91 protein-coding genes (1 of these 91 only partly in view) are annotated in these 111,326 nt (G+C 42.5%); 34 read left to right on the forward strand and 57 right to left on the reverse strand.

Going from position 1 to position 111,326, the window contains the following annotated elements; genetic code table 11:
* Window positions 1–412, reverse strand: partial view of an amino acid ABC transporter permease gene (locus JMX83_RS02780; protein WP_201598872.1) — the 5' portion only. It extends 335 nt beyond the left edge of the window; 412 of the gene's 747 nt are visible here — the first part of the coding sequence; it begins with the start codon at window positions 410–412; its stop codon lies off the left edge, out of view.
* Between the two features lie 89 nt (window positions 413–501).
* Window positions 502–1,488, reverse strand: coding sequence for a glutamate/aspartate ABC transporter substrate-binding protein (locus tag JMX83_RS02785; protein WP_201598875.1), 987 nt, complete (start codon window positions 1,486–1,488; stop codon window positions 502–504).
* A gap of 384 nt (window positions 1,489–1,872) precedes the next feature.
* Between JMX83_RS02785 and hslO the strand changes: the two genes are divergently transcribed.
* Window positions 1,873–2,853: an Hsp33 family molecular chaperone HslO gene (hslO, locus tag JMX83_RS02790; RefSeq protein WP_201598877.1), complete on the forward strand. Its 981-nt coding sequence runs from the start codon at window positions 1,873–1,875 to the stop codon at window positions 2,851–2,853.
* 108 nt (window positions 2,854–2,961) lie between these two features.
* Here the strand turns inward: hslO and JMX83_RS02795 are convergent, their stop codons facing one another.
* The 11 genes from JMX83_RS02795 to JMX83_RS02845 form a co-directional block, all read right to left on the reverse strand.
* Window positions 2,962–3,624, reverse strand: coding sequence for a hypothetical protein (locus tag JMX83_RS02795; RefSeq protein WP_201598879.1), 663 nt, complete (start codon window positions 3,622–3,624; stop codon window positions 2,962–2,964).
* Between the two features lie 48 nt (window positions 3,625–3,672).
* Window positions 3,673–5,166, reverse strand: a complete 1,494-nt coding sequence (locus JMX83_RS02800; protein WP_201598881.1) for an alpha/beta fold hydrolase — start codon at window positions 5,164–5,166, stop codon at window positions 3,673–3,675.
* A 261-nt stretch (window positions 5,167–5,427) separates the two neighbouring features.
* Window positions 5,428–7,653, reverse strand: coding sequence for a PhoX family protein (locus tag JMX83_RS02805; RefSeq protein ID WP_201598884.1), 2,226 nt, complete (start codon window positions 7,651–7,653; stop codon window positions 5,428–5,430).
* 282 nt (window positions 7,654–7,935) lie between these two features.
* Window positions 7,936–8,652 carry a fumarylacetoacetate hydrolase family protein gene (locus JMX83_RS02810; protein ID WP_201598885.1) on the reverse strand — a complete coding sequence of 239 codons (717 nt, stop codon included), beginning with the start codon at window positions 8,650–8,652 and terminating at the stop codon, window positions 7,936–7,938.
* 105 nt (window positions 8,653–8,757) lie between these two features.
* Window positions 8,758–9,483: an ABC transporter permease gene (locus JMX83_RS02815; protein WP_201598886.1), complete on the reverse strand. Its 726-nt coding sequence runs from the start codon at window positions 9,481–9,483 to the stop codon at window positions 8,758–8,760.
* Between the two features lie 12 nt (window positions 9,484–9,495).
* Window positions 9,496–10,230, reverse strand: coding sequence for an ABC transporter permease (locus JMX83_RS02820; protein WP_201598887.1), 735 nt, complete (start codon window positions 10,228–10,230; stop codon window positions 9,496–9,498).
* Between the two features lie 448 nt (window positions 10,231–10,678).
* Window positions 10,679–11,635 carry an ABC transporter substrate-binding protein gene (locus tag JMX83_RS02825; RefSeq protein WP_227675684.1) on the reverse strand — a complete coding sequence of 319 codons (957 nt, stop codon included), beginning with the start codon at window positions 11,633–11,635 and terminating at the stop codon, window positions 10,679–10,681.
* Window positions 11,636–11,703: 68 nt separating this feature from the next.
* Window positions 11,704–12,609, reverse strand: a complete 906-nt coding sequence (locus JMX83_RS02830) for a transporter substrate-binding domain-containing protein (protein ID WP_201599080.1) — start codon at window positions 12,607–12,609, stop codon at window positions 11,704–11,706.
* Window positions 12,610–12,751: 142 nt separating this feature from the next.
* On the reverse strand, window positions 12,752–13,552 hold the full coding sequence (locus tag JMX83_RS02835; protein ID WP_201598889.1) for a transporter substrate-binding domain-containing protein: 801 nt from the start codon (window positions 13,550–13,552) through the stop codon (window positions 12,752–12,754).
* A 327-nt stretch (window positions 13,553–13,879) separates the two neighbouring features.
* On the reverse strand, window positions 13,880–14,677 hold the full coding sequence (locus JMX83_RS02840) for an ABC transporter ATP-binding protein (RefSeq protein ID WP_201598892.1): 798 nt from the start codon (window positions 14,675–14,677) through the stop codon (window positions 13,880–13,882).
* Window positions 14,678–15,037: 360 nt separating this feature from the next.
* Entirely contained in the window at window positions 15,038–15,343 is a 306-nt protein-coding gene (locus tag JMX83_RS02845; protein ID WP_201598894.1) for a hypothetical protein, read from the reverse strand.
* A 405-nt stretch (window positions 15,344–15,748) separates the two neighbouring features.
* Here JMX83_RS02845 and JMX83_RS02850 point away from each other — a divergent pair, with 405 nt between their 5' ends.
* The 6 genes from JMX83_RS02850 (at window position 15,749) to JMX83_RS02875 (ending at window position 20,913) form a co-directional block, all read left to right on the forward strand.
* Complete coding sequence (locus tag JMX83_RS02850; RefSeq protein WP_201598897.1) at window positions 15,749–17,050, forward strand: glutamate-5-semialdehyde dehydrogenase; 1,302 nt, start codon at window positions 15,749–15,751, stop codon at window positions 17,048–17,050.
* 152 nt (window positions 17,051–17,202) lie between these two features.
* The gene (locus JMX83_RS15325; protein ID WP_201598905.1) at window positions 17,203–17,940 is read left to right on the forward strand and encodes a ribonuclease domain-containing protein; all 738 of its coding nucleotides are present in this window, start codon (window positions 17,203–17,205) and stop codon (window positions 17,938–17,940) included.
* 1 nt (window position 17,941) lies between these two features.
* The gene (locus JMX83_RS02860) at window positions 17,942–18,376 is read left to right on the forward strand and encodes a barstar family protein (protein WP_227675685.1); all 435 of its coding nucleotides are present in this window, start codon (window positions 17,942–17,944) and stop codon (window positions 18,374–18,376) included.
* Window positions 18,377–18,494: 118 nt separating this feature from the next.
* Entirely contained in the window at window positions 18,495–19,769 is a 1,275-nt protein-coding gene (gltS, locus tag JMX83_RS02865) for a sodium/glutamate symporter (RefSeq protein WP_201598910.1), read from the forward strand.
* 189 nt (window positions 19,770–19,958) lie between these two features.
* Window positions 19,959–20,222, forward strand: coding sequence for a DUF2164 family protein (locus JMX83_RS02870; RefSeq protein WP_227675696.1), 264 nt, complete (start codon window positions 19,959–19,961; stop codon window positions 20,220–20,222).
* Window positions 20,223–20,337: 115 nt separating this feature from the next.
* Window positions 20,338–20,913, forward strand: a complete 576-nt coding sequence (locus tag JMX83_RS02875) for a hypothetical protein (protein WP_201598914.1) — start codon at window positions 20,338–20,340, stop codon at window positions 20,911–20,913.
* 164 nt (window positions 20,914–21,077) lie between these two features.
* Here the strand turns inward: JMX83_RS02875 and JMX83_RS02880 are convergent, their stop codons facing one another.
* From JMX83_RS02880 to JMX83_RS02910, 7 genes are all read right to left on the reverse strand, one after another.
* Complete coding sequence (locus JMX83_RS02880) at window positions 21,078–22,631, reverse strand: alanine/glycine:cation symporter family protein (RefSeq protein WP_201598915.1); 1,554 nt, start codon at window positions 22,629–22,631, stop codon at window positions 21,078–21,080.
* Window positions 22,632–23,080: 449 nt separating this feature from the next.
* Window positions 23,081–23,539, reverse strand: a complete 459-nt coding sequence (locus JMX83_RS02885; protein WP_201598916.1) for a hypothetical protein — start codon at window positions 23,537–23,539, stop codon at window positions 23,081–23,083.
* A 230-nt stretch (window positions 23,540–23,769) separates the two neighbouring features.
* Complete coding sequence (locus JMX83_RS02890) at window positions 23,770–24,510, reverse strand: type 1 glutamine amidotransferase (RefSeq protein ID WP_201598917.1); 741 nt, start codon at window positions 24,508–24,510, stop codon at window positions 23,770–23,772.
* A gap of 91 nt (window positions 24,511–24,601) precedes the next feature.
* Window positions 24,602–25,858, reverse strand: coding sequence for a serine hydroxymethyltransferase (gene glyA / locus JMX83_RS02895; RefSeq protein ID WP_201598918.1), 1,257 nt, complete (start codon window positions 25,856–25,858; stop codon window positions 24,602–24,604).
* Window positions 25,859–26,375: 517 nt separating this feature from the next.
* Entirely contained in the window at window positions 26,376–26,843 is a 468-nt protein-coding gene (locus tag JMX83_RS02900) for an SH3 domain-containing protein (RefSeq protein ID WP_201598919.1), read from the reverse strand.
* 115 nt (window positions 26,844–26,958) lie between these two features.
* Window positions 26,959–27,498: a chorismate--pyruvate lyase family protein gene (locus tag JMX83_RS02905; RefSeq protein WP_201598920.1), complete on the reverse strand. Its 540-nt coding sequence runs from the start codon at window positions 27,496–27,498 to the stop codon at window positions 26,959–26,961.
* 76 nt (window positions 27,499–27,574) lie between these two features.
* On the reverse strand, window positions 27,575–28,921 hold the full coding sequence (locus tag JMX83_RS02910; protein WP_201598921.1) for a GNAT family N-acetyltransferase: 1,347 nt from the start codon (window positions 28,919–28,921) through the stop codon (window positions 27,575–27,577).
* Between the two features lie 609 nt (window positions 28,922–29,530).
* Here JMX83_RS02910 and JMX83_RS02915 point away from each other — a divergent pair.
* A complete protein-coding gene (locus tag JMX83_RS02915; protein WP_201598923.1) occupies window positions 29,531–31,750 on the forward strand; it encodes an NADP-dependent isocitrate dehydrogenase in 2,220 nt (739 codons plus the stop codon).
* Between the two features lie 252 nt (window positions 31,751–32,002).
* On the opposite strand, the gene icd is transcribed toward JMX83_RS02915, so the two are convergent.
* Entirely contained in the window at window positions 32,003–33,262 is a 1,260-nt protein-coding gene (icd, locus tag JMX83_RS02920) for an NADP-dependent isocitrate dehydrogenase (protein ID WP_201598925.1), read from the reverse strand.
* Window positions 33,263–33,879: 617 nt separating this feature from the next.
* Between icd and JMX83_RS02925 the strand changes: the two genes are divergently transcribed.
* Window positions 33,880–34,494, forward strand: coding sequence for a pseudouridine synthase (locus tag JMX83_RS02925; RefSeq protein WP_201598927.1), 615 nt, complete (start codon window positions 33,880–33,882; stop codon window positions 34,492–34,494).
* Window positions 34,495–34,676: 182 nt separating this feature from the next.
* A complete protein-coding gene (gene copM / locus JMX83_RS02930; RefSeq protein WP_201598930.1) occupies window positions 34,677–35,528 on the forward strand; it encodes a CopM family metallochaperone in 852 nt (283 codons plus the stop codon).
* Between the two features lie 338 nt (window positions 35,529–35,866).
* Here copM and JMX83_RS02935 read toward each other — a convergent pair whose 3' ends face one another.
* A complete protein-coding gene (locus tag JMX83_RS02935; protein WP_201598933.1) occupies window positions 35,867–37,882 on the reverse strand; it encodes a M61 family metallopeptidase in 2,016 nt (671 codons plus the stop codon).
* Between the two features lie 323 nt (window positions 37,883–38,205).
* Here JMX83_RS02935 and JMX83_RS02940 point away from each other — a divergent pair, with 323 nt between their 5' ends.
* The gene (locus JMX83_RS02940; RefSeq protein WP_201598934.1) at window positions 38,206–38,691 is read left to right on the forward strand and encodes an FKBP-type peptidyl-prolyl cis-trans isomerase; all 486 of its coding nucleotides are present in this window, start codon (window positions 38,206–38,208) and stop codon (window positions 38,689–38,691) included.
* A gap of 505 nt (window positions 38,692–39,196) precedes the next feature.
* On the opposite strand, the gene JMX83_RS02945 is transcribed toward JMX83_RS02940, so the two are convergent.
* Window positions 39,197–41,407, reverse strand: a complete 2,211-nt coding sequence (locus JMX83_RS02945; protein WP_201598937.1) for a carboxy terminal-processing peptidase — start codon at window positions 41,405–41,407, stop codon at window positions 39,197–39,199.
* Between the two features lie 521 nt (window positions 41,408–41,928).
* Here JMX83_RS02945 and nagZ point away from each other — a divergent pair.
* Window positions 41,929–43,014 carry a beta-N-acetylhexosaminidase gene (nagZ, locus tag JMX83_RS02950; protein WP_201598941.1) on the forward strand — a complete coding sequence of 362 codons (1,086 nt, stop codon included), beginning with the start codon at window positions 41,929–41,931 and terminating at the stop codon, window positions 43,012–43,014.
* A 104-nt stretch (window positions 43,015–43,118) separates the two neighbouring features.
* Here nagZ and JMX83_RS02955 read toward each other — a convergent pair whose 3' ends face one another.
* Together JMX83_RS02955 and JMX83_RS02960 are read right to left on the reverse strand one after the other, a co-directional pair.
* Window positions 43,119–44,711 carry an OmpA family protein gene (locus tag JMX83_RS02955; RefSeq protein WP_201598943.1) on the reverse strand — a complete coding sequence of 531 codons (1,593 nt, stop codon included), beginning with the start codon at window positions 44,709–44,711 and terminating at the stop codon, window positions 43,119–43,121.
* Window positions 44,712–45,170: 459 nt separating this feature from the next.
* Window positions 45,171–46,796, reverse strand: a complete 1,626-nt coding sequence (locus JMX83_RS02960; RefSeq protein ID WP_201598945.1) for a hypothetical protein — start codon at window positions 46,794–46,796, stop codon at window positions 45,171–45,173.
* 395 nt (window positions 46,797–47,191) lie between these two features.
* On the opposite strand from JMX83_RS02960, the gene JMX83_RS02965 reads away from it, so the two are divergent.
* The 6 genes from JMX83_RS02965 to JMX83_RS02990 all read left to right on the forward strand — a co-directional run bounded on the left by JMX83_RS02965 (window position 47,192) and on the right by JMX83_RS02990 (window position 52,339).
* On the forward strand, window positions 47,192–47,800 hold the full coding sequence (locus JMX83_RS02965; protein ID WP_201598955.1) for a rhomboid family intramembrane serine protease: 609 nt from the start codon (window positions 47,192–47,194) through the stop codon (window positions 47,798–47,800).
* Between the two features lie 83 nt (window positions 47,801–47,883).
* Complete coding sequence (locus JMX83_RS02970; RefSeq protein WP_201598958.1) at window positions 47,884–48,849, forward strand: metallophosphoesterase; 966 nt, start codon at window positions 47,884–47,886, stop codon at window positions 48,847–48,849.
* Between the two features lie 99 nt (window positions 48,850–48,948).
* Window positions 48,949–49,500 (forward strand): 5-(carboxyamino)imidazole ribonucleotide mutase, encoded by a 552-nt coding sequence (gene purE, locus JMX83_RS02975; RefSeq protein WP_201598961.1) that lies wholly within the window; start codon window positions 48,949–48,951, stop codon window positions 49,498–49,500.
* 197 nt (window positions 49,501–49,697) lie between these two features.
* Window positions 49,698–51,014, forward strand: a complete 1,317-nt coding sequence (locus tag JMX83_RS02980; protein WP_201598964.1) for a 5-(carboxyamino)imidazole ribonucleotide synthase — start codon at window positions 49,698–49,700, stop codon at window positions 51,012–51,014.
* Window positions 51,014–51,463 (forward strand): YaiI/YqxD family protein, encoded by a 450-nt coding sequence (locus tag JMX83_RS02985; protein WP_093067583.1) that lies wholly within the window; start codon window positions 51,014–51,016, stop codon window positions 51,461–51,463. Before JMX83_RS02980 ends, JMX83_RS02985 begins: the two co-directional genes overlap by 1 nt.
* Window positions 51,464–51,697: 234 nt before the next feature.
* A complete protein-coding gene (locus JMX83_RS02990) occupies window positions 51,698–52,339 on the forward strand; it encodes an SDR family oxidoreductase (protein ID WP_201598965.1) in 642 nt (213 codons plus the stop codon).
* A 161-nt stretch (window positions 52,340–52,500) separates the two neighbouring features.
* On the opposite strand, the gene epmA is transcribed toward JMX83_RS02990, so the two are convergent.
* From epmA to JMX83_RS03005, 3 genes are all read right to left on the reverse strand, one after another.
* Entirely contained in the window at window positions 52,501–53,517 is a 1,017-nt protein-coding gene (gene epmA, locus JMX83_RS02995; RefSeq protein WP_201598967.1) for an EF-P lysine aminoacylase EpmA, read from the reverse strand.
* Window positions 53,518–53,603: 86 nt separating this feature from the next.
* The gene (locus JMX83_RS03000) at window positions 53,604–54,722 is read right to left on the reverse strand and encodes a 4-phosphoerythronate dehydrogenase (protein WP_227675698.1); all 1,119 of its coding nucleotides are present in this window, start codon (window positions 54,720–54,722) and stop codon (window positions 53,604–53,606) included.
* Between the two features lie 83 nt (window positions 54,723–54,805).
* The gene (locus JMX83_RS03005; RefSeq protein WP_227675686.1) at window positions 54,806–55,963 is read right to left on the reverse strand and encodes an AI-2E family transporter; all 1,158 of its coding nucleotides are present in this window, start codon (window positions 55,961–55,963) and stop codon (window positions 54,806–54,808) included.
* Between the two features lie 825 nt (window positions 55,964–56,788).
* Between JMX83_RS03005 and JMX83_RS03010 the strand changes: the two genes are divergently transcribed.
* Together JMX83_RS03010 and JMX83_RS03015 are read left to right on the forward strand one after the other, a co-directional pair.
* Window positions 56,789–58,480: an NAD+ synthase gene (locus JMX83_RS03010; protein WP_201598968.1), complete on the forward strand. Its 1,692-nt coding sequence runs from the start codon at window positions 56,789–56,791 to the stop codon at window positions 58,478–58,480.
* Between the two features lie 220 nt (window positions 58,481–58,700).
* Window positions 58,701–59,975, forward strand: coding sequence for a hemolysin family protein (locus JMX83_RS03015; protein WP_201598970.1), 1,275 nt, complete (start codon window positions 58,701–58,703; stop codon window positions 59,973–59,975).
* 66 nt (window positions 59,976–60,041) lie between these two features.
* Here the strand turns inward: JMX83_RS03015 and JMX83_RS03020 are convergent, their stop codons facing one another.
* Window positions 60,042–60,770: a YggS family pyridoxal phosphate-dependent enzyme gene (locus tag JMX83_RS03020; RefSeq protein ID WP_201599086.1), complete on the reverse strand. Its 729-nt coding sequence runs from the start codon at window positions 60,768–60,770 to the stop codon at window positions 60,042–60,044.
* Between the two features lie 326 nt (window positions 60,771–61,096).
* On the opposite strand from JMX83_RS03020, the gene JMX83_RS03025 reads away from it, so the two are divergent.
* Both JMX83_RS03025 and JMX83_RS03030 read left to right on the forward strand, forming a co-directional pair.
* Complete coding sequence (locus JMX83_RS03025; RefSeq protein WP_058024233.1) at window positions 61,097–62,152, forward strand: type IV pilus twitching motility protein PilT; 1,056 nt, start codon at window positions 61,097–61,099, stop codon at window positions 62,150–62,152.
* Window positions 62,153–62,271: 119 nt separating this feature from the next.
* Window positions 62,272–63,393 carry a PilT/PilU family type 4a pilus ATPase gene (locus JMX83_RS03030; protein WP_201598972.1) on the forward strand — a complete coding sequence of 374 codons (1,122 nt, stop codon included), beginning with the start codon at window positions 62,272–62,274 and terminating at the stop codon, window positions 63,391–63,393.
* Between the two features lie 136 nt (window positions 63,394–63,529).
* Here the strand turns inward: JMX83_RS03030 and fur are convergent, their stop codons facing one another.
* Entirely contained in the window at window positions 63,530–63,964 is a 435-nt protein-coding gene (fur, locus tag JMX83_RS03035; protein ID WP_201598980.1) for a ferric iron uptake transcriptional regulator, read from the reverse strand.
* Window positions 63,965–64,291: 327 nt separating this feature from the next.
* On the opposite strand from fur, the gene JMX83_RS03040 reads away from it, so the two are divergent.
* Window positions 64,292–64,711 carry an outer membrane protein assembly factor BamE gene (locus tag JMX83_RS03040; protein ID WP_201598981.1) on the forward strand — a complete coding sequence of 140 codons (420 nt, stop codon included), beginning with the start codon at window positions 64,292–64,294 and terminating at the stop codon, window positions 64,709–64,711.
* A gap of 50 nt (window positions 64,712–64,761) precedes the next feature.
* Here JMX83_RS03040 and JMX83_RS03045 read toward each other — a convergent pair whose 3' ends face one another.
* The 4 genes from JMX83_RS03045 to JMX83_RS03060 form a co-directional block, all read right to left on the reverse strand.
* A complete protein-coding gene (locus JMX83_RS03045; protein ID WP_227675687.1) occupies window positions 64,762–65,139 on the reverse strand; it encodes an RnfH family protein in 378 nt (125 codons plus the stop codon).
* Window positions 65,127–66,257: a hypothetical protein gene (locus JMX83_RS03050; protein ID WP_201598983.1), complete on the reverse strand. Its 1,131-nt coding sequence runs from the start codon at window positions 66,255–66,257 to the stop codon at window positions 65,127–65,129. Before JMX83_RS03050 ends, JMX83_RS03045 begins: the two co-directional genes overlap by 13 nt.
* A 309-nt stretch (window positions 66,258–66,566) precedes the next feature.
* Window positions 66,567–67,235, reverse strand: coding sequence for a c-type cytochrome (locus JMX83_RS03055; protein ID WP_075107765.1), 669 nt, complete (start codon window positions 67,233–67,235; stop codon window positions 66,567–66,569).
* A gap of 319 nt (window positions 67,236–67,554) precedes the next feature.
* Window positions 67,555–67,890, reverse strand: coding sequence for a c-type cytochrome (locus JMX83_RS03060; RefSeq protein WP_201598984.1), 336 nt, complete (start codon window positions 67,888–67,890; stop codon window positions 67,555–67,557).
* 392 nt (window positions 67,891–68,282) lie between these two features.
* Between JMX83_RS03060 and yihA the strand changes: the two genes are divergently transcribed.
* On the forward strand, window positions 68,283–69,038 hold the full coding sequence (yihA, locus tag JMX83_RS03065; protein ID WP_201598986.1) for a ribosome biogenesis GTP-binding protein YihA/YsxC: 756 nt from the start codon (window positions 68,283–68,285) through the stop codon (window positions 69,036–69,038).
* Between the two features lie 82 nt (window positions 69,039–69,120).
* Here yihA and JMX83_RS03070 read toward each other — a convergent pair whose 3' ends face one another.
* Window positions 69,121–69,834: an HAD-IA family hydrolase gene (locus JMX83_RS03070; RefSeq protein WP_201598989.1), complete on the reverse strand. Its 714-nt coding sequence runs from the start codon at window positions 69,832–69,834 to the stop codon at window positions 69,121–69,123.
* A gap of 140 nt (window positions 69,835–69,974) precedes the next feature.
* Window positions 69,975–70,985 carry an RluA family pseudouridine synthase gene (locus tag JMX83_RS03075; RefSeq protein WP_201598991.1) on the reverse strand — a complete coding sequence of 337 codons (1,011 nt, stop codon included), beginning with the start codon at window positions 70,983–70,985 and terminating at the stop codon, window positions 69,975–69,977.
* A gap of 1,203 nt (window positions 70,986–72,188) precedes the next feature.
* Between JMX83_RS03075 and JMX83_RS03080 the strand changes: the two genes are divergently transcribed.
* Entirely contained in the window at window positions 72,189–76,394 is a 4,206-nt protein-coding gene (locus tag JMX83_RS03080) for an Rne/Rng family ribonuclease (protein ID WP_201598993.1), read from the forward strand.
* Between the two features lie 127 nt (window positions 76,395–76,521).
* Here JMX83_RS03080 and JMX83_RS03085 read toward each other — a convergent pair whose 3' ends face one another.
* Window positions 76,522–77,451 (reverse strand): DUF808 domain-containing protein, encoded by a 930-nt coding sequence (locus JMX83_RS03085; RefSeq protein WP_201598996.1) that lies wholly within the window; start codon window positions 77,449–77,451, stop codon window positions 76,522–76,524.
* A gap of 477 nt (window positions 77,452–77,928) precedes the next feature.
* Between JMX83_RS03085 and JMX83_RS03090 the strand changes: the two genes are divergently transcribed.
* From JMX83_RS03090 to JMX83_RS03110, 5 genes are all read left to right on the forward strand, one after another.
* Window positions 77,929–78,711, forward strand: coding sequence for a DsbC family protein (locus JMX83_RS03090; protein WP_406947615.1), 783 nt, complete (start codon window positions 77,929–77,931; stop codon window positions 78,709–78,711).
* A gap of 385 nt (window positions 78,712–79,096) precedes the next feature.
* The gene (locus JMX83_RS03095; protein ID WP_201599002.1) at window positions 79,097–80,455 is read left to right on the forward strand and encodes a homoserine dehydrogenase; all 1,359 of its coding nucleotides are present in this window, start codon (window positions 79,097–79,099) and stop codon (window positions 80,453–80,455) included.
* A 143-nt stretch (window positions 80,456–80,598) separates the two neighbouring features.
* On the forward strand, window positions 80,599–81,780 hold the full coding sequence (locus JMX83_RS03100) for a thiolase family protein (protein WP_201599004.1): 1,182 nt from the start codon (window positions 80,599–80,601) through the stop codon (window positions 81,778–81,780).
* A 407-nt stretch (window positions 81,781–82,187) separates the two neighbouring features.
* Entirely contained in the window at window positions 82,188–83,036 is an 849-nt protein-coding gene (locus JMX83_RS03105; RefSeq protein ID WP_201599007.1) for a DUF2382 domain-containing protein, read from the forward strand.
* Between the two features lie 242 nt (window positions 83,037–83,278).
* The gene (locus JMX83_RS03110; protein ID WP_201599009.1) at window positions 83,279–83,845 is read left to right on the forward strand and encodes a YsnF/AvaK domain-containing protein; all 567 of its coding nucleotides are present in this window, start codon (window positions 83,279–83,281) and stop codon (window positions 83,843–83,845) included.
* A 103-nt stretch (window positions 83,846–83,948) separates the two neighbouring features.
* Here JMX83_RS03110 and JMX83_RS03115 read toward each other — a convergent pair whose 3' ends face one another.
* Together JMX83_RS03115 and secA are read right to left on the reverse strand one after the other, a co-directional pair.
* Window positions 83,949–84,479: a hypothetical protein gene (locus JMX83_RS03115; protein WP_201599011.1), complete on the reverse strand. Its 531-nt coding sequence runs from the start codon at window positions 84,477–84,479 to the stop codon at window positions 83,949–83,951.
* 232 nt (window positions 84,480–84,711) lie between these two features.
* A complete protein-coding gene (gene secA, locus JMX83_RS03120) occupies window positions 84,712–87,504 on the reverse strand; it encodes a preprotein translocase subunit SecA (RefSeq protein WP_201599015.1) in 2,793 nt (930 codons plus the stop codon).
* Window positions 87,505–87,963: 459 nt separating this feature from the next.
* Here secA and mutS point away from each other — a divergent pair, with 459 nt between their 5' ends.
* Window positions 87,964–91,056: a DNA mismatch repair protein MutS gene (mutS, locus tag JMX83_RS03125; protein ID WP_201599017.1), complete on the forward strand. Its 3,093-nt coding sequence runs from the start codon at window positions 87,964–87,966 to the stop codon at window positions 91,054–91,056.
* A 97-nt stretch (window positions 91,057–91,153) separates the two neighbouring features.
* On the forward strand, window positions 91,154–91,477 hold the full coding sequence (gene fdxA / locus JMX83_RS03130) for a ferredoxin FdxA (protein WP_102094709.1): 324 nt from the start codon (window positions 91,154–91,156) through the stop codon (window positions 91,475–91,477).
* A gap of 74 nt (window positions 91,478–91,551) precedes the next feature.
* On the opposite strand, the gene JMX83_RS03135 is transcribed toward fdxA, so the two are convergent.
* From JMX83_RS03135 to JMX83_RS03175, 9 genes are all read right to left on the reverse strand, one after another.
* Entirely contained in the window at window positions 91,552–92,307 is a 756-nt protein-coding gene (locus JMX83_RS03135) for a glycosyltransferase family 2 protein (protein ID WP_201599019.1), read from the reverse strand.
* Window positions 92,285–93,340, reverse strand: a complete 1,056-nt coding sequence (locus tag JMX83_RS03140; RefSeq protein ID WP_201599021.1) for a glycosyltransferase family 4 protein — start codon at window positions 93,338–93,340, stop codon at window positions 92,285–92,287. The genes JMX83_RS03135 and JMX83_RS03140 overlap by 23 nt, the downstream gene beginning before the upstream one ends.
* Window positions 93,341–94,375 carry a glycosyltransferase gene (locus JMX83_RS03145; protein ID WP_201599022.1) on the reverse strand — a complete coding sequence of 345 codons (1,035 nt, stop codon included), beginning with the start codon at window positions 94,373–94,375 and terminating at the stop codon, window positions 93,341–93,343.
* Between the two features lie 11 nt (window positions 94,376–94,386).
* Window positions 94,387–95,157 (reverse strand): glycosyltransferase family 25 protein, encoded by a 771-nt coding sequence (locus JMX83_RS03150; protein WP_201599026.1) that lies wholly within the window; start codon window positions 95,155–95,157, stop codon window positions 94,387–94,389.
* 30 nt (window positions 95,158–95,187) lie between these two features.
* Window positions 95,188–95,937: a glycosyltransferase family 32 protein gene (locus JMX83_RS03155; RefSeq protein ID WP_201599031.1), complete on the reverse strand. Its 750-nt coding sequence runs from the start codon at window positions 95,935–95,937 to the stop codon at window positions 95,188–95,190.
* Complete coding sequence (locus JMX83_RS03160) at window positions 95,927–96,847, reverse strand: glycosyltransferase family 2 protein (RefSeq protein WP_201599032.1); 921 nt, start codon at window positions 96,845–96,847, stop codon at window positions 95,927–95,929. Before JMX83_RS03160 ends, JMX83_RS03155 begins: the two co-directional genes overlap by 11 nt.
* 58 nt (window positions 96,848–96,905) lie before the next feature.
* Window positions 96,906–98,705 (reverse strand): ABC transporter ATP-binding protein, encoded by a 1,800-nt coding sequence (locus JMX83_RS03165; RefSeq protein WP_201599038.1) that lies wholly within the window; start codon window positions 98,703–98,705, stop codon window positions 96,906–96,908.
* A 43-nt stretch (window positions 98,706–98,748) separates the two neighbouring features.
* Window positions 98,749–100,008 carry a sugar transferase gene (locus JMX83_RS03170; RefSeq protein WP_201599039.1) on the reverse strand — a complete coding sequence of 420 codons (1,260 nt, stop codon included), beginning with the start codon at window positions 100,006–100,008 and terminating at the stop codon, window positions 98,749–98,751.
* A gap of 151 nt (window positions 100,009–100,159) precedes the next feature.
* Window positions 100,160–100,606: a pilin gene (locus tag JMX83_RS03175; RefSeq protein WP_201599089.1), complete on the reverse strand. Its 447-nt coding sequence runs from the start codon at window positions 100,604–100,606 to the stop codon at window positions 100,160–100,162.
* Window positions 100,607–100,759: 153 nt separating this feature from the next.
* On the opposite strand from JMX83_RS03175, the gene JMX83_RS03180 reads away from it, so the two are divergent.
* Complete coding sequence (locus tag JMX83_RS03180) at window positions 100,760–101,107, forward strand: IS630 transposase-related protein (RefSeq protein ID WP_201599041.1); 348 nt, start codon at window positions 100,760–100,762, stop codon at window positions 101,105–101,107.
* A 178-nt stretch (window positions 101,108–101,285) separates the two neighbouring features.
* Window positions 101,286–101,504 carry a transposase gene (locus JMX83_RS15425; protein WP_201599043.1) on the forward strand — a complete coding sequence of 73 codons (219 nt, stop codon included), beginning with the start codon at window positions 101,286–101,288 and terminating at the stop codon, window positions 101,502–101,504.
* A gap of 214 nt (window positions 101,505–101,718) precedes the next feature.
* On the opposite strand, the gene JMX83_RS03190 is transcribed toward JMX83_RS15425, so the two are convergent.
* From JMX83_RS03190 to JMX83_RS03230, 9 genes are all read right to left on the reverse strand, one after another.
* The gene (locus JMX83_RS03190; protein WP_227675691.1) at window positions 101,719–103,044 is read right to left on the reverse strand and encodes an O-antigen ligase family protein; all 1,326 of its coding nucleotides are present in this window, start codon (window positions 103,042–103,044) and stop codon (window positions 101,719–101,721) included.
* Window positions 103,045–103,128: 84 nt separating this feature from the next.
* On the reverse strand, window positions 103,129–103,569 hold the full coding sequence (locus tag JMX83_RS03195; protein WP_201599046.1) for a prepilin-type N-terminal cleavage/methylation domain-containing protein: 441 nt from the start codon (window positions 103,567–103,569) through the stop codon (window positions 103,129–103,131).
* 307 nt (window positions 103,570–103,876) lie between these two features.
* The gene (locus tag JMX83_RS03200) at window positions 103,877–104,344 is read right to left on the reverse strand and encodes a type IV pilin protein (protein ID WP_201599049.1); all 468 of its coding nucleotides are present in this window, start codon (window positions 104,342–104,344) and stop codon (window positions 103,877–103,879) included.
* Window positions 104,344–104,925, reverse strand: coding sequence for a type IV pilin protein (locus JMX83_RS15405; RefSeq protein ID WP_201599052.1), 582 nt, complete (start codon window positions 104,923–104,925; stop codon window positions 104,344–104,346). The genes JMX83_RS03200 and JMX83_RS15405 overlap by 1 nt, the downstream gene beginning before the upstream one ends.
* Before the next feature lie 39 nt (window positions 104,926–104,964).
* The gene (locus JMX83_RS03210; protein ID WP_201599055.1) at window positions 104,965–108,996 is read right to left on the reverse strand and encodes a pilus assembly protein; all 4,032 of its coding nucleotides are present in this window, start codon (window positions 108,994–108,996) and stop codon (window positions 104,965–104,967) included.
* Between the two features lie 102 nt (window positions 108,997–109,098).
* The gene (locus JMX83_RS03215) at window positions 109,099–109,914 is read right to left on the reverse strand and encodes a pilus assembly protein PilX (protein WP_201599058.1); all 816 of its coding nucleotides are present in this window, start codon (window positions 109,912–109,914) and stop codon (window positions 109,099–109,101) included.
* 12 nt (window positions 109,915–109,926) lie between these two features.
* Window positions 109,927–110,850 carry a PilW family protein gene (locus JMX83_RS03220; protein ID WP_227675692.1) on the reverse strand — a complete coding sequence of 308 codons (924 nt, stop codon included), beginning with the start codon at window positions 110,848–110,850 and terminating at the stop codon, window positions 109,927–109,929.
* Window positions 110,850–111,212, reverse strand: coding sequence for a hypothetical protein (locus tag JMX83_RS03225; RefSeq protein ID WP_201599061.1), 363 nt, complete (start codon window positions 111,210–111,212; stop codon window positions 110,850–110,852). Before JMX83_RS03225 ends, JMX83_RS03220 begins: the two co-directional genes overlap by 1 nt.
* The coding region (locus JMX83_RS03230) for a transposase (RefSeq protein ID WP_162628550.1) at window positions 111,212–111,326 on the reverse strand (115 nt) is incomplete at its 5' end. The genes JMX83_RS03225 and JMX83_RS03230, both read right to left, overlap by 1 nt.

The raw sequence follows: 111,326 nt of genomic DNA on the forward strand, positions 1-111,326 counted from the left end.
GCAGCGACTCAATACCCGTCCGTACTTGCTCAACAATACGAGCAGCGGTAAATAAGCCAAGACCGATACTTGCTGACAGCATGGCTGAGGTATTCGGAGACAAGTCCTTATACCACCATTCTTGTATCGTGGGCGTGAGCCAGCCGGGTGCGATGTAAAACCAAAAGAACAATTGTACTAGCAGTGGAATATTGCGAAAGAATGTCACATAAGCCGTACCAATCGTACGAGCAGTCTTATTAGGTAAGGTGCGCATGATACCAAATATGGTACCGACGACCATGGCGATGGCCCATGCGATACTGCCGATTAATAGCAGCCAGCCAAGACCTGTAATCATCCAATGGATATAAAGCTCGTTACCGATACCAGTTTGCTCAAAGAGCACACCCCAGTTCCAGCTATAATTCATGGTTGTCTCTCCGAGCAGCGATTCATAAGCCTATAGGTCAGACACATAATATCTGACCTATAGGCAAGCCATATTGAGGGACAAAGAACTTATTGAGCGGTCGCCGTTTTTGGCTGAGCACCGTCATGCGGATTGGCAATCAACGCTTTTAAGTTGTCAGACATCTCAAAGTTTAGATTGACGTTTTTCGGTGGGACTGGGTTCAAGAACCATTTGTCATAAATGCTATTGATCTCGCCTGAGCTAAAGACATTATTTAACGCTTCATTGACGACGGCTTTGAATTCAGGATCGTCTTTACGCATCATACAGCCATAAATCTCAAACGATTGTGGCTCACCAACGATAACCCATTCATCAGGATTTTTTGCTTTGGCTTTTTCGCCCGCGAGCAACACATCATCCATCATAAAGGCATCAGCACGACCATTTTCTAACATCAAGAAGGCTTCGCCGTGATCTTTTGCTGAGATGATGTTCATATCCATTTTGTTGTCATCATTGTACTGACGGATATAACGCTCTGAGGTCGTACCTGCCGTGGTGACAAGGGTTTTACCTTTTAGATCTTCAAAATTTTGAATGCCAGAGTCTTTTTTGGTCAACAGACGCGTACCAATCTCAAAGAAACCATTAGAGAAGGCAACCTGTTTTTGACGCTCTTCGTTGTTGGTGGTTGAGCCACACTCAAAATCTACCGTGCCGTTTTGTACCAATGGGATACGCGTTTGTGAGGTAATCAAGTTATAACGGACGTTGAGGTCTGGCATGTTTAGCTTTTGCTTCACTGCTTCGACGACTTTCATTTCTAAATCGTGTGCATAGCCGATAGGCTGATTAGGGTCATCAGCAATATAAGAAAATGGAATAGAGGAGTCACGGTGACCGACAACGATGGTGCCAGAGTCTTTGATTTTTTGTAGCGTGCCGTTGGTATCCGTGGCAGCAGCTTCTGTCGTGGTGGCATCATCTGCAGCTGGCGCTTCGGCTGTGGTCTGGCTACTGTTGTTACAGCCAGCTAAGCCCAATGCCATAAAGGCTGCCAAAGTCAATGGTTTAGAAAATAAGTGGGTCATGGAATACATCCTTTTATCACAAGCTTTTATCACAAGATTGAATGAGTGCTTTGAAGACACGAGTCTGATTGACCGACCTCATTGCCCCGCATCCGTACGGTTGTTGCTGTTGTTTGTCACAATGCAACTCAATGTTACTGTACAACAAATTTGTGTTAGATGGTAAGTTTTTTTTAAAGGAAATGATATTTTGGAATATATTTATTTTTTACCTAAAAACCACTGGTTCCCAATTACTGCATCACTATAGAAATGGACAGATAGCTGACTTATTGATACATGTAATCAAGAAAACATTGTGATCATAATATTGTGGTTGCTACGATTGATAAATTGGCCATAGTCCCCATAAAGCTAACAACTTCTTAATACTACAAATGACTTATGACACAAGATACTCAAGTCCCGAATACGGACAGCCAAACTGCTGGCACTCATAGCGACAACGACATACGCCAACGTTTTTTTATCGAAGATTCGCCCGTGCGCGGTGATGTGGTACGCCTATCACGCAGCTACGCCAGTACGATTGCCCAAAAGCCCTATCCTGAAGCCATCAAACGCTTATTAGGTGAGATGCTGACGGCAGCGAGTTTGCTGATCAGTACCGTGAAAATAAACGGTCGCCTATCTATCCAGTTGCAATCATCAGACAGCGATAGCTTGCTGAATTGGGCGATGGCAGAATGTGACCAAGACGGCATCATCCGTGCGCTTGCCAGCTGGAAAGGTGAGACGGATGAGCAAATACACGCGTGGGACAATATGATCCATGCCAAAGAAGCATTTGCTGAACTTGGTGCGACTGGACAAGGCGTATTGTTTATCAATATTCAGCCTGACGGCGGTGAACCATACCAAGGTATCGTTGAGCGTAGCCATGACAATTTGGCGGACTGCTTAGCACATTATCAAAAGCAATCAGCGCAGATTCCGACGTTGATTAACTTGGCATCTGACGGTCTGCAAGCGGGTGGTATCTTGGTACAAATGCTACCGCGTACTGCTGAAGAAACGTCTGAAGTTGAGCAAAACCAAGATGCGGGTATCGACGATGATTTATGGACACGTCTGAGCGTGTTGACGCGTACGGTTAAGGCAGAAGAGCTGACGACGTTAGATGCCAACGAGATTCTGTATCGCTTGTATCATGAAGAAAACATCGTCGCCCCTGAGCCTGCGCCTCTAGCTTTTGGTTGTACGTGCTCACGCGAGAAGTGTGAGATGGCCATCGAGCAAATCGGCGAAGCAGAAGCGTTAGACATTGTTGAAGAGCAAGGCGGTACGTTTGAGATGGACTGCGGGTTCTGCGGTGAAGTCTATAAATTCAACAAAGATGATGTAGCAGCGGTATTTGCTGATTAGTTTTTTATCACTAAGCATCAGCCCTCATAAAAAAACCCTCAAGTGTGATGCTTGAGGGTTTTTTTGAAATTTTAAAAAGTATATGACTGCTTTTATGTTGAGCCACCTTTAGTCTTGATGCCATTTTTTCATATAATCAATCGCCATTGTGTTGATTGCCTGCCAGTTTGAAAGGTTTTTTGCGTCAAAGTGAATCAGGATATTATTGTTATAAACAGGATGTAGGTACTCCATTTGACAAAGACTGTTCTGATCTTCATTTTCCGCTATCCAACATCGAAAAGTAGAAGGGGAATTTGGATAAACATGTCCTGTATAAGATAAGGTTGAATCATTACTACTATCGATATAGGCTTCTAAGTTGAATTTATCTTGGGTAATATCTCTATGATTTGACTCCTTTATAATTTCAACTCTCGTAGGCATATCGTTGCCTACAATTCCTGAACCTATCGCTGTCCAGTTAAATTTTATGATATCGTCGTCATGTTCCAAAACATTTGGGTCTTTATCATTATTATTGAGGCCTCGACCACTTGGCCAAAAGAAATAACCATGACCCATATCCGTCTCAAAACTGGCATAACTACCCGTATCTGGTCTGACAATATGGTTTAAGGGAATAACGTATTTGTCACCCTCTACATCTACTTTAATTTGAGCATTAGGGTCGTGTACATTTGGCTTGGCACAGCTAGTAACTATGAGTGCGCTGCCTAATAGCAAAGACAAATTTCTCAGTAGCACTTTCTGAAATGATAAAAACGTCATTGCGCAGTACACATAACGCAGATAATTCGAAATGATACCCACTGTTCTCTACACCGCCACAGCCAAACTTCTAGGATAAGAATGTATGCGCGGACGTCCAGCATAGTCGCTTAGACCATTATCGAGCAGCCATTCAACGACTTGCTCACGCACTCGCCTGCTATGGATTAAGTTAAGATGATTGACACCATAAAACACGGCTTTATGACCATCTGGCACAAACAACGCATGCTCGGCATCATCTTCACCTAGCGCGGATGCGACCGATACCAAGCTATCTCCTAGCAAATCCGTCATCCTAGATTCGTAATGCGTCTCGAGCAAAGCACTGGCGACAAAGTAAGTCTTGATACCACTGGGCAGGCGCGCAGGATGACGGAAGTCTTGTGGTAATACGCTGCGTCCTTCTAAGGCCTTCCAATCAGCATCACGAATACTGCCGTGACGCAGATCAATAATACCCGCACTGCGCATATCACCAAGTTTGGCAAGCGAGCCCGCAAATGGCAACTTGGCGATGATGTCTTGCACATAATTACCGATACGCTCAAGCACTGCGCCATGATGCGGTGAACCTAGGGTGATGAGATTGCCCACGCGCTTTATCCAGTCTAGGCGCTCTTGCTCACCATAAAATAGCGCACTACGCGCGACCAAGCCGCCCATACTATGACCAACCAAATCTATCTGAGTAATATTTGGGTTATTATCGACCAAGTCCTGTAGTAATTGAGAGAATTTACGACCGCTGCGAGAGATACGTCGACCTGTATTGTAATCTAAGTATAGAACGGTGGTGTCAGGCTGGCTGATATGAATCGCCTCGCCCAGATCATTGCCTTCTTGTGACTGCCAGCTTAAGTGGCTCATGCATAAGCCATGGCACAAAATAGCAATCCGCCCTGATAGCCGCTCACTTTGAGGTTGGCCATCTTTAGTGTATAACATCATCGGAATCGCGAGCGCATTTTGATTGTTGACCAGATGATCACCCATGACACCATTGATGACATTGACTAGCTTTTTTAGTGAGTCAGGTAGTGGCTGAGCTGTTTTTTGCACGATGAAGTTTTTGTATATTCGTAGCACAGAGGCCAGATTGTTACCGACCATCAGCATGATATGACGTATCGTGCCATAGATGCGCCCAGTGAAACCGCGCTGCCATTTATTGAGATGCTTATCATTGAACCGGCCTAAGGGACGCAAGATGACTTCACGGTGGATGGACTCTACAATCTCAGTCACCTCAACTACTCCCATGGTCGCAAGCTGCGCCAACCCTTCAAAAAAATCCGCCAAAGAGACAGGGGTTTTGGTCGTTTCCTCACTGTCTTCTGTATCTGCCAATAACTTGACCAGCTCATCCATATCGATAGCTTCGAGTTGATCTATCTGCTCGTACAAATCACCATGCCGTGGCACACTATCAGCTGAGACAAAATGTGCATCAAGCTCATGGCGATTACGCGTATAACTGCTATCATTCTGAGCGCTACTGTCACTAACACGGTTGTTATAAAACAAATTTTGACTGCTCATAGTATTGGCACGTTTAGCGAAAAGGAGGTTTTTCTATACTATCCTTTAACAGTCGCAAATAGAAGCGAATGATTTAGTTTTAGCGTTCGTTTGTGACCAAAAGAGACGTATGGATGATGAACGGTATCTCTATTATTATTAAAGCGTCATCCAATATATGCATCAAAAGAAAAAATCCCAAGCTGAAACTTGGGATTCTTAGTGAATACTCATTTCTACTATTTTTACTTTCTACTGATTCGTCATCTAGCGCTTACCGAGCTATGCTGGGCTGGCTGCTGACTCAAATGATTCCGCTAATATGACATCGCCATCTTCTTTGGTAATCATGACCGTTGCTGAGCGCGGAGTACTACCCTCAGCGACCGCACCCCATGTATTACCTGGATGCTGAATATTGATAAACAGTGTTTTGAAATCTGGTGCCATGGTAATACCGGTGACTTCGCAGCCTTCAGGGCCGACAAAGAAGCGTTTGATGTTGTCGTTACTGGCAGGCATACCAATGCGCGTTTGCTGTCCTGCTGACGTCGTGATGGTCGTACCATCGCTGACTTTGCCCGGTAATGCCGCAAGCAGCATACAGCTAGTAGTATCGGTATACGCACCGTCATCCGTCTGAATCCATAACACACCACGTGGATCAAAATACAAACCATCAGGAGAAGACAGATCATTGCTAGCACTTAACTGCGATAAATTCTCTGCAGACAAGTTACTTGGTGCACCAAACAGATAGATATCCCACTCAAAACTGGTTGCGGCATGATCGCCACCAGCTTCTGCCCAGCGAATGATATGACCGTTGTCATTACCACTTGGTTTGCCATTGACATCGTAGCTGCGCGGGTTGGCAGCAGACAGCGGTTGACTCTCTTTGACGCCGCGATTGGAGTTGTTGGTCAATGTCACATAGACATCGCCCGTCATAGGACTGACCGATACCCATTCTGGTCGATCCATCTTGGTGGCGCCAGCGGCATCGCCAGCAGCGCGAGCATAGACCAACACTTCATCTTGGCTATTAAATGGTAACGCACTATTGAACGCATCTAGTCCATTCTGACCTTGAACAAGTGCTTTCCACTCACCGCTGCCATCTTCGTTAAATATGGCAACATATAGCGTGCCATCATTCAGGTACTTATCACCAGCTTTGAGACCGCCACCGATATCTGCATTTGACCACATTGCTTTGGATACGAACTTATAAATATACTCGCCTCGGGCGTCATCACCCATATAAAATACCACAGGTTTGCCTTGCTTAACGGGTGCATAGGCACAGTTTTCATGGGCAAATCGACCCATGGCGGTACGTTTTTGCGGTGTAGAGTTTTGGTCAAACGGGTCAATCTCAGTGATATAGCCAAAGGTATTGAAGCCATTACGATAATCATCAGCAGCACTAGTACCAACAGCAGTCATATCCCAACGTGAAAACTCGTCTGTGATGATGGCATCTTTGGCATCAGGCGTGTGCCATAGATATCTAGAGCCTGGAGAGTTCTCTGGTGCGCCGTAACGCTCGCGACCATAGTTATCACTGGCGCTTAACTGACTGGCATCTTGTCCGCGCGCAAACACACCCAAGAAGTTCTCTTCTGTGGTCAGGTAGGTACCCCAAGGTGACAAGCCTGCACCGCAGTTATTATTAATGCCGCGCGTCTGAAAACCTGTCGGGTCAAACTTGGTTTTGACCAAATCAGAACCTGCCACAGGGCCTGCTAACTGTGCGGTCGTACTACTAGTGATACGTCGATTGTATTTGGAGTTTGGCACCATCTCATAGCCCATGCCATTTGCGCGGCGCTTCATCTCAACCACTGCCACGCCATGGCAGTTGACTTCACGGCGTATATCGCTGGCCAGGCGGCGGCGTTGAAATAAAGGCGCAGCATCTTTATCTTCGATGACATAATAGCCAAACGGGCTTAGCTCCTCACTATTGACGTATTCGTGATTCATAACCAGTAGGCCATTCTCTGAGGCTTTGGCGTCGTACGCATTGCTTTTTTTGCCAAAGAACCACATACCATCATGGTTATCGCCCATGCGCCATTCAAACGACTCGGCTGAATTTTCACGATTGTCCTTCCAATCTGAAAGGCCAGGCATCAGCGGTGTGCCAAGCGGCAATATCATCTCTGCCTTGTAACCTTCTGCCACCGTCATCGTCTCAGCAGTTGAGTGCGCTACGGCCTTAAATTTTAAGGTTTCAGGACGCTTCAAATCGCCCTGCGCCGGAATAGCAGCATCATCGCCATTTTCGACGATAGGACTGCTGATATTGTCATCATCATCACTACAACCAACCAAAGGTAGCGCGCCAAAAAACGCTGCTGCCGTCAACCCTGTACCACCTTTTAGAATACTACGGCGATTCAGACGGCGATTAATAACCGTCTGAAAATCAGTATTATTAGTAGGATTTGAATCTTCAACGATTTCGTGAGCGAGCTCTAGTTCTTTATTCAATAATGTCATTATCAGTCACCTTGCTATTGGGCTAGATTGGCGGAGAGTGGGTCGCGGCGTCACATTACAACCACAAAAATACGAATTCCGCTTAAGTCTACTGACTCTTTATGACAGCACGCTGAACGATAGATGACAAACTCATGACAAATAACTGTACAAACAATTATTGAGAGATATAACGATTAAAAATTTTGAAAAAATATATAAAGTCTAAAAAATAAAAGCCCCAAGCAATGGCTCAGGGCTTTTTGATATTTATGACGACTAGTACTGGTTAATTTAGCAAGCTTACTGCACTTGTGTTACCCATTCATGAGCACCTAGTGTTAGTTTGAGCTTATCGCCTGCTTGTAGTACACCCACACCGCTTGGTGTGCCAGTCATGATCACATCACCTGCCTGTAAGCTAAAAGCATGGCTGATGTTGACCAGCAGCTCATAGACGGGGAACAACATCAAAGCGCTATCACCGTCTTGCGCCAGCTTATCATTGATGGTGAGCTGATAATGTACGTTCTGAAGATTGCCAAACGCTTGCGGGTCGATCCAGTCAGCAAGCACGCATGCACCATCAAAACACTTAGCACGCTCCCATGGATGGCCTTTTTCTTTAAGGGTGCTCTGCAAATCACGTAAGGTCAAATCCAGCCCCAACGTCACCCCGCCAATCGCCTGCTGCGCCTCTTCAATCGTTGCCATCGACAGGTCAGCTGATAGTTGAATACATAGCTCAGCCTCGTAATGCGTCTCACCAAATACCTCTGGATTGGGGCGCACCACATCACTACGAATAGAGACCACTGAAGACGCTGGCTTCATAAACAGTATGGGCGATGATGGCACTTCATTGCCAAGCTCTTCAGCATGCGCCGCATAGTTACGACCCACACAGACGACTTTACCGATAGAAGCACGTAAGCGCTCATTGTGGTTATCAATGCTCTGTTCTTCATTGACACCAGCGGTAATGGCATTTGCTAATGACACATGTGGCGATTGGCTCATACTCGACTCTCCCTATAAATGATAAATATTTTTCAGCAATCCCTACTATATTGTCTACTGTCACCTTTATTGTCATCTTGGCGACCATTCATGACTAGCAACTCACTACGGAATCGTATTGGTCACGACATCTGGTGGCACATAGCTGGCATGTCGATTCATGCGTCTTTCAAACATTCTAAAGCTAAATAAGATAACCCATGACAGCAATAGATAAACGATACCGGCAGCAAAGAACAGCTCCATCAAGGTATAGGTACGCGCACTAATCGTACGAGCAACACCAGTGATATCCATCAATGCAATGGTCGAAGCGAGCGCACTGCCCTTTAGCATAAAGATTACTTCGTTGCTGTAGGCGGGTATCACAATACCGAACGCACGCGGCAAGGTCACGCGTGTTAGCTTCTGCCATTTTGACATGCCAAGCGCATCAGCAGCCTCAAGCTCACCGATTGGGATGTTTTGAATCGCACCGCGTATAATCTCTGCCAAATACGCACTGGTATTAAGCGTAAAGGCGATAATAGCGCACCAGTATGCTTGACTGAGCACAGGCTCCCATAAGAACGAATCACGTACCGCTTCAAACTGACCAAGACCGTAGTAAATCAGGAATATCTGCACAAGCAGCGGCGTACCGCGAAAAAAGAAGATATAGAGAAACGGGAGTATCTGTACCAACCAATTCTTAGACAGCCGTAATAGCGCTAAGATCAAACCAAAAAACAACCCGATAACACATGAGATGACCACCAGCTGTACGGTCAATACCGCGCCGCCTAGTAAGTCAGGGATATGGTCAAAAATGACCTGCCAATTCCAATCCATAGTCTCTCTCCTCTATCCTATGGTCGATTGACGGTGAGTCGACTGACGGCTTATCTTTTTGGCATAGCGTGCCGCTGGATTGGCGCGCCATTCAAGCCACATCATAAAGCCAGTAATCAACATGGTCAGACCCAAATAAATAATCGCTGCTGCCATATAAAAGGTAAACGGCTGCTGTGTTGACTGTGCCGCACGCGACGACTGATACATGATATCTTTGAGACCCACGACCGACACCAGCGCGGTATCTTTGAGCAATACCAAAAACAAATTACCCAGACCAGGTAGTGCAATCTGCCATACTTGCGGCAAGGTTATGCGATAAAAGGTCTGAAAAGGACGCATACCAATCGCTTGCGACGCTTCTCGTTGCCCTATCGGAATCTCTTGAATCGACATGCGAAAAATCTCAGTCGCATACGCCCCAAAAGCGATAGACAGCGCCATGACACCGCCCCAAAAAGCGCTAATCTCGACATAGTCGTTGTAGCCGAACTTTTTGAGGATGCTCATCAATAAGATCGAGCCGCCATAATAAATGAATAGCACCAATAGCAGCTCAGGAATACCGCGCATCGTCGCAGTATAGACAGTCGCAAGCTTACGCAGCAACCAGATATTGGACATCTTTGCGGTTGCGCCGAGCAAGCCTAAGGCCAGACCAATAATTAAACTGGTCATAGCAAGCTGTATAGTGACGGTAGCGCCGCTTAATAAAAGCGCGCCAAATCCTTGTAAGTCAAACACGATTATCCACTCAGTCTCTTTATATTAGCAATTTGCAAAATATGAGTTAAAAGAATCAGCATCAATAGCTGAACGCGGCTATGTACCGTATTTTATACCAAATCAATAAGGATGGTCGGCGCCAAAAAATGACGTCAAAGGAATACGGTTGGCGCTGCGATAATTGACACAGTAGAAATGAGCGCTGATTTTATCATATTCGCTCGCCGTGATGTTAATCCTGACGCGTAAAAGCTGTGTCTAAACCGTACTTAAACAGACACTTGGGCAAATACGCTTTAAACGAACTGACTAAATTTGAGTAAAGCGAATGGTGAATAACGATGACTATGCCATGACCATACGATACGTTTATGGAATAATAAAAAAGGACATCACCATCATGGCAATATCCTTTTATTAATCAAAACAATATTTTTTGACTGCTATCTTTAACTACTGTTAGCTATTAACTAGCGTTTTTCGTCGCTGGTTGCTCGCTAATATCTGCATCTGTATCTTCGCCTGTATTTGCGTCCTCATCAACTGTACTCGTTGCAGATGCTGGCACCGCAAAGTACTTTTGATTGATTTTATCGTAAGTACCATTGGCTTTAATATTGGCTAAAGATTGATTGATCTTTGCTTGTAGCGGATCGCCTGGGCGTACCGCTATGGCAAAGTTATCATTGATATCAATCTCTCCACCTTTGAGCGCATATTTACTACCAGCAGGAGAGCTGAGCCACTCTATCGCAGGCAACTTATCAGAGATCATTGCATCGACGCGGTTTGATCCTAGATCTAAAAATGCATTGCTCAACGTATCATAAAGCTTCATGTCGGCTTTTGGATACTTGTCTTCGAACCACTGTGATGAGATGGTCGAACGCTGCGCGGCAATCGAATGAGCGTCGATATCGCTTTGGTTACTAGGGTCAAAACTGCTGTCTTTTTTGGCCAAAAAAACCAAGGTATTGCTAAAGTATGGATCAGTGAAGCTAACCTGCTCTGCACGCTCCGGAGTCACGGACATCGCCGCGACAATCGCATCATACTTACCGGCTTTTAGACCAGGAATAATACCGTCCCAATCTTGCGCCATAATCTCACAAGTCACCTGCATATCGGCACAGATGGCATTAGCTATCTCAACGTCAAACCCACCCAGTGTCCCATCGGCATTGGTATAGTTAAAAGGCGCATACGCCCCTTCCGTACCGATACGCAATACTCCATCCTTAGTTGCCGTTGTTTCGGTCGCATCAGAATTGGTATCGGCCGCACCCTCTTGGCTATTGCTACAGCCAGCGACGGCAAAAATGGTCGCTAGCGTAAGTAATGGCACAGATAGACGACTGGTCGTCATAGCGTTAATAATAGATTTGCCAGTCGTAGCACGGGCTGGAACACAGTGATTGCTCATGATCATCCTTGGGTTTTCTTGGGTAAACAACACTTTTCAAAATAACGGTCTATGCAGAAGATGTCGTCTTAGTTCGTTGCTGCTTCAGCTGGTGCGTCTTCTTCAACGACTATGACTTCATCAACACCATCAGTCACGACTGCTTTTTGTGCCGCAGCGGTCGAGCTGGTACCAAAATAGCTACCAGTGATTTGATCATAAGTGCCGTTGTCTTTTAGCTCAGCCAATGCCGCATTGAATTTGGCAACCAATGGATCGCCTTTACGGAATGCAATACCCATTGCATCGTCGTCGCTGCTGATTTCTTGACCTTTGATCTCGTAGCCGCTGCCCGCTTCTGTTTTTAACCAATCAGTGCCAGTGACTTTATCAGACATCATACCGCGCACACGACCTGAGGTTAGATCTAGATAGGCATTGTCTTGAGTGTCATATAGCTTGATATCAGCATCCGCGTGCTCGTCCTGTAGATACTGTGAGGCCACGGTAGAACGCTGTGAAGCGATTGGCTGACCTTTTAGCGAATCGACACTCAGATCATCGCCTTTTTTACCAATGAGGATGATACCGCTATGGAAGTAAGGGTCACTGAAGTCGACCACTTCTTTACGTTCAGGCGTGATTGACATACCAGCGATGGCTGCATCAAATTTCTGTGCATTCAGCCCCGGAATTAGACCATCCCAATCTTGCGAGATGACTTCACACTCAGCTTTCATTTGTGCGCATAATGCGTCGACCAACTCAATCTCGTAGCCAATCAGCTTGCCATCAGCATCGGTGTAACTAAATGGCTTATAGCTTGATTCTGTCGCGATTTTGATATTCATAGGTGCTTCAGTCGCGGTATCAGCTTCAGCATTCTCTGCGGGTGCTGAGCTATTATTACAACCTGCTAGCATTAGCATCGCTGCGCTGAGCGGCGCAATCCACAAGGCTTTTTTGCTCATTGATGATGTCATTAGTGATGTCATTGAAATTGTCATACCTATTATTCCTTAATGTATTTACCAGCCATATCGTTAACCACTACTTACTGATTTAGGCTTAACAGCGCCATGCTTACTTAATATTGATAAGCCTCGCTTTTGTTAAGCCTAAATCTTCAGTGAGCCATTATTGACCAAAGTTTTGCTGCTCAAGACGGGCAAGCTCACCGTTGCTACGGATTTCGCTCAATGCTTTATCAAACTCCGCTTTGAGTCCATCACCTTTACGCACGGCAATAGCAATATTGTCATCGTTATCAATCTCATCACCAACGATACCGAAACCTTCTTTATTGTCAGCGAGCCATGATTTGGCAGAGACTTTTTCGGCCAATACTGCATCGCTACGACCAGACTTTAGATCCAAATAGGCATTGTCGTAGTTGTCATATAGCTGAACGGTATTGCCATCTTTGCCTTCGTAGTTATCTTGTAGATAAGCGCCTGGCGTGGTAGAACGCTGTCCACCAAGCGTGACGTTCTGGATCGCCATCGGATCAAAGCTACCATCAGTGTTGGTGAGCCATACCATCGTATTGGCAAAATACGGTTCGCTGAAATCGACTTTTTCTTGACGCTCAGCCGTGATAGACATACCTGCGATAACGGCATCATATTTTTGTGCCAATAGACCTGGGATAATACCGTCCCAATCCTGAGCAACAATTTCACACTTGGCTTGCATTTGGTCACACAAAGCATTGGCAACATCGATGTCAAACCCAGCCAAGCTACCATCAGCATTGGTATAGTTAAACGGAGGGTAAGCGCCTTCGGTTGCAATGCGGATGGTTTTGCCAGTCGTTTCTGCGGCAGGTGCGTCAGCGTTGGCATCAGTAGTTTCATTGGCAGGTTGACTACAAGCACTCAGCATCAATGCTGCAGTGACGGTCATTGATGACCATAGTAGGCGAGAATTCGACATCATACGTTCCTTAAATTCTGATGGGTGTTGACATAAATTTTTGACAGGATTTTTTGACTTCGGGTTCTGATACTTTGTTCTCTGACGTCCCTGACAGACAAGCAATATAGATAGCAGAATAATGGACAGCCGTTAAAATCGACCGACTATAAACCTTTTGATAATACCTGAGTAAAAAATCAAAAACAAACGTTTTGCATACTTGCAGTGACTATCGAGTAATAAAGGATAAACAATAGTTACGGTATGGTGATTTTTATATTTGATAGGATTCAATGGCGGTAGAGTCGGTAGCGCTCTACCACCATCTGATTTCTGGTTTGGACAGGATTAGTGCGGACGGTGCGAGGCCATAAAATCTTTGACGCGCTCAGAGGTAGGATTGTCAAAGACTTGCTCAGGTGTGCCGATCTCTTCAACCACCCCTTGGTGCAAGAACACCACTTTGCTTGATACTTCACGGGCAAAACGCATTTCATGGGTGACGATAAGCATGGTACGCCCTTCTTCTGCCAGCTCTCGCATCACAGCCAGTACTTCGTTGACCAACTCAGGGTCTAGCGCCGAGGTTGGCTCATCAAACAAAAGCACTTGCGGCTGCATGGCAAGCGCGCGAGCAATGGCCACGCGCTGACGCTGACCACCAGACAAGTTCGCTGGATAAGCGTCTTTTTTATCGAGTAGCCCTACTTTGTCTAGCAGTTTTTCGGCATCGCTGATCGCTTGGGCTTTTTTGATCTTGAGAACCTGCGTTGGCCCTTCAATGATATTTTGTAAAATCGTCTTATGCGGCCACAAGTTAAAGTTTTGGAAGACAAACCCCACGCGAGCGCGCAAGCTCTCTAGCTGCTTAACATCTGCGGCTTGCAACTCACCTGACTTGGCAGGTTTTAGCATGAGCTCTTCATTGCCAATCAGAATACGACCTTGATTTGGGTTTTCGAGCAAATTAATGCAGCGCAGCAAGGTTGATTTACCTGAGCCCGATGAGCCCAAAATAGAGATAACATCACCATCATAGGCGGTGAGAGATACCCCTTTGAGTACTTCTAATGAGCCATAGCTTTTATGGATGTCTTGTAAGTCTAAGGCGATAGGCCGAGTCGGGTTTTTTGCAGTATCAAGCATGGTTCAGCAGACTTCCAATAAATATGAGTGAAAACACGAATAAAAATAAATAAGAGCTATATAGTATCAGCATCTATAGCATTATCGTGATAGCGCTATGCCTGAGTAGGCAAAGAAAAAATGCCATATTGTCTCTTATTCCACAGCAAAAAGGCAAATCTTGTGTTTAACCAGTCAGTTAGTCGCTACTAGTCGCTACTTATCAATAATAGCGTCGCTACAAACAGTTGACCTAAAAAAGCCCAGACTGCATTTATCGCTCTGGGCTTTATTTTATCACTTTCGCGTACTGGACGTTGTTTTATCTGATAACGCTATATTGACCAACACACTATCATAGCGTTTAGCGCGCCATAAAACTTAGTACGTCGATACATGCTCTGAATCTTCCGTACCATCCAGCACTTCTGCATCATCAGCGGTTGCCACTGCCACATCATCCCCTGTACTGACAGCCATGCCGTCATCGGCGCTAGCAACGGCGATATCGTCAGAGCTGCTCGCAGTCGCAGTTGCATTCTCTTCAACGCTGGTTTGGGCATCGACTGTCGTGTCCGCTTGCGTCTCCATCGGTGTCTCGTCTTTGCTACACGCACTGAGCGCAAGCACACCTGCAACCAACCCAACCGTCATCCAGTTTTTGTACGTACTGCTTTTAGTCGCCATCTTCACTCTCCATTACTTATTATTTCGTGATGCAGCATTATCTACTGACAACGCTGTTTTCTTAATGCCTACTATACTGATGATGTGCTACGGCTACCTTAGTATTTACAGCACAGTTCTGTTAAAGACACGTAAAGATAGAGTGTGCGATTGATAACAGATAGCCATCAAGAAACTTAGGGTAAATTCTATGAGACTGTATGAGATAAAGCCTCATCAGCGTTTTGTAAAGCAGATTCTGTTCACAAAATCATCTTTACTATCGCCGCAATCTCCTCTATGTTAAATAGCATAATGACCTATCGCTATTTAAATAGGCATTCAAAACCTCTTTTTTTGCTAAATTTTCGCCTTTTTAGGCGCTTTTATTTATATAAAACTGATACCACATAAGGAGAATAATTTATGAGTCAATCAAATACGACGGATATTACTACCTACATGCAGTCTGTTGGCAAGCAAGCAAGAGCGGCGTCACGCGCACTCGCGGCAGCCAATACAGGCGACAAAAACTCAGCACTCATGGCCATTCATGATGAGCTAGTCAATGCCAAACAAGACATTTTGGCAGCCAACAAAATCGATATGGATAATGGTCACAAAAATGACCTCGATAGCGCGCTCCTTGATCGCTTGGAGTTAAACGACGCACGATTTAACGGTATGCTTCAAGGTCTCAAAGATGTCGCTGGCCTCCCTGACCCAATCGGTGAAGTGACTGATATGACTTATCAGCCATCAGGTATCCATTTGGGCAAAATGCGTGTACCACTGGGCGTCGTTGGTATGATTTATGAGTCGCGTCCTAATGTCACGTTAGAAGCTGCTTCACTAGCACTCAAATCAGGTAATGCCATTATCTTACGCGGTGGTTCTGAAGCGTTTGAGTCCAATCAAGCCATTGCTAAATGCATCATAAAAGGCCTCAGTCAGACGGATCTCTCTGAGCACAGCGTTCAGGTATTGCAAACGACCGATCGCGCCGCCGTTGGTGAGCTGATCACCATGACTGAATATGTCGATGTTATCGTGCCACGCGGCGGTAAAGGTTTGATTGCACGTATCAGCAACGATGCCAAGGTCCCTGTGATTAAGCATCTAGACGGCAACTGTCATACCTTTATCGATAGCGATGCAGATCCTGAGATTGCGATCAAAGTCAGTGTCAATGCCAAAACGCATCGCTACGGCACCTGTAATACGATGGAGACGCTACTGGTCGATGCGCCTATCGCCAAAGACTTGCTGCCCAAGATTGCCACCGCCATCATTGAAGCTGATGATGCGATGCAGCTACGTGTGGACGATAGCGCCCAAAGCATCTTAGCCGATGTGATTACTCTAAACGGTCATTTATCTGCGGCTACTGATGAGGACTGGGATACTGAATACTTAGCGCCTATCCTTGCGGTAAAAGTCGTCGACGGTATTGATGAGGCGATTGAACATATCAATACCCACGGCAGCCATCATACCGATGTCATCATCACAGACAACTATACCAAATCACAACGCTTCATCCGTGAAGTAGACTCAGCGAGCGTGATGATTAACGCCTCCAGCCGTTTTGCTGATGGCTTTGAATACGGACTTGGTGCTGAGATTGGTATCTCAACGGACAAAATCCATGCGCGCGGCCCTGTCGGTCTCGAAGGTTTGACCTCACAAAAATGGATCGTCTACGGTCATGGCGAAACTCGTGCTTAATTTGGTACGTATCGACTATCGAAATGATTAATCAGGAACGTCAGCAATTTTGCTGGCGTTTTTTCATTTGGATAATAGATATTTTAATCATAGGCATTTGAATAACAAGTATGCTAATCACATACGTCTACATAATAAGGAGCGGCGCAATCATGCAAAGTGGCAAGATTAAACACTGGAATCAAGAAAAAGGCTATGGCTTTATCGATGTCGATGATCAAGATGAGGATGTGTTTTTTCACGTGAGTAAAGTGCGATTGTCTCAGCCTATCAGTATTGGACAAAGTGTCTATTTCAATAACAAACGCAATGATAAAAACCAATTACGCGCCACCGAAGTCACCTCATCTTCATTAAGCCTTGAACAAGATACTGCGTCAGACACATCTAAATATATACCTAATAATACCAAACGAAATAACAATCATAACCATCGCAACTCAAACCGCAGCCGTCAAAGTAATACTTCAAATAAAAGAAGCTTAGGTTCTACTCTATTTAGCCTCATCGCCATTATCGCTGTCGCTATCTACTTCTTTGGTGATTTTAGCTCGACGTTATCTCAGTATACGTCTGACAATACCAGTCAAGTCGCCACGACTGACACAGCGACTACTAGCATCACGGGCGATGCACAGATCGATAAAACGATTGCGCTGATTCAACAAGGCGGGCCATATCCTTATCCCAATAAGGACGGTACGAGGTTTTATAATCGTGAAAATAGGCTGCCAGCACAGTCGCAAGGCTACTACCGAGAATACACCGTGCCCACCCCTGGCGTCTCACATCGCGGCGCGCGCCGTATCGTCACAGGCGGTTATCCGCCCACCGTCTATTACTTGACCGTCGATCATTATGATAGTTTTCAAAGACTGCAGGTGCCCTAACATGAAACAAGCGAATATGAATCAAGAAGCTATAGCTCAAGAAGCCATGGATCAACAAGCTATGAATCAGAAAAGTATAAGCCAAGCCATCCACTATGTTAATCAAGACCACATTAACCAAAACGGTACAGCACTAGTGGCGGATATTCCTCCTACGGCTGTTACCATACCCGTGGGTGACACCCTCGATAAAACCACGCTACTGACGAGTCTGGCTCACGCCTGTGATTTTCCCAGTTATTTTTCGCACAACTGGGACAGCGCATGGGACTGTTTGACAGATAGTGAGGTGGTGCATTTAACGCTTGATTTGACGGTGGTAAAAAGGATAAATACCGAAGACTTCAATGTCTTTAAAAGCATCATTGAAGATGCTTACAGAGATTTTGGCAAACCACAACTGTGGGTTATTGTGCCATCTGAGGATGAAGTCTAGTTTCGTTGTTAAAAAATTAGTCACCAATAATCATTCGTCATCATAGAAACCTGAATTCGAGATAAAGCCATATTTATCCCGAATTCAGGTTAATTTATTTTATACAAAGGATTAACCTATGGAGATTACCTTAAACGGTTATTACACACTGATACTCGCGACCTTGGTGCTACTACTGGGGCGTTTTTTGGTCAAAAGGATTAAATTTTTAGAAGACTTTAATATTCCAGAACCCGTTGCTGGTGGTTTGGTCGCAGCGGTTGCTGTCTATGTTCTCAATATGGTTTGGGGATATAGCTTCAACTTTCATCAAGGATTGCAGACCGCCACCATGCTGATGTTCTTTGCTTCTATCGGTCTGAGTGCTGATTTTAGTCGCCTAAAAGCGGGTGGTACACCGTTATTGATTTTTACGATCGTGGTGTCCGTATTTATTGTCTTACAAGATGTCGTTGGCGTAGCCATGGCAAGTGCGCTGGGGCTTGATCCGCTGCTCGGTCTTGTGACAGGCTCTATCGCTCTGACGGGTGGTCATGGTACGGCAGGTGCTTGGGGTATTACTTTAGAACAAGACTACGGTGTGGTCGGTGCGACCACACTGGGTATCGCTGTTGCGACTTATGGTTTGGTCGCAGGTGGTATCGTCGGTGGTCCTGTGGCACGGCGCTTGATTAACCGGCTGGGCCTAAAACCGACGCCAGCCGATCCAAATCCTAGTGATATTGAAAAAGTTGCCAGTGCTCAGTCACTATATAGCACCAAACATGACGAGGAGACTGCAGGTAGTAATAAAGATATCTTTGAGAGACCCGATAGCATGCGCTTTATCACGGCATCCTCTACTATCGAGACGTTGGCGCTATTTGCAGGTGCGTTGGCTTTTGCTGACGGAATGACGCTCGTAGCTGAGGGCACGTGGTTTGAGTTGCCGACGTTCGTATGGGCACTGGCAGGCGGCGTTATCATACGCAATGTGTTAACGATGGTGTTTAATTTTGAGATGTTTGATCGCTCAATTGACGTACTTGGTAATGCGTCTTTGAGTCTGTTTTTGGCGATGGCATTGCTATCATTGAAGCTATGGCAATTGACGGATTTGGCAGGCCCTGTATTGGTCATATTGATCGTACAGACCATCATCATGATTATCTACGTCTACCTTATTACCTTTAAAGTCATGGGTAAAGACTATGATGCGGCGGTATTGTCAGCAGGTCATTGCGGTTTTGGTATGGGTGCGACCCCAACAGCGATTGCTAATATGCAGGCAGTCACTGATCGCTATCTACCCTCGCCTAAGGCATTCTTGATTGTGCCAATGGTTGGTGCATTCTTTGTCGATATCGTTAATGCGACGATACTGCAGATATTTACCAAGTTACCGTTTATGTGATTTTTGTTTTTAAATCAGACTAAATTGATTTAAAAAAGGCTGGGCTACATTATCGTAACCCAGCCTTTTTTGTTGTCTATGAATATTTCATATAATGGTTTGCTTGGCTTAAATTAGACTATTACGTGGTGTTATGAGAGTAAGAAAACTCCAAATAAACTTATCAAATTATTGAAAGGAAATTAAGAAATACTATTAGATAGTTTAAGAGATTATATGATCGGAGAGTTTGATTCATATATCAATAATTTGCCTTCCAAGTTCTTGTTCGATTTCGTGATGGACTTGATAGGCTCTAAAATATATAAGCAAGCCATCGATGATACTAAAACTTGGCTATACGATATTTTTATGGATATATTGGATGGTCGCCATGCATTGGAAAATAATTATTTTGATGATGTTCCAATAGGCTCACTGCTTATACTTTCCAAAGAGAACGTATGGAGCTAGAGTTCAAGTAAGTTGTGGCTTTAATCCAAATTTTATATATTATAAAGTTCAAGTTCTGGGTTAAAAATCCAGTCTACACATACTGTACTTTATGCAAAATTAATCGGGAGCAAATATGATAGATGTCTCTCCAGACCATATAGGGGATCTACTTGATTCAAGGTTTTTACAAGATATAATCGAACACTATTGTGAAGAAGAAGAATTTGAAAGCTTAGATTTTAGTTGTGAGTCAGATGCCCGCTATGCTATAAGGCGATGGATAGGCAATGAACCAAAGTTCTTACCTGAAGAGTCAAAGTACAGCTTTAATATTAATCTTAATAGCAACATGTGGAGTTCAAAGCAACACAAGAAGCTATTTAAGGAAAGTTTAAAGTATGTCCTAACGAAAAAATTAATAGTTTCGGGTGCTCAATTACCGGGTATTGATTTTAATATTAAGGGCGCTCCGAAAGAATTTAATGCTTGGACTGAATCACACGATAAAAACTGGATTTGGACTGAACGACATTGTAAAAATGCGGAAAATGCTCACCATAGATTTCTAATGTTACTTTGGGATGAATGGTTTGATGAGCCTTTTACTCCAGCAGATCTAGATTTATATCGTGAAAGAGTAGACCGTAATTTTATCTCATTCCCATTTAATCCAGATTGCTGGGGTGACGCTGAATATAAGGAAAGTTGAGGTAATCTTTAGACACAGAGATGCATCAATTCTTGTCACCGTTCCGCCCAAAATGGCAGATACAAGCGTGTGGCAGGAATACCTAAAGAGACAATCACAAAAAACCGCCTAGCCAATGCTAAGCGGTTTTTTATGAGTTATAACAGCGTGTTCAATCAAACCTGTTATTTATACTTTTTAATTTCACCACTTTTCACACGAGCGATAAAGGAATTGACTTCTTTTTTCACCACTGGCATCAAGAAGTATAGACCGATGATATTAAAAATAGACATCGCGAAGATGGCTGCATCTGAGAAGTCAATAACAAAGCTGAACTGTATGATGGTACCGATAATGACGAAGATAAGAAAGATGAGTTTATATATTACTTCGCCAACTTTACCTTCACCGAAAAGATACGTCCAAGCTTTTAGACCATAGTATGACCATGAAATCATGGTTGAAAAAGCGAACAATACCACAGCGACGGCTAGAAAGTACTGGAAGATTGGTGCCGTTTCCATAAAGGCCGCACGGGTTAGGTCCACACCAGTGAGCGCTTGCGTTTGTAAGTTTGCTACGGTATTCACGCCAGATATCGTAATAACCAGCGCTGTCATAGTACAAATGATAACGGTATCGATAAATGGTTCTAATAAAGCGACTAACCCTTCAGTAGCAGGCTCATTCGTTTTTACCGCTGAGTGAGCAATAGCGGCTGAACCAATACCTGCTTCGTTAGAGAAGGTCGCACGTTTCAAGCCTTGGATTAACGCCCCAATAAACCCACCAGCTACGCCAGCACCAGTGAAAGCACCCGTGAAGATCTCTCCAAATGCTGCGCCGATATGATTAAAGTTGGCAACCAGTACGATCACACTCATAGTGATATACAACAAAGCCATAAAAGGCACGACTTTTTCAGTAACGGTTGCGATGCGAGGCATACCGCCAAGAATGACTGAACCGACTAAAACAGCTAAGCCAATACCGAAGAATAAACTGTAATCAGCAGGAATACTAAAAGTAGAGCTCATGACCGCAAAGGCTTGGTTACCCTGGAACATGTTACCAGCGCCAAAAGCCGCCAATATACACATGAGTGCGAAACCAACGGCTAAGACCTTACCTAATCCACCCATACCACGTTCAGCCATACCGCGGCTTAGGTAGTACATAGGTCCACCTGAGACCACACCAGAGGGTAGTATCGTACGGTACTTGACACCTAACGTACACTCTACAAACTTGGAAGCCATACCGAACAGACCAACGATGATCATCCAAAAGGTAGCACCAGGTCCACCAATAGCGAGTGCTGCACCCACACCTGCAATATTACCCAGACCAACCGTACCTGATAAAGCAGTGGCTAACGCCTGAAAGTGGCTAACCTCTCCTTCTTCTTTGACAGCGGGATTAGGATCGGTATATTTGCCTCTAACAATATCCAGAGACAACCCTATTTGACGAAATTGAATAAGACCAAAGTAGGCCGTAAATATGAGTGCTGCAACTAATAACCAACCCGCAATAAGCGGAAAGCTTGTCTCGCCGAGTGGCACTGAAAAGAAGATAAGATCGACGAACCATCCAAATGCACTGGACATAAAACTGTCGAGACCTGCACCAAATGCTGCTAGAGCTGACTGCTCAGCCTCTAGACCTGATTCAGCTGCTTGCGAGAGAGTGGCGCTGAATAGTAGCGCCATAGCGATTAACGATTGCTTTTTCATAGACATCCTTGTCATAAAAATCACTTCTAGGTGAATTTTCAAAAATTTTATTAAAATCAATACTAAACAAGCAATTGTTTATTAACAATTCGTACTCTTCTTAGTAATAAATTGTTAACACTGACTATATAACAATAACAATTAATAAACAAAACATTTATAAGCTTTCGTTAGTCAAAAGTCAAATTATCTTTTAAGGCTAACAGTCAAACCCAATCACTCTTATAACAGCTATCAATGTATATCGTCATTATCTTAGAGTGTAGAGAAAGCACTTGGAATATAGACAAAGGACATAGACACCTTCTAAGATGATTTAACAGTCATAACGCAAAAAACCGCCTAGCCAGTGCTAAGCGGTTTTTATCACATGCGTATCTATTCAGACATGCACAGCCCTATATCAGCTATTAGATGCTGAACGCTTTTAAATCCATAAAATCTAATTATTAGAGCGTAAACCCAATCACATTGAGCTTCTTCTCTTCTGCAAACTCAAATAACTTATGAACATGATTTAAATTCTCAAGAAACGTATTCAAACCTTCTTGGCTCTCTGCTTCGTGGTAGCCGATATCGTGTACCAATTTTTTTAAGTCTGTCGCGGCAAATGCTTCGGCAATCTTAGGCACGACTGCCGAATCATATAGTAGTCCATCATGCTGCTCATGTAGAGGCGTGCTGTTGTCTGCCAAAAATAACAGATCGCACAAGGCGTAATGCCCTTCTCCCAACAGCTCAATCAGTTCTTCCGTATAGTGTTCAAAAGACGCTTCTCTGACATCCAAATACTGGTTGTCACGATTTTCTCTTAGCTCATCCAGCGTAATACCGCCATTGAGCATACTTGCTAAATTTTCCTCACGAAGGCTACAAAAGCAAAATGACATAGATGTAGAAATAGACATCGTATTCTCCTTATCTGTTATTAAAATAAAAACCACCTAGCAGCAGCTAAATGGTTCTTTCTTCAGTTCAATGAGATTGTATAAAAGATAGGCCGCAGGTTAAGTAATCAATAGCGAGTATTATGTAAGTAAAACCCACAATCTTGACTGGTTTGCTCCTCTGTCATTTTAGTGCTTTTACTTATACTAAATTTTCACCTATTACAGATTCTTAACCGCATTACACTGAATTATCTGGCCAATTTATCTAGCATGGTAGACAGCCATGCATTGTTATCTGCCATATACGTGTTCCCTCGCGCTAGGATCTCATCAGCCGCTTGCACAGAGTCAGGATGATCAATCATCGCCTCTTGTATATACGTCTGTCCATGCGACACCATATCTACCATACTCTTATTGGTCACTTCAAAATGACATTGCCAGCCAAGCACCCAAGTATCTAGCTCCGCATGTTTTGGTGTTTGATAAATAAACCCTTGATTGGCCCAAGTATGTGAGGTGGCAATGGGCGTCGCGCCTTTGGGGCACTCAAAACCATCACCATGCCAATGAAATACAGTGAATTCATTCCTTGGCAAATCTGCTAGCAGCGGATGCGCAAGCCCCTGTTCAGTCAGTTGAATGGGCAGCCAGCCAACCTCTTTTATGCCCGATGGCGAAACTTTTGCCCCTAAGCTATCTGCAATCAGTTGTGCACCCAAACAAACACCAATCACGGTTTTTCCGTCATTAATACTTTGCTGAATGAAAGATTTTTCATCAGCTAGCCACTGAAAGTCACTTTCATCGTGAATGCTCATTGGCCCGCCCATCACGACTAACCAATCAAAACTGTCTTGCGCGGGCAATGGATCATTCTCATAAAAGCGTGTAACCGTAATACGATGGCCCCGATTATCTGCCCACTGCTTAATGTAACTGAGTTCTTCAAAATCAACATGGTACAGTGCATGGATTCGTATCGTCATCAAATACTCCTTTTATCAAAAAAACAAAAACCGCCTAGCAAACGCTAAGCGGTTTTTTGTTATACAACTCTCAAAAAGAGTCAGTTAATACTTACTGGTTTTTTTCGTACACTGGTAGCTCTTTGCAGATTGCTTCTACTTTACCGCGTACTTCAGCTGCAACCGCTTCATCACCGCGGCTGTCTAGCACGTCACAGATCCAGCCTGCCAAGTCGGCCGCTTGCGCTTCGTTGAAGCCGCGAGTAGTAATGGCTGGTGTACCGATACGAATACCAGAGGTGACAAATGGTGATTTTGGATCGTTTGGCACGGCGTTCTTGTTTACAGTGATATGTGCATCACCAAGCCATTTGTCCGCTTCTTTACCTGTCATTTCTTGCTTCACTAGGCTGATCAGCATGAGATGGTTTTCAGTACCACCAGAGATGATCTCATAGCCGCGCTCTTGGATGACTTTTGCCATGGCTTGTGCGTTTTTCACGACTTGCTGCTGATAGGTTTTAAAGTTGTCTTCTAGCGCTTCTTTAAAGCAAACCGCTTTTGCCGCGATGACGTGCATCAACGGGCCACCTTGGTTGCCTGGGAATACGGCAGAGTTTAGCTTTTTAGCAAGTTTTTCATCACGCGACAAGATCATACCTGAACGCGGGCCACGTAGGGTTTTATGCGTGGTGGTGGTGGCCACATCCGCAAAAGGTATTGGGCTTGGATAGACGCCGCCCGCAACGAGACCAGCAACGTGTGCCATATCAACCAATAGATACGCGCCTACTTCGTCAGCGATGTCACGGAAACGCTGCCAATCGACCACTTGTGAATACGCTGAGAAACCTGCGATGATCATTTTTGGCTTGTGCTCACGCGCTAACGCTTCTACTTGATCATAGTCGATAAGACCGGTGCCATCGACCAATCCATACTGTACAGCATTGTAGTTCAGACCTGAAAAGTTGATGTGTGCGCCATGCGTCAAGTGACCACCTGCGTCTAGGCTCATGCCCAGTACCGTGTCATTGGCCTCTAGCAATGCCAAAAATACAGCAGAGTTTGCTTGGCTGCCTGAATGTGGCTGGACGTTAACGTACTCAGCACCGAACAGCTCTTTTGCACGATCAATGGCCAATTGTTCAATGACATCGACATGCTCACAGCCACCATAATAACGCTTACCAGGATAGCCTTCAGCGTATTTGTTGGTCAAATCAGTGCCTTGCGCTTCCATCACTGCTTGTGAGCAGTAGTTTTCAGAGGCAATCAACTCGATATGATTTTCTTGACGAACGCTTTCTGCGGCCATCGCTTCAGCAAGTACGGGATCAAACTCTTTGATAGAAATATCTTTAAACATAGTAATGTCCTAAGTAGTGACTGTCATTGAAAAATTTCATTGGAAAGAAGCTGATAGCCTGCTCACAACCAAACGACCACTGCGTCAACGTCGCTTGAAGTATGGTGGATACCTCTGCACGCTGTTTTTCTGCAAGCTGTTTTATGGTATGACCATCATTGTGAATTGAGTCTATTAGCAAAAGTTGAAATAAGAATAAACACAGGCAATTGGCTTGCCATTAACTTGACCGATCCGTCAATAAAATCGATATACATTTGCATCGATATCATCGCGAAAGCGTAAGTGTAACATGAAAATTTGTGCGATGAGCGCAAAAAAGCCCACCTTAAGATGAGCAAATTAAATGGCGATATAACACAGATAAATAACGTATGATTTTATATAGAATTAAATCACAGACAGTTATTTATAATTTGAAAAACAGCCATTTTGGGAGGTCTGTTTTTTGCACGATACACTAATTTATATATAAGGCTTTATTAAAACATGATGCTAATAACACAAGGATAATGAACTATTGAATACTGACCAATGGTTTTGATACCCAACCTTCTCCTTTGTCACTCTCCACATGGTAGTAGCCATTTTGCTCAGTACCCATATATATCATGATGTCCTGCTGGGATAAGATAGCGATAGGGCTAGAAGATTTATTGGCCTGCGAGTAAAGCTTAGTGCTTTGTAATTTGCCAGACAATATAGAGCCAGAAATTGGCTTTTCTTTGTTGGTTTGATTGCTCTGGTTATTTTGATTGACTAAGTCTGTAAAACCCATATCTTCACTTAAGTCAGACACAGACTGTTTACTACCCCTAATACTATCGGCCGTTCTACCGATTGAGCTAATGGTACTTTGTGCCTCATAAATACTATCCAAAAAACCAGCGTTTGCATTGATAGAAAAACCAAACATAGCGGTACTAACCGTTAGTAAAACTGCAGATTTTGCAAATATGGATAGCAATGGGTTTTTGACGCTCATAGGAAGTTCCTGATGTTAAGAAAAGTATAGTAATGTTACCAAATTGTATTTATACCATATTCTAAAATTACCAGACAACTGTTAATTTATGAATAAATAACTGTATTTTTATATACTAAGCTTTATTTATAGCATCCGCAGTTATATCGCTCTTATTAGCACCACTGGACAAAAACGCCGGCAAAAAGGTTTCGCTGATAATAATCTTGCGACCATACCAGTCATAGCGCGTTTGCCGTTGCCAGCCCTCGCTCGTCTGTCGCACAAATCGCTGGTTTGGCAGTGTGCGGCGACGTTTAAATAACGCATAACCGATGGGCGTACCTTTTAGCTGCTGCAAGCGTCGCGCATTGCCTTTTAGGCTTGGTAGCGGAAAGATACTTTGCGCACCGACCCATGGCTGCTCGTCATTGCCGTATAACAGTACTTCACGTATCCACGCCAGCAGTGGACGATTTAGCGCTGAGCCTTGTAGACCCAATTGTCGCTTTTGTTGCAGCGTCAACAGCCGATAGCCCTCAAAGCTACGCTCCACTCGTAACGGCTGCCCTGCCTTCTCTTCTAGCATGGCTGTGAGCGAACCTTCGGCATTGAGCCACGATACGAGTTTAGCAGGAGGTAGAGATGTGGTAGGAGTAAGAGAGTTACTGGACATAGTTAACGGCTAATCGTGAAATGTGTAAAGTAAATGCCTGCAGGCTATTATTAATAGTGGACATTAATGATGTATATCAATGAAGCGTATCAAAGGCTGGCATATTGTCTGCGTTAAATGGTAGTGCCTCATGGGCTTGCTTGCGATATTGTGCCATATGCATCCGATCTCTAGCACAAAAATCGCCAATCGCAGGGACAAAACGCGGATCATAAATGCGGTGAAGCGAGTGCGTGGTCGTTGGGATAAAACCACGAACCAACTTATGCTCCCCTTGCGTACCTGGATCAAAGGACGCTAGCCCTTGCTCAATGGCAAACTCAATGCCTTGATAATAGCACAGCTCAAAGTGCAAGCTATCGTATTCACCGAGCGCACCCCAGTATCGACCGTACAAAGTCGCATTATTATCAACATCATTATTAACATCACCATCAATACTGTCGTTGTCGCTATTACTGACAGGTGTGTCATATAAGAACAGGCTACTCGCGATAATCTCTCCATCGGCATCGAGTGCTTGTGCGAGCATAATGTGCTCAGACATACTCGCTGCCAATGCCATAAAAAAGTCTATCGTCAGATAAGGCTGCTGTCCGCGCACCGCATAGGTCATCACGTAACAGTGATAAAAAGCCTTCCAGTCTGCATCGCTGATAGCATCGCCGATTTTTCGCTGGCAGATGATACCTTGCTCAGCCACTTTACGACGCTCCGCACGAATAGTTTTGCGCTTTTTAGCTTTTAACGTCATCAAAAACGCATCAAAATTCGCAAATGGTTGGCTGCTATTGAGCAGGTCTTTGTTTTGCCATAAGAACTGACAGCCTTGACGCTCAAATATCGGCATCTCAATCGGCGCGGACTCTACGCCGCTCTGTTGCGCTGCTATCGCCCGCTCTATATCAATTTCGGTCGGCATAGATGTGGTAGCAATAGAGGCTAGATTAGGAGTGACAAATAGTCCATGCCAACTTGAGGCGCCGACTTGCTGAGCGATATCATCGATACCCGCAATGGCTGTTTTGAAAATATCCTCATTTAAGCGCTCGCCTTTTGCCAACCAAAGGCGCTGACCTGTAATCGGTGTATATGGCACGCTGGTGACCAATCTTGGATAGTAGTCGAGTCCGTAGCGCGCGTACGCTTCTGCCCATGAATGATCAAATACAAACTCACCGCGATGATGGCCTTTTATAAATACTGGCATCACCGCGACTGGTTGCAGTGCGGCATCCTCAGCATCTGCGTTGAAACGATGCACCAAAATAAATATTGGTAGCCACCCTGCCTGCTCTCCAATCGCGCCCGTATCGGCAAGCGCCTGCCAAAAAGCAAATGACATAAAAGGTGTGTCTGGCGTTTGCCAATTGGTCTGGCTCTGCCAACTGGTATCATTAATCAGCGCATACTCTAAACTCATATTTACCGTCACTATATTGTGTATAGATAATCTATCTATTGATGACCTAGCCTAGCAAATTTTTGCTATTTTGCTGTCACAATTTGCAAAGTTTTTTGAATCACAATAAAAAACCACCAATAGTGACATTGGTGGTTTTTAGGATTATGCTTGTTTGGATATCTAGAGCATGACAGAAACCGATGAAACATAGTCGTTATATCGAAAAGATGATATCGCAACAGATGACTGTTAGAATAAGGTCACTACCAGCTTAGTATAATTTGAAACCCTAAGATATGAGCGAAAACAGTATACTTAGTTCATGGTACGTGATTGACATCCTCTCGAATTTATAGTGGATTTATTATAATATACCGTCAGCGACTTGCTTTCTGGCAGTTTTACTGGGCAGTCAACGTACCATCTGAGAATGCCCTTGTAGTGAACATCAGTAAAAGAAAATGTTTTATCAAACTTGAATATCTCTAACTTAAATATTGCTAAGCAGCTACATACGACGTACTTGTTCGAACGATATCATTGAGCATTGCATAGTATCATTGACTCATATTCAACACTATATTTGAGCTTTATTATTAACGACAACTAAAGGAAGAACTAAATAAAATGTCAAAAATTATTTATACAAAAACTGACGAAGCCCCTGCGCTTGCGACACTATCTTTTTTACCTATTGTAGAAGCGTTCACTAAGACCGCAGGTGTCGAAGTTGAAACCAGTGACATCTCTGTTGCGGCACGTATATTAGCTGAATTCCCTGAGTACTTGACCGAAGAGCAGCGTGTTCCTGACAACCTAGCTGAGCTTGGTCGCCTGACTCAAGACCCAAACACCAACATCATCAAACTGCCAAATATCAGTGCCTCTGTCCAGCAGTTAAAAGCCGCTATCAAAGAGTTACAAGGTAAAGGCTATGCCATTCCTAACTTCCCAGAAGATCCACAAACGGATGAAGAAAAAGAGCTACGTAAGCGCTATGGTAAAAGCTTAGGCAGTGCCGTCAACCCAGTACTACGTGAAGGTAACTCAGATCGCCGCGCACCAAAAGCCGTCAAAAACTATGCTCGCAAACATCCACACTCAATGGGTGAATGGAAGCAATGGTCAAGCACGCATGTATCACACATGCATGGCGGCGATTTCTACGATGGCGAGCAATCTATGACGTTAGATAAAGCTCGTACCGTGCGTATGGACTTGCTACTTGACGATGGTACCCAAAAAGTATTAAAACCTAAAATTGCGTTGCTTGATAAAGAAGTCATCGATCTGATGGTCATGAGCAAACAAGCCTTGCTTGAATTCTATGAGCAAGAGATGGAAGATTGCCGCGAAGCTGGTATCTTGTTCTCATTGCATGTAAAAGCCACCATGATGAAGGTTTCACACCCTATCGTATTTGGTCATGCGGTTCGAATTTACTATAAAGAAGCATTTGAAAAACATGGCGAACTCTTTGATGAGCTTGGCATCAACGTCAACAATGGTATGGCTGATCTATACGACAAGATTGAAACGCTACCAACTTCAACGCGCGAAGAAATTGAGCGCGATCTGCATGCTTGTCAAGAGCATCGCCCGCGTCTGGCCATGGTTGATTCTGCCAAAGGCATCACCAACTTCCATTCACCAAGTGATGTCATCGTTGATGCCTCTATGCCAGCGATGATTCGTTCAGGTGGTAAAATGTGGGGCGCTGATGGCAAAATGTATGACTGTAAAGCGGTCATGCCAGAGTCTACCTTTGCTCGTATTTACCAAGAAATGATTAACTTCTGCAAATGGCATGGTAACTTTGACCCAAAAACAATGGGCACAGTACCAAACGTCGGCCTAATGGCACAAAAAGCGGAAGAGTACGGCTCACACGATAAGACTTTTGAATCGAGTGATGCTGGTATTGCTCGTATCGTCGACGTGGATACCGATGAAGTATTGCTCGAAAAGCGTGTTGAAAAAGGTGATATCTGGCGCATGTGTCAGGTTAAAGATGAGCCTATCCAAGATTGGGTGAAGCTTGCTGTACGCCGTGCACGTGAATCAAATACGCCTGTTATCTTCTGGCTTGACCCATATCGTCCACATGAGAACGAGCTCATCAAAAAAGTTAAAATGTATCTAAAAGATCATGATACTGACGGTTTACACATCGAAATCATGTCTCAGGTTCGCGCCATGCGTTATACCTTAGAGCGTGTCGCTCGCGGCCTTGATACGATCTCTGCGACTGGTAACATCTTACGTGATTACCTCACTGACTTGTTCCCAATCCTAGAGCTAGGCACGAGTGCCAAGATGCTATCGGTTGTACCGCTCATGAAAGGCGGCGGTTTGTTTGAGACAGGTGCTGGTGGTTCTGCACCAAAGCATGTCGAGCAGCTAACTGAAGAGAACCATCTACGTTGGGATTCACTCGGTGAGTTCTTGGCCTTGAATGTCTCCTTGGAGCATTTGGCAAGCAACGACAACAATGCTAAAGCTCAAATCTTGGCGGACACACTAGATACAGCGACAGAAAAACTGCTGCTGAATGACAAGTCGCCATCACGCAAAACAGGTGAGCTCGACAACCGTGGCAGTCATTTCTATTTAGCGCTATATTGGGCTGAAGAGCTGGCCGCGCAAGATCAAGATAGTGAGTTAAAAGCACAGTTCACGCCATTTGCACAAAAGCTTGCAGAAAACGAAGACGCGATTGTCAAAGAACTTAACGACGCTCAAGGCAAGCCAGTAGACATCAAAGGCTACTACTATGCTGATGAAGAATTGGCTAAAAAAGCCATGCGTCCAAGCGCTTTGTTTAACGAAGCCTTGGCATCGCTATAAGCAATTGCTCTTGAACCATTAATCCTAATTGCTCTGGTTTGTATACCTAGATCGATTAGGTAAGTTTAAGTCTTAGCAAACAAAACACCTCAGCCGTCTTAGCACGTTGAGGTGTTTTTTTGTGCCTATCTCAAAATGATAATAAACAACTTGCCTCTATCTATTCATTTCAAATGCATAAAAAAACCACCTACATCAGTAAGTGGCCTTGAATAAATATAATAGAGTTTAACGCTCTTGGCATTAATGCGATTACGCATCCATGTGCTTGATAATGGCTTTACCAAACTCAGAAGTACTGAGCAAAATAGCATCTGGCATCAGACGCTCAAAGTCATAAGTGACCGTCTTATTGGCGATCGCGCCTTGGATACCACTGATGACGAGATCCGCGGCCTCACACCAACCCATATCACGCAGCATCATCTCCGCAGACAATATCAATGAGCCTGGGTTTACTTTATTCTGACCAGCATACTTAGGCGCAGTACCGTGCGTCGCTTCATAGACAGCGATTGCCCCGCCTTTGTTAGCACCTGGGGCAATACCGATGCCGCCTACTTCCGCTGCTAGCGCGTCAGAGATATAGTCACCGTTTAGGTTGAGTGTTGCCACTACGGAGTAATCTGCCGGACGCATCAGAATTTGCTGCAAGAACGCATCAGCGATCACATCTTTGATGATGATGTCATTACCGGTTTTGGGATTTTTCATCGTCATCCATGGACCGCCATCTAATGGCTCAGCATCAAAACGCTCTGCTGCCAGCTCGTATCCCCAATCTTTAAATGCGCCTTCCGTAAATTTCATGATATTGCCTTTATGCACGAGGGTCACGTTTGGCAAGTCATTATCGATAGCATGCTGAATGGCTTTACGTACTAGGCGCTGCGAGCCTTCTTTTGAGACAGGCTTGATACCGATGCCGCAGTCTTCAGGGAAGCGAATGCTGGTCACACCCATCTCCTCTCTTAAGAAATTGATGACTTTTTTGGCATCATCACTGCCGGCCTTCCACTCGATACCTGTATAGATATCTTCTGTGTTTTCACGAAAGATCACCATATTGGTCAGCTCAGGATGCTGTACTGGGCTTGGCACGCCTTCAAACCAGCGTACTGGGCGCTGACAGACATACAGATCAAGGTTTTGACGTACAGCCACATTCAACGAACTAAAGCCACCGCCCACTGGCGTGGTCAACGGTCCCTTGATACTGATGACGTAGTCTTTTAAAATCTCTAATGTCTCACTTGGTAAATATTCACCGTCATATATTTTGGCTGCTTTTTCGCCCAAGTAAGCTTCCATCCAGATAATTGATTTTTTACCGTGGTAGGCTTTATCGACCGCCGCATCGACCACTTTTATCATGACAGGTGTGATATCCACCCCAATGCCGTCGCCTTCAATGAACGGGATAATCGGATGATTGGGTACATTTAGCGACAAATCAGCATTTACGGTTACTTTTTCGCCGTCTCTTGGTACGATGACCTTATCATATGACATGGATAAAACTCCTTAGTGGTAGTTATACGTCGCAAGCGAACTGAACACTTTGTTATGATAGCTTTTCTATTATAATGGTCGCGCTCTAGACGCTTATTGGCTAAACAAAGTCTGATGTGTGAGACACTTACGGCATTGGATTGAACGATGCTAAAAAACAGCTTCAAATTAAAAGCGTACGAATTGATGCAAATATAAACTAAAACTGTGTATAGAAACTGCTCATTATTAAATTCAGTGTTATTGGCTAAATTAATAAGAAATATCACATATACATTTTATATATTATTAATAAAATATAGCATCTATAACACTGTAATCTTTGAAGAGTTATAATATATTTTCTTAGCAATAGTAGTAAAATAAAGGGCTGAACAGTCATTTTATCTTGTAGATGATAGGTTTATTACTATCAAAAATATAAATACCACTACAAAAATATGGATTTAGAGTAACAGCAAACTTACGCGGTTGCTGTCCTACTTTTGTAGCAAAATACATCGCACAGCGTACGTCAAACACGATACCTCTGTTCTTATTCTTCATTACTGACTTTGCTTGATCAAACATGCGCCAAGACTGCTAATCACTCATTTACCTTCAGGAAATATCACTTTATGCCGACTTCTAGTCTCATCTTGTTCAATAAGCCTTATGGGGTGCAAAGTCAGTTCAGAGACGATAGCAACAATAACCACGCCACCCTATCGCAGTACTTTACTGATAAGTCTTTGCGAGTTGCTGGTAGGCTTGATGCAACGTCCGAAGGGCTCCTTATTTTGACCGATGATGGCCGAGTCAACAAAGCGATTACCCATCCGCCAAAAGCCAATGCTGGACGTAAGCAAGGTAAGACTTATTTGGTACAGGTTGAGGGCATTCCTACTGCTGAGCAACTTGGTCAGCTTAAACGTGGCGTGACTCTCAAAGATGGCAAAACCCTGCCTGCTGAAGTCAAGCACGTGAGTGAAGATAAGCTACCCATGACGCTCTGGCAGCGTAATCCGCCGATACGTGAGCGTAAAAGCGTACCGGACTCATGGTTGATGCTGACAATTTATGAAGGCAAAAATCGTCAAGTCAGACGCATGACCGCGCATGTTGGTCTGCCCTGCCTACGTTTGATACGCTGGTCGGTGGCAGGGTTTGAATTGGGTGACATAGTAGTTGGCGAATTTGTGCGTATTCACTTAACTAGTGATCACTATCAGCAATTGGGTATTAGCTATTAGTTTGTCACGTCTAAACGCTTAGCTACCGACATATATTTTCATTTAAAGTAAATATATTACGTCTTGTTAAACATAGCGTCTCGAATGGGTAAGGTTTATCTGTTAAGATTCAGCACGTCATTAGTTATGTAAAATAGACCTCATTTATTTATTATTTGGTCTTCTTATAGTAGGGATATATCATGATTGCTTCTCATCGTTTTGTTCTGTTGGCCACCAGCATATCTGCTGCACTGCTATTAAGTGCGTGTCAGCCAGCAGCAGATAGTCAATCAGCACCTGTAGAAGAAGCCACCCCGCCAATGACTGACATGACTCATGCTGAGCATGAGAATATGAGCCACAATACATCGGTAGATAGCGAAAACGTCACAGATGACGCTCAGATGACGGATATGCTCAAAGACTACACAAAGTCCATGACCAGTATGCATGACGAGATGATGATCGGTATGGGCTACAATGATCCTGATACCGCGTTTGCCAAAGGCATGCTTGGGCATCATCGCGGCGCGATAGATATGGCAAAGATTCAGCTAAAGTACGGTACAGATGACGCCATGCGCCAGCTTGCCCAAGACATCATCACAGCGCAGCAAGCTGAGATTGATATCCTAAACAAATGGCTTGCTAGCCATCCTGACGCAGCCAAACCTAAGCCCAATACCGCTGCTATGCAACAGGCCTACGCTAAGGGCATGGAAAGCATGCATGGTGAGATGACATTGGGTATTGCTGATCCTATGCCGGATATGGCATTTGCACGTGGCATGCTACCACACCATATTGGCGCCGTAGATATGGCAAAAATCGAGCTCGAATATGGTACTGATGAAGAAATGCGTCAACTGGCACAGCATATCATCGATACTCAGCAAGTAGAGATTGAGCTCATGCAAAACTGGATTGCCGCGCTTGAAGCGACGAGCGATGCTGAAAACGATAATGCTGAGGTTGTCGAGCCTAACGGCGACACTACTGCAAACGAGAAGTCTACAAGTGAGGACCCTGATAATAAAACCAAAGAGCAGTAACAATCAACTCAGTGTAAAAATGTGAAATAGACTATTTGTATGATTATGTCCTACTAAATATTGATTGAGAATATTAAAAAACCTATCAACTATGATTTAGGGCGTGTCATCATTTAGATAGCGAGGCTTAAAATGAGATAAATAGTAGTCAAATGAGGAAAAAATTGCAGAGAATATAGGTATATTCACAAGATTTTTGACGATATTTGACAAGATTTAGCCATTTTAAGACCGCTAAATGATTGAATGGTTTAATTGATGACACGCCCTAAGCCCCTTGATAAACATGTTTGCTTATCAAGGGGTTTTACTTTGTTTGCCTGTACAACCCACTGCCGCTATTCTAGCTGACGCTTCATGACATTAAGCCATGTCTCCCAATTTGCCTCTTCTTGCGTTTTATCACCATTGTCCTCTAGCGCTTTATCGCCTTTTACTATGTGTAGGCTGACTTTATGAGGGAATGCTTTTCCGATAACTTCCTCACTATCGTTACTGTCTTGCTGTTGCAGCTCACTAGGTTGCACTTGCACGCACATCAACTCATCGCGACGAAACAAGTGACACTCAACGGGATGCTCTGCATTACTCAGCGATGCTAGCTGCTTACTATCCGCCTTGATGCCATCAATCGCGATAATAACGTCGTGGGCTGAGATACCTGCTTTGGCAGCAACACTACCGCGGTTCACGCGATTAATTTTGAGTCCAGCAGGTGTCTCATTGCAGCGCATACCCCATGGGACATGCTTATCCGCAGTCTCTTTAGTATTGACCTGCATTTTGACACCGTTTGCGAGCAGCAGCGCCTCAATTGGCAATTCCTCTACGCCGTTGACGTAACGGCGTTCAAAATCTTCCCATTCCGCTATCGGTATAAACTGCCCAATCACGTCGCCCATATCCGCACTATTGATGCCAATACGCTTACTGTCATTTTGCTTTGCTTGGGTATAGAACGCTTTGACCACATCAAATAGACGATAGCGATTATTAGTATTTTTTAGCAACATCAAATCCAGACACAGCGCCACCAATGCGCCTTTATTGTAGTAGCTGATACCTGCATTGCCAGTATTTTCATCGCTGCGATATAGCTTAATCCAAGCATCAAAACTCGACTCGGCGACACTTTGGTTATCGCGTCCAGGCGTTTGATAATAGCGATTGATTTGTTCCGCTAGTAACCTGAGATAGTTTGACTTATCGATCACGCCAGATGCTTGCAGCATAAAATCATCGATATAAGACGTAAATCCTTCAAATACCCAAAGCATTGGAGTGAACGCTTCACGGCGTAGATCAACATCGATCATGACATCGGGACGCACGGTTTTGACCCACCACGAGTGAAAATACTCATGACTGCATAATCCCAAAAACCGCTGGTAATCAGTGCTTGGTATTTTTGGCTCATCAGCATTTGGTAAGTCACGGCGCGGGGTAATTAGACTAGTAGAATTGATATGCTCCAGCCCACCATAGTCTTGACCACTGGCAAACGTCATAAAGGTGTAATCGTTGAATGGCGCATCTCCCAACCAATCTAGATAGGTTTGGCAAATCTGGGTGACGTCTTGCTGTAGTCTACCCATGTTGGCGCTATGCTTGCCAGACAGATAAAAACTGTGATGAAGCGTCTGATGCTGACTGTCATGAATAATAAAATCAAATTTATTCTGTGCTGCAATCTCAAAAGGATAATCAATCAGCTCGTGATAATTATCTGCCTGTAATTGATAACAGTGCCGTGTGTCTTCGCTATGATCATCAACACACAGATGCGTAGATGCCAAACCACATGCCAAGATTACATGACTTTCTTCTTTATCTAACAAAAACGACTCCGGAACAATCAAGCTGACTTGTACTGGAATCTGCTCTTGCCCATCGACCGCGAGTGCAAGTGAGGTGAAATTACCATACAGACGCTGCTGATCGACATAAGCGGTACGTACTGATAAATCATAACAATAGACTTCATACTCAACATCTATCCTCTGCCCTGCTGTGACAGTCGGCAACTGCCACGTATGTTTATCTATTTTTTGCGCGCGATACATCTCAAACTGACTGTCGTTATCTATTTTTTGGCTATCTGTTATTCGATAATGCACAGCGGTGATGTTACGAGCAAACTCGCGCATCAGATAACTGCCTGGTATCCATGCTGGTAGCCAGAGCTGAGGAGCATCAGCTGTTGCCGTAAAAGACAGTGACACATCCACCAAATGCTCAGAAAAACGCGCAAAATCGAATTGGTAGCTGATATCAGCCATATTATTGATATCATCATGGCTGATTGAATCGTCGCTCGTTAGCTGGTTATTAGTATTATCGGCAAATGCAGTCATAGTATCTCTCATCCTTATTTTATTGTTATGTTAGGAGTCCTTCCCAAAAAACGCAACTCCCAAACCCTGAGTGGCCAGTAGTTATCGATTAACTATAGAAAATAACAGTTATTATTGTAAATTGTGGCATTAATTGGCATTTTTTATGTTTTTTGCCTTGAAACTTATATACGCCATCTCAATTAAAGATGCTAACTGCTAAAGTTACTTTAATAAACTGATGATAATTGACTAATACTGTGGCTATTTGGCTTGCTGATTGGCTTTTTTAGGTTTATTGCAACCGTATTTAATTTTTTACATAGATATATTTAGGATATTTTATGACTACTATCGCAAAAGACACTGCCGTCAAATTCAATTACACATTAAAAGACGACGAAGGCAATATCCTTGACCAGTCTCCAGAAGGTCAGCCACTTGCTTATCTACATGGTCACAGCAACATCATCCCAGGCCTAGAGTCACAACTAGAAGGCAAATCTGCTGGCGAAAAAGTCAACGCAGTAGTTGAACCTGCTGATGGCTACGGCGAGTACCAAGAGCAAGCGGTACAGCACGTACCACGCGAAAACTTCCAAGGTGTTGATGATATCCAGCCTGGTATGCAGTTCCAATCAGAAGCTGGCGGCCAAGTTATGCTAGTGACAGTCACTGACGTAAACGACCAAGAAGTGACTGTTGATGCAAACCATCCATTGGCTGGTAAGCGTTTGACATTTGATGTTGAAATCCAAGAAGTACGTGCAGCAACTGAAGACGAACTAAACCACGGCCATGTACATGGCGCAGGTGGCGTTGAGCACTAATCTCTTCTAGAGTATAGTGAAAATGATTAGGCGATAAATGATTAAAGAATGAATCGACTAATCAAAAAGGCCAGTAGCTGATCAGGTTACTGGTCTTTTTTTATGGAGTTTTTATAGTAAATCATAGGTTAGATCAATATAAAGAAGGCAATTTATAGATTACTCATAAATATCCGATAAAATATATTACCAAATTCCAGACATAACAAAGCCGCATAACGACAAGCGTCATGCGGCTTTTATTACCAACCATCCATGTTAGCGTTACGTGATACCTAATCCCGGGGTATCTCATAACTGACAGGCATCCAGCCTTATCATCCCTAATCAGCAAACCACTTATCCCTGATGCGACCTTTAAGATACCAATCCCTAGTATCAATGAACCGTTTCGTTCAATCGTGCCGTACAGTTATAGTCGCAGATTGACCTATGATTGGTAAGTGGTTCAAGCGTCAATCCATGTAAGCATATGCTTACATGGGTGTAATGGGTAATTGAGAATCTATAGCTTTTCTTCAGGGCTGAGCAATTTTTTGGGTTCTGCACTCAGCATCAGATAAGCGGCTTCGTTAATAAACGCTTCATCTTCTGGCAACTCTGGACGCTCAGCAGCTTTCATGCGACTACGCTCTTCAAACTTTGCATCCATCGCGGCCTGATACGTATTCCAATTAGAATAAGGGCGTTCACCAGTAGCGATCAGACGTCTATTTTCAGCTTCTAACGAACGCTTTTCAATCAGCTGCATTTTGGCTCGACGGCTGTTAATATCTAAACGAACTGGTTTTTTCTCATCATCCATATTACGAATATCATTGAGCGTCGACAGATAAGTAAACTGTGGGTTCTTCTCTTGGCGAATCTTAGACTGCTGATTGAGCGTCGCTAGTGTATCGCTAGTGAACTTCCCTTCAGGCTTATAAGGCGCCGTTCTGATGGTATCCCAAGGCAGAGCTTTTTTCTGCGCGCGTTCGCCGAAGGTTGCATCATCATAGATATTGACCAATTCAACATCAGGTACCACGCCTTTATTCTGCGTACTACCACCTGTGATACGGTAAAATTTACGCTGAGTCAAGGTCGCAGAACCCAGCGCCAAGCTATCCAGTTGAATCTGCGCAGAGCCTTTACCTGTGGTCGTACTTCCAACCACCAATCCACGACCATAATCTTGAATAGCCGCGGCAAAGATTTCGCTGGCTGAGGCCGATGCTAGGTTGGTAATAACCACCATCTTGCCATCATAAAGCTGCTCGCCACCATCGTCATCACGGTACACTTGAATATTGCCACGATTATCACGAATTTGTACCAGTGGTCCGCTCTTGATAAATAAGCCTAACATCTTGGCAACTTCATCCAACGAGCCACCAGGGTTATTACGTAAGTCGACAACCAGACCATCGATATTTTCTTTGTTCAGTTCCTTTAATGCTTTTTCGGTATCGATACTAACGCTACGGTAGTCTTCGCCATTACGGCGCGCACGATAGTTCAGATAAAAGCTCGGTATCTCAAGTACGCCAATGCGTTTTGGTGTTTTGTCGATATTAGGACGTTGTACCTCTACCACGCGCTGAGTCACGCCTGACTCTTCTTGCTGGATAATATCACGCACGACGGTGACCGTACGGGCACTAGCATCTGGCGTATTGGGTTGACGCAGCTTGAGCGTTACCGACGTACCGCGCTTACCACGAATCAAGCCGACAATCTCACGCGTCGACCAGCCAACCACATCTGTCATGGTTTCGCCATCTTTTGCGATACCAACGATCAAATCATTGGGCTTGATTTGACCAGATTTGGCAGCAGGGCCACCATCGACTAAGGTCACAATGCGGGTGTAATCTGGGTTTTTACGATCAGGGCGGATAGAAACACCGATGCCTTCTAACTGTAGACTAGATTGAATCTGTAGTTCAGTTGCTTGAATCGGCGCATAGTAGTTACTGTGCGGATCATAGGTCAGCATTGCCGTGTTTAGTATAGTCTCCATGATTTCATCATCTTTGAGACGCTTAAACTGCTCTTGCTGACGCGACAAACGATTTTGCAAAATCTCATTTGGCGTACGTTCATCGTTGCGTACCAAGTCTTGTCCACGAGTAATATCTGGATTGCTTAAAAATACTTTTTCTTTGGCTTTTTCGTCTTCTTGTCCCAGAGTGATACTCATCAGCTGAAATTTTAGCTGACGTTCCCAATAGTCACGCTGCTCTTTTTTAGTTTTGAAATGGCCGAGCTTTTCGCGATCAAGAATGATGGTGTCATTACCGGTCAAATCAATATCTTTTTTTAGCATCTTGGTTGCCATGGCAAAATATTCATTTGAGCGTTTACGATAACGATCAAAGACCTCTACCCCTGCCGATAGGTCGCCTTGCTTGAGGCGAGCGCCAAAATCATCGGCATGTTTTTTCTTCAGCTCATCGACATCAGATTGCAAAAACAAGGTATGATTTGGATCGAGACTATCAATATACATTGATAAGATTTCGCTACCGGTTTTACTATCTAATGGCTGATTAAGGTAATGACTGCGATCCAGCAAAGCGGCGACTTGGCGAGTAGTGACCTTTTGCTCAGGTGTCTGAACAAAACTTCCCGTATTGGTTTCTGCTACGGCAGTGCCGTAGCTTTGTGTCAGGATAATACCGGCGATGCCCACTGACGCTGCACTGAGTAACCATTGTGCTGGTTGTTTTTTCATCATATGTACCTAGTTATTTGAAGTTAGTGATATTATTTGTGTTATAAAAATTAAAAACTACTGAATGTGTTATTGTCCATGACTGTCGTCTGTTTTGCTGAACCTCTGCTTTACTTTGCGTGAGCCTACTCATTACTATGAGACGACGCTATAGCTTTATTATTCCGTCGCCTTTATATATAGATTCTGACGCTTATTATCGAATCTTGATATATAGTCAAAAATCAATATTATCATGTGCATAAATACTGAACTGTCTCAAACTGTATAAGCAATCTTACACGCAACGCCTGCACATACCAAACTTTCTATCACTTTTATCACACATAGCGACCGAAGGCTATTAGCATTAATTCGCTGACTATCCACAAATTGATTTGATGCCAATAATCTGCCACATTAGGCTCAATTGATAATAGCTGTCATAATAAAGTGCATGAGTAACGACTGCTAAGCGATTGGACATTGATGATCAGTCAACCCCATAATATAACAATACACAAAAAAATAAGGATGACGCAATGTACGGCGTTTTAATGATTGATATCGATAATACGGCACTGACCGCAGAAGACGTCAGCTTGATCAAACAAGCACAAATTGGTGGAGTCATACTGTTTGGGCGAAACGTCGCCAATGCTGCCCAAGTCAGAGCACTATGCGACGATATACGTTATCACAACCCAGATATATTAATCGGTGTCGATCAAGAAGGCGGACGAGTCGCACGGCTACGTGAAGGATTCACACCGCTACCTGCTATGGGTAGGCTCGGTGAGTTATTCAACCACGACCCAAGCCGTGCGCTCAGCTGCGCATATGACTGCGGCTATCTGATGGCAGCCGAAGTGATGGCAGTAGGTATTGATTTAAGCTTTGCGCCCGTGCTGGATAGAGATGGTATCAGCCAAGTTATCGGTGACCGTAGCTTTCATCAGGAGCCACAAGCGATCGTTGCCCTAGCCACGCAGTTTATGCGCGGCATGAAAGCGGCTGGTATGGCTACCACTGGCAAGCATTTTCCTGGTCATGGCGCTATCGCTCCTGACTCTCATGTATCAGAGGCCATCGATACACGTAGTTTGGACGAGATCGTCAATAGCGACATGCAACCTTTTGCGCAAACGCTGTCACTGCTTGATGCTTTGATGCCAGCGCATGTGATTTTTTCGCAAGTAGATAACAAACCCGCAGGATTTTCTAAAATTTGGCTAAAAGACATTATTCGTGATCAGCTAGCGTTTAACGGTGTGCTTTTTTCTGATGATTTATCAATGGCAGGGGCACAAGCTGCTGGCGATGTCAGCGCTCGCGTAAAAGCTGCCATTGAAGCTGGTTGCGATATTGCACTGGTGTGTAACGATCGTGTTGCCGCTCATGAAGCGGCAGCAGCAGCGCAAGAACTACCCTATCCTAACCAAAAGCGTATCAAAACCATGTGCGGCAATATACCAAAGTGGCAAGGTGATCTTGAGTCTACTTGCCAGCAGTTTGATTATTGGCAACAAGCAAAGAACAATGTCACTCAGACCTTTTTTAACGTTGAGTCTGATACACAAGTTGATGAACCTGCCAATGACTCAAAAGACCCTACTGATTATAAATAGCTTTGTATTCATATAGAATAGTTGAAACATTTGGCAAATAAAAAACCGCATCGTTAAGGTACGGTTTTTTAGACTTAACTGCTGCTAAATTAGATACTTTTTGATTAATTCGTTGGATCTACTGCAGTACCTTGAGTCGCATCATCGCCATCAGGCAACAAATCATCATTATTGCTATCTAGCGGATTCAAATCTGGATCAAGCGAGTCGCTGTTGATGATCATGCCATCATTTGGATCGACCATTTTGTCATTGACCATAAACTCAATCCGGCGGTTACGGAAACGCCCCTGCTCAGTTGAGTTATCAGCGATAGGATCTGTCTCACCCATACCTTTTGTACTAAGTTTGCTCGCATCGACACCTTGAGCCACCAAATACTCTTTTACTGACTCAGCACGCTCACGAGACAACTCCATGTTGTAAGCGTCCGATGCTTGGCTATCTGTATGACCGATAATCATCAGGTTCATGTCAGGCACTTCGTTCATTATTTTTGCAGCACGATCAAGAATGGCTTTATTGACATCAGGGATGACAGCTTCATCCACTTGGAAATTGATAACTTGAAGGCTTAGGGCGCGCGCGACATCACGTGGGTCTGGATCGTCACCGAGATTGGTCATGGCAGCATCTGCAGCAGCCACACTTTCATCAATCTCACCTTGCAGATCTAATGGACCTTCAGCTTCTACCATCATCGCAGGTGCAGCAGCTTGTAGATCAGTCACTAATTGGGCCAATGCCGCATCATCAGGTGCGTTAACCGTGATGGTATCGCCTTTAATCACCATGCTAGCATTCGGGACGTTTTTGACAATCGGTAATATAGTGGCAAGCTGTGCAGCGGCTGGCATATCTATAGCAAAATTATCATCAACATCAGCGCGGCACTTATTGGCTTCATCGCCGAATGCGCCAGTTAGTGCATTCATCACATTGGTCTGTAGCGTCTCGTTGCCTACGCTCATGCGGCAAGCGTATAGCTCGCCATTTTCGCCAGTGGCGATACGGAGTGAGGCAGGTTCGATGTCAGTTGCCACTACTGCTTGCTCATTACCTTGCTCGTCTTGCTGCGCGGTAGCCATCGGCGTAGCAACAGGCTCAGGGTTCTCTTGACAACCTCTTAATAAGGCCCAAGCCAATGCACCCAAAATAATCAAACCAATAATCGGTAGCAACGCTTTCATAAAGCTACCTTGCGGCTCTTCTTCTTTCTGTAGTGGTGCGGTACTGACCGTATCGGATACAGGTGCCGCAGCAGGAGTGGCCGCAATGGCACTTGCAGGTAAGACCGCCGCCGCCCATGCAGGGATATGATGCTGATAACTGTTGAGATTATCATTGAGAAATTGCGGTACAGGGGTGGTACCAGCCAAACTTTTGATTTCATGAAAAGCCAGCGGCGCTGCCATAGCAATCAGACCACGAGAAGCTGTCTCATCGACACCATGTGCATTAGCGAGCTCACGAGAGATTTGGTCACGGTGAGCCCCTTCTGTCCATACACGATCATAAAAAGCATTATCATCACGAGCGATATTCTCATTAGCAAAACGGCTATAGGTATCATTATTCGCGAGGCGAGCAGCAAAAATTGCATAAAATTGCTCGAGTAGATTCTGCTTAGCAGGACTATGATCGTCTGCTAATACGGCTGGGCTGACTGTGCGTGTCAAATGACTGATAATATCCATAATACAACTTTCCCCTTAATTTTTATTTATATTGTTCGATTATCTAAAGCATAAAATCATCTAATAACGTGGCGGCTGTTTACTCTATCAAGTCAGATCTATCAGGCCACTATGATTGGTTTTGGATATTATAGAATTGTTAAAGGTGTTTTCACAGTCGATACGTTGTTGTGCAAATGATACGTTAAGTAATGTTTCAGTTGGTACGCGTAACTATACACCCATAACTCAACAGGCATTTGAGTACCAGCTAATAAAATTTGATACTCAACTCCGCAAATCTGCTTCTTTGGTGAAGCAGCACCATTTTTGATGCTCAGATCTTAAATACGTAAGCTAAGACCTATTAAAATCAAAAAAGCGGTATGACAAATTCATACCGCTCCCTTGCTTAACTTTTGAACGAGTTCTAAAAGTACATTTAAACTAAGTCGATTTGAATGTACTTTGTACGACTCACTACCTGACTTGTGCTGGTTCGGCAACGATGACACTGCTCGCCATGTCATCTACTTCTGACTCAGAAATAGGGCCTGACGGTCTGCTCGTCCTATTATTAGAAGGTACGTTGCTAGGAATGTTACTTGGAACATTGGCGGGTACGTTGTTGGGATTATTATTAAATCCATCATTATTGTTAGGTAGTGGCGCGGGTATCACGCGATCACCTGTGTCATCATCAGCGGCTTGATATTCTCCAGTACCATTGCTCATACCGTCATTGCTGTATTGGTTATTAGCGCCTGTTCCATCGCCGAGTTGATTGTTTACGCCATTAGTGCCTGCCATACCATATGTCGTATCACCATTACTGTTGTTAGGCAGTCGCAATGGCGCAGTGCTATCGACTGCCATGGTTGGTGCTAAACTGCGTACGTTTGTGACCAATTGTTGTAGTAGCATGTCGTCCGGCGCCTCTACTGTCAGACGATCGTTTTGTAAGTGTAGACGGGCGAATGGTGTCGATCTGAGCATGGTCAGGACATTGGGCAATATCTCCGCAGGCATATTTGCGATAGTGGTTGCTACTCCATCTTGTACCGTCAATTCACATATACTCGCCTGCTCACCAAAGCTCGTATTGAGTGCCTGTTGTAACGAGCCTTGTAGCGCTGCATCACCGATCGTCGCGCTACAAGTATAGAGGTTGCCACTATCATCTACGCCAACGATGAACTCGATGGGAGTCATCGTTGGTGCTGGTGGCGGTGCTGGAGTGACCACAGGCGCGACAGCAACAGGTTCTACTGGTATGTCACTTTTGGGTTTTATTAATAATGCCCAAGCAGCCAGTGCCATTGCAGCAAGCGCTACGATTAATAAAAACACCCGTATCAGTAGGTCATTCCGCTGATTGCGAGTGCGCACTTGCTCCCGCTTGATGTTGCTATTTTCTGCCAAGTGATGAGCTGCTGGACTGGCATGGATAGCGTCATTACTGTCACCAAAATGCTCATCGTCATTTAATCCGTCAGTAGCGCTTATATTAGCGTTTTCCACATAAGCGGCTGTAGCGGCTGTCGTTGCAGCGATTGCGCTGGTGCTTAGATCAGGCTCATTAAGTTTATTTGGTACGGTATCACTTGATGGTGCGATACCATTATCTGCGACAAATTTTGACGTTGACTCGTGTCCATCGCCTTGAGTAGCAGTGATAACAGACGCTGACCATATAGGTAAATATGGGCGCAGCGACGACTGCTCTCCTTGCAAAAATGCTGGCAAAAACTGTCCATTGGCCAAAACCTTTAGCTCACGATAGGCTAAGGATGCTGCATTAATTAGCAATTGAGCAGTGATCGACTCATCGATATGATGCGCGGCTGACAGCTCTTGAATGATTGTTTTTTGTAGTACTTGGTCTTGCCATAGCTGCTCAAATAAAGGCCGCTCGGCAATACTGTCATTAGCCATCACCTGATCGTTACGAAGTAGTTGCGAGTAGACCTGTGGCACCGCTAGACGCGTGGCTAAAATGGCATAAAACTGCTCAAGCAAGCTGATATAAGCCACGCTATCACTGCGATTATGCTCACCCAATATCGCGGGGGTAACGGTCTGTTCTAATTGATCGATAATACTCATGGATCACTGCCTCTCTCGACTTTTTAAATCCGCAAAAATTAAGCACTTATTGTTCGTTGTATATATGGCTACTTGTCCTGAAGCTGTCTAGCGTTTTTTAGCAGCATCGACGTCTATATAGCGGTTTCACTTATCTCACATGATACACTGCTACACTACTCACTATAAAAGCATAAAAATGCATCGTTTTGTCACATAATAGATATTTGTATCAGCATAACTGCTGTTAGTATTAACTAATTACATTACGAGCAACTTGAACTTAGTATCAATATATTAATTAATGGTCATATTTGTTTTTACTCAGCCCTAACGCTTAGGCTTTGAACATTGTCATTTATCGCATTGCCATTTATTGCATTGTCACCTATCAGGCGCGGCCTAAGGATTTTCCTTTGTTAAACCATACGACCCTTATTATCATCATTACTGTTATTGTCAGCTTATTAGCATGGCAAAACAAGAAATTGCTCAACCGTCTTATCTTTTATCCACCCGCCGTCAATAACGGACAATGGGATCGTTTTGTCACGCATGGCTTTATTCATGCCGATAGTATGCATCTGCTATTCAACATGTTTACGTTATACTTCTTTGGCCGAGCTATTGAAGGGCTATATCGTTCATTTTTATTCGGCTATGGTTTTGTGGTTTTTTATGTGTTGGCTATTGTTGTTGCCATGATTCCAAGCTACCTTAAAAATAAAGACAATGCCAGTTACTTAAGTCTTGGGGCATCAGGCGGTGTATCGGCGGTCTTATTTGCCTTTATTTTACTAGCACCGTGGGAGCGAATTTACTTATTTGCCATTATTCCCATTCCTGCGATACTGTTTGCCGTCGCTTATGTATTTTATAGTATCTACGCGGACAAACGCGGTGGTTCAAATATCAACCATATGGCACATATGTGGGGCGGCGCATTTGGCATCATTGCCACGATTATTTTAGAACCTAAAGTACTACCCCATTTTATAAATGCTTTATTGTCGCCTGGTTTTTAAACTGTTTTCTCAAATAGAAATTCTTTGAATCATGACAATTAAACAAGTTGCTTACTTTTACGTTTGAGATTTAATACTTCATTATGATTATAGATATTATCGGTGATATTCATGGTTATGCAGACAAGCTCGTTGGTTTGTTAAACCAATTAGGCTACGAGCATAACGGTCAGCATTTTGTGCCACCGACAGGTCACAGGGCATTATTCATTGGCGATTTGATTGACCGTGGGTCACAGCAACTGGCCACATTAGAGACTGTCTTCGCGATGTTAGATGCGGACGTGGCCGATGCGGTGATGGGCAATCATGAATACAATGCCTTGGCTTATGCCACACTTGATCCTGAGGATTCTAGCCAGTATCTGCGCTCACATAATGCCGTACATAAACGCCAACATGAAGCGTTCTTGGCGGAGATACCCTTTGGCTCAGAGCAGCACGAATATTGGTTACAGCGCTTATATGAAGTACCCCTGTGGATTGAGACAGATTATGCGTGTTTTGTGCATGCTTGCTGGGATGTAGATAGTATGGCGGTGCTAAAGCCACTGCTGACGGATAATAACTGCCTAACCTCTGAAGGTCTAATCGCGACGGCTAAAGAAGATAGCATCGCCTTTGATGCTTTAGAACGAGTATTAAAAGGGGTTGAGACAGGGTTGCCTGATGGCATCATCATGGTGGATAAAGAAGGCACTGAACGCAGACGAGTGCGGGTGCGTTGGTGGCTTGATGAGTTAAATACACGCACGCTTCGCGAGGTCGCTCGTGCACCGTCCTCCGCATTGGCTCAAATACCGCCTGATGCATTAGCTGAAAATATCGACTTTGCGCTACAAACACATAAACCTGTATTTGTCGGTCACTATTGGCTCACCGGCACACCTGAGCCACTCAGTCCACAAGTCGCCTGTACTGATTATTCGGCAGCGGTAGATAGCGGTTACTTGACTTGCTATCAGCTTGATACCGAACAGCCGTTACCACTGACAGCTTCTCGCTTTGTGCAGTATTATCACGACAAAAAAGCGGAGATAAACCAGTGATATAAACGCTATTAACACCATATCATTATTAAAAGTCAAACTTGGCTTTACGAGTGTAGCAAAATTTTTGTATGATGGTCTTTTTGAGGATATCCAATCATGAGCACCACCAATACTGCGGCTAACCAGAACGGTCCAATTACCTCCCCTGCTGGTCAACCAAAAGTCGGCATTATCATGGGTTCGCAATCTGATTGGGCGACCATGAGTGCTGCTGCACAATTGCTAGCAGACTTTGATGTTGCCTTTGAGTGTGAAGTGGTTTCTGCCCACCGTACACCTGACAGACTATTTGATTACGCCAAAAGTGCAAAAGACAATGGTCTACAAGTGATTATCGCTGGTGCAGGCGGTGCTGCTCATCTACCTGGTATGTGTGCGAGCCAAACGCCACTACCTGTATTTGGCGTCCCTGTAAAATCCTCTATGCTAAGTGGTTGGGACAGTCTGTTATCTATCGTACAAATGCCGAAAGGGGTTGCTGTTGGGACATTGGCGATTGGTACCGCTGGCGCTTATAACGCTGCCCTACTTGCGATTCAAGTCTTGGCCTTGCATGATGAAACGATTGCTACTAAGCTGGATCAGATGCGTCAGACTCAAACCGAGACTATTCTTGCTAGCCCAACACCCGGTATTATCAATCCTTAAGTAAATATGGAGTGACTGGTTTTTTTAGCATGGTCTTTTATAGTGATCGCCTGAAAACAAAAGCTATCACTTTTTATTTTTAAGTAAGTCATACTAGATATAAGGTGCCTATAGTGCACCTTTTCCTATTTTCGCCCATTGCGTTTTAAATTTTAATACAACACAGACCTCATTCACTTTTATTCAAAGAGCCTTTCATGACTACAGCAAACGCTTATCCTGTTACCCAAACCATTCGTACCATCGGTATTTTAGGCGGTGGTCAGCTTGGTATGATGCTTGCCGAAGCCGCGATGCCACTCGGTTATCAATGCGTGTTTTTAGAAGACAATCCAGAATGCCCTGCCAGCCTATATGGTCGCGTATTTCATAGCGATCAATTAGCAGACTTTATCGCAGCCGCTGATGTCTTTACCCTAGAGTTCGAGAACACGCCAACGTCTACGGTCGAGCAATTAACGAGCTTGTCAAAGTCTGGCAGCAAGCAAGGCATGTTCCCACCACTGATTGCACTTGATATCGCCCAAGACCGTCTAAAAGAAAAGCAGATGTTCAATGCGCTCGATATTGCAACCGTGCCATTTATGGAAGTTAATTCTGAAGCTGAGTTAAAACAAGCTTGTGAAGCGTTGGGCTTGCCCATTGTTTTGAAGACCAGTCGCGGTGGCTACGATGGTAAAGGTCAGTTCGTGATCAAACAAGACAATGATATTAAAGCAGCTTGGCTTGAGCTAAAAGATGCCGTCAGTGGTAAAAGTTCACTCACGCCAACGCCTGCGCCACTGATTGCTGAAGGTTTCATTAACTTTAATCGTGAAGTCTCTATCATTGCAGCAAGAGCGCAAAATGGTCAGGTACGCTGTTATGATTTAGTCGAAAACCATCATCATCACGGTATTTTGGCAAAAACTCAAGCTCCTGCGGTCGGTACCAGCCACCTGCTCCAGCAGGCAACAGACGCCATCACAAAGATCATGAACCATCTAGACTATGTGGGTATTATGGCACTTGAGCTGTTTGTCACTAAAGATGCTCGCGGTCATACCACGATACTGGCTAATGAGATTGCCCCGCGTGTGCATAACTCTGGCCACTGGAGCATTGAAGGCGCGGTTACTAGCCAGTTTGAAAATCATATCCGTGCCGTGGTCAACTTACCACTCGGTGATACAGACAACGTCCATCCGGCGATTATGGTCAACGTACTCGGCCAATATCCAAATATCAGCGCCGTGCTAAATATCGATGGCGCTCACTATCATAGCTATCATAAAGCCGAGCGTGACGATCGCAAGATTGCTCATATTACCTTGATGCCCAATGATGTGACTGACTTAGAATCAGCCATGGCAAAGCTGGTTGCCGTATTGCCAAATAAAGTAGGTTTGGACAAAGAGTATGGAAATATCGATACTCAATCTAATACCGCAAATGTCGAAGCTAAAAACGATGACTTAGAAGATAGCGGTGTTGAAGCAGTATTGTCGCCAAAGACAGAGAAGGCCAAAAAATAATGCAAATTTGGGTGGATGCTGACTCCGTACCATTGATTGCCAAAGATTTGATTATCAAAACGGCTGAACGTACTAAGACAATGGCGATATTCGTCGCCAACCAGCCAATCAAACTACGCAAATCTCCTCTGCTCGTTATGACGGTTGTACCATCAGGCTTTGACAAGGCTGATGATTATATCGTCGAGCAGATACAGGCAGGCGATTTGGCGATTACGAGCGACATACCTTTAGCCAATGATATTTTGGACAAAGGCGGTCTAGTACTGACAACCCGCGGCGTGGTCTATGACAAAAATAATATCAAGCAAAAGCTCAATATGCGCGATTTTATGGATACCATGCGCGGCACGGGTGTCCTAGAATTACAAGAGATGAGCGGTCAAAAACCCTACGGCGACCGCGATAAAAAAGCCTTTGCCGACGGTCTCAATCGCTTGGTTCGTTAGTAGGCCTTATCATTCCGTCTGACACTGACCTGCTTACCAACTATTAGATGATGTCTTATAAGTAACGTATGCCTCCTTGCAAACCGTATACACTCTATAACCAAAACCTATTCAATCAGCACGCTTTATAACGAAGCGTGTTGCCTATCTTTGTTAAGATACATTCAGTTTTTGAGATAAATACATTCACTGAATGCCTCACATAACATAATTCAAATAAAAATAGGAATGATTATGAAAATTTTAGTCGTTGGTGCAAGTGGTCGTGTCGGTAGTAACTTGGTTAAGCAACTATTAGCTGACGAACACCAAGTAATTGGAACGACTCGCCAAGAAGAAAAGCTGTTTGATAATGACAACTATACCCAGCTAGATTTGGATATTACTGCTAGCAAAGAGTCTATTGAAAAACAATTAGATCAAGATATTGATGCTGTCTACTTTGTAGCAGGATCTGGTGGTAAAGATGTACTAGAAGTTGACTTACATGGTGCAGTAAAGACCATGCAAGCAGCGCAAGACAAAGGTATCAAACGCTATATTATGCTCAGCTCTGTATTCTCGCTAGAGACTGAGAAATGGGACAATAATCCTAACATTGCAGATCTAAAAGACTACTATATCTCTAAGCACTATGCTGATCATTGGTTAGTGAATAACAGCTCGCTCGACTACACCATCGTACAGCCGGGCGCACTGAAGGAGCGTGACGGTACAGGCAAAATCACTATCAATGATACCAGCTCTGGTGAAAATGCTATTGAAGATGTCGCAACGACGCTGGCGGCTGTCCTAACCGCAGATAATACTATTGGAAAAGTATTCAATTTGCATAACGGTGACATAGACATCAATGAAGCCATTGCTACAGTATAAACCACCATTGTTTAGGTGAGTTTGACTACTGGGATGTGACTACGTACGTCAAATCACTGAATCAGATTATAAAAAAGGTTGTTATCGATTCGCCAATATCCAATTGGCAAATCGATAACGACCTTTTTTCTTGCTGCGATGAACAAAAGCTATCTATCTCGTTATGCTTGATCACTGGGAAAAGCAATCACTTCCTCCAAATTCTTTGCGCCCGTTATCACCATGAGCAATCGATCAACACCGACCGCAATACCACTACAAGGGATCAAGTCATCAGATGCAGCAATTAAATGCTCATCTATCGGCATCTGTGGCAACCCATGACGCTGACGTAATTGATTGTCTTGTTCAAAACGTGCTCGTAATGCTGGACCATCTGCCAGCTCATCATAAGCGTTGGCAATCTCAATCCCGTTGATATACAGCTCGAAGCGTTTCGCTATTTTATTGCCTTCCTTATCCAGCGCCGTCTTTGCCAATGCGGCTGTCGCAGGCGGATATTCTATGATCAGTGTCGGCAAATCATGTCCCAAATTTGGCTCTACTGCATGACTAAATAGTAAGTCTAACCAGCTCTGACGACGGTTTTCTTCGCTATCATCAGCATCATTAAAATCAAATCCTATGAGCCCTCTATCTTCTGCTACCGCTTGGAGCGCAGATAGGCTCGCTGTCAGTGGATGTATACCAACAAAATCCATAAAAGCATCGACATAGCGATAATGACTCATCACCATCGGGTGACCATACAGCGCCGTAAGCAACTCATTAAGCTCACCTGCCATATCGTCGAGACTGTAATTGGGCTGGTACCACTCTAACATTGTAAATTCGATATTATGACGCACGCCTATCTCATTATCCCGAAACACAGGACAAATTTGATAAATAGGCACTTGCCAGCTCGCCAATAAACGCTTCATCGCAAACTCAGGAGAAGTATGCAAATAATAGGTACGAGGACGATCTTGATAAGTCACATTCGCTGCCACTGATTGCAAAAAGGTGTCGGTGTTACCCGCTTGTGATAAAAGCGGCGTCTGCACTTCAAGTACCTGGCGACTGGTAAAAAATTGCCGAATATCACCGATAAACTTGGCGCGTTGCTGTGCCATTGCCAGTGTCATGGTTGGTGCGTAGTTAGGTTTATGATTAGATGTACTGCTTGATTGGCTCATGACTGTCTACCGTGATTCATAAATAATAATGCTTCAATGACGTAGATTATTTATGTTTTTAAGAATAGTATTTTTAAATTGTTAGATTAGGATTGCCACTCACGGCGCAAGTGGTAATCACGTCTCAGACCGTCAAAGTCAGCGCCATTCACTTGTTTGTCAGAACTTTCACCAGATATTTTGCTTCGCAACGAGGCATCATCTTGCATAATGTCATAAAATTTTGGCAATCTGTCTGGGTGTGCTTTTAGCTCAGACCACAAAAACAGGTTAAGCGGTAGCAGGTTGGACATAGACTGGGCAGGTATTATGCCTAGCTTCTCACACAAGGCATCATAGATGATTTGTGTACCACGTAGCTTGCCTTCTAATGTGTAGCCAGCGATATGCGGTGTGGCGATTGTGAGCTTAGATAGGAGGCTATCAGCAACCGTTGGCTCATGCTCAAACACATCCAAAACCACTTGTCGCCCAGTATGAGCAATATCATTCTTGAGATCATTTTCATGAATCACAGGGCCGCGTGCGCTATTAATCAATATGGTATCAGCAGGCATCATGGCCAATGTATCTGCATTGATGAGATGACGCGTTGGATAGTCACTGCCTTTAGAATTACTGGCAACTTTCTCACTTGTCAAAGGCACATGCAAACTCACCGCGTTACTTTGAGAGAGCACCTGTTCAAGGCTGGCATTATTAATAGTAGAGCTTGGTAATAATGGATCGTATCCAAGTACCTGCCAGCCCAGGTCATTGGCATACTGAGCAAGCGTACTGCCAATATTACCAAGGCCGATAATGCCTATTGTCACGGGCTGCTGCCAGTAGTTTGGACGTAGGGTCAAGATAGCTGTCAATACATACTGAGCCACCGAGTGCTTGCTACAACCAGCAGCATTGGCAAAAGTAATGTTGCGCATCGCTAAATAGTCTTGGTCGACATGATCTGTACCGATAGTCGCTGAGCCAACAAATTGCACGCTATGATTTTCAGCCAGTAGCGCCTCATTGACTTGCGTGACCGAGCGTATTAACAAAATATCTGGCTGTACTTCAGACAGCAGCTTTGCATCAATATCACGACCAGCGACAGTAATAATATTGACTGCCTGCTCGGTCAATTCACCAAGCGTAGCAGCATTAAAAAAATCATTCAGGCTAGCGATATTGCTATCAGCAACGATCGTGATGTCTTTAGCCATACTCATCGCATCTATTTTATTGTGCATAACATCTGCGATATTATTGTTTGTCATTGGCAATTTTCTCTATCGATAAGGGTTTTCTATATAGACTCGTTTCCACCGACTGTATCTTGTTCTGGACTATGTACTGGCGCTATGGCATTTGAGTCAGAGAGCGTGACGTCTTGCGGCGCAAATATCTCATTTTTATGCTGCGATATCCACTCGCGCCATACAGCAAGACCGATAGCCAATACCACAGGGCCGATGAACAATCCAACAAAACCAAACGCAGTCAGACCGCCCAATACACCGATAAAAATAATGATAAACGGGATTTTGGTCGCGCCACTAATAACAATAGGACGAATAAGATTATCCACCCAGCTAATAACAAACACGCCCCATAGTGCCAAACCAATCCCTTCTGCAGTATGTCCCTGACTCAGTAGCCAAATAGACACACCGCCCCAAACAAATGGCGTACCAAAGGGAATCAGCGCAATAATAAATGTGACAATGGTCAATAAGATAGGACTTGGCGCACCAGCGAAGTAATAGCCGATACCAGCCAATAACGCCTGAGCCAATGCCGTCAGCCCAATACCGTATACCACTGCACGCGTGGTTGTACCCACAGAATCGATGTAGCCGTCGATGCGATTGCCGATGATGTTACGCAGCGCTTGACGAATCTGGCGAACCAGACTGGTGCCATCACGATAAAAAAAGAATAGTGTCATCAGCGCCATACCAAGCTTGGCCAGACCACTGAACACCACATCAAATGCTACCTTGCCATAATACAAGTGCGACTGAACCCAAAGACGAAAGGCTTCTAGCGTGCCTTCTGGGTTTTTATTGATTCGCCACAGTACGTCTTTGATTTGCTGGCCGATAATCGGTAATTCTTTGAATGAGTCAGGCACATCTAGATAGCCCACTTTAATACGATAGACCAAATTACTAATTAAGCTTAACGCTTCTTGCTGCAAAATAAACACACCAATAACCAATGGCACACCTATTATCAAGGAGATGCTCACGGTCATAATAGCAGCGCTAAAATCTGGACTCAGTTTAACTTTTTCGTGAAAAAACTCATAAATAGGGAACGTCACATACGCCAAAATCGCCGCCCACAATGCCGGTACAATAAAAAACTGCACCACTTGAAAGCATAATACGAACAGCGCAACCAGCAAGGTAATCGCAAGCAAGCGCTGGATAATAAATTCTTTTGTCCAATTTTCAATCATAGCGTATAAACCAAGAGCGGACAGCAAACGATAGTTTTGCTGGCAAGTTTATAAATGTGTGATGAACATCAGCTTATAGACGCTGTCCATAAACTGTATCCATTAGCGAGGATGGTAGATTATAAGTATATAAAGAAAAAACGGTGTCAAACCCATTAAATCACATGACAATACTGCGTATTTACAAACTATCACTCTGATAAATAACATCGCGCAAAACGCAGCTATTACGCTCCATTATGCAATAGATTATGATAATTATATAACGCTATGTTGTAATCTTTACTTACAACTTTGTCTATGCAAGCTTACTAGATGATGACCGGAATGACTAGCGCATAATGCATGGATTTGCTGTGAAAAACAGTGCCATCGCAGCTGCTTTTATGTTCAGCTATTAAACTGCGATCTTATCAGGGAATTCACTGGTGCGTTCTATTTGTCACGACAATTGATGTTATACTAAAGCAATTATTTTAAGCTTTTCAATATAGTTAAGTGCATTTGTACGCTTTTATTTTTGTCGTTGCATAAACATCGCATCTATCAAAGCAGATTCCAGACCCTCTTGTATCGTCTTCTTCTAGACTATCATAAGATCTCATTTTAGGATGGCACGATCATTTGGGGTAGGAGGCATAAGCAATCATACTTTTAAGCATTGTTTAAGCGCTTATGTAGGATTTAGGCTTGTCATATCAACTCAACATTCGAGCTTGATAAGCAAGCGCGCAGTTTTGAATGAATTTCGGACTTACTTTGATTTTATTTTAAATCAATACAGACTCACCAAATTTTAATAATATATCGATAGGAACAATAACAATGTCAAAAGACACTGATAATCCCAATCTTAACCCCTCACATGAAGGCAGCAAGACCAACAAACTACAAGATACGGTCACTTTTGCTTTAGCGCAGTCACATTTTTTGGTAGGCGATATCGCAACCAACGTTGAAAAAATGCGCACGCTTGCATTACAAGCACGCGAACAAGGTGCTGACGTTATCGTATTCCCAGAGCTGGCGCTACTAGGCTACCCTCCGCAAGATTTATTACTACGCCCAAGCTTATCAGGCCGTGTCAAAAGCGCCTTATCTACTTTGAGTGATATCGACGATATTGTCATGATTGTCGGCTATCCGCATGTCGATCATCACGGTACTTTTAACTCCGCTGCTATCTTACATAACGGTCATCAAAAGGGCTTCTATCACAAGCAGATGTTACCAAACTATGGTGTATTTGATGAGCGTCGTTACTTTGATAAAGGTCGCAATCAAGTCTTATTTGACTATAAAGGCATTACGATTGGTCTGCTCATCTGTGAAGATTTATGGGACAAAAATCCAATTGCTGAACTCAAAAAACAAGGTGCTGACCTCATTGTTAGTTTAAACGCCTCGCCTTTTGAGATTGAAAAGCAAGACAACCGTAAAGCCATGCTTGCCAAGCGCAGCCGTGAAAACAACTTGCCTATCGTCTATGTCAATGCAGTTGGCGGTCAAGACGATCTTGTGTTTGATGGCGGTTCTATGGCTGTACAAGCCGATGGTAGCGTGGCTCATGAAGCACCGCGCTTTATGAATCAGTTACTATTGGCCACTTTAGATGTCAAAACGGCTAAGTTCAACAACCAAGCCAAAGCGCCATTGACCCTAAGCCGTGAGTCAGAGATGTATCAAGCGTTAGTCGTCGGTCTACGCGACTATGTCAATCACTCAGGATTCTCTGGCATTATCGTGGGTCTGTCAGGTGGTATTGACTCAGCACTGACACTCTGTATCGCGGTTGATGCGTTGGGCGCTGACAAAGTCTATGCCGTCATGATGCCGTACGAATATACCTCTCAGATCAGTCTAGAAGATGCACAGGCTCAGGCACGTCGCTTAAATGTCTCTTATACCGTTTGTCCTATTTTCGACGCCGTCGAAGGTATCCGTCATACGTTAGCGCCTCTATTTAATAAGTCACCAGCTGATACAACCGAAGAAAACATCCAAGCCCGTGCTCGCGGTGTTGTCTTGATGGCATTATCCAACAAGTTTGGTCATTTGGTTATCACGACAGGTAACAAATCAGAATTAGCAGTTGGTTACTCAACATTGTATGGCGATATGGCTGGCGGTTTTGACGTATTAAAAGACGTGTATAAATCACAAGTCTATAAATTGGCAAGCTACCGCAACCGCCTAGAAGACACGCCTGTCATCCCTGAGCGCGTCATCACTCGTCCGCCATCTGCTGAGCTACGTCCAGATCAAAAAGATCAAGATAGCTTGCCTGATTATGATGTATTGGACGGTATCTTGATGTCTTATATCGATGAAGATATGGGCTATCAGGAAATTATCGATAAAGGCTTTGATGCTGAGATGGTCGCAAAAGTCATCAAGATGGTAGACAATAGTGAGTATAAACGCTTGCAATCGCCAATCGGTACAAAGATTAGCCACAAAGCTTTTGGACGTGAACGCCGCTATCCATTGGTCAATAAGTGGTCAATTAAAGGCTAAATCGCAGGTGCCTTTCAGCTTGTATGGCTTATGAATTTATGAGTTGAAAGGTGCAAGTCAGATCGTTTGACAAAACGTCGAATTTTTCCTATTAGCTGGGTGCTTGCCCAGCTTTTTTGGTTTTTATTCACCAAACAATTTATAGATATTCCTATTTTTTCCACATAAACCTACCCAATATTTTTGACTTAATTACTTTTACTTCTTTTTCGAGTATGTCATGAGCTTGCTAACTGCTAGTGTTTTTCTTCTCCTTCTACTTGCCTTGAGTACCTTTGTTTCTGCCGCTGAAATTGCTATTGCCGCAGGGCGTAAAATCAAACTTCAAATCATGGCAAAAGAAGGCGATGTTCGCGCACTTGATGTCCTCAATATGCAGGAGCATCCCGGTAGTTTTATCACCGTGGTACAAATAGTACTAAATGCGGTTGCTATTTCGGCTGGTGCCGTGGGTGAATCAGCCATCAGTCCTTACCTAGAGCAGTTATTCAATAGTGAAGCGATCGCATCGGTCATATCATTTGTACTCATCACCAGCTTGTTTTCACTACTTGCCGATCTCATGCCCAGACGTTTGGCGATGTCGAATGCTGAGATGATAGCGGTGCGACTGGTACGCCCTATGATGCTATTAATTTTTGTATTAAAGCCGATCATATGGGTGTTTGATGGTGCTGCAAATATCCTCTTTAAGTTTTTTGGTATTTCAACCATACGCCAAGACGATATGACCCCAGAGGATATCTATGCCGTCATGGATGCGGGTGCTGAAGCGGGCGTGATAAAAAAACAAGAGCATCATCTGATCGAAAATATCTTTGATATGCAAGAGCGTACCGTTACCTCGGTGATGAATCCACGCGAAAATATCGTTTATTTCGATACCAAGACCAGTACCGAAGCTGTCGTAGAGGTCATGATTGAGCAGCCGCATAATAAGTTTTTGGTCTGTCATGATGACGATTTAGAACATATCGTTGGCTACGTAGAGTCTCGCAGTTTTTTGGCGTTGGTTCTAAACCAGCAAGAGGTTAGCCTGACAAACAAATCTCTGCTAAAGCCTGCGCTTTTTGTGCCTGATACGTTGTCTTTGTTTGAAGTACTCGAGATGTTTAAGTCTACTGGTGCAGACTTTGCGGTCATTGTGAATGAGTATGGACTCGTGGTTGGGGTTATCACACTCAAAGACGTCATGAGTATCGTGATGGGTGAGCTGGTAACGCTTGAGGAACAGCCTATTGTCCAGCGTACAGACAACTCGTGGTTGATCGATGGTATGACCCCTATTGAAGATGTCATTCGTGCATTAGATATCGTCGACTTACCACGCAGTGAGAACTATGAGACCATCAGCGGCTTTATGATGTATATGCTTCGCAAAATTCCTAAGAAGACCGATACGATCGAGTATGCCAATTATCGGTTTGAAATCATTGCCACCGATAATCTGAAAATCACTCAAATGCTAGTGACCAAACGAGAAGATACGGTTTGATTGATTGGCCAATTAATCATTTATTCAATTGGCCTAGGACGCAGCATTTTAGCCTCACGCACAAAACTAATCTCGCGCACCAAAGATAGCCGTACCAACACGTACCATGGTAGAGCCGTTGTTTATCGCCTCTGCCATATCACCACTCATCCCCATACTAAGCGTATCCCAAGCGTTCAACTCTGGATGGTTGGCTTTGATATCGTCAAACAATGCATTGGTTCGAGCAAAGGCATCTGTATCTGCTTTGGCAGGGATAATCATCAACCCGCGCAGTTGCAAGCGCTCATAGCCTTTAATCGCTGTGATCAATGCTGGTAGCTCTGCTGGTAGGCAACCTGACTTGCTGTCTTCGTTGTCAATATTTACCTGAATCAGTACGTTCAATGCTGGGAGCTCATCTGGGCGTTGGTCATTTAAACGTTTGGCGATGATATCGCGCTCAAGGGTTTGCACCCAATCAAAATGCTCGGCAATATCGCGTGTCTTATTACGCTGAATACTACCGATATAATGCCAGACGATATCCGCGCATTCAGGATTCAATTTTAGCGTATTTATTTTTTCAATGGCTTCTTGTAGATAGTTCTCGCCAAAATGCTGCTGTCCTTCATTCGCCAAAGTAGCAATCATATTGGCAGGCTTAGTTTTTGACACGGCTAGCAAAATTGTAGTATTGGCAGATCTACTATCTCGCTCAGATGCATGTTCATAGGCTTGGGTCATTTGCTCTTTGACTTGCTGCCAATTAGCGACAAGCGTCTGATTATCAATACTTTGATTTGTCTCTTTCATATCAGTCATATATAGGGCTCTCAAAGTTTGCTTAATTTTTAATAGGTTTTATAAAAAGTTTATGGCTAATATTCATGTATAAAATTAGCTCGAAAATGACGAATTTCATATTTTCTTAAAGGAGTAGATGGTTAAATACTCACAGTCTTGTTATGATATTGTTACATGCTTTAACATATGCTACTGAATATGATAGCGGTGGTAAAGACTGCATGCTGGTTCACTCTTCCATATTTTACGCTTGAACAAAGCGATTGATAGGTAGTTTACCACGTGCCTTTGTGCTCTTTTGTCTTACCCTGACTAATTGATAGGAATATCGGATTATGGCTGAAAAAAACACCTTAAGTATCGAAGACTTGCTACGTTTTACGGTCAAACATAAAGCATCAGATTTACATATTTCAGCTGGCATGCCTGCGATGATTCGTACCGATGGCGAGATGACACGCATCAATATGCCTGCGATGACGCACCAAGTGGTTCATCAGCTCATTTATGACATTATGAATGACAAGCAGCGCGCTGATTTTGAAGAATTTTTTGAGACAGATTTTTCTTTTGAGATTCCAAACTTGGCACGTTTTCGAGTCAATGCATTCAATCAAAATCGCGGCGCAGGCGCGGTATTCCGTACCATCCCTTCTAAAGTATTGACCATGGAAGACTTAGGCATGGGCGACGTGTTCAAACGTGTCTCAGACTTCAAACGTGGCGTAGTATTGGTTACCGGCCCAACTGGTTCGGGCAAATCGACGACGCTGGCGGCAATGATTGATTATATTAACGAAAGCCGTAAAGAGCACATTTTAACGATTGAAGATCCGATTGAATTTGTTCATGAATCGAAAAAAAGTCTGATTAACCAGCGTGAAGTACACCGTGATACCTTGGGTTTTGAGCCTGCATTGCGTTCAGCATTGCGAGAAGATCCAGATGTCATCTTGGTTGGTGAGTTACGTGACCTTGAGACCATTCGTTTGGCATTGACTGCAGCAGAAACAGGACATTTAGTATTCGGCACTCTGCATACTAGCTCAGCCGCTAAGACGATTGACCGTGTCATCGACGTGTTCCCAGCCGCCGAAAAAGATATGATTCGTGCGATGCTATCGGAGTCACTGCAAGCGGTTATTTCACAAACACTGCTACGTCGTCAAGCTGGTGGACGTGTGGCAGCTCATGAAATCATGCTAGGCACACCCGCTATCCGTAACCTAATACGTGAAAACAAAATTGCTCAGATGTATTCTGCCATCCAAACGGGTGCAGGCGAAGGCATGATTACACTTGATCAAACGCTAAAAAACTTGGTAGGCAAAGGCACCATCAGCAAAGATGTGGCTCGTCCTTATGCCAAGCAACCTGAGGCATTTTTATAGTCTCAGCCAAATCACAAAAAAGCGTGAATGGTGCTAGATTTTTATTGGTCTCTATAAATGACCTTTAATACACTACTCTAAATAACTTTTAATCGACTTACATCGAATGCAGGTACGATATGGACATTGATAAATTATTGCAGTTGATGATTAATAAAAATGGCTCTGACCTTTTTATTACTGCTGATGTAGCGCCTTCCATGAAAGTAAATGGAAAAATTTTACCTGTCGGGAAAACCCCTTTGACCGCTGATCAAACCATGATGTTAGTCAAAGGAGTGATGACCCCTAGCCAGCAAAAAGAATTTAAAGAGACGAACGAGTGTCAATTTGCTATATCTGATGAAGCACAGCAGGCACGTTTTCGGGTCAGTGCATTCATACAGCGCGATATGGCAGGAATGATTTTACGGAAAATTGAGAATAAAATCCCAACTGTTGAGGAACTACGCTTGCCACCAGCGCTCAAAGAGCTGGCCATGAAAAAGCGCGGCATTATCTTGCTGGTCGGTGCGACTGGCACAGGTAAATCTTCTACGCTCGCGGCTATGATTGGACATCGTAACCAAAACTCTCATGGGCATATCATTACCATAGAAGACCCTATCGAGTTTGTCCATAAACATCGTGGTTGTATCATCACTCAGCGTGAAGTCGGTATCGACACTCATTCATTTGAAGCAGGACTAAAAAACACGCTGCGCCAAGCACCAGACGTTATCTTGATTGGTGAGATTCGTAACCGCGAGGTCATGAGCTACGCGATTCAGTACGCTGAGACAGGGCATTTGGTATTTGCAACTTTGCATGCCAATAATGCCAACCAAGCGATTGACCGTATCATTCATTTCTTTGAGACCAGTCGTCATAATCAGCTATTTATGGATTTGTCACTGAACTTGCAGGCCATTATCGCTCAGCAACTCATTCCAACTCCTGACGGCAAAGGACGCCGTGCTGCCATTGAGATTTTATTAAACTCACAGCTGATTAGCGACTATATCCGTAAAGGTGAGGTGCATGAAATCAAAGATGTCATGACACGCTCCCGAGACAGCGGTATGCAAACCTTTGATCAAGCGCTTTTTGATTTGTATGAACAAGGAGAAATCACTTATAAAGAGGCAATTTTGCATGCTGACTCTCCTAACGACTTACGTCTGAAAATTAAGCTCAGTAGCAAAAACGGTAATGCTAATTTAGATGAAGGTGCTGATAGTTTATCGTTAGACATCAGTTAAGTTATTGAGAGTACCATCAGTACATACTTAAAAATTAAGCTCAAAAAAGCCCTCACTATCAATAATGAGGGCTTTTTAATATGAGAGATCTTAGAATCATGTATAAAAATAAAACCTTACTTGATAACCAAAGTCATTACTTGGCACTGTCTCTGCAAGCTTGGTCAGCACAAATACCATATAAGACCAACGAATGACCTGAAAGTTTAAAGCCGTGCTTTTCTGCGACTTTCAGCTGCTCTTCCTCGATCATCTCATTATGGAACTCAATGATTTTGCCACAAACATCACAGACCAGATGGTCGTGATGCTCTTCTTGAGTGATTTCAAACACTGACAGATTATTTTCAAAGTTGTGACGTTCTACAATACCCGCTTGCTCAAATTGAGTGAGTACACGATAGACTGTGGCAAGACCAACATCTTCACCTTGTTCGATGAGCGCTTTGTATACTTCTTCTGCACTCATGTGGTGTAACTCGGCGCTTTCTAGCAGCTCTAAAATCTTGATACGAGGTAACGTAACCTTCAATCCTGCTCTACGTAAATCTTGATTGGTAAAAGAAGCCATAATATCCCTTCTGACTGTGACAGTCTTAGCAAATGAAAAACTAAAAAATATGAGATAAATAATCGTTGATGATTATTCTTTATTAAATATAGGTGGTTTTAACACCCTCAAAACAGTGCTGATGAGGTGACGGACTGCTTTATAACTGCCTGAATAACCGCAGTGCAAGCCTATGAATTTAAAATATAAATAATAAAACCATTCAGGTGGTGTTTGGTAAATAATGTCGTAAGTGGTAGGCAATTGCAAGTAAATGACGTATCATTTGTCCAAGATTGTCGGTCAGACTCGCACCATCTAACTCTGGCCGCGCCTAATTCATTTCTTATGAGTCATCTTACCATGATAAAGACATTAAATTTTCGTCCGTTAAGCCATGCCAGCGTACTACGTAACATTGTCATCACCAGTATGCTGAGCGCTACTGTCGCTATGTCTGGCTGCTCACTATTGAGCGTTTATAAGATTGATTTGCCTCAAGGCACAGCGATTACTCAAACCCAAGCACAAAAACTAAAAGTAGGGATGAATCAGAACCAAGTACTTTATATCCTTGGCAGTCCTGCGATTAGAGACACCCTTGAGCCTAAGCGCTGGGATTACATTTACGACTACCAAGCAGGCACCGAGGGCCGCCGTAAAGGCATTGCTGATGTCAAAAATGCCAGCCAACACTTAGTCGTTTACTTTGATGATAATGGTTTAGTCACTCGCATCGAAGGTATGGAGAGCTTACCAGCATCGTAATCAGTACGATTTATCAGCTCGAATGACTAACAGTTAAAACAAATAATAGCTTATCCGCGAGATTTATTTTTGCGCTGAGACATTGGATCAGCGCTTAAACTGCGATATACCTCGATACGGTCAAAAGGCTGCAATAGATAATTCAGCGGCTGTTTTTGTGCATAGATGCCCACATGCCAACGTTTAGCTGTTGGCGTTGTAATGTCTACTGCTTGCTCACACCATTTTGCCAGCGCTGCAAATTTTTCAAGCCAGCCAGCTTGACCTAGTGCCTCATACAGACTCGTACCTTGTCTAACCTTTAACGCCAGATAATGCTGGCGCTGCTCATCTTCCGCATACGCCAGATAGACTGTCATTAACTCCGATTGCAGCGCATTGCTATTGCTATTACTATGCTTGCTACCGTCACCTGTTAGCTCAACCACTGTATCACCCAACCTATCAATGCCAATAGCAATGCCAGCGGTACGACAAGACGTATCGCGACTCGCCATAAGTTATAGAATGCTTCGCTGCTAAAGTTCAATGATTTACGTAAATGACTGATCTTCATCTGCCATCCTGCAAATACTGATAATAGTAGTACAGCTACACTACTCACTATAACTAAAATGCCTACTAGCCAAGTCGTCGGAATCGCAACCACCAGTAGCAACGCTAAAACAAAAGTTATTATCAAGCTGACTAATAGCCCAAACTTATGCGTTAACTGCTGAGTACTGTAATGCAGCAAATAGCTAACGACGAATAGTACGCCAGCCCAATAAAGTAGTTGTCCAATCGGTGGTAACGACATACCACTAATAAATAGCGCGACGACCCCTACCAATAGCTGCAAAATCCAAATCGGTAATACCAATTTAGTGGCACGATAATCACGAGCGGCCTTATTTTGTGCTTGTTGGCTGTTTGCTTCCACGGCAGTGATCGTCTGCTTACTGACCAAGTTTTGCCCGAACCAGTATAATCCTGTACCCGCACCAACACTGACCAATGCTAGCGCCACTGCCCGCGCCCATTCAACCAAGCTGATATCGGTCATAGCAAAACTAATATTAGGCATACCATTTGCGATGCCCAGTATTAATCCAACGACCATCAATCCAAGGCCAATAGGCAAAGGCGCGGTCCCAAGCAGACTTAATAGCACAGTAATAACCATCAACCCTGCGGCAATCGCAAAACTTGGCACATCAGGGGTACTATTAAGCTCAGTCAAGGCAGTTAATATCCCTGTGCTGGCACCTGATATGATCAATGCTGCAATCACAATAGAAACCAATGCAGCCAGCCAACCAAAGCTGCGCCATATTGGGCTTGCATCTGATTCGCGAGTGAGCTTTTGCATACCAGCCAAAGGTCCCTCGACACTACGATAAGCCAAAGCTATCTCAGCATAAACGACTGGCAACGCGACCAACACCATTGCTAGGAGCCATAATAACCAAAAATCAATCTCACCGATTGAAGCAGGGGCGAACCAGCGAAATAATAATAACGGTAATAATACCGCGATAAAATAAGAAGCATAACGGATCATCATAATCTCAATCCAAACGATCTAATACCATTCACAAGGACGACAGTAGCAAGTAAAACGAGTTCGATACAGCTAATCGCATTTTTGAGCATGGTATAAAGTGAATAACGGTAATTTATAATTATACAGAGCAATGAGTTGCCTCTGTAGAGGAATTCAGCTGTACATTGTCTTTTCAATATAAGGGACAAACAGTTATAAAAAAACCCCGAAATCGGGGTTTAGTAGTTCAGACATGATCAATATATGCAAGGTGCTCAATAATTCTATCTAAAAAGTGCGTATCAGATATTGATCATCAGTGCCGTTTAATTAGTGAATAGCACTCACATAGTCTGACAAGATACGAATGTCACGATCTGATAATTTCGATGCAACAGTTTGCATCATGCCCATCTCACCTTCTTTCGCAGCATCATTGACACGTTTTTGATCATCGCTATCGATATCATCAGCACGTCCAGCGGCGCGGAATAGTTTTAGCTGAGTGGCAATGTATTGAGCATGCTGTCCGCCTAATTTTGGAAACGCCGCCCAAGGGTTACCTGCAGCGTCCGGACCATGACAACCAGCACAACCAATCACACCGCGTGACTTATCACCACCCAAGAATAGTTTAGTGGCTTCTTGGTTCGTTGCAGGGTTGCCGTATCCAACACCCCAAGGTGCTTGGCTAGAGTAGTAACCTGCCACGTTGGCTAGATCTTGCTGAGACAAGTTAGCAACTTGTGACTGCATGATACCGTTTTTGCGATAGCCTGCTTTAAAGTTAACTAACTGTTTATAAAGATACTTTACGTTTTGGCCGCCAAGGTTTGGCTGCGCAGGAACAATACTGACCCCATTAAGACCATGACAAGCAGCACAAACGGTTTCTGCAATTTTCTGACCTGCATCGACGTCATACTCAGGAACAATAATAGCAGCTTGTACGCTGAAACTTGCAACGCATAAGCTGGCAGCAGCGATTAACTTTTTCATTGATACAAATCCTACTAGCTCGGCGTAAGCATTATTTAGAGTGATTGCACGGATAAGATACCTGATATAGCCGCCTCTTTAATCATAGGCGTGGCATATATTTTGAGGTCTTGGACACAAGCAGTCTGAAAGTACTTACTAACATCAGGGTTTATTTTCGATTATTATAGCAAGACTTTGTATCATTTGCCTACTTAATCGTAGTATTCATCAGTTTTCTAATGAGCCTAGCCTAAAGTACAGGGCAAAAATAAAAAGCGCATTCAGGTTGTAAACCCAGCGCCCTATTTTATCGCTTCAAGCTCCATTTCTAAATGGACTACTTGCTCATATACTCGATAAGCTTGCGATAGTCATCATCGCTACAGGTGTCACAGAGACCGCCTGCTGGCATCTGAATCATGCCACTTTTGACAGACTTAATGAGTGTCGGCATTCCCTTTTGCTCAATAAGTTTCTGCCATTTAGCACTGTCGCCTTTTTTGATAGCATTTAGCGCGCCACTATCATGACAAGCTGCACATGAGTTATCATAAGTAGTAGCAATATCAGCCGCACCTGCGCTACTGATCATGATGCCACTTAGCAATAAGGCAGCACTGCCAACTGTTAGAGCATGATAGCCCTTGCTAAGAAGTCTATTGATTGAAAACATAGAGCACCTCCTCGTGAGATTTCACGTGTCTCATCAATCGTTCTATTAAACGTCTTTCATTAAACATTGTAACAATATATGTCATGCAAACATAGATAAATTATATTCAGCTTTGTTAACACTAAAAACTTATTCTAATCAACAATTAACTTTAATGTTATCCTACTATTTATATGATGCTAATCGCAGTTATTTCAATAAGTAAGACAGGTAATAGTATAGAATAGCCGATAATATCAAATCGCTAACTTTATAAAGTATAAGCGCTGATAAAGTAGAGCCTCTTACCCCTTTTTTGCATATTTGCTGAATTGAAGTCATGGCTTAAGCTAACCACCAGCTAACTAGAACTTTATACCCGTATCTAATTTTTTAAGATTAATGAGCCATTTATGAATACCCCGTTTACCGATGTTGCTGCCGAACATGCGCTGTTCAACACAAAATCCCGTCAGAAAATTCAACAGACTGAATTTATGACATCAGCGCCCACCTTTAAGCTTTGCCCACCTGATATGGGGTTAGAAGTTGCCTTTGCAGGACGCTCGAACGCTGGTAAATCCTCAGCCATCAACGCTTTGACCAATCAGCGCCAGCTTGCACGCTCGTCCAAAACGCCTGGACGCACGCAAATGATTAACTTTTTCAGTATCGGTAACACTGATAGACGGCTGGTTGATTTGCCAGGTTACGGCTATGCCGCTGTACCACTTGAGATGAAAAAAGAATGGCAGGTCGAGCTAGAAGAGTATCTAGTATCGCGCTCAAGCCTTGCCGGCCTAGTGCTTATGACGGACATTCGTCACCCACTCAAGTTTTTTGACGAGCAGATGCTGCATTGGGCAAAAGATGGTGACCTACCCGTACATATCCTGCTGACTAAAGCGGATAAGCTTAAGTATGGTGCCTCTAAAAACGCCCTACTCAACACCCGCAAAAGACTCAAAAAACTCGGCTTAAACTGTACTATCCAGTTATTTTCAGCTTTGAGAAAAGAAGGTCTTGATGAGCTGGCTGGCGTCATGGGTAAATGGTACGATTATCAACTGGATAATGACAAAATCATTGAATCGTCTTTTGCATTATTAGAAGGCGATGAGTTAGAAGACGCCATTGAAAAAGAAAGCGGTCAGGAAGAAAATAAATAGATATTATGGTATCAAATAAAAAAAGGGGTTTGTCGATATTAACGATGAACCCCTTTTTTATTTAAGTTAAAAAGACTTTTATTTAAGCACACAATAGCTTAGCCAATGCTTGCGGCGTATCAACCTGATATGTCGGATTTTGCTCTGCAAGCTCTGCACTTGTTGCCGTGCCATAGTTGACCGCGATACTGGTCATACCCAGTTTGGTTGCCATTTGAATATCATAGATGCTGTCACCGATGAACACGGCATCAGATATTTGCTGCTGCGTGTAATCCAAGATATCAGTCAACATCTGCGGGTCAGGTTTTGAGCCTGACTCATCAGCACAGCGTGTCATGACAAAATAATCGCGACTGTCAGAAGCATCCAATACACGATCTAGCCCTTTTCTTTTTTTACCAGTTGCAACAGCGAGCTTTTTGCCCTGCTCCTGCAAAGTCTGCAACATATGCTCTATCGGTTCAAAGAGCGGCGTCGCATGACTGTTGGCGATATAATAATCTGCATAGGTTTGCTGAATGGCGAGCCTTTGCGATTCAGCGGCCTTGGGATATAAAATCTCAATCCCATTCATTAAACTTAGGCCGATGATGTCTTTCACCGCTTTATCGGTCGTCTCAAATCCATGTGCTTCTCCAGCCACGTGCATGGAATCCACAATTAAGCCGATAGAATCCATCAGCGTGCCGTCCCAGTCAAAAATAACTAGTGTCTTATCAGATAGACGATGCTCATCTGCTGGCTGAGAGTGTTGAGTAAGTTCTGGCGTATCAGTGGTAAATAATGCAGTCATGGATTCACCTTAACGAATAACAATAGTAAATAGCAGATACGAAAACGTCACGGTGGCTTATTCATAAAAATAAGATATCGTGACGTTTTCATGTTTCTATAAAGGTCTAAATTTTTAGACCAAAATGATTATATTTAGACCTATTCAGGCAATTTGGTTGTCTCTGGTAGCCAATCCGCCATGTCGTCTGGCAATGGTGCGGTAATAAGGTCATAACCCGGAATATCTAAGCGCCACGCGTGCAGACACAGACGATGAACACCTGATTTATCATGCACGTTATACTTATCATCACCCAAGATAGCATGACCGATATGAGCCAAATGCACACGGATTTGATGCGTGCGGCCAGTTAGTGGCTTGGCTTCGATGAGGCTTACTGGCTGACCATTAATCATAAAGCGATCATGAACGATGATATCGGTTTGGCTTTCTTTCGCTTGCGGGTCTTGGCTGTCTACTTTGACTCGGCGCTCGCCGCTAGCAAGCGTATAACGTAGCAACGGTGCATTGATACGTTGCTCATTAAGCGCAGGCTGTCCTTTCGCCAGACATAGATAGTGCTTTTGAATGGTCTTGTCTACCAAATGCTGCTGCAACACTTTAAGCGTTGAGCGTTTTTTGGAAATCATCAGCAGACCTGAGGTGTCTTTGTCAATGCGATGTATCAGTTCTAGATACTTTTTACCCGTCACTTCACGCATGGCTTCGATGACACCGAAGTCCAAGCCACTACCGCCATGCACCGCAATGCCAGAAGGCTTATTTAGCACTAGCAGACCTTCGTCTTCATAGACCACACGTGCCAGCAAGCTTTTGGCAAACTCAGTACTGATGATAGGTTTGTCACGTGTTGCCAACTCCACAGGTGCGATACGTACAACGTCTTCACGCTGCACTCTGTCGTGTGCCTTACAGCGTTTATTGTTGACGCGCACTTCATCTGAGCGAATCATCTTATAGATGTGCGATTTTGGCAAACCCTTTAAACGGTTTAGCAAAAAGTTATCCAAACGCTGGTCATGCTGATGTCGCGTCACTTCAAGGTAGTTTACCTTGCCGAAGTTGCTAATCTCATCGTCAGCGCTTTGTGGGCGTGTTTTGCTATTGAAAATAGCAGGGGCTTCATGGGTGGGAGCGTCGTCAGTCATTTTTGAGTTTGTCATTTTTAGTTAGGTATTTACACAAAGATTTGTTATAGTTTAGCATGTTGAGCGACAATTAAGCAGAGGCGACAGCAATAATCATTGTTGTTTCAGATAGCTGGTTACTGTTTTATTAATTTCCAGTGCTTACTGATTGCTAGTAAAGAGGTCTATGCTATTTACCCTGCTGCTATGAAACGTTTCATCTGATTGTAGGGCCAGTCGTTTAAAGGCATTAGCATTTAAAGGTATTCATTACCAAACACAGCCCTATAAATTAAAACACTGTATCGAATTTTACTCGGTACCATAAAACAAATAGTGACACTAAATACCATCGCGTTAATAACTTTGACGATCAGTCTATTTATTAACGGATGACAACACCACATTGACTCACTAACTGCATGACAACGACTTTTTTTGATAACTATTTATTATTTAATGATTACTTATCTGATGGTCCTTTATGACAGCATAGTTGAGCAAGTATGGGTCGTTTAGCGTTAGGATCGAAAAATAATTCGATAGCTGCCTGAGTATTGGTGGTCAAACAGATGACGATAAAGATGTAAATACGATATCATGCTGACAAGCTGGTCCATTACTCTGTTTGCCAAGTACGCCCCGCTGATAACCAAAGCTGTGATACCTAACCTTGAGACACCCAAGATATTATTGACGATATATAAAGAACGATAAATAAAGAGTAACCAATCGCTTTGCCTGAATAGATAACCGCTGACTGATGACGCTACGATATATAGTAGCAATCATGACCGCGATATTATTGTTAGACTTTGAAGGATGAATGGCTATCGCAATATGCCTTTTTAATATCAGTATTTTTTAGACCTGTAACTGACCGTCGCCCACGCTTACAACGTGCGCCAACATCACTACCAATAGAACGTACTGACATTAAGAGAGTTTTTATTCGCTGACATATTCATATATGTACTAAGTTTATTGATAATAGAATATAAGTATCATAGCCTTACACCCTATATTATTTATATTGATACGAGCAGCGCTCATCACTTCAGGTAAAAAAGAAGCCATTGAAAAAGCCCACGTGCTTTACGAAACCCACGATTTACGTTCTACTGTTCACTGATATCTACAAATGCTAATGTCATATTAGCCACACTTGCCACTATCTTCTAAAGACTGTCTTATCGTTGTTATGCGTACTCATAGGATATAAATATGAAACGCATTTTGATCAACGCTACTCAAAACGAAGAGATTCGTGTCGCCTTATGTACAGGCAATCATCTATACGATTTCGACTTAGAAAATCGTACCCGCGAGCAAAAAAAATCTAACATTTATAAGGGCCATGTGACCCGTGTTGAGCCATCGCTTGAAGCGGTATTTGTCGAATACGGCTCTCAGCGCCAAGGTTTTTTGCCGATTCGTGAAATCTCTGCCGAATATCTAAGCGGTAACCCACGTGATGAAAACATCAAAAAACTGATTAAAGAAGGCGACGAGCTAATCGTCCAAGTAGAAAAAGAAGAGCGTGGTAATAAAGGCGCTGCCTTATCGACGTATGTCTCTTTGGCTGGTCGCTATCTGGTACTCATGCCAAATAATCCTCGTGGTGGCGGTATCTCACGCCAAATCTCAGGCAAGCTGCGCGAAGATATGAAACGCATGCTGAGCAATCTTGATCTGCCAAAAGGCATGAGCGTCATCATTCGTACGGCGGGTATTGGCAAAACGCAAGAAGACTTGCAGCATGATCTCAACCATCTGCTCAATATCTGGAATGCCATCCAAGAACAAAATCAAAAATACCCGTCACCGCGCCTTGTGCATCAAGAAGCGGGCGTTGTGACGCGTGCTGTCCGTGACTATCTACGTGATGACATTGCTGAGATTTGGATCGACAACGAAAACGCTTATATTGAAGCAGCAGGCTTTATTGATGCAGTAATGCCAAAACAAGCCGAAAAACTACGTAAATATACCGATTATGAGCCGATGTTCTCACGCTTTAATATCGAAAAACAAATCGAAACGGCCTATCAGCGTGAAGTGCGTCTACCATCAGGTGGCTCAATTGTCATCGACCAAACAGAAGCCTTGGTCTCTATCGATATCAACTCAGCCAAATCGACTAAAGGTTCAGATGTTGCTGAGACTGCTTATCATACCAACCTAGAAGCGGCCGACGAGATTGCCCGTCAGCTTCGTCTACGTGATATGGGCGGTTTGATCGTTATTGACTTCATTGATATGAATGACAATAAGCATCAAAAGGAAGTAGAGAAGCGTCTAATCGATGCGACCAAATACGATCGTGCTCGCGTCCAGTTTGGTGATATTTCTAAATTTGGTCTGATGGAAATGAGCCGTCAGCGTCTACGCCCGTCCCTAGAAGAGTCAACAGGCTATATCTGCCCGCGTTGCCATGGTAACGGTATGATTCGTGACCTACGTTCGTTGTCGCTATCTATCATGCGTCAAATTGAACAAATTGCGCTCAAAGAACGCCAAGGTGAAGTACAAGCAGAAGTCCCAACCGACATCGCAGCATTTTTGCTAAATGAGAAACGCGATAGCTTGGTTTATCTTGAGCAAGACAGTGGCACGCGTATCACGATTTTGCCGCACGCCCATTTAGAATCACCAAACTTTAAGCTGCACTTTAATCGCGATGGCTTTGCCCCATCGAGCTACGAGCGTATCACTGATACCCAGCAACAAGAGCACAGTGACCTTGGCTACAATGTCGACTGGCAAACGGCTGAAAAAGAGCGCCCTGAACAGCAGCCTACTCGCCAGCCTCGTAAACCATCAAATGATAACAACAAGCAGAGCGCAGCCACGCAATCGCAGAACGATACTGTAAATCATAGCAATGATCGCCGTAATCATAAAAATGCTAATGACGCCGCGCCAGCGCGCGTGCCACAAGCCAGTCAACCTCAAAGCGTTGCAGCGCCAGTCGCAGCGCAAGCTCAAAATGTGGAAGCCACTGCTCAACCAAAAGCAGTTGCTTGGTTATCAAATCTGTTTGCGCAAGCACCGCAAGCCACCACCACACCTAGTGTCAGTAGTCGCGATGCCGCTGAAGCGATCGAGGCCTTGGTAAATACTGGCGCACAAAGCTTAGGCTCATTTGGCCAAGTTGATAGCAATGCATTGAATAGTGCCGCTTCAAATAGTGAGCAGCCAACTCAACAAAACAATAGTCAGAAAAACGACAGCCAACAGTCAGATAACAACGCTAATCGTCAACAGGCGCGTCGTAATGATAGCGATACTGATGACAGCAATAACGAAGACAGAAGAAGACGTAAACCACGTAAGTCAAGAAACTCAAAGCCGCGTCAAAGAAAAGAGGCGACTGATGAGACGACTAACAATGCCAATAGCAGCACGGACAACAGCGCTGATGAGAAATCGTCTGACACGCAAGGCCAACAACAGCAAGACAAGCGTCAACAGGAAAACAGACGCACGAACGATCGCAATCGTAATAACCGTCAAGACAGCAGCAATCGTCAAGACAATAACCAAAAAGCAAATGATCGTAATGACGCAGACAACGAAACTGGCCAAAAAGCTGACGAGCAAGTCCGCGCTAAGCGTAAATCGCATAGTCAACGTGGCTCACGCGGAAAGCTAGAGCGCGGTGAAACGCTAACGGCTGACGATGTTAAGCAAAACAAGCAGCAAAATGGTAAAAATAACGACGACGCCAATGGTAAAAACCAATCTGGCACACGTCGTAGTCAGGACCCTAACGAAGTCGTGCTACAAGTCAATGAAGCACCGACCAAGCTAAAGGCGTCAGAAGTTGTGCACTTATCTTTAGATGATAGCAAGTCCACGCCTGCTAAGCCTCAATCTAGCGATAAACACCGCTCAACAAATGGCACGGCAAAGAACGAGAGCAAAAAAGATCACGCTACTCAGCAAACTGCCAACAAGCCTAGTGACAGTGAAAAAAGTACTGACCAGAAAGATGACAATAAAAAGGGTACGGTAGAGACGTCTGAGAATCAGACTCAAAACAACCAAGAGGCGACTACTAACGCTAAGGTGCAAAATAATGCACCTGACCGTAAGCAGAGCACTGACAATAAAAATCAGTCAGAACAAGCGCAACCAGCCTCTTCTAGCGACCAACCAGCCTCTGCTGGCGACATAGATAGTCAATCAGTTAGCCCAAAGACGGCTGATGCAGAGCATGCCAAAGCCAAGCCTGAGCATCAGAAAGCTGATACCACTGATAATGTCAGTAAAGCTGAAGAAGCTAAAAAAGTTCCAGCTAATGACAGTGGTGCGAATGATAAAGGCATGAGTAACTCAGCACTTGAGCTAACACATGAATCACTGTTTAGCGAACGCTACGTGACTGCTGAGAAGTTTGGTCAAGCTAGCAACGACCCACGTGTGGTACGTGCTCAGCAAGAAAAAGCAACGAAAACAACACCTCAAGTCGAAGCTATTACTGTAAGTACAGCCGTGATACGTGGCACCGTTGGTGAGTTTATTCGTGCGACGCTGCCAGACGCGCAAACTCGCTTAGCAGAAAACGGCGTTATCAGCTGCTTTATTGAGACAATTGCCTTGTATAACGAGCAAGCGCAATCTGCCGATAATAGCACCAACGTTGAGAGCGCTGTTGATGACAACTATAGCAACGATATGGCCAGTCAGCACTTTGACTTTAGCAACTATGGCTATCAACCATTAGCAGCAGATTACTTGGCACGCTTTACAGCGATGACGCAAGCAGTCAGTCAATTTGCAGCAGCTCAAGGCAAAACAGCTGTTGAACCACGCGCTATTGGTAAACGTGCCAGCAATGACCCACGCGGTCAACATCCTGACTACCAAGAGCCAGCTGTATTGAGTGTTCCTACAGAGCAGACTTCGAGCAATGAAGCATCGTTAGTAAACACTAAGCAAAACAATAGCGAAGTGGATGCACATGACGTTGAAGCGACAGCACTGGCAAATCAAGCGCAGACAGACCATGTCAGCTCTGATAGCGAGAAATTGCTAGAAGTCGAGCAAGCTCAATCAGCTGCTAACAGTGCAGAAGCTCAAGCCGGTGAAGGACAAGAAACCAATACAACGGAAGCTGATGCAACACAGGCGGATGTAGAAAAGTCTAATGCAGAAGAGTCTGAGCAGACGACCGAATCTAAAGTAGAAGAATCTGCCAAAGAAACGGGCAAAGATGACAGTCAGGCAGCTAAGTCTAAGACCACTATCGCCAGTTATAAAAACATGATCGAGAATGTGGCTGAGCAATTGCTGCCACAGACAGGCATGTTTAATCTGACGACGCCAAAGGTTCCAAAGGCGCGCAGTCGCAAGCCTAAAACGGATCATAAAAAACCGACCCAAGCTGAGAAGCTTGCGTCTGATGATACCGATAGCGAAAGCTAATATATAGAAGCAGAGATATAAAAGCCCCAAAGCTACTAATAGCTTTGGGGCTTTTTGTTTTAACAGGTCGAAGCTTAGTTATTGATTTAGAAAAAAGTTTGATATTAAGATGGAAACATAGGCCAGCTTAATGAGTAGAAGAAGCCTTATCATCTTTGCCGCGAACTTTATCAATAATGGTAAGCAATGCTACAACTGCCGCACCGATAATAAAACCAATAACACCATTTAATACGGTAGTTGTTACCCCTTCAAAAATACCAGTGAGATGCGCGATATCTTCTACGCCATGATGCAAAAAGCCAATACCATGCACCAAGATACCACCACCCACTAAGAACATTGCCAACGTACCCGCAATAGACAAGAACTTCATGAGCTTCGGCGCAGCTGCAAACATCACCTTACCTACTTTTTGCTTAAACGTGCTTTCTTGCTCCATCAGATGTAAGCCCACATCATCAATTTTGACGATACCAGCGACCAAACCATAGATACCAATCGTAATACCAATTGCTAAAATAGATAGTACTAAACTGCGTTCTAGCAAAGTAGCACTTGCCGTTGCGCCTAGTGCAATCACGATAATCTCAGCTGATAAGATGAAATCTGTACGTATCGCGCCTTTGATTTTTTCTTTTTCAAAAGCAACCAAATCTACTGTTTCATCTGCATTGGCTTTTCGGCGGGCATTTTGTTCTTCATCATGTGGCAATGCATGTGGCCAAAACCGATGTATAACTTTTTCTGCCCCTTCATAGACTAGGAACAGACCGCCACACATTAATAAAAACGTGACAAGCGGTGGATAAATTGCACTGATCAATAACGCTGCTGGTACCAAAATGAGCTTATTGATAAATGAGCCCTTGGCTACTGCCCAAACAACGGGAAGTTCGCGATTGGCTTTGACACCAGTAACTTGTTCAGCGTTCAAAGCCAAATCATCGCCTAACACACCAGCGGTTTTTTTAGCAGCGACTTTAGTCATGACGGAGACGTCATCCAATATCACACTGATATCATCAAGTAAGGTTAATAAACTGGCACCTGCCATGTGTGCTCCTTAAAGCAAATTTGTTGAAGTAAATCGTGCTGAAATTATTAAAACAAAGTATTTTATTAAAACTCTTATAAAAACAATGCTATTAGCAGTAGACTACAAGGGCACGCCTATATATTACATAGTACAAATGTATCTTATTTTTTGAATTTGTGTTGTCAGCTATTCTTAAAAGTTGGGATTATTTGCATTTATTAGACGATGCATTTGAGCTGTCATTATCCATAAATATGGTAATATAGCGATTTTACCGCTTATCTTTATTATCAATAATTTGTAAAAACTTCTGTAAAATTAAACCTTTAAAACACTACTCAGACACCTTACTATATATTGTAATCCACAACGCTTTGTATATAACGAACTCATGTCTAGGCGCGATGCCTATAGGAAATCCATATGCCGTCATCCATTAGCAAAAATACCACGACGAATAATTTTTTCTCTCATACTACCCTATCTCGTTTTGTGATGAGTGCCTTGCTAGTAGGTATTGCTGCTGGCTGCTCAAACAATGCGGCGGATGCAACCAGTAATACCAGTGTTGTCAACGCGGCGCAGACCAAGGATGCGCCAGCCAAAGTGTCAGCTGATAGTGACTCTGCAGTGGTTAGTGCATTACAAGCAAACCTAAAGGCCTCTGGTATCGACGAAACCATCGTCTCAGCGGTACCAACAGATATGGATGATATTTATTGGGTGACTGCTGAAGGGCTCCCCTCTTTCTTTACCGATAAGTCGGGTAAGCATATTATCCAAGGACAGATCGTTGCCGTTGGCGGGGCTGCGCCAGTGGATATCAGTGCTGCTTTGGCGGCCAGTACCGCGCAAGAAGCGTTAAAAGCAGTCGATAAAAAAGAGATGATTATTTATCCAGCAAAAGGTGAGACCAAAGCGGTCGTCTATGCCTTTACTGATGCCGACTGTGGCTACTGCCGTAAACTACATGAAGAGATGGATGACATCAATGCGCGCGGTATCGAAGTGCGTTACTTGGCATGGCCACGCAGTCAAGAGTCTGTGCCAAAAATGGAAGCGATTTGGTGTAGTCAGGATCGTAACGCAGCGATGAATCAAGCAAAAATGGGTGCCAACGTGCAAGCGCCTAGCTGTGCTACCCCTGTGCAAGCGCATATGGCTCTAGGATCAAGACTGGGTGTACGTGGTACTCCTGCTATCTTTACTGAAGCAGGCGAGCAAGTAGGTGGCTACTTACCTGCAGCACAGTTGGCGCAAGCTGTCGGTGCAAACTAATGCTTAATCCCAAAATGTGATATTTTTGATATATTCTAATATCTATTATTTATATGAATGGATGTAAATGTAAGACAGTACCGCTTGAGCAATACCTTAGTATGCAAGTAAAGATGAGCACAATAGTTATTCTATAATCTATACCCTATATAACCTTATCGACATTGTGTAGACGTCACAACTGCTTGTCGGTATGATACGATAAAGCGCGATGCAAAATTAGCAATACCCTTTTATCTGAGCATTTTTTATTCAACTATAATGAAGTATGTATGCAAAGTAGCACTAGAAAATGCCTATAGACTGCCGGTGTCATGCCGCAGACTCATTTGATATTGCCCCAGCGTTATGCCCGCTTCATTATATTTAACCTCTTGAGGATACTGTGAGCAATTCCATCAAACTAGCGATACTTGGTTTAGGCACCGTCGGAACAGGTGTGATCAACCTAATCAATGACAATTTAGATGAGCTAAAACGCCGTAGTGGACGCGATATTATCATTACCGAAGTGGGTACGCGCCGTCAGCGTGATGATATTGATACCAGCATCATGCAAAACAGTGACTTGATGGCAATTGCGGCAAGCGACAATGTCGATATCGTTATCGAAGTGATTGGTGGTACGACCTTGGCTAAAGACGTCATCATGCAGGCTATCAAAAACGGTAAGCATGTCGTAACTGCAAATAAAGCGCTATTGGCTGAACACGGCAATGAGATTTTTGCGTTCGCTGAAGAGAATAATGTCCATGTTGCTTATGAAGCAGCGGTGGCAGGCGGCATCCCAATTATCAAAGTGATGCGTGAAGCGCTTGCTGCCAATAAAATTGATTGGCTCGCAGGTATCATCAACGGTACTGGCAACTTTATCATGACGGAAATGCGCGATAAAGGTCGCCCATTTGCCGACGTACTAGAGGAGGCGCAAGAGCTGGGTTATGCAGAAGCAGATCCAACTTTTGATGTGGAAGGCATTGATGCGGCGCACAAACTAGCCTTGCTTGCCTCTATTGCATTTGGTATCCCGCTACAGTTTGACAAAGTCTACTGTGAAGGCATCACTGGTATCACACTACAAGATGTCAATTATGCCGAAGAGCTTGGCTACCGTATCAAACATTTAGGATTTGCGGTACGCCGTGATGGTCAAGGCAACAGTGAGGACGCTGGCGTTGAATTACGTGTACATCCAACGCTCATTCCACAAGACGCGTTGCTTGCCAATGTCAACGGCGTAAAAAACGCGGTATTGGTCAACTCACATCCACTTGGGCAAACGCTCTACTGCGGTGATGGCGCTGGTGCTGGTGCTACTGCTTCGGCAGTGATGGCCGACGTTATGGATCTCGTCCGTGTATTAGGTAGCAAAAGTGGCGACGAGCAAAACAGCAGCGAGCAGAATAATCATGGGCATCATGTGCCGCACTTAGCATTTATCCCTGAGCAACTCTCAGACACGCCGATATTACGTGCTGAGCAGATGATTACTGGTTACTACTTACGTGTACACGCTTATGATAGCCCAGGTGTCTTAGCGGACATCACTCGCATCCTAAGCGATGCAGGTATCAATATTGATGCCATTCTACAGAAACCTGCACATAAAGTTGGTCAAGTACCTGTCATTATCTTAACCCTACCTGTGGTTGAGAGTCAGATGAACCTCGCTATCGAAAAAATTGAAAAATTAGACACCATTACTGATAAAGTAGTACGCATTCGCTTAGATGAGCTGGCTTAATACATAATTTTAGCAAGCCACGCTTATCACCCCCTTTATCGGTGAGCTAGGCAAATGCTAACCGATAAAGGGTAATAGCGAACCAGTCCCTGCCTCTCTATGAGGCACTTTCATTTAAAATACGTAAATAAGGAATAATAACGATGTCAAATGATGCAATTGTAATCTTAAACGGCGCACGTACACCAATGGGCGGCTTCCAAGGCGTACTCAAAGACATGAGTGCTAGCGATTTGGGCGCTGCTGCAATCAAAGCCGCTGTCGAACGCTCAGGCGTTAGTGTCGATAATATTGATGAAGTAATCATGGGTTGTATCTTGACTGCAGGTTTGGGTCAAGGCCCTGCCCGTCAAGCCATGCGTAAAGCTGGATTGTCTGACGCGACTGGCGCTGTCACCATCAACAAGCTATGCGGCTCAGGTCTAAAAGCCGTCATGCAAGCACACGATGGCATCAAAGCTGGTAGCTTCAATGTTGCTGTGGCTGGTGGCATGGAGTCAATGACCAACGCACCGTATCTCATGCCAGGGTCGCGTGGTGGCTACCGTATGGGTCACAAAGAAGTCAAAGATCATATGTTCTTAGACGGTTTAGAAGATGCTGAGACTGGTAAGCTCATGGGCATGTTCGCTCAAGAAATGGCGGATGAAAAAGGCTATACACGTGAGAAGATGGATGAATTTGCCATCGAATCACTCAATCGTGCGCTAACCGCTATCAAAGATAATCACTTCAAAGATGAAATTGAGCCTGTAACGTTTGAAACTCGTAAAGGTGAGCAAACGGTCGATACTGATGAGCAACCAGGCCTAGCGAATGCTGATCGTATCCCAAGCTTACGCCCAGCATTTGCAAAAGACGGTACCATCACTGCAGCCAATGCCAGCTCAATCTCAGACGGTGCTGCTGCTGTCGTCGTCATGAAAGAATCACAAGCGAAAGCTGAAGGTCTGGATTATCAAGCCCGTATCGTTGCGACTGCATCAAATTCGCGTCACCCAAGCGAATTTACGATTGCACCGATTGGCGCAATTGAAAAAGTACTAGCAAGTGCTGGCTGGTCAGTAGATGAAGTTGATCTATGGGAAATCAACGAAGCCTTCGCGATGGTCACTATGGCTGCTATGGATGAGCTAAAAATCGACCATGCCAAAGTTAACGTTGAAGGCGGCGCTTGTGCCCTTGGCCATCCAGTAGGCTGTTCAGGTGCGCGTATTCTCGTTACCCTTATCAACTCTCTTAAACGTATCGGTGGCAAAAAAGGGATTGCAACCCTATGTATCGGTGGCGGCGAAGCTGTAGCCGTTGCGATTGAGCTACCTTAAGTAAAAACTGCACTTGTACATGACCTTTAGAATGTAACTGACTATTTAGTATATCACTTACTTGATATATGTTACCCAAAAACCGCATTGCCCTAGGTGATGCGGTTTTTTTGTTTCTGCTTAATCAAAATACACATTAAACATTACTCTATGTTAAGGCGCGTTAACTTGTACCCCCTTCTCTGTTATCGCACTTACAGCCTATTACACGCAATTACGGCAAGTGCACACTTTGCTACCTTGCTCATATATCTCATCCAAAATCATGGTGTTAGGATGGCTACAAGTTGATGAGAGAGCTAATCCAATAGTTTAATCCTAACTTTGTAATACAAATGGTATTGCGTTAAAACTTAAAAATAAATATTAATTTTAAAACTATAAACTCATATAAAAGGAAGACAATAATGAGCCAGCTAATCCGTTTAAAAGATATCCAAGCCACTCACCGCGACCTAATCGGTGATGACTATTATGATCCAACAGAAAAAACTGCTTACGGTGTGAACGAGGAAAAGATCGGTAAAATCGAAGGTGCGCTAGTAGAAGACACCACTGGCCGCATTCGCTATTTGATCGTTGATGCAGGTGGCTGGTTTAGCTCAAAAGAAGTACTAGTACCAGCAGGTTTAGCACGTATTGTAGGTGACGATGTATTCTTTGATAGCTTGACTAAATCACAAGTAGAGGCGATGGAAGCATATGACCATGATTACCAGTACAGCTATAAAGAGCAATATGAAAAAGACCGTCAGGCTTTTACTGCTGATACCCTCCCAGCTGAAGAGCGCGTAGATATTGCAGATCATTCTTATGATGCACCAAATACACTAGAGCTATTAGAAGAGCGTTTGACTGTTAATAAAGACCGTATCGTTGCAGGCCTTGTAAAAGTCGGTAAGCACGTTGTCACTGAAGAGCGCAATGTCGATGTCGAGCTAGAAGAAGAACATGCTGATATCCAGCGTACCAGCGTTGATCGTCCAACAGATCGTCGCATTGGTGATATGGATGTCAACGATACCGTTGAAGTTGAACTAGAAGCAGAACGTGCTCGTGTCGGTAAAGATACTTATGTCTCTGAAGAAGTGAATGTTGGCAAAACAACAGAACGTCATACTGAAACTATCGTTGAGACTATTCAGCGCGAAGAGCTAGACGTTGACAACGACGGTAATGTAGTCGACCGTGAAGGCAACTTAGTAAACCGTGATGATATTACTGCAGAAGATGTACGCCGTGCTCGTGGTATGTAATACACCGATACTTTGTGTCTTTTAATGATATTGTGATGTCGTCATGAGATGCGATAGTAATAGGCAGCTAAGCATTTTGGTTTAGCAGATTAAGACCAGAGCATGTCTCTGGTCTTTTTTGTATCGATAATATGGTGACATGATTTATTATAGTAATGATTAATGATAGTAATAAATTCAATATTACTTGTTAACATTCCATCTTGCCCAATCCATTATTTTGTAATTATAAGGAAATAACAATGACTACTGACCATACAGAAAATTTATACCAAGACGATTTGGAAAACCAAAAAAGTACACTAACTGATGAAAACTCCAATGTCGTCAATGTTGGACATTTGGAACTATTAGAAGAGCGTCCTGTCATCAATAAAGAGCGCCTAGACGTTGGTAAAGTGACTGTCACCAAGCATGCCCGCACCAAAACTATCGACGTCCCTATCGAATTAGTAGAAGAGTACATCACGATTCGTACTGAATACCATGATGCAGAGAGTCAAGATTTGCTGTCTGGCCATTACGACGAAAAAGACATATTACGTCATGTTGAGCCCTCACTTGATAGTAAAGCTGTGGTGACCGTCAATGGTAAACAAATAGAGATTGGTGATGATCCGATTGAAATCGTCTTATCACGCCAAGTGGCGACTATTACCAAAGATACCTATGCCATCCAAGAAATTGAGGTCAATAAGAGCACACATATCCATACCGATAGTATCTCAGTAGAGCTTAAGCATGAAGAGTTAGATGTGACTGAAGAAGGGTATTTGGCGCATGAGACTAATACTACTCAACCAAAATAGATGAAATACTGGTTTTTTAATCACCAGCATAGATAAGTCACTGACAAAAAAAGCAACGCTAAACCAGCGTTGCTTTTTTATGTGGTAAATAGCAGTCAAACTTTTATACTTTATTACATTCAAAAGTATTCACGGTTGACTCATCCGCACCAGCCGTACGCATGACGCCAGTTTCGCGTTCTTCATGCGCCACACGCCACTGAGTAAAACCTTCACTACCATCCATTGCGGTTGCGACTTCAAACACTTCTGGGTTACTGCCTTCATTGGTCTGATTCAATGTCACTGTACCCATATCAGTCGCGACAACGACTTGGTTAGCGTCTTCTTTATAAGTTGCTTCAACTTTTAGCTCAGGTGAGCACAGATACGATACCTGCGTCACGCCGCTGTTTACTGACGCGACCGTATCATCTTCTACTTCATTAAGTGAGGCATCTTCAGTATTTACAACGACATCACTTGGCTCAGCAGGCTCAGCTGACATTGGTACAGATTCTTCAGCAGTGACACCATCTTCCATACTTGACTCTGGCTCTGATTGTTGCTGACAGGCACTGATCGTTAATGCACCAGCGAGCAACCCCGTCAATGCGACTGAGGTACGTAATTTTTTTAATAATTCTAAACTCATAACGCTCTCCCAAATAGATATGCTAAACACTATAGCGTGTCCATAAATTCACGCCTATGCTGAATTTGTAAGCAATCAATACAAAGTGTTCATCTGCTATAGAACGGTAAATTATAGAACAAGCAGCATTTATAAGATATAAAAAAGCCCCTATCTGGTTGAGATAAGGGCTTATTATTTGGCAGTCTATAGACTCTAACCATAGTTGTTAATGATTAAAAGACAAGAGTGATTAGATTTTGCCGTGACACTGTTTGTACTTGAGCCCTGAACCACAAGGACAAGGGGCATTACGGCTGATATTCATACCAGCGTACGGGTTTGGCTCATTGGCATTGCTACCACTGGCTGCCATAGCAGCGCCAGCTGCTGCCGTACCATTAAGGCTGCGGTTTTGTGGCTGCGGCTGAGCGGCTGCACTGTTTACGTTGCTATCTAGATTATCTACGTCATCATGTTCAAACTGCATTTGCATATGCGCAGCATTCTCACGTTGCTGAGCTTCCAACGCCTCCAGCTCTTCTTTGGTTGGGATATGAACACGTGATAAATCTTGTACCGTTTCGGACTTTATCGCCCCAAGCATCATTTGGAATAGCTCAAACGATTCACGCTTGTATTCTTGCTCAGGGTTTTTCTGCGCATAGCCGCGTAGATGGATACCTTTACGCAGCTGATCCATCTGTGTCAAATGCTCTTTCCAGTGCTTGTCTAGACTCTGTAGCATAAAATGACGCTCAAGCTGGGCGGCGTCTTGCTCACCCATTTGCTCACGGCGACTGTGATAACGGTCTATGGCTGTTTGAATAATTTTAGCACGCAGTCCTTCTTCATCTAGACGGCGGTCTTCATCTAGCCAATCGTTGATCGGCATTGAAATTTTGAACTCGTCCTCAAGCTCATCTTCTAATCCGTCAATGTTCCACTGATCGTCGATAGAACCAGGTGGAATGAATTGGTTGATCATGGCGTTATACACTTCATGATGCATCACTTCGATGGCTTCTAATAAGTCCATTTCGGCAAGCAAATCATCACGCTGACCATAGATAACTTTACGCTGCTCATTAGCGACATCATCGTATTTCAACAGGTTCTTACGTGCATCAAAATCGCGGCTCTCTACTTTACCTTGCGCGTTTTCGATCGATTTTGAAACCATCTTATGCTCGATGGCTTCATCTTCTTTTAGACCCATGGCACGCATCATATTAACCACGCGATCGCCTGCGAAGATACGCATCAAATCATCTTCGAGCGATAAGAAAAAGCGTGACATCCCAGGATCACCCTGACGACCAGCACGACCACGTAATTGGTTATCGATACGACGTGATTCATGACGCTCAGAGCCAATGATATGTAGACCGCCAGCCGCAACGACTTGATCATGCTTCACTTGCCACTGAGACTTTAGGCGCTGCATCTCTTCTTTACTAACCGATTCTGGATCTTCGATAAACGACTGCCAGTTACCACCAAGAATAATATCGGTACCACGACCCGCCATGTTGGTGGCGATCGTCACTGATTTTGGGCTACCAGCCTGTGCGATAATCTCAGCTTCACGCTCATGCTGCTTGGCGTTTAGGACGTTATGCTTCACGCCTTCTTGATCGAGCAAATAAGACAACTCTTCACTGGCTTCAATCGTCGCCGTACCGACCAATACTGGCGCACCTTTGGCTTGAATCTCTTTGATCTCGCGGATAATGCCCTTATATTTTCCTAACTTGGTTAAGAAAATCTGATCATCCATATCGATACGAGCAATCGGCTCATGCGTTGGAATGACGATAACATCCAAATCATAAGTGGATTTGAACTCGGCTGCTTCGGTATCAGCAGTACCCGTCATACCCGACAGCTTATCATAAAGACGGAAGTAGTTCTGGAAGGTCGTGGTCGCAAGCGTTTGGTTTTCTGCTTGAATCTCCACGTTTTCTTTGGCTTCTACTGCTTGATGCAAACCTTCTGACCAACGGCGACCAGGCATGGTACGGCCTGTGTTTTCATCGACGATGACCACTTCGCCTTCATCGACGATATAGTGAACATTTTTGACAAATACATGATGCGCACGAATGGCTGCTTGAACGTGAGCTAATAACGGCAAGCGGCTTGGGCTATACAAGCTTTCGTTTTCACCCAGCTCGCCCACTTCGATTAAGAAGCGCTCAATTTTTTCGTAACCTTTTTCACTGATTTCAATCTGGCGATTTTTTTCATCAATCCAGAAATCTTCTTCTTCGTTATTCTTGTTTGCTTCTTCATCTTTTGAACGAATCAGCACAGGAATAATCGTATTGATCAGCGCATACATACGTGACGAATCTTCAGCTTGACCCGAGATAATCAGCGGTGTACGAGCTTCATCAATCAAGATCGAGTCAATTTCATCGATGATACAGAAATTCAGCGGACGCTGTTTTTTCTCTTTTAAACTAAAGACCATGTTGTCACGCAGATAGTCAAAACCGTACTCATTGTTAGTACCATAAGTGATATCTGCTTGATACGCTGCGATTTTTTCTAATGGCGGCTGCTGTGAGTAAATAACGCCAACCGTCATACCTAAAAAGCCAAACAACGGACGGTTCAACTCCGCATCACGGGCGGCTAGATAATCGTTGACCGTGACCAAATGAACGCCTTTACCACTAATGGCATTGAGGTACATCGCCAAGGTTCCCATTAGGGTTTTACCTTCACCTGTTTTCATCTCAGCGATTTTGCCTTCATGCAAGGTGATACCACCGATCAGCTGCACATCATAGTGGCGCATACCATTGACACGCAATGAGGCCTCGCGGCAGACGGCAAACGCCTCTGGTAATAGCGCATCTAAGCTTTCGCCTTTTTGATGACGCGCCTTAAACTCTTCGGTTTTTTGTTGTAGTTGCTCATCAGACAGGGCTTGTATTTCAGCCTCTCGTGCGTTGATCTTGCTGACCACTTTACGCATGCGTTTTAGTTCGCGGTCATTTTTGGTGCCAACCACACTGCCTACAATCTTTGATAACATAATTTTTTGACCTATGGAATATTCGATAATTAGTGCGCATTAGCCAAAGCTTAGCTCGTGGTCTTGTCATTACCCGACTAAGTACTACCTAATTTAGTATCGCCCAATTAAGTGTGCCGTCATTATATATGGTTATGGCGCTGATGGATACAAGGGCAGCGAGTAGATATTTGCCAAGGCAAAAACCAAGCTAGACGTGTTAAAATGACGCTTACTTTATTAAATTTCTTAGCTTTTTTAGCACTTGTATGTGATGGCTATGAGGTAACTTTCATATGGCGCTGTCGATATAATCTAGCCCAAATCTAGTGGCTATGTCCTTCTTCGGTACGTACCAGGCACATTTGTTATATCAACTCTATCGTACCAAAACAATCTATAAAACTGGCGCTAATCCGAAACCGGCTGCCGCAAATACTGTTTAATAAAAACCTATCGAAACACAATAAGAGACTCTGCATGACCGTAAAGCCGTCCGTCCAAAATCATTCATCTATTTCTACTCGATCAGATAGTGCCTTATCAAAACAAAATACATCTGACTGTTTAAGCATCGGCGATACCGTCTATAACCTAGCGGATCATACGCCAATGATGGTGCAATATCTAACCATGAAAGCCAGCTATCCACAAGCATTGCTGCTGTACCGGATGGGTGACTTTTATGAGCTGTTCTTTGATGATGCTAAGCGGGCAGCGCAAATATTAGACATCACTCTGACGCGTCGTGGTACGGATAAAGCAGGCAACACGATAGCGATGGCGGGCGTACCTTTTCATGCAGCCGATAGCTATATGGCACGCCTAATCGCGGCTGGGCAAACGGTCGTCGTGTGTGAGCAAATTGACGAGTCGACAACTACCAATGCTGGCAGTGCTAACAATAAGACCAACGTCCCTACGATGGGCGATAAGCAAAAGAAAAGTAAATCGGCGGCTGGTAGCATCATGCGCCGTGAAGTGGTCAAAACACTGACGGCAGGAACCATTACCGATGATGCACTCATTGCACCAAACCATACACCGACTGTCGTTGCTATCGATATTGCTCATTTAAAAACGCAAGATAATAGCCAAACGTTACAAGCAGCTGTTAGCCAAATGGATCTAGCTGCAGGTACATTGACTACCCAGACGCTAATAGCAGATAAAAACGATATAGATGTTTTGAAAACTCAAATGCTGACGGTACTTGCACGTTTTGCACCTAGTGAATGTATCATTAGCGAAGCACTCAGCGATAGCATTGGCGGCACTGATGCAGAGTGGATGCTGTGGTTACGGCAACATCTGGACTGCCCTATTATAGAAGTCGCTGCCAATGACTTTCATCGTGAGCACGCGAGCGACACACTTTGTCAGCAGTTCGAAGTACAGCGTCTCGATGGTTTGGGTATCGCAGATAACCTGCTGGCGCAAACTAGCTGTGCTGCGCTTATTCATTATGCACGGCAAACGCAGCAGCGTCATGTGCCACAAGTCAATAAGCTCATCGTTGAGTATAGCGTTGATTATTTGATTATCGATGCCAATAGTCAGCAAAACCTTGAGTTATTTAGTCCAGTCAGTAGTAGTGGTACTTCCCTAATATCTGTCCTTAACCATTGTCAAACGCCAATGGGGAAGCGACTGCTCGTACAACAAATGAAGCGTCCACTGCGCCAGCATTCACGTATCAATATGCGTCTAGATGCGATAGCATGTCTACTCAATACCGATAGCGACTCAACGCAAACTGCGCAACCCCCAAAAGACAGCTCATTGGTTATCAGTTTACGCGATACGCTAAACACTATTGGCGATATTGAGCGAATCAGCAGTCGCATCGGGCTGATGAGTGCCAAACCTCGTGATTTACGCAAGCTTGCCGATGGTATCGCTAGCAGCGCCCAGCTTACCACTCTGCTGACAGCGTCAGGTATCAGCCATGAAGACGCTGGTCTATTGCCGATGTTGATGCAGCAATTGCCAGCTCAACTGCCAGCCGTTCAAGCGGTGGCTGAGTTAATCGAGCGCGCTATTGTCATTGAGCCACCTGCACATATCCGTGATGGTGGTATGTTGGCAGCGGGCTATGATGACGAGTTCGACCGCCTCACTCATCTACATGACAATATTCAAGTGACATTGGACGAAATGGTAGAGCGAGCCCGTCAGGACAACCAACTACCGAGTCTAAAAGTAGGGTTTAATAAAGTCAGTGGCTTTTACTTTGAATTGCCCAAGATGCAAGCAAAAAATGCCCCTGCTCACTTTATTCGTCGGCAAACGCTCAAGAGTAGTGAGCGCTTTATCACTGATGAGCTAAAAGAGGTCGAGACAGAATATCTGAGTGCGCAATCTTTGGCATTGGCTCGCGAGAAAACACTGTACCAAGCTCTGCTCAACCAATTAAACGAACATTTGGCTGAGCTACAACAACTGAGCGCTGCTATTGCCCAAATAGATGTGCTAAGCAATTGGGCGCAGCTTGCGACGACTTACCATTGGCAACGCCCAGTTATGGGAGGAGTTTCAGAAAACCGAAATGAATCCACGGTCAACAATCAGACCCATATTGATATCCGCCAAGGTCGTCATGTCGTGGTCGAAGCGGCATTAAATCAAGCGAACGCGAACAATCGGAACGGTGCTGCATCAAATACAAACCATTTTGTCGCGAACGACTGCGTGCTGGGTAGTGCTCATGCTAATGAAGGACATCCTGAAAGATTACTCTTAATTACTGGCCCTAATATGGGTGGTAAGTCTACCTATATGCGTCAAACGGCGCTGATTGTTTTGCTTGCTCATTGCGGGAGCTTTGTGCCCGCCGAGCATGCACATATTGGTGATATTGACCGAATATTTACCCGTATCGGCTCAGCGGATGATTTGGCAGGCGGTAAATCTACCTTCATGGTTGAGATGATCGAGACGGCCAATATTTTAAACCAAGCGACCCATAAATCACTGGTATTGATGGATGAGGTCGGACGCGGTACCGCCACCACTGATGGTTTGGCAATCGCTCATGCCTGTGTCAACCGTCTAGTCGATATTGGCTGCCTGACGTTATTTGCCACTCATTATTTTGAACTGACGCAATTGGGACAGACAAGTGACGAGATTCGTAACGTCCACGTCGCCGCCAGTGAAATCGATGGTCAGTTACTCCTCCTTCATCAGATCAAAGATGGCGCTGCAAGCTCTAGCTTTGGACTACATGTCGCGAAGATGGCAGGTATTCCCACTCAGGTCTTGGATGATGCCAAGCGCTATTTGATAAATCACATACATCTAGATGGCCTAAAAGCGAATAATCAAGAAATCATTGATGATAAAAATGACTTAGCTAAGTCAGTAAGGGATAAACAGTGGGAATCTAACAATGATGTTGTTCTAGAGCCACAAAGTAGTTACGCTATACAATCACCAAATATAGCGGGTAATCTAAAGCAAAATCAGTTGTTTAGCATAGAAGACGAGCTCAGCGCCATTGATCCTGATAGCCTAACCCCCAAGCAAGCGCATGATTTGATCTATCATTTGAAGAAAATCATTAGTCATTAAAGGGAATTGTCAAATCGTAGTAAAGGCGCTAAAATACGCTTTATTTTCGACTATTCTATTTAGCCAAAAGCCAAATCAATAACAGGTAGACATTACTATGACCTTTGTCGTTACAGATAACTGCATTCTTTGCAAATACACCGACTGTGTAGAAGTCTGTCCTGTGGACTGCTTTTATGAAGGCCCAAACTTCCTTGTCATCGATCCTGATGAGTGTATCGATTGCGCACTATGCGAGCCTGAATGTCCAGCCAATGCCATCTTCTCAGAAGATGAAGTTCCAAAAGGCCAAGAGATGTTCACTCAGCTAAATGAAGAGCTGGCACAAAAATGGCCAAACATCACTGAGATGAAAGGGCAAATGCCAGAAGCTGAAAAGTGGGATGGTGTGGAAGGTAAGATTCAGTATTTAGAGAGGTAGTAACTTCTTTAAAATTGTTTAAAGTACTAATATAAAGAAAACCACCTAATGGCGATATGCGGTTAGGTGGTTTTTTATTGCCGTTTCTTGTAAGCTGTATAGGAATAATTTAAAAAAAACCATATGCTTTTTATAAGGCTTAGGTTTACTTCTTTCCTGTATACATTCCATTGCCAAAATGCGGCCTGAAATTTATTAGACGAAAGAGAGTTATTCGTTACCCGATAGTATGCGAGAGATTTTTGTATACAATAGCCTTTCTTAGCTATTTTGACTATTTCTAGCCACATTATATAGTCTTCATGCCCTACATTTTTTTGGTAGATCTTTCCTATAAGATCTGAACGATAAATACCAGTCAAATTGCCTATACGGTTTGACTTCAACATATCAGAATAATCAAACTCTACCTTATTAGGAACTTCCTTAGTTTTGGTATTCAGCTCTATTCTCATGTAGTTTGAGCATACTACATCGTAACCCTTCTTAATTTTGTCAACTTGTAAGCTAAGTTTTTCTGGATGCCAATAGTCATCTGAATCTAAAAATGCAATTATATTACCTTCTGCCTTTGCGATACCTTTATTTCTAGATATAGCCACTCCTTGATTAGTTACATTATCAATTCGGAAAATTCGTAAATCACTTATAATCATATCTTGGACTTGAAGACAGCTGTTATCAGGGCAGCAATCATTGACTATGATCAGTTCCCAGTTTGAGTAGGTTTGACTGATAACACTGCTTATAGCTTGTTGTATAGTTGCACGTGCCTTATATACTGGCATAATTATAGAAACTTTTAAATCAGGTTTCGTCACTGTAATCATAATTATTTTCTATTAAATCAATCCATTGCTTGATAATAATTTCTGGCTCAAAACGCTTAGCCGATATCAAAGCATTTTTTGAAAACTCTCTCCTTAAGGACTCATCTTTTATTAGAAGGCCAATCCTATAAGCAAGCATTTCTATATTTGAATTTTCAACTAAGTAGCCATTAATGCCATCTTGAATTATTTCTGCTGGACCTGATGGGCAATCAAAACTCACTATCGGTAAGCCTCGACTTTGTGCTTCAATAAGTACAACTGGCAGACCTTCAAATCTTGAACTCATAACGTAAAAGGAAGCACTATCGTAGACACTTTGGATATCGTCAGTAAGACCTTTTAAAAAAATGTTTTTAATACCTTTTTCAGCAATCAATTTTTCAATTTTACTCCTATCCTCTCCCTCACCATATATATGTAGCATCCAATTAGGATTTTTACTTTCGACCAATGCCCAGGCTTCAATTAAAAGGTCGTAGCCTTTTTGGTAGGTCAGCCTGCCAATACTAACAATAACCTTGGATGCTAAAACAGAGTTTGATCTTCTTATTTCTAAAGGATTAGTATTTGCAATGGTAGATACCTTGTCAGCGATGAAATCATAGCTTCTAGCATCCTCTTTAGTTAACGTAATCACTTTATCTAGTTTCTTATATAAAACGTATCTCAAGAGTCGAAATATAATATTATGAAAACTAAAAGAAATATGTTCAAGACTCCAAATATTTTTAGATTTGATACCACTTATTAGTAAAACGGGGGTAAGCTTACTCATAGTGTGGATAATGACAATTGCTGAATTATTCTGTGCGATATACTGTTTACACTTCATTAAGAAAGCAAAAGTACTACCAGTAAATTTAATATCATTTACCTTCAAATCTAGATAATAGGCATTCTTTTTATTAATAGAATATCTAGATAAGATAGTTATCTTATAATGAACACTTAAATGACTTGCTAAAAGAGAAGCTACTCTTTCAGATCCTCCTCTACTCTCTAGACTATTTATTATAAAAATAATATGCATTTAATTCATTCTTTGCGAATACAAATATTTTATTCTATTAAGTATCTGTAATGAGTATGTTCTAGTATAATATTTTAATAAAATTAGCGTATTAGAAGTTTTTGGTAATTCAATACTAAATCGCCGCAGCCAACTTATCCTGTCTCTTAATTTAAAGAATGACCATTTATAATCATTCTTAATACCTCTAATCTGATGCAATGTCACTTCATCAGTGCTTATTTCTTTAAACTCAAGTGCATACATACTTTTTCGTAGATGAACCATATTTATCCATAATGATAAAAATAGCATTTTGTATTTTTCATCTTGACTATCATCTATACGTCTTTTCACAATATAGCATAGCTCAGTCAGCTGATTGATGTTATAAACAGATTTTACTCTCGTAACATTATTATCATGCTGTCTATAGCCATATAATGATTCATCAATTTTGATAATTTTTTCAGCTCTACAGTAACACTCTGTTAGATATAAGGCATCTTCACAGAAACTTATTTTTTCATCGAAATATAGATGGCTAATCATCTCTTTTTTAATGATACGTGACCATAAATAATACTTAGCTTGCTTAGAAAGTCTCAGTTTAGCAGCATCAGTGCTATTAATAATATCTATATCATTGTCAAATAGGAAAAATTTCTCATATGATACTTCCCCTACTTTATCGATCAAGTCAGCGTTTATCTCTAAAATATCTGGGTTACTTTGTATAAGTTCTAAAATTTTCTTGAAAAAATCTTTATATAGTAAATCATCTGAGTCTAAGAAAACTAAGTAGTTTCCTATACATTCTCGTATAGCTCTATTTCTAGCAGCTGAAACGCCTTGATTAGACTGGTGAATGACCTTTATAAAATTATGTTGAATAGCATAATTATCAGCTATATCACCTGAACTATCAGTTGATCCGTCATTGACTACAACAACTTCGATATTTTTATCTACCTGATCAATAATACTATTAAGACATGCTGGTAGATATCTCTCTGAATTAAATGTAGGAATGATAACCGATATAAGTAAAGACATAGACAATCCAGTTACTTATATTTTTTAATAGGCTTTAATGATTTAAAAAGACTTTTAAATTTAACCATGGTATTAATAATCCCTATTTTTCTTAATATCAAAACGGAAGATTTATCACTGGTATTTTTCCGTACTTTATCATAGTCGATGAGTGTATCAAAATTACTATCAACGTTGACTACTGTAGGAGAGAGCCCATAGACATTAATAATATTACTATTAGAAGTATAGTGATCAATTGGTTTATAAATAACATCTAATGCTGCTATTAACTTTTTCGCGCCTTCAATAGTTATCATATAACCATGAGTACCAAAACCAAAATCAACCAAACGCCCTAAAAGAAATTTAGAAGTAATACGATGCCTATGCCATAAGCTAATAGGCGACTTTAGGCCTTTTAGGTTACTTTTATAATGCCCTAAAAGTATGAGCTCCCACGACAATGGCGCTGCCATTATATTTTTTACCACAATAGAAAAGTCTCTATCAAAAATAGCGTCATCTTCAAGGATAACCGCATAAGGAATATTTTCATCAACTATTTTTTGATAGATTTTTTTATGACTTAATGCACAACCAATCTCACCTAATAACAGCTCTCTACCAAATAGCTGCTTAGCTTTTTTTTGATTACAATATTGACTAACTTCAGAATTAGAGAGGTTTTTACCATTGACAGCATCGATAAAAACCGGTGAGATATCAAGTTTCTCACATTGCGTGGTGATACTGTTTTGTCTATCAATAGAGTCTTTGAGACTGACTACATAAACTTGCATCTAATATTCTCACTATAAGTAGCTCTAGGCTTATTTGATTATTTTTCTTTTAATTATGATAAGTTTTTTGAATATATCTTCATTTAGAGTGCTTATTAGTAGATGCTTAAGCTTAGTCTTAGCTCTGATACGAAAGCCTAACCACGTTGCATCATAATGATGAATACAGAAGGTAGCGCTTGATGTGTTAATGATCCCTGTCTGATAATCTTTAGCAATAAAGCATGCTGATGGATAGAGACAAAGATAGTCTTCAATACATTGAAACTCATCTTTAAGCTCAAAACCTTGCTCAATGACAATGCTATCTACTATTGAATTTATAGTAACGGCATTATCTTTATAATATTTTAGATACTCGAAGTGAGAAAGAATTTTTCCTACCCACAGTGAGTTCTTTTCAGAGCCTATCACACCCATTTGTAAGTTAACTTCTTTAGTACCATCAACAATATCCAATGTACTAACCTCAAACCCCGCAAAAGCAGTATGCTCTAATAATGGTTCAAGACTTTTTAGTACTTCTACATCTGTGTCTAAATAGATTCCGCCTTCATGATACAAAACATGTGCTCTGCATACATCTGCTACAAATGCAAACTTACCATCTACATAAGCATCTCTGGCATAAGAGTATAAATTTATATCGAAATTCTCTTCATTCCATAATATTATTTCGAAATCAGGTAAATACTTTTTCCAAGTCTGAATGTACTTTTTAGTAGACTCTGGTAGCTTGTTAGTCCCAAACCAGCAGTAATGTATTTTTCTAGGTATCATTAACTACTCCCAACCTAAAATTTTGAGCAAATTTTCTTAATTTGGCTTTGGTATACATTAGAACTCCTAAAACAAACCCAAAAAGGAAGTGCTTTTTATTTAAAGATTTTCGATAAATATTTAAAACTGGTACTTTTCCTAAAAGTTTTAGTTTAATGGATACAGCGTCATTTTTTATTCTTTGAATAAATCTTTCTTCATAGAAATTTAACTCATTAAAGTATATTGAGTTACCAAGAGGATTTTCTAATATAAGCTGTTCATATTTAGAAGAAAGTCCATCCTTTTGATAGTCTCTAATTTCTAAAATATTATTTAGACAGTAAAAACTATATATTCGACTTATTCGATTATAGAGAACTGCCTCAGTAATGAAACTCTCTCCATTTTCTATAGGAAATTTATAATCTTTCAAAATTCTTGTCTGAAACATAATACCTTTATCACCTACGACTGAATGCTTGTGATACAAATCGTACATATTCGAGAACTTGATCAATGGTAGTTTTGTACCAATCAGCTTACCCTCTAAGTCGCAGTCTAGAAAAACAATACCTGCACAATATTTTTTTTCATTATCATCCAACAAACACCATGTTTTATCCAAAATTTCTAAACATTTATTCTTAATCTGATCATCAGAATCAACACAAATAAAAAATTTTGACTTAGCATTAACAATACCAGTATTATAAGCAGCTTGCTTTCCTAGATTATCCTGATAGATGTACTCAATTCTAAAGCTACTTTTAGATTGGATTTTTCTTACATATTCTTTAGTAGAGTCCACAGAACCATCATCAACTATCAACCATTCGAAATCTATCATCGTTTGACTTTCAAGTGATTCATATAGACGCTTTAAAATATGAGCACGGTTATAAGTAGGAGTGAATATTGTAAATTTCATTCTAATATCCTGTATCTTTAGCGTTTTTTTTAATTATTCTTGAGCTTTATACCAATACTCATAGTTGTGCTAAAGTCTTAAATACTTTAGATGAAGAAGATAGTTCTTGATAACTCCCCTTATCGATAATATAACCATTCTCAATAACGTATATAATGTCACAATTTTTAACTGTTGTAATACGATGAGCAATCATAATTAAAGTTTTGCGTCCCTTTAATTTATTAATAGCTTGCATAAACTCATGCTCAGTTACATTATCTAAAGCAGCTGTTGCTTCATCCATTACTAGTATTTGTGGATTATGATATAGAGCTCGCGCAATACCAATTCGCTGTCGTTGACCACCCGATATCTTAATCCCACGTTCACCAATAATTGTGTCAACACCTTCTTTCAACCCATTGATTAAATCTTCCAGTTGAGCGGTCTTTAAAACTAAAGCAAGCTGCTTATCATCTATTTCATTTTTTTCAATACCAAAAGCTACATTGGCTTTTATAGTATCGTCCGAGAGATAAATATCTTGAGGTATATAGCCTATTAATTGTTGCCAAGATTCTTTCACATCTAGTAATAGCTTATTGTTAACTCTAATCTCGCCTACATCTGGATCTAATAAACCAAGCATTATATCAATTAAGGTACTCTTACCAGATCCTGAATGTCCTACAATCCCTATGCTTTTATTAGCATCAATCGTTAAGCTGAGATTGTTTAAGGTCTGCGCTGTAGCAGTATAGCTAAAATGAACATTATCTAATTTTAGACTTTCGAAATTCTTAATAGGTTGTGCGCCATCTGAAATACTTGTCTGAGACCCTTTGAAATTTGCTATAAGTAAATCGTGCATCAAGCTCTTGACAATTCCTTGAGAGTATCTCGTAGAGTTCAGGGCGTTAAGAATACGGTTCATAGAAGGCATCAAGCGCATACCCGACATACCAAATATGGATAATGTCAAAATCAACTCTCTAGTTGGTTTTCCATTGAATAACATCAGCATAGCAAGGCTTAACATCACAGTGACAATAGCTGTCTCTAGAAAAAATCTTGGCAGGTTTTGAGATAATTCGTAATACCGCCTTGCTGTTGTCATGTCACTTATAGCGCTATTAAACCTTTGAATAAAGAAAGCTTCTTTATTTAGGATCTTAGTTGTCTTAAAGCTGCCCAACCCTTGCAGTACTTGCTTATTCGCTTCTGTCCTACTTCGTGATATAGCTTCACCTGAAAAGTGTAAGCGCTTGCGTATACACATAAAAATGACAACTACAGTCAAACCTAACAAAGTAAATACATACAAACTTGACAAAGGATTAATAAATAATAAAAAAACTAAAAGCAATAAGACAATCAGGCATTCAGAAATTAAAATAAGTATCGGAAATAAGAAGGCTTGAACTAAATCCAATGTTTGCTGGTTTATATTTTTTATTATCTCACTAGTATTTCTATTAATATGATTTAGATAACTCTCTTTTAAGTATTTACTTAAGAGGTTCGATGATAGTCTTCTATATATTTCGTAATTAAATCTAATCTGGAACCTTAAACTAAATATAAAAAATAAATTCTTTAGCCAGTAAAAAAAAATAACTAGTGCTGTTAAAAATATATAAAAACCATTCAAATTACTAATTATCTGATAATCAATGAGCACTGAATATAATTTTTTGAGTAAAACATAACCTTCAAAATTTTCTGGATTTAATAATAAGGCTAAGTATGGCAATATAATACCGATACCTATTACTTCTAAACACCCACCCACTAGGAACAGAAAAAGAATAAGTAGAACCTTCAACTTATCTTCCCTATCCAATACCTGACTTATTTGACACAGCAGCTCAATCAAAACTTATACACCACCATCTAAAATGTTAATTATTAAACGCAAGCTACCTCGCCCCAAACCCTGTTATTATCGTCTTAATCACGATCAACAAATCTAAAGTCAAGGAGAAATTTTTAATATAAAAGAAATCATATTCGAGCTTCAACTTAGTCTCATCTTCATCACTAGCATAACCTTGCATAACTTGTGCCCATCCAGAAATACCAGGTTTGACGATATGTCGATAGCGATAAAAGGGAATCGTTTCATTAAATTGCCTGACGAAGTCTAATTGTTCGGGCCTTGGCCCAATAAGACTCATCTCACCTTTTAATACATTGATAAACTGTGGTAGCTCATCTAAGCGTGTTTTCCTAATGAAGCTGCCAAACTTTGTCACCCTCACATCAACACTGGTAGCCATTTGGGCACCATTTTGTTCAGAGTCCGGTAACATACTGCGAAACTTGTACATAGTGAACAGCTTACTACCTTGTCCTATGCGATGCTGCTTGAATAGTACCGTACTTTTACTATGACGGCTTTCCCATTTAATAGCTATTCCTACTAGTATAGCTAAAGGAACGGTCACAGGCATACTCAACAAAACGATGATTGTGTCCATCAGTCGTTTTATTAATAGATAACTGGGAGAAGGTAATAGGGAGCCAAGGTTATTCTCATAAAGATGCTTGATTGGTAAGCGACCTGTCAGAGACTCATTTACTTGTAAGATATTATATACTGGCGTGCCCTGCAAAGCAGACTCGGCCAATACCTGCTCCCATCCTGAACACAAATTATGATCTGAAAGATCGGCAACTATTGCATGGAAAGGTAAGTGTTGATGGCTTACGGATTGAAAATCTTTAGATAGCTTTACCCAAGTAACATTTTTGATATCTAGTAAACTTTGATAGCGACCTATAGGTACATAACCTATCTTCACTTGGGTTACGGCCCGCAAAACGACTTGGGAGATAAAGCAAAATACCACACCCAGCACAGCACTGAATAATAGGTAATAAACCGAGTAAGGTAGTCGGAATATAAGTAAGATTAACCCTGCTAATAAACCACTCGCCAATAATGTTGGTAGCACAGTTACCATAGATTTTTGACCAGGAAATTGGGTCAAGCGCTCTAGTCCAATAAGACTAAAAACAATAGCACTGCTACTTACGATGACACTATTTACTTGAGTAATAAGAATATTATCAGTGACAATAAAGCTCCAGAATAATAGTAAAGCTGGAGTTATAGAAACAAGCAGCCAGCCTATCAATATACGTATACTTAAGTATTGCCATAAGTTTTGTTGCATAATAATGATATATACCTCTACTATTAACACACTTCGTACTTTTACTTTTTATAATAAAAAACATGAAAGAGTTTATTAAGAATAATATTAATAGCTATAGATAATCCATTTCAAAAATTTTATGTATATGTACTTAATTATAAGAGAGTTGTCATTTGCAGTCAGATGGAAGGTACATCTTAGGAATACCATCAAATGCCTTACACTGCCATTTCCTATCAGCAGTAACGCTTAAAGTAATCAATTCGTTTTGTAAATAATTTAGGTTTTGGATGTGACAGGTTATTGCATTAGGAGCACTGCCATCTCCAATTGGCGGTGATATGCCAAATTGACAATATTCACTCTGTGTTGACATATTTAATCCAGCAACACTGAAGCTATTCATCATTGTCCCTTCATCCATCAACATCTGATAGGGTATAAGGAAATTACTCAGCTCTTGATAGATAGTAGCGAGCTGTGTTTGCCTTACCTGCATGTAATAGCCAGTTGTCGCTATAGCCGCTAATATGCCAATAATTGCTACTGCAATCATTAGCTCTATCAAAGTATAGCCAGATTGTGCCATAAAGGTATTGTTATCATTTTGGTGCATGCAATTAGCCAGCTTTATAGTTATAACATAATGATGCACGCATCGTGCCATCATTTTTTACAATAACAATGGAAAGGTGTGAGTCTTCTTTGTAGTCAATCCAATATAGAAAAGGTACAATACTTTTAAACCAAGCAAAGTAAAATATAAAAGATGACCTACTCAGCAGATTTTCGAGCACAAGTTATCAAAAACATTAAGCAAAAAGATATGAGCATCCGTCAGGCCTGTACTTTTTACAATATCAGCAAGAGTACACTACAGCGCTGGCTTATAGACCCAAGCATCCAAACGACTAGAGTCAAAACGCCAACCAGTATACCTAATGAAGCCATTCTAAAAGACGTTAATCAATATCCAGATGACTATTTGTATGAGCGAGCTCGTCGTTTAAACTGTAGTAAATCAGGTATTGGCTATGCCTTAAAAAGATTAAATATTAGCCAAAAAAAAGACCTTAGCACATCCAAAAGCGTATCCAATAAAAAGAGCGATATATAAGAATAAGCTTGATCATTTTAAGCAACAAGGCTATCCCATTGTCTATATGGATGAGAGTGGCTTTGAAGCTGAAACTATTCGTCCTTATGGCTATGCACCGATAGATAAACCTTGTATTGATAGCTATAATTGACAAGCTAAAAAACGTACCAATGTCATCAGTGCTCTATATGAAAAAATGCTATTTGCACTTGATTACTTTGAGAAAAACATCAATGGAGATGTATTCTATGACTGGTGCAAATACACGCTAATTCCAAATCTTAGGACCAAATGCGTGATTGTGATGGATAATGCTAGCTTTCACAAACGAGTACGACGACTGCTTAATAGGCATGGCCATCGTCTTTTATTTCTATCACCCTCTAGTACTGACTTGAATCCTGAGCGAGGATAAAACAAAGCACTGCTTTGCCCGAGCGCAAGGCGAGAGCTGTGCTCGAGTAGGATAAAAAACGGGCACAAGCTAAGTTTCTACGCCAAGGATGGATGGAGAATAATTTACCAAAACTGTTTCATGATATGGGATGTACTTCTTTTATCTTGGATTGACTATATACTAGATCGATTCATTTACAAGAAATAGATAAATAATCAATATTTTTAATATATCAAAAAATGTTGTATCCATTCTCTAAAAAGCGTGGACGTGTCAAAAGTTCGGGATCGATGAGGGCTGAGGTATTTATAAAAAAATAAAGAAAGAAAATCGTTAAAATTAAGTATACAGTGATACTTAAATAGCTGTTTGATGCAAAACTAGCTATTAATGAATTAAAATACAATGTATGTGGGAAAATAGGATTTTTTAATAAAAAAATAAATAACCATAATAAAGCGATTTGTGTAATCGGATATATATGAATGCCTGAAAGTAAAGTTTCAATGACTACCGCTAATAGAGCCGCGATAACAAAGTAGTCCTTATTTAAGTTCCAACTTATATTTTTAAGAATAGAAAATATAATAGCTAACAAGAACCCAAAACCGATCAGTCCTGTCTCGCTTAATACTTGCAAAAATAAGTTATGAGGATGCGATGCTAAATTTCGAGTACTATCTAGTTGATAAAAGCCACAACCCCATATAGGATTTTGAACCCAACACTGCACCGCGTTCATCCAAATATCATAACGCTGGCTAGTAGTTGCTCTGGCTATCCCTAAACCTAGTGTCTCTACAGCATTTAAACTGGCTAGATGATTTATAGTTAGATAAGTCAGCCATGACATACTATACGCAAATCCCAACTGCCATGACACTGGACGTCTAAAGATACAAATAATTATAACAAAAGCTGTATAGGCCAATGTTGCCGAACGTCCTCCATCCATTAGGATGGATAAGAAAGCTAAGAAAATAAAAGACAAGTACAATTTTTTATAATTTTTTTCAGTAAGATAAAGCCAAACTGCAAAAATAGACATTATTAAAAAATAACTATTATAAATACGAATATTTAGACGTAATAAGTACCAATTGCTAGTGTAAATACCTGACGTAATATAATCCCATATAGCTACTGGTAGTAATAGGAAAATTAAGAAACTAGCTAATACTATAATTTTAGTAAGTAGTGGCCGATACTCTAAAAAGAAAAAGCTCTTATATAATAAGTAAACTAATAGTAAATCGATTATGATAAAAAAAGAATTGGACCAAAAAAAGCTACCTATTATTATAAAGACAAAAAACAAGTACTCCACTTTCGTAACTATATAATATTTATTAAAGCAAGCATGTGCTCCTAAGCCTAATAATAAAGCTATTTCAGCGATCCTAGATTCATTGTATATACCGTAACCGCTACCTACCGTCACGCCCATTATAAATAATAAAAAATACAGCCCTATAAACGATTCTTTATGAGCTAAAAGCTTTATCGCCTTCATTATCTGTAACTTAGATTGGTTATCCAATCGTTGTTTGTCATACATAACTCATACAACCAAAATTAACGATATAAAAAAAGCCAAACATAACGTTTGACTTTTTTTGCAATAAACTAAGTGTAATAGCTATTAAGTAAAAGATTGTGGTAATAAGTCAGCAGGGGCATCTGTGGTAGTTACTGTACTTTTCTTCAATACACCATTTTCAGTTATTGCCATGCCTATAACTTTTGAAGTAAGTTTATTTGATACACCCGAGCTCTTAAAGGTATATTTTATACCACAGCCATTACTACCTGTAGTGGTATCTGCTACCGTAGTCGCTGTACCATATTTACCTTCGATTGTGTCAGTAGTAGCTGCTGTTGCAGCACCTGATGCAAAACAAGTACCTGACTGCAAATTAGTGCCAACGCTAGTTTTTATACCATCAGCTAGAGTAAAGGCTTCAGCTACTTGTGCCTTAGCAATGTAGTTCTGATAAGCAGGAATCGCGATTGCCGCTAGAATACCGATAATAGCGATAACGATCATTAGTTCGATTAAGGTAAAACCTTTTTGAGCGTTCATAAGAACTCCTTTTTGGATAATGTGGCAATAGAGTTACTATCTAACTGCCAGCTATAAATATAATGTTTCTCTTGTTATAACTATTGCAGATAGTATGCCAAAATATAACAATTATTAATTTTCTCTAAAAACTCTCAATGAAGTCCATAAGTTGGTATTCAAATACCTTAATTATCGATTTTATATTTACAATAACTTACCTAAGTTACGATATGCTTACTTAAAATTGTCAGTAGACATAAAAATCAATACTAATAAAGATAAAATCTGACATTTTTTGTCAATACCAGTTATTTTAACTTTTTTGTCACTGATTCCATTGGTTGCCACTACCACAATTGCTGGCACGACACTTAACACTTTGATAATTGAGTGTCAGCGTACCATCGCTTTTCATTTGTGCAGTTTGTTTCGGTGTAGCAGTAATTATCCATTTAGAAGTAAGTGGGTTTGGAGTGACCGTAACGGTATAGAGAGGCGTACCTTGAGTGGGAAACGGTTTATTATTGAAGTCGGTAATCACAGCAGTACTAATCGCAGCATAGCTACCTTGTGACAATTTTCGGTTTTGAATTTGAGTGGCAATATTGTGCAGCTCACTCATCATATCGACCCGTTTAGTCTTGATGACATAACGCTGATAGCTGGGATACGCAATTGCGGCAAGCACACCTATGATAGCTACTACTATCATCATCTCGATGAGGGTAAAGCCTTCTTGCCTCTCCACCTTATTTGTCCAGAATGACTTGTCTTCCTTAAAACCTACTGACATTACCAATTCTCCTGTCCTGTACCACAATGGGCAGCCGCAATATCAATACTACTAACATTTTGACAACGCAGGCCTGTACTGGTTAGCACAATGTAATTGGCGCCTTTTGTTACGCCTGAACCATTCGGTGTCGCCAACATTTTCCAGCTACGACCAGTAATGCTATCTGTAGTATCTTTTACTTTACTTGTTACAAGCGACTTGGTGGTATCACCACCATCGACGAGCGTAATTTTATAGCGATAATTACTGGCGCCAGTACCGTCTGGCACATAGATAGTTTTGTTTATTGGCGTATCTATATAGCTGTATGTTTCAACATTAGTCGTACTGTTGACGACTTTTGGCTGAAAACCTTGATAGGTTAGTGCTCTTGCACGCCAGCGTTCAAGTTCAATCTGGATCTGCAACATCTTTGCTTGCACCTCACGCTCTGCATTGAGTATCGTGTAACGGCGATAGCTCGGTAAAGCGATAGCCGCTAATAACGAAATTATAGCAACAACTACCATCAACTCTATCAGCGTAAATCCTTTCACTTTTACATTTTGACGAACCGGAATGGCATATGACTTGTTCATACTTAGCACCCTATTACCTTATCAAGCACAGTACTATTCTTAAGATGAAGGTTTTTGCTCATACCATACTCGCGGTTGTAGCGTGTAACGCTCACTGAACAAGAATTCAGCAGCTGTGCCATCACCGCCTGTTGCAGTTGGGCGACTGTTTTCACCAGGATATAGATCCTTAATATTACTAGAGTTTTTGCGGACATCAGTACCATAGTTGGTGCGATTTTCCGCGAGAATGCGATCCGTAATCGTAGACGTTCCTATCAGCACTTTGGTATCTGTACTATCTTTACTAAACGCACCTAGGGCTAACTCCTGAATACCTTGACCAGCCGGAATAAAACCACCTGTACCATTGATAGAGGTCGCATCAGTACAGATACCATAAGGTAGGCAATATAATTGACGCTCAGAGCCACCTGATATCTTAGCAGCACAGCTAGCGATAGTACCATAAACTTTATCAGGGTTATAAACCGTGGTATATAGCAGGTTATTAATAACAACGCTATCGCCAACCCCTTTGTTGTATCGAACGTTGGTATAGCCATCGAAACGAGTCAATGGATAGTACCAGCCTTTAGTGGTGCCAGCCACCATACTAGCTTTGGCCGTGTTCTTCTGTGCTAAGGTTGGTGTATTACCCAGTGTAGTCGATAGATTGACCAGACTTGATTCGGTTAAATTATTGACGGTAAGCGTAAAATTATTGTTATAAAGCATCGTACTTGTGACATCGTTGTCAATAATGCCATAGATGCGATTCGCAAAAGTATTGTTATCACGCAGCGTTGATAGAGGTGCACTTCTATTACCAGAGATAACATTGACTAAAGCAAAGAGTGTGCCGTTATTGACACCACCGCCCTCGTTACGATGAAAGCTTACGACTGGACGCTCGTAGAATCGATAGGCAAACTTGCCATCAGTAGGGGCTGCATTGAGTATTCGAGTCACACGTTTAATCGAAAAATTATTGACGGCAGTAAAGCCAAATTTCGCTGGACGGGCATTTTCAAAATCTGCGCGGAAAACCTGTCCCCCCAAATCAGCGGCATAGATATGATCGACTAAACCATCATTGTCTCTATCAAGCACTGTGACCTCTCCAACGATGCTATTGATCATAGAAGCGGTTTTAATGTTTTTAGTACCACCCGCTTCCCCACTGATTGAGCCTATTAGCTCACCACTTTTGGCATTGATCATGTAGATAGCATTGCCACGAGCTGGTTTTGCGGTAGTTGGGACGTAGGCCTCGTTTTCATAGCCAAATCCGTCCTCACCACTGGTCATATCGTAACCACCACCAAAGATAAGGACATCGATAGGCTCAGCATCCCTAGTGAGACGCACTCTCGCTGCGGTAGGCTTACTCCAAATTTGACCTAAACGTTTGAAATCGTCGGAAGTAGTATAATTAAGACCATCGGGTGTAATTGTAAAAATAATTTTTGGATCGGCGCGATCGGAGATATTCATGCCATAAAAGGCCTGACCACCCATACGCAAACCGCCGTATGCAAACATGCCCTTACCTGCTGTCGTATCGACAGTAACACGCTTATCTGTACCTGCCGCTCCTGCTAGATCGTAGTTATAATCAGTGGTGACTAGCCAAGGCGCATCGACACCAAAATAGGGTTCGCCTACTTTATTTTTGATAGACCCATTGACCAAAGCCTCAGGCTGCGCCTTTAGCATAAATTTAGGAATGATGGCAGCATCTTCTTTGCCATCATCTGCATTGACAATATGAAGCGCTCCATCCATTGAACCGAACAATACGTAATCAGCACGATTATCAGTGATGCGTCCCCTTTCATCTAAAGTGGCACCGTACGAAATCGTTGTCGGTTTTGAATGTACCACCCCACCCAAAACTTTGACCTCAGAGGTAGGCTTAGTAAGCGTCAAGCTAGAAACAGTCGCAGTAGAAGCTGGCTGACCACCACTAGTCAATACGCTTTCAAAACCTAAGAAGCTAAGTAGACGGCGCTGGTTTAGCTGAGTGTATACATCGGTATCCTTTAAATTATTGAACCCTACTGGCTTACCAGAGCCGTCTACACTTAATTTACGTAGAATAGGGGTTTTGTCAGTAGTACTAGTAAAGTCTTCAACATAAACACTACGAACACTACTCAAACCTGAGCTTGGCGTGCGTAGCTGACTATAAACACCGCCTGCAAAAATATTATTGTTAGCGGCAGCTGCATTGACTTCGAAAGCTTGGGTCTGCCATAAGTCTTGTGTTCTAGAGTCAAGGATACCTGTATTACTGTTCAAATTAGCATTGTTAAAAATATCTTTATATAGTTGCCTGTTACTTTTACCAAACAGCGTTCCTTGATTTAGGTCATACTTTTTGAGATTACCTTTCCATATACTGGCAGCTGAATTGATATCAGGATCTAGCATTGGCAAATAAGCATAGGGTAGCTGATTTGATGCAAGATACGGATCTTCAGGGATGGTGATAGTTCCTGAAGGTGCAGTATTAATCACTTGTACTAGACCTGAAGCAAAGTCGACAATACTATTAGCAATATCTTGTGATTCTTCTGTGTAGTAAAAGCCGCCATCACCAAAAGTTTTGGCCTCATTATCACCTTTGCGTTCGCCAAGCTTACATAAATTGCGTGTGTCCTGGCTCACTTTGTTGTTACCACTAGTAGGACCACTATCGCAATCAACCACTTCTTTTGGTTCATTATTGAGAATGATAGTACGTTTACCCGTTAAACCATCGAACGCTTTACCAAATCCTACAGTTGCTGTTTTTATAGGTAATCTAAGTGGATTATTAAGTGGATTACGGAGTAGAGCAGCGTAATCCGCCATACAGTCCCAAGCACCTGTACTATTTCCTCCGGATAGACCATTACAGGAGTTCATTGATAGTGTTGGGGCGTTAGCTAATGAAGCATTCATAATGGTTTTTGATCTATTGGCACTACTACCATTGGGCTCACCATCAGTTAGGATATAGATACCATTACCACTACATTCTTTGGGGTTTAACGGCGAGACATAGCCGTTTTCTTGACCGCCTAGAGCATTATTACCGCGCTTGGAGGTTGCTACTGAATCAAAATAACCACTGTCTGAGTTATCCCCTGCAAAGTAAGTACGGCCATTATCAGCGTGGTCTATATTCGAAGCTACGTTATAGGTTGGAAGTACATTTGAATTTGATGAGAAGTTACCCCAATTATTGCAATCATAGACATAGATACCTAGCTCAGAATCATAAGTTAGTGAAGTTTCATTACCAAAACACCTACGCCAATAGGGGGTATTACCGCTATACTCTCTTTCAGCCACAACTTTGACATCAGACAGCGTAGTCGTCCCCATCATATAGGCGCCTGATTCTGCTAAAGCATGTGCAGTTGGTGTGCCTCCTGTCGCTACCAAGTCTTTAGTTTTTTGAATTAGCTTTGTACGCTGGCTTGATGAAAGAGCTTTTGTGGGTACTAATACGACCCCTGTCTTACCATTACCATTGTAACTATAGTTTCCTAAACCAATCTCATAATCATCTGATAGAGAGCCTGTGGGTTTCAACACATTGCTTTTGTATATGTTATCTGCCAGTAGCTCTATAAGCGCGATCTGCAATCGTACTAATCTAGAATACCTTACAGTGTTACCGACAGTACAGCCGCTAGGTGTAAAGAGTATCTGACTATTAATCGATGTCAGATCTTTAACAGTATTGCCGTTAGCATCTCTTAATAGTCCGTCTGATTGAGTGGAATCAAGCTTGCGATTATAGACCACTGCCAGAATCGTCTCTGATAAGATGTCACTTGCACGACAGTTATTGAATTGATTGCCATAGTCTTCTTTGATAAAACCATCACCCATACTGCCGGAAGTATCTAGCATCATAAAGATAGTCGCGGTGCCTGGCTTGGCGGGAGAATATATCTCCAAATCACCAATAGGCTTACGATTAGTGGTCGTCGCAGCTTGGGCAATCGTTACTGTCAATCCTACTACTACTGATGCTACCAACACTCTAGTAGGCCATGATTTCCGCTTTTCTATTTTGCTTGTTATCTTTTTCATGACCTAATTCCTCGTACTAATGGGTTGAACTAGCTTGCTTAGGTTGTGCTGTAAACTTGACTAACCGTATCTGTTTTATCTAAATATAGTAAGTGTTTTACTCTAACTTTTAGGTAGCGTGCAGAGTAGACCTGTACCCTTACCAAAATCGACACATTTTGTCCCTTTTGACTGATTTTCGACAGTGGCTTTTTCGTATAATAATGTTGTAGGTACTCCCGCTTGTGCCATACAATCATTGATGCTGTCAGCTCCAGAAACCCCCAAGCGAGTAGATTTTGTAAAGCAATCTTTAGTGTCAGCATAAGCAGGTAATACTGAAGTGCTATTTATATCAAATGTAAAAGCCAAGCTAGATATCTCGCCAACATCCTGTCCAATAGTGTAGCCGTTAAAAAGTTCATCGCTGGCATTAGGTGGCGTTAATAAAATATTCACTTGCGCCATGCTAGCATTACGTTGACTAATATAATCCTCAGACTTACTAGGATTACAATAACCTCTGCTACCACTCAGTATGGTGCCACCACCAGCCTTCATAATAGAAGTTTTATTAATGTCAAAAAACTGATTGCGCGGACGAAAACAAAACACAAACTCATTATCTGCGCTATTATTGTTTAGAATAAAATGCCCAAATGGTCCAGAATAAGACAACATATCGTTATAGATTTCGCTGTCACTGCTACCATTGATGCTTTGTTCTATATTTTGATTGGCATTGTCAGCTGATTGCAATAGTAAGGTATTAATCTGATCACTAGTTGCCAATCTCAAGTCTGTTGTGCTCTGTCTAACGGCAATAATGCCTGCCAGTATAATCAATACTAAAAACAGCAATACAACTATCAACACTGCACCTTGTTGATGGTTCGAAAGAGCAGTTTTAGGGTACTGGTTCTGCTGATAATTTGGCATCTTACCCTCTAATTAGGCAGCTGGTGCTGCGCTAGCAGTAAAGTTTATTACTCGAGCATTACGCAACAACACTGTTGATTCATAACTACGTCTGTAATAGTTAGCCCGTGTTGTATCTGTTTTTAGCGTCTGCTCAGTACCAAGAACGACAAATGTACTTTTGTCAGTTTCATTCGCTAATGGTGTATTACTACGAATAATAACCCCTGTCTTAATTGTAGTAATCGGCGGTTTGTCTGAAAGTTGCAAATAAGCATCTACTGTTATATAAGTTAGATTTTTAGCATCCGTTTGTATGCCTAATAATATTTTGAACTGGTCTACTGCCTCTACGATTATTTGGCCGTTACCTGAAAAAGGGGTAGTCACTACACCCGTATTATCGATACGTCCAGCATCACAAGCTAATGACAAGCTTCTGACGCCTGTAGTTGAACTACTATCAGTGGCTCTTATAAAATAACGCTCAACTACCCAATCGTTACTACTCGCTAAAACCTCTGTACCTTCACAGTCGAATAGTGAATTTTGAGTAATGTTTTTATATTGAATGGTTAGTTGATCACTAGCAATATTGTTGATGTTAGATAGACCTGTATTATTGGTCGTAAGGAATTTGGCTTCAGTCGTATTAGCACTACCTAAGTTAGTCGTAGTCAACACTATGCCACCATTTTTGGTAGTGCTATTAATTGACGTAATCGGGTTACCTAAGTTGGCAATACGTACATTATCTTCGATAGCTTGCATTGCAAATATACTACTGTCCTGTACCTCTGAAGCACTCTGTTGCACAGTAGCCGTACGCATATTGATAATGTAAACCTGAATGACTGCTGCTGATATGAGCAACCCTAGCACTAGCGATATCATTAACTCAATTAAAGTAAAACCAGCCGATCCCACATGATAAGACTTATTGGTAGTATAACTCACTAGTATGCCTCCGAAATTAGACAGCTGCTACCGGTCTTATAAATGCCCTCTTCATTGGCACAAGCATTAGAGTTGCTACTATTTAGTAGAGCTTCTGTATCACTCCAAGCAGTAATCACACACATTTGCTGCTGAATAGCTTGTGTTGTTGTACCTGGACAGGTCACTACTGCAAGCTTGATATCTTCATCTAATGCTATCTTTTTAACCAATAAAATATCGCGAGCAGCCAGCTGATTAATAGTACAAGCCTGCTTTGGAATCTTTTTAGTGGCTACTGTCTGTATTTCTGTAGACAGACAGTTATTAGCGCCGCTTATACTAATTGCTTTGCCATCAACACTGACACTAGGGCGTGTCATCAATTAAGCCAAACGACACAAGAAACTAAGTGAATGGCACTAAGGAAATGACTGGCTAACTTATCATAGCGAGTGGCAATCGCACGATACTGCTTAATCTTGGCAAAGAAGTTC

It is taken from the genome of Psychrobacter piscatorii (assembly GCF_904846415.1).
Classification (GTDB): Bacteria; Pseudomonadota; Gammaproteobacteria; order Pseudomonadales; family Moraxellaceae; genus Psychrobacter; species Psychrobacter piscatorii.

Bases quoted from the DNA above. Each gene is read 5' to 3' on its own strand.
- JMX83_RS02785 (WP_201598875.1), bottom strand. From the start codon at position 1,488: ATGACCCACTTATTTTCTAAACCATTGACTTTGGCAGCCTTTATGGCA.
- hslO (WP_201598877.1), top strand. From the start codon at position 1,873: ATGACACAAGATACTCAAGTCCCGAATACGGACAGCCAAACTGCTGGC.
- JMX83_RS02795 (WP_201598879.1), bottom strand. From the start codon at position 3,624: ATGACGTTTTTATCATTTCAGAAAGTGCTACTGAGAAATTTGTCTTTG.
- JMX83_RS02800 (WP_201598881.1), bottom strand. From the start codon at position 5,166: ATGAGCAGTCAAAATTTGTTTTATAACAACCGTGTTAGTGACAGTAGC.
- JMX83_RS02805 (WP_201598884.1), bottom strand. From the start codon at position 7,653: ATGACATTATTGAATAAAGAACTAGAGCTCGCTCACGAAATCGTTGAA.
- JMX83_RS02810 (WP_201598885.1), bottom strand. From the start codon at position 8,652: ATGAGCCAATCGCCACATGTGTCATTAGCAAATGCCATTACCGCTGGT.
- JMX83_RS02815 (WP_201598886.1), bottom strand. From the start codon at position 9,483: ATGGATTGGAATTGGCAGGTCATTTTTGACCATATCCCTGACTTACTA.
- JMX83_RS02825 (WP_227675684.1), bottom strand. From the start codon at position 11,635: ATGAGCAATCACTGTGTTCCAGCCCGTGCTACGACTGGCAAATCTATT.
- JMX83_RS02830 (WP_201599080.1), bottom strand. From the start codon at position 12,609: ATGACATCACTAATGACATCATCAATGAGCAAAAAAGCCTTGTGGATT.
- JMX83_RS02835 (WP_201598889.1), bottom strand. From the start codon at position 13,552: ATGATGTCGAATTCTCGCCTACTATGGTCATCAATGACCGTCACTGCA.
- JMX83_RS02840 (WP_201598892.1), bottom strand. From the start codon at position 14,677: ATGCTTGATACTGCAAAAAACCCGACTCGGCCTATCGCCTTAGACTTA.
- JMX83_RS02845 (WP_201598894.1), bottom strand. From the start codon at position 15,343: ATGGCGACTAAAAGCAGTACGTACAAAAACTGGATGACGGTTGGGTTG.
- JMX83_RS02850 (WP_201598897.1), top strand. From the start codon at position 15,749: ATGAGTCAATCAAATACGACGGATATTACTACCTACATGCAGTCTGTT.
- JMX83_RS15325 (WP_201598905.1), top strand. From the start codon at position 17,203: ATGCAAAGTGGCAAGATTAAACACTGGAATCAAGAAAAAGGCTATGGC.
- JMX83_RS02860 (WP_227675685.1), top strand. From the start codon at position 17,942: ATGAAACAAGCGAATATGAATCAAGAAGCTATAGCTCAAGAAGCCATG.
- gltS (WP_201598910.1), top strand. From the start codon at position 18,495: ATGGAGATTACCTTAAACGGTTATTACACACTGATACTCGCGACCTTG.
- JMX83_RS02875 (WP_201598914.1), top strand. From the start codon at position 20,338: ATGATAGATGTCTCTCCAGACCATATAGGGGATCTACTTGATTCAAGG.
- JMX83_RS02880 (WP_201598915.1), bottom strand. From the start codon at position 22,631: ATGAAAAAGCAATCGTTAATCGCTATGGCGCTACTATTCAGCGCCACT.
- JMX83_RS02885 (WP_201598916.1), bottom strand. From the start codon at position 23,539: ATGTCTATTTCTACATCTATGTCATTTTGCTTTTGTAGCCTTCGTGAG.
- JMX83_RS02890 (WP_201598917.1), bottom strand. From the start codon at position 24,510: ATGACGATACGAATCCATGCACTGTACCATGTTGATTTTGAAGAACTC.
- glyA (WP_201598918.1), bottom strand. From the start codon at position 25,858: ATGTTTAAAGATATTTCTATCAAAGAGTTTGATCCCGTACTTGCTGAA.
- JMX83_RS02900 (WP_201598919.1), bottom strand. From the start codon at position 26,843: ATGAGCGTCAAAAACCCATTGCTATCCATATTTGCAAAATCTGCAGTT.
- JMX83_RS02905 (WP_201598920.1), bottom strand. From the start codon at position 27,498: ATGTCCAGTAACTCTCTTACTCCTACCACATCTCTACCTCCTGCTAAA.
- JMX83_RS02910 (WP_201598921.1), bottom strand. From the start codon at position 28,921: ATGAGTTTAGAGTATGCGCTGATTAATGATACCAGTTGGCAGAGCCAG.
- JMX83_RS02915 (WP_201598923.1), top strand. From the start codon at position 29,531: ATGTCAAAAATTATTTATACAAAAACTGACGAAGCCCCTGCGCTTGCG.
- icd (WP_201598925.1), bottom strand. From the start codon at position 33,262: ATGTCATATGATAAGGTCATCGTACCAAGAGACGGCGAAAAAGTAACC.
- JMX83_RS02925 (WP_201598927.1), top strand. From the start codon at position 33,880: ATGCCGACTTCTAGTCTCATCTTGTTCAATAAGCCTTATGGGGTGCAA.
- copM (WP_201598930.1), top strand. From the start codon at position 34,677: ATGATTGCTTCTCATCGTTTTGTTCTGTTGGCCACCAGCATATCTGCT.
- JMX83_RS02935 (WP_201598933.1), bottom strand. From the start codon at position 37,882: ATGACTGCATTTGCCGATAATACTAATAACCAGCTAACGAGCGACGAT.
- JMX83_RS02940 (WP_201598934.1), top strand. From the start codon at position 38,206: ATGACTACTATCGCAAAAGACACTGCCGTCAAATTCAATTACACATTA.
- JMX83_RS02945 (WP_201598937.1), bottom strand. From the start codon at position 41,407: ATGAAAAAACAACCAGCACAATGGTTACTCAGTGCAGCGTCAGTGGGC.
- nagZ (WP_201598941.1), top strand. From the start codon at position 41,929: ATGTACGGCGTTTTAATGATTGATATCGATAATACGGCACTGACCGCA.
- JMX83_RS02955 (WP_201598943.1), bottom strand. From the start codon at position 44,711: ATGGATATTATCAGTCATTTGACACGCACAGTCAGCCCAGCCGTATTA.
- JMX83_RS02960 (WP_201598945.1), bottom strand. From the start codon at position 46,796: ATGAGTATTATCGATCAATTAGAACAGACCGTTACCCCCGCGATATTG.
- JMX83_RS02970 (WP_201598958.1), top strand. From the start codon at position 47,884: ATGATTATAGATATTATCGGTGATATTCATGGTTATGCAGACAAGCTC.
- purE (WP_201598961.1), top strand. From the start codon at position 48,949: ATGAGCACCACCAATACTGCGGCTAACCAGAACGGTCCAATTACCTCC.
- JMX83_RS02980 (WP_201598964.1), top strand. From the start codon at position 49,698: ATGACTACAGCAAACGCTTATCCTGTTACCCAAACCATTCGTACCATC.
- JMX83_RS02985 (WP_093067583.1), top strand. From the start codon at position 51,014: ATGCAAATTTGGGTGGATGCTGACTCCGTACCATTGATTGCCAAAGAT.
- JMX83_RS02990 (WP_201598965.1), top strand. From the start codon at position 51,698: ATGAAAATTTTAGTCGTTGGTGCAAGTGGTCGTGTCGGTAGTAACTTG.
- epmA (WP_201598967.1), bottom strand. From the start codon at position 53,517: ATGAGCCAATCAAGCAGTACATCTAATCATAAACCTAACTACGCACCA.
- JMX83_RS03000 (WP_227675698.1), bottom strand. From the start codon at position 54,722: ATGGCTAAAGACATCACGATCGTTGCTGATAGCAATATCGCTAGCCTG.
- JMX83_RS03005 (WP_227675686.1), bottom strand. From the start codon at position 55,963: ATGATTGAAAATTGGACAAAAGAATTTATTATCCAGCGCTTGCTTGCG.
- JMX83_RS03010 (WP_201598968.1), top strand. From the start codon at position 56,789: ATGTCAAAAGACACTGATAATCCCAATCTTAACCCCTCACATGAAGGC.
- JMX83_RS03015 (WP_201598970.1), top strand. From the start codon at position 58,701: ATGAGCTTGCTAACTGCTAGTGTTTTTCTTCTCCTTCTACTTGCCTTG.
- JMX83_RS03020 (WP_201599086.1), bottom strand. From the start codon at position 60,770: ATGAAAGAGACAAATCAAAGTATTGATAATCAGACGCTTGTCGCTAAT.
- JMX83_RS03025 (WP_058024233.1), top strand. From the start codon at position 61,097: ATGGCTGAAAAAAACACCTTAAGTATCGAAGACTTGCTACGTTTTACG.
- JMX83_RS03030 (WP_201598972.1), top strand. From the start codon at position 62,272: ATGGACATTGATAAATTATTGCAGTTGATGATTAATAAAAATGGCTCT.
- fur (WP_201598980.1), bottom strand. From the start codon at position 63,964: ATGGCTTCTTTTACCAATCAAGATTTACGTAGAGCAGGATTGAAGGTT.
- JMX83_RS03040 (WP_201598981.1), top strand. From the start codon at position 64,292: ATGAGTCATCTTACCATGATAAAGACATTAAATTTTCGTCCGTTAAGC.
- JMX83_RS03050 (WP_201598983.1), bottom strand. From the start codon at position 66,257: ATGATGATCCGTTATGCTTCTTATTTTATCGCGGTATTATTACCGTTA.
- JMX83_RS03055 (WP_075107765.1), bottom strand. From the start codon at position 67,235: ATGAAAAAGTTAATCGCTGCTGCCAGCTTATGCGTTGCAAGTTTCAGC.
- JMX83_RS03060 (WP_201598984.1), bottom strand. From the start codon at position 67,890: ATGTTTTCAATCAATAGACTTCTTAGCAAGGGCTATCATGCTCTAACA.
- yihA (WP_201598986.1), top strand. From the start codon at position 68,283: ATGAATACCCCGTTTACCGATGTTGCTGCCGAACATGCGCTGTTCAAC.
- JMX83_RS03070 (WP_201598989.1), bottom strand. From the start codon at position 69,834: ATGACTGCATTATTTACCACTGATACGCCAGAACTTACTCAACACTCT.
- JMX83_RS03075 (WP_201598991.1), bottom strand. From the start codon at position 70,985: ATGACTGACGACGCTCCCACCCATGAAGCCCCTGCTATTTTCAATAGC.
- JMX83_RS03080 (WP_201598993.1), top strand. From the start codon at position 72,189: ATGAAACGCATTTTGATCAACGCTACTCAAAACGAAGAGATTCGTGTC.
- JMX83_RS03085 (WP_201598996.1), bottom strand. From the start codon at position 77,451: ATGGCAGGTGCCAGTTTATTAACCTTACTTGATGATATCAGTGTGATA.
- JMX83_RS03090 (WP_406947615.1), top strand. From the start codon at position 77,929: ATGAGTGCCTTGCTAGTAGGTATTGCTGCTGGCTGCTCAAACAATGCG.
- JMX83_RS03100 (WP_201599004.1), top strand. From the start codon at position 80,599: ATGTCAAATGATGCAATTGTAATCTTAAACGGCGCACGTACACCAATG.
- JMX83_RS03105 (WP_201599007.1), top strand. From the start codon at position 82,188: ATGAGCCAGCTAATCCGTTTAAAAGATATCCAAGCCACTCACCGCGAC.
- JMX83_RS03110 (WP_201599009.1), top strand. From the start codon at position 83,279: ATGACTACTGACCATACAGAAAATTTATACCAAGACGATTTGGAAAAC.
- JMX83_RS03115 (WP_201599011.1), bottom strand. From the start codon at position 84,479: ATGAGTTTAGAATTATTAAAAAAATTACGTACCTCAGTCGCATTGACG.
- secA (WP_201599015.1), bottom strand. From the start codon at position 87,504: ATGTTATCAAAGATTGTAGGCAGTGTGGTTGGCACCAAAAATGACCGC.
- mutS (WP_201599017.1), top strand. From the start codon at position 87,964: ATGACCGTAAAGCCGTCCGTCCAAAATCATTCATCTATTTCTACTCGA.
- fdxA (WP_102094709.1), top strand. From the start codon at position 91,154: ATGACCTTTGTCGTTACAGATAACTGCATTCTTTGCAAATACACCGAC.
- JMX83_RS03135 (WP_201599019.1), bottom strand. From the start codon at position 92,307: ATGATTACAGTGACGAAACCTGATTTAAAAGTTTCTATAATTATGCCA.
- JMX83_RS03140 (WP_201599021.1), bottom strand. From the start codon at position 93,340: ATGCATATTATTTTTATAATAAATAGTCTAGAGAGTAGAGGAGGATCT.
- JMX83_RS03145 (WP_201599022.1), bottom strand. From the start codon at position 94,375: ATGTCTTTACTTATATCGGTTATCATTCCTACATTTAATTCAGAGAGA.
- JMX83_RS03150 (WP_201599026.1), bottom strand. From the start codon at position 95,157: ATGCAAGTTTATGTAGTCAGTCTCAAAGACTCTATTGATAGACAAAAC.
- JMX83_RS03155 (WP_201599031.1), bottom strand. From the start codon at position 95,937: ATGATACCTAGAAAAATACATTACTGCTGGTTTGGGACTAACAAGCTA.
- JMX83_RS03160 (WP_201599032.1), bottom strand. From the start codon at position 96,847: ATGAAATTTACAATATTCACTCCTACTTATAACCGTGCTCATATTTTA.
- JMX83_RS03170 (WP_201599039.1), bottom strand. From the start codon at position 100,008: ATGCAACAAAACTTATGGCAATACTTAAGTATACGTATATTGATAGGC.
- JMX83_RS03175 (WP_201599089.1), bottom strand. From the start codon at position 100,606: ATGCACCAAAATGATAACAATACCTTTATGGCACAATCTGGCTATACT.
- JMX83_RS03180 (WP_201599041.1), top strand. From the start codon at position 100,760: ATGACCTACTCAGCAGATTTTCGAGCACAAGTTATCAAAAACATTAAG.
- JMX83_RS15425 (WP_201599043.1), top strand. From the start codon at position 101,286: ATGCTATTTGCACTTGATTACTTTGAGAAAAACATCAATGGAGATGTA.
- JMX83_RS03190 (WP_227675691.1), bottom strand. From the start codon at position 103,044: ATGTATGACAAACAACGATTGGATAACCAATCTAAGTTACAGATAATG.
- JMX83_RS03195 (WP_201599046.1), bottom strand. From the start codon at position 103,569: ATGAACGCTCAAAAAGGTTTTACCTTAATCGAACTAATGATCGTTATC.
- JMX83_RS03200 (WP_201599049.1), bottom strand. From the start codon at position 104,344: ATGTCAGTAGGTTTTAAGGAAGACAAGTCATTCTGGACAAATAAGGTG.
- JMX83_RS15405 (WP_201599052.1), bottom strand. From the start codon at position 104,925: ATGAACAAGTCATATGCCATTCCGGTTCGTCAAAATGTAAAAGTGAAA.
- JMX83_RS03210 (WP_201599055.1), bottom strand. From the start codon at position 108,996: ATGAAAAAGATAACAAGCAAAATAGAAAAGCGGAAATCATGGCCTACT.
- JMX83_RS03215 (WP_201599058.1), bottom strand. From the start codon at position 109,914: ATGCCAAATTATCAGCAGAACCAGTACCCTAAAACTGCTCTTTCGAAC.
- JMX83_RS03225 (WP_201599061.1), bottom strand. From the start codon at position 111,212: ATGACACGCCCTAGTGTCAGTGTTGATGGCAAAGCAATTAGTATAAGC.